Raw genomic sequence first — 114,928 nt, forward strand, 5'->3', positions numbered from 1 at the left:
CTAGAGCTACAGGAGGACGCACTTCAGCCATCAGAATTTGCCTTTAGCCCATATTGATTCAGGAGAGCCTGGCCCGGTTCGCCCAAGGTTTCTAGCAGATCTTCAATCAGCTTTAGCGCCATTGGAGAGGGCTCGGTATGTCCCTTTTCCCAGCGATTGACGGTTTTAAAAGAGACCCCCAATTTAGCCGCAAACTTCTCCTGAGACAGGTTGAGGTGCTGTCGGAGGCCCCGGACTAAATGTGCAGTTTGCAAAGATTTGGTGGTAGACATCTCTATTGTGATTCTTAAGGGATCACAATAGGACATCTGGGATAACCTCATCCACATTCCTAAGGAAGAGTTTGCAAGCAACTTTTCCTATATCTCGCTGTAGAGCTGATTTAGGCAGCAGCCCCCTCAGGCTAAAACTACGGTTTTGTGTAGGTTGGGTTAAGCGCAGCGAACCCAACAAACCCCTTGAACTGTTGCGTTTCACCAACAGCAACAGCGCAGTTTTTGTAGGTTGGGTTAAGCGCAGCGAACCCAACAAACCCTTAAGACTGCTGGGTTTCGCTGGGCCCTAACCCAACCTACGAGACTAGGTTTCGCCAACAGCATCGGCCCAGCAAAACCCAACCGATACGCTTCAGTTAGCTTACCGACCGCCAGCGAATCAGATAGCGCAGCACTTCCCCTTGGGCTGGGGTAATCGTAATGCCCGTTTCAGGCACAATGATGGGCTGACTCCACTGAAACTGCTCGGCATAGGTGAGCGCATGGAGCTGCTGCACCGCCTGCTCTACGCCATCGCGAGAGCCTACCAAAATATGGCGCAGCGGCTCACGACCCGGCACCCGCAAAGGCGAACCAAGCATAATCGGCTGAGCCGCCTCGCTGCCAGCGGGCGACCTGAAATAGGGAACGTAAATCACGGGGGTTCCTCCAGATAAGAGTGGGTAGGAAACCCCAAAAATTTGGCCGCCCCAGACATCAGAATGCGAGGCGGCCAGCGACGTGATCTACTAAGATCACCTCTAGCCTCCGCGACAGGCTCCATCTGTCTTCGGGGGTTAGGTGTCGGTTGTTGGTGCAAACAACTTCCGGCACCGCCAAATTTTTGGGAGAGACAAGCTGCACACACACAGCTATAAGCATTGAAACTACTGGATCTGGCTCAAAGAGTCAAGTCAGATCTCATCCACCCTCATTCCCTTTTTACCCCTCCTGACCCCCCAACTCTGGCTCAATGTCCGGCGTTAAAGGCTCATCTAGCCCCGGCTCGCTTTCATCTAGCTCGCGCAAAATCGGTGGGGTCGTGGGCTGCTCCTGCAAAAAGACGGCTGAAATGGCGTCTTGCAGCGTCTCAGCCATCGCAATGCGGTTGCGATATACCAAAATGACCCGCGTTAGCGCGGGCAGCCGGTTTTGCTCAGCCACCAGGTAGAGCGGCTCGACATAAACTAGCGACTGCTCGATCGGAATTGCCAGCAGGTTACCCTGCTGCGCCCGCGACCCCTGGGTATCCCACAGGGAAATGCGCTGGGAGATGGCCGGGTCTTGGTTGATGCGGGCCTCGATCTGCTCAGGGCCAAAGACCAGCTCTTGTTTAGGAAAACGATAGAGCAAGCGCAGGCCGTAGCGATCGCCATCAGAGCGGGCCGCTAGCCAGCCGATCAGGTTGTTGCGCTGGGCCGGGGTAAAGAGCCGCAGCAAGATAAACTCTTCAGTTTCTTCCCCCGGTAGCCGAATGATCAGGTAGTAGGGCTCGACCGCTCGGGCTTCGTTGGCGTAGATTTCGTTGGGGGCGCGCCACTGGTCTTCCCGGTTGTAAAACACCTGGGGGTCGGTCATGTGGTAGGTCATGAGCTGGTTGGCCTGCACCTGAAACAAATCCTGGGGATAGCGGATGTGCTCTTGCAGGGCGGGCGGCATGTCTGCCAGGGGCCGAAACATGCCGGGAAACACGCGATCCCAAGTTTGAATCAGCGGATCATCGGCATCAGCAATGAAGAAGCCAACGGAGCCATTGTAGGCATCGACGACGACCTTAACGGAGTTGCGGATGTAGTTAAAGTCGTTTTCTCCTGGGTCGGAGTAGGGGTAGCGATCGCTAACGGTATAGGCGTCGATGATCCAGTAGAGGTAGTTGGGGTCGGTTTGGGGATCAAAGTTATCCTGGCTGATGTCAGAGTTGCGCGACTGAAAAGCCTCTAAATTGATGTCTCGTCGGGCATTGATAGGAGCCTCTAACCCCGTTCCCCAAGTGCGGGAATCGTCTCCGGCATCGACTACGACTAGGTAGGGGTCGTTATCGAAGCGCAGAAAAGGTGCGATCGCACGTACCCGCTCAGCAATGTTGCGGCGATAGAGCAGTCGGGTCTGGGGCGTAAAGTCTTCGGTAAAGAGCATGCGCCAATCGAGCAGGCGACGGGCAAAAATCAGCCGCCGCCAAAAAGCGCCTACGTCAATTCCGGCTCGGCCTTGATAAGCCGTGTAGATGTTCTCTTCGTTGCTGGGGTAGTCTAGCTCTGGCACCTCGGCGTTGGTCATGATGTTGGTGTCGGTCAGCTCCCCAAAGTAGATGCGGGGCTTGGCAATGGGTATGCTGGCAGCGATTTCTGGGCTGCTGGGGACGTTTTCGATGCCTCGGACAAAATAGGTCGGCAAGCCATCGGGCGCTGCCGTATTCACCGGGCTCATGGTAAAGCCAAAGCCATGGGTATAGACTAGGTGCTCGTTAACCCAGGTTTTTGCGATCGCAGGCACCTGCTCGTAGTTCAGCTCGCGGGCCGATACCAGCACCTGCCGCCGATCATAGGTGCCCAGGGTGTTGAGAAGAGGGTAGCGATCTACATCGGCATCCCGAAACTCGTAGTAGAGCCGGATCTGCTGCAGCTGGCGGTTGCTCTCCAGCAAGGGAACGGTGTCCCACAGACGAATGTTGTCTAGCGTGAGGGTGTTTTCCTCGATGTCGGCATAAGTTAGCTCGCCATCTGGGTTAAATGGCTCAACATCAATGTCAGCCAGATCAAAGGCGTTGCGGGTGAGGGCAATGGAGTTGCGGATGTAGGGCTGCTCGCGCACCAGCTCGTTGGGCTGCACCACTACCCGCTGCACTAGGGGCGGCAGCAGCACTGTTCCCAGAGCCGCCACCAGCAGATACAGCACAATGCCCCAGATCAAAAGGCGCGATCGCAACGGCTGATAGGCCAGCTTGGGCAGGGCTGCATACTGCCGCCGCCCCACATCGCGCAGCCAAATCACCAGGCCCCGCAGGGTAACCCGCCAAAAAACAAAGCGCGACAAAAAGCCCAAGCCCAAAACCAAGGTCAGCACGCTCAGGACGGTGTAGGCGGGCAGGTTGACATGCACTTCGGTGTAGCCTGCCCCAGCTACGGCCCCGTCTTGGGCGTAGAGAATCTGATAGCGGCCCAGCCAGTGATTGAGACTGGTCGCCAAAAACAGCAGCCCGGCCAAGGCGTAGAGGTGGCGCTGCTGCGATAGCGACATCCCCAAAAAGCGGCCCTGACTGAGGCTGTCTCCGGCCAACAGGTAAACCAGCGTCACCGATACCAGCATGAAAAAGCTCAGCCCAATCATCCAAAAATTGAGCAGCTCCCAGATCGGCAGCCGAAAAATGTAAAACCCAATGTCTCGGCCAAAAATCGGATCGCTCTGGCCAAAGGCCAGCGGCTGCAGCGCCAGCAAAACCTTGTTCCAATGCTCTGACAAGATCAGGGCAAAGCCCAGACTCATGAGCCCCGCCGCCAGCCGAATCGACCAGCGGGGGTAGAGTAGAAATGCGATCGCAGCCATCACCAGCGCCACTAGCTGCCAGGGTTGAGCCACCAGCCGCCCAGCCACAGACTGCACTGCATCGGGCTTGGCCCACAGCGGCAGGGGCGGAGCCGAGTTATACAGGCTAGACGTAGTTGGCCAGTAGCTAGCCACCACCTGCCCCTGATAAAGCAGCTGCACGCCCAACAGTAGCCCCAGCGCCACCGCCAGCAGCAGCAACCACCGCAGCCCTCGCCCAGCAGGCCGGTCGACCAATTCTTCTGGCGGCTTGAGAGGCCGCAGCCTAAAGGCCAAAGCCAAATTGCTCATGGCAAAGATCAGGCTCAAGGCAAAAGCCACAATGCCTAAACTAAACTGGGTCAGCATTCGCAGCTGAAACACCGCCAGGTAGTTGACCTCCTGGAACCACAGCCCCTCTGAGAAGAGATATACGGCGGCATCGGCAAATAGCAGCAGAGCCAGAGGCCCCAGAGCCCACTGCCACCAGAGGACTTGCCGCAACTTCAGCGCTTTAAGAAAATACATGAGCTCAGGCCAAATCAAGGGGCGATCCTGCCTGAGATTGTACCGCTGTCGTCAGCAAAACCCCTGCTGTTGGGTTTTAACGCAAGGCAAAATCCGTGGGTTAGTTGAGGCTTCGCGAAACCCAACAGTCTTTTGCAGCGCCGGGTTTCGCTAGCTAACCCAACCTACAGGCTTATTCAGGACAGGTCTGATTGGTAAAGTCACACTGATAGACGTGCGGCTCTTGCCAGTGCAGCGGAATCTCCAGCAGGTCGCGAGTGCCCGTAACCCCCTGACTAATAAATAGCAGTAGGGCAACAGAGTTGAGGACGATGTGAGTAATGCGCCAGCGGCTAGATTTGTAGATATCAGGCAAAATAGCCACAGAAAAAACCATCAGCAGGGCTGCGGTCATGCCGAGGTAGTAGTGGGAAACGTACCACTCGTCGGTGCGCCGAAATACCCCATCCTGGCAGCCCAAAATTACCAGCCCCATGCCCGTCAGGGTGGCGAATACCCCGCGCCAGAGCGGCATTCGCGCCCGGAAGAGAAACACCAGAGCCGCAATGGTCAGGGCAAACATCAGCACAATAAAAGTGCCCTGAAAGGGGTCTGAAGTCCAGATTTGAGCGTTGTTGAGATACTTAAAGATGGGGTGAGCTAGCCCAATCAAGACCAGCCCCACGACCGAACCTGCCAGCCAGCGGCCAACCTGCACGTGCTCCTTACCCACGGCCGGGCTGACTTTAGTTTTTTCTTTGGCGGCGATAGCCAGTCGGCGCTGCCGCGTCTGCATAGCAAAGTAGGTGACAACGCCGATCAGGGGAAAAACGTATACAACGGCAAGAATTGGGTGAATTAGCCGCAGCAAATCCGGGGTGTCCAGCATGTTAGTTCCTGGGCCTGTAGGGTTGGCGTTTTTAAACCCAAGGCTGGTAAAGCAGCCCTAGGTTAGATCGCTGATTGCATCTTCCTCCTTTGGAGGGAGGGCAGTCAGCACCATCCTACCGAGAGAACTAGCTCCAAAGATTAAAGCGAGCTAAATGTTCTTCGACTGCCTTAGGCAAACTCTTGTGCAGATCACCCTTGCCGCTGAAGGTGAGCCGGTTGCGCCCCGACAGGTCAAAGGGAAACTGCCCTGGCAGATCGTCGCGCTCCATCTGGGCCAGCAAAATCTGCTCAGGCCGCTTGCTCTGGAGCGCATAGCCCATTTCGACACAGACCTTGGGGCTGGGAATAAGCTGAGGCGGGGAACCGTCTATCTGAGTAATGGGTGTGCCATCGGCCAAAAACAGCAGGCACTTGCGGATTTTGCGGGTCAGGCCGCTGCCCAGGCGAGCGGGGCCTTCGCTCAGCCGGTGAGACTCTTCTAGCGTTAGGGCAATGCGAGAACGCCGGTTGAGCCTTTCGATCACGTCCTGCAGCTCGTCGCGCAGCAGGTTGCTGGCGTCGGGATAGTCATCTTGATAGCAGAAGAAGATAGTCGGATCTAGGTTGGCAAAGACGTCTTGCTTGGCGAAGTAGATCTCGTGGCTGATCAGGTCAATGTTGGCAATGATGTAGGTACCGCTGCCCTCAACGTAAAACTCGACCGTGTCGCCTTCTAGGTAGCGCTGAAACCAGGCCGATTTTTTAACGTCGTCGCTATCTTCTAGAAAATCAGCTCGCAGCGCCGACTTCAGCAGACTATTTTTGCTCAGCCGCAGGTCGTGGGGCCGTTTTTCTAGCGCCTTGACCGGCTCGTAATCCTCTAGATACCAGGCTTTTAGCGCGATAATAGCCATTTTGCTTCCCTGCCCCGTCAGCGTGTCCTACTACATATACCTGAAACGCTAGCAATCGGCACACCTATAAAGCAACAACATCCAAGCATAGACCGAGTGACTTCCTGACATGGGCTGAGCCTGGACGGAGTTAGCCGATCAGCTGGCCTTCTGTGAAGGTGCGATCGCAGTGCTCCCAATCTATCAGTATAGGAAGTGTCGTTGAGCTTGGATGTTGTTAGTTGAACGAGACAGATTCGGGATTAACAGCGTCTTTACCTCTTGGTGTTGGATGGACAAGTTGGCTGTTTAATCTGCCAGGGAAGCTGTATTTGCTTCTCCTTAACTATAGCTTGATTTGGAGGGGGATCAAGAAGTCGAAAAATAAGTTCACTTTTCTGATCGATTATTGTTTTTGTCAGAGTATAAGGTAGCTTGCTTGCCATCTTCTAGATTGTCTTACTAAGCAGGACTTTAAAGTCCTGCTTAGTAAGGAATAAAAAACAAATATGTTAGAGTTCTTTACTCAAAAGGTTGGAAGTGTTGGGTTCGCTGCGCTTAACCCAACCTACAGGAGATGGCTATTATTTTTGATGCTTCTTTATACGGAAGGTTAGAGTTTTGGGTTTACTGCGCTTAACTCAATCTACGTAGCTCAACTTATGCAACTCTTTAAAAAAATAGAGACGCAGGCTAGCTGCGTCTCTGGGCGAAAGAAAGTTGAGGACGTATTTCAACAGCAAGTTCCAGTTGAGATTTCTAGGGGCTTCCAACATTTCACAAGGATGAGTAGAGATAGCTGATCTGGCGTTAGAGGCGATTGTAATTGGCCAGTCACAGAGCTCTCAGGACATCAGTTTTGGAAGTGTAGATTCCAGATTGGGATGCTGTTGGTTGAACGAGACAGATTGAACTTTAGCAGAACTCTACCTCTCCTGTAACGGTTTCAATTGACTGTTCTATCTGCCAGGGAAGCTTTAATCGCTTCATCCTTAAAGTGTAGGCGGGCTTAAATAGAAAATGCCTGCTTGAAAATAAAGTTTACTTTTGGGATCGGGGCATTCAAAGGTCTTTTTTACGACTTTGGGTATAGGTACGGTTGCCGTAGGCCATTAGTAGATGCTGCTAGTCCATCAAAAGAGAGATAAATTACAGGCCAGCGGCTAACAAAAAATCAACTAGCAAAAGCAAATTGTTGACTCCTTTTAATCAACGGTCAAGCAATGAAAAAGATTGTTACCTGGGTGAGAACTGTGCTCGAATAGAAAAAAACCTTGACTGCCATGCTGACGAATCTTACCCAGGGCCATTTAAGCCTGCTTGAGACTTGCCCTCGCAAGTTTCAGCAAATTTTTCTAGAGGGCCTCACGGTGCCTCCGTCTCCAGACCTACAGGCCAGTCAGCTGTGGGGCAACCGCTTTCACCTGCTGATGCAGCAGCGGGAGCTAGGGCTGCCGCTGCCGGGCAATCTGGCCGATGAGGAGCACCTGCGAGACTGTATGGCGGCACTGCTAGAGCGAGCCCCTGAGCTGTTTCAATCTGAGCCGACCCATTTTCGGCAGAGTGAGCACCGGCGGTCGCTGGCCTTTAATGGCTATAGCCTGACGGTGATCTACGACCTGCTGATTTGTCGTCCAGGAAGCGGGCTGATCGTGGACTGGAAGACCTATCTGCAGATGCGCGATCGCAACTCCTTGGCGCAGGACTGGCAGACCCGGCTCTATCTCTATGTGCTGGTTGAAACCACCGACCTTAGCCCTGAACAGGTGGCTATGAGCTACTGGTTTGTGCGCCACCGTGATGCTCAGACAGGCGAGTTTCTGCCCCAGGAAGTGCAGATTACCTACAGCTCAAAGCAGCACGAGCAGACCCGACAGGATTTGCTAAAGCTAACGGCGGACTTGAGTGGCTATCAGCAAAGCGGTCATTTTCCCCAGGTGAGCTTGGCGCAGGAAAGTTGCGATCGCTGCCTTTTTGTCTCGCCCTGTGGCCGACTGCCCGAGTCTGGGGCTGCGGGCTTGTCGTCGCTGCCTTCGCTCGCAGAGATCGAAGAAGTGCCGCTCTAGAAAACACCGCCCAGAAAATTTCCTGATCAGCCGAGCGATCTCCTGAAACTTGAATTGGTAAGCCGTTGATGCCCCCTCTTCCTTGCCCTGCTTCAACTGTTCTTATCCTTTCCGTCAGGGATTTGCAAAAAACTGTGAAAGACCGTCATTGGCTCAGGCTGGCAGAATATTCCTTACTGGCTGGCTCGGGGGCTGGCACCATCGCCTCAGTTGCAACTCAAAACATCGCATTTGCCTCGGCACCCCTCACGGCAGTTGTTGCCTTGGGGCTCCTTAGCCGCAACCGTTTAGAGCAGCGGCTGAGTGAAGCCGATCAAACACTGCTGCAGCAAAATCGCTTAATTGCTCGAAAGGTCATTAACTTAAGCAAACAGGTCACAGCCCTACCGTCACCAGAGGCCCTGACCAATTTTCAGCGATCGGTGATGGATCGCAACGATCGGTCCTTTTTCCGCTTTTCTAAAGAGCTGCAGAGCCTACAACAGGACGTAGAACAGCGGCTGACCTCGCTAGAGATGCCCGATCTGAGCCAGATCAACCAAGACATCTGCCGCCTGCAAGACCACTATGTTTATTTGACCGCTTCTCTAGAAAGTTTGACCTCCTACATTCAGCGCCTGTCTACCCTGCCTCGGGTAGAGGCAGCAGAGTCTCAAATTTCGGTGCTCAAGACAGAAGTGATGCAAATGCGCGTCACCCTAGAAACCCTGGGCAGCGAGACTAAAACCACCGTCTCTCATCTGCAAGACACCATTCACCATGTCGATCGACGGCTGCGGCAACTGCCAGTAACCCTCGATCCTCAGCACCTCAAGGAGGAAGTGCAGGAGCTGATCAAGGCAGTGTCTGGGCTGGTGCCCCGCCATGAATTTGATAATTTAGTGACCCGACTTCAGGAGCTGAGCCAGCAGCAGACCACCTTAAACCACGCGCTCAAGCGACTGCGAACAGGCAGCCAGCCGGTGCAGCCCGTGGGCGAAAATACCTTTCAAATGGAGTTCATCGCAGCTTCTTTGGAAGCCGAAATGGAGCGACTCTCTGCCTCTCTAGAGCACGTAGAGCAGCACCTGCAAGAAGGCAAAGACCCGTCCCACCTACAGGCTGAGCTGCAGCGCCTAGCAACCACCTACACAGAAACCTGGGAAGGAAAGCTGTCTCAGCTAGAAGCCTTAACGGGACAATTGCAGACACAGCAGCAGTTGCTCCTGCAGCAGATAGAGCAAGGGGCAGCGCCAGCCCAAGAACTGCTCAGCCAGCTAGCGAGCCGCCTAAACTGGACGGAGGAAGCTTTGCAGGGCCTGAGCAGCCAATTTAGTGCAGGTTCGCCGCTGGCGACCGTAGATCCGGCCCAGAGCCAGTGGATTATCGACTTTCCGGGGGCAAGCGACTCTAGCTTGCCGACTAGCCGCAACGCTAGCCGCCGAGCCTTAGAAGCGGCGCTGGACTGGGCTCATCATCGGCTGCTGCTGGTCTGGCCTTGGTCTGCCGACCTGGAGCTAGATGATGCGCTGGTGTATCGGTTTCGGCAAGTGCTGGCGCGGCAATGCCACCTGGAGATTGGCTGGTGCCACCGGGGCAACCGCCAAGAGGGGCGGCTGGTGCGGGCGATCAGCCTGCGCTGGGGCACTGAGTCAGCCCAGATCAAGACACTCAAAGCGGCTCTCAACCGGCTGATGCCGCTGCGCCAGAGCTATCCTGATCGCTTTCGGTTCAAGATTTTGGGCAGTGATGAAAGCTTTTTGGTGTGCGATCGCACCCTGGCCATCCTCGGTCTTCAGGGGCTGCAAACCCGCACCAGCGTTTTTCCCGACCTCGATCTCAAGCTGCAAACCACAGACCCAGAGGTGGTACAGGCCCTAGCCGAACGCTTTGAGAACCCAGTGATTGCGGCAACCGATGCAGCGGCCTTTTTCAACCGGGGAACGACTCGCTACGACCTGCGTGACCAGCCGGGGGCCATTGCCGACTACACCCAAGTGCTCTCAATTGAGCCAGAGAACGGCGTAGCCTACAACAACCGGGGCGTGGCCCTAGTTGATCTGGGCCAAATTGACGATGCCGAAGAAGATTTTAGCCAGGCCATTGCCTTGTGCCCAGATCTGCTGGCAGCCTACTGCAACCGAGGCTGGCTGCGCCTGGAGAAAAATCGCTATCAGGCAGCGGTAGCTGACTTTTCTAGGGCAATTGAGCTAGATCCGCAGTCGCCCATGTCTTACCTCTACCGAGGCAGCGCCATTCAGAAGCTGGGGGATTTGAGTGGGGCTATTGAAGACTACGACCGGGCCGTGGAGTGGAGCGATGAAACTGCGCTGCCCTACTTTTTCCGCAGTGCCGCCTACGATAAGCAGGGCGACCGCCAGCAGGCCATTGCCGATCTAGAAAAGGCCCAGCACCAGCTGCAGACTCAGGGAGATCAGCAGATTTTGCCGACTGTGCAGCGCACCCTGAGTAAGCTCAAGCAAACCCCCGCTGACGGAGCTGCTTTAAACGGATCTTCTCCGTATTGATCTTCATACAGTCTGATTTTCTATAGGCCTAGAAGATAAGCGCTGGCTAAGCTGCGGCCTAGGTTAACTAAAGACTCTTCGGTCCAACCCTCAGCCGATTCTTTGGCTGAGGATTGAGCCAGGCCTAGACCATAGGCAGCCTCTAGCTGATGGCCATGGTTAGCTAGTCGGGCAGCATTCCAAGCGTTGGATTGGGAGGGTTGGCGATTGTGTAGCGTCATGGGTTAGCTCCTGCTTTGTTTCTCTTGTGTCTATAGCTCCATTCTGCAAAAAAGTAGCGAAATTTACAAAAAGTAGGCTGCATGGGTTCCATGAGAAGGTTTCATAGAACTCATGCAGCCTACCCGCAGGGCTATTTAAGAATTGACTTCTACACTTCGCCGCCCTGGGTGCCGGGCTCTTGAACAGGCTCGACGGTATCAGTTGGATAGGGCAGCAGCCAGTTCAGCAAAATCGCCGTTAATCCCCCAGTGGAAATGCCGGAAGAGAAGATGTTTTTGATCATGGCGGGCTTATCTACCAGCAGTTCAGGCACGTAAACGACGCCAAGGCCGAGGGCCAGGGACACCGCGACGATGATCAGCGAGCGCCGATCGAGTGGAGCCGAGGAAATAATGTTGATCCCAGCGACGGCAATGGCTCCAAACATGACGATGGTGGCTCCGCCCAAGACCGGCTGCGGTAGCGACTGGAAAATGCCGCCAACAACCGGCAGCAGCCCCAGCAGCACAAAAATGCCCGCGACAAAAAAGCCGACGTAGCGGCTGCCTACCCCGGTCATTTGAATGACGCCATTGTTTTGGCTAAAGGTGGTGTTGGGAAAGGTGTTGAACACGGCAGCGATGAGGGAGTTAACCCCATCACCCAAGACTCCACCTTTGATGCGGCGCATATACAGGCTGCCCTTGACCGGCTGCCGAGATACGGCAGAGGTGGCTGTGAGGTCGCCAATGGTCTCAATTGCGGTAATCAGGTAGAGCAGAATAAAGGGCAAAAAGGCGGCAAAGTTAAAGTCCATGCCGTAGCGGAAGGGAATGGGCACCCGCACTAACGGCAGGGTGCTGAGGGCACTGAAGTTGACGATCCCTAGAAAGACGGAGACTAGGTAGCCTAGTACGAGGCCAATGGCGATCGCACCCATTCGCAAATACCGATTGCCCGTCATGTTCAAAATCACAATAATCACCAGCACAAAGCCGCCCAAGGCCAAGTTTTGATTGCTGCCAAAGGTGCCGTTCTGCTGAGCAATCACGCCGCCGCCCATGCTGGTAATGCCGGTCTTGATCAGGCTTAGGCCAATAATCATCACCACTGTTCCAGAAACGACTGGAGTAATGATTTTTTGGGCCAGGTGCAGAAAACGGCTGAGAAAGACCTCGACAAACGAGCCAAAGAAACATAGCCCAAAAATCAGCGCTAGCGCTCCCTGGGGCGTTTCTCCCCCTGCGATCGCAGCTGTGCCTACGCCGATAATCGGCCCCAAAAAGGCAAAGCTAGTCCCCTGCAGGCTCAACAGCCCCGACCCTACTGGCCCAATCCGTTTGCACTGAATAAAGGTGGCAACGCCTGAGACAAACAGCGACATGCTGATGATGTAGCCGGTATCGGCCGGTTCCAGCCCCAGCGCATTGCTGATGATCAGCGGCGGCGTGATAATCCCGACAAAGGCTGCCAGCACGTGCTGCAGCGCTACCACAATTGCTTCGCCAACCGGGGGCCTATCGTCTAGTCCGTAGATCAAATCTGCTGATACCCTGGGCGGCTCAGGCGTGGCCGGGATATCCGCCGTGAACTTTTGATCAGAAGATGCCATCGTGTCTAGCCTTTAGAGTGAATGCAACAAGATTGGGGCAAGCACATCGAGCAAAGCTGTCACCACTTCAACCCAACGGCCCGGCTAGGATGATGCTAGAAATGGCGTTTGTGACATCGCGGGGGTCTTCCTCCGCCAGCTGCCGGTACCACTTCTGGGTCACCTCAGGCTCCTTGCCGTGGATCATTTCCGCCCGCTTGCGAGCCTTTTGCACCACTGCAGTGGTGCGATCTTTGCGGTCTTTTTCGTAGCGGGCCAGGGCATAGTCCAAACCCACATTTGTCGTCATTAAATATTGGGCCAGCACCAGGCCGTCTTCCATTGCCTGGCAGCCCCCCTGCCCCAAATCTGGGCAGGTAGCGTGAGCCGCATCGCCTAGCAATGCCACCCGGCCTCGCACCATGCGATCAATCGGGCCAACATCATGGATCTCAGGTCGGGCTATCGTGGCTGGATCTAGCCGCTCAATCAGCCGCTGCACCGGTTCAGCCCAACCTGCAAAGTACTGGGCCAGGTCGGCCTTATGCGTTTCAGGATGTCCGGGGGTGCCCTTGGGCAGCGGCACATCAAAGAAGAAGTAGAAGCGATCTCCTGCAACCGGCATCAGTGAGGCCCGCTGGTGGTCACCAACATAAATCACCCAGTCGTTAGCGGGGGCCAGATCGGGGCTAGCGGGCACCAGGCCATTCCAGTTGATGTAGCCGCCGTATTGGGGCTCTACTTTGCGCCCCAGCACGTGCTCCCGCAAAATCGAGTGAATGCCGTCTGCCGCTACCAGCAGATCGCCAGTAGCCCGATGGCCGTTCTCAAAAATAGCGGTAATGCCCTTTTCGTCTTCTTCGATGGCAACACACCGATGGCCCAGCTTAACCTCGCCCCCATAGGCCCCCATCAGCATGGCCTGGAGATCGGCTCGGGCGACGGGGTAAGGCCGCTGCCCTACCGCTTCAATTAGGGGCAAGAGGTCGATGTCATTGAGCAGTTCTCCGGTCTTGGTAAGGTACTGCATCCGATCCATCCGACCGCCAATCTGCGCTATCTGCTGGCCTAGCCCCAATCGGTTGAGCACCTTCACCCCGTTAGACCAGAGGGAAATGCCCGCCCCCACCGGACGCAAATCGCGCACCCGATCATAAACCTCTACTTCAAACCCAGCCTGCTGCAGGGCAATCCCTGCGGTTAAGCCGCCAATGCCTGCACCAATGACGATTACCTTCAGGTCATTCATAGCATCTCCCCAGTTCAACCCTGTAAACGATAGATTATTCCCCCCACAATCTACTTGCCCAGCGGCAGCTGATCCCCACCCTATAAAGTTTGAACAGTACTGCATTCCTAAAAAGCAGATTTGCCAAAAGGGATACAGATAGGGGCAGAGGTAGGGCGAAATAGTTGGCTTTAAAGCGGGCAGTAGCTTCCTTTAGGCAGTGCTTAGAAGAAGAACTGGGTTTGGAAGCTCAGCAGGAAAATATCGGGGTTGTCGCTGAAGTTGTTGGCGTTGCCAATCCAGTAAAACGAGGGAATTAGCGCCAGATTTTGGCTCAGGGGATAGCGGTAAGACAGCTCCACTTCATGCTGCACACCGCCATCGCCACCGCCCGAAACTAGGAAGTTGCGCCCAGCAGTCACATTAAAGGGCTGCAGGTAGGAAATGGTAGCCAATGCCCCTTCTTTAAACAGATCAGGAAAGGCAACGCCGAGCTGGAAAGAGTACCCGTTGATTTCGCCTGGGGCTCGGCCGAGGGTGGCGGGCTGTAGGTTGGTGCTGCCGTAGCTGTAGCGGCCAAAGAAGCCCAGCCAGTCGGTCACCTGCCAGTCGAAGTTGACCAAGAAGGTATCGGCGGTCGCAAAGCTCAACGGCCCCCCCAGCCCATCGTCGGCAAAGCCATAGAACGGTTCACTGGTGGATCCGCCAACTAGACCCGCCGCATTGGCTGCCAGACTGGAGCGGGTGTAGAGCAGCCGCAGGTTGAGATTATTGGTAGGTCGGATGCCCACTTGGGCGGTCAATGTGTTGGTGCCACCAAATAGACCCACTGCTGGGTTTCCTGGTGGCCGCAGCCCCGGCAGAAATTCGTTGCTCTCGGCCAGGTAGCCCAGCCGGAAGTCGAGCCAGTTAGTGGGATTCCAAACTGCGATCGCACCTGCCCCCCGATCCACTGCATTAACTTGGGTGCCGCCACTGGAGTTAAAGCTGTTTGCGCCGGTCACAAAGAAGGTGTAGCGGTTGTTATCAAAGTAGCGATACCAGTTGATGCGCGGGCCGATGTCTACTGTGATGCGATCGCCCACCGGAAAACTGTAGGAAAGCTCTCGAACCGCAAAGTCATCAGGCGTAACGCTGCCATTTTGGAACGTAAAGGGCGTGCCAAAGGTATTGAACAGCCCCGCCGATACATAGAAATTTGCAGGAGCCGTTCCATTACCCGCCACCAGCTGCAGATTCAACCGGTCAGATCCGGTAAAAGACGTGTCCATATTGAGGAACGTCAGGTAGCCGTAGTTGAGCGCTGTATTGCCCTCAACTGTGCGAACAACGGGCTGTAAGGTCACCGGATCACGAGCAGGCGTAAATGCGTTCAGTCCCTCTGCCCGAATGCCGCCACTGGTAAAGCCGTTGCCCAAAAAGGCAAAAACGTTGCCCCGGAGCTTGGTCATGGTGGCAAACTGATTAGCCTCTAGCTCTGCCGCAGCTACCTCCAAGTCATCTACCCGCTGCCGCAGCGTAGCCAGCTCAACCCTAAATTCCGCCTGCAGGCGGCTCAGTATATCAATATCAGGGCGAGGTCCTGGTGCGACCAGAGCAGACAATGCGTTGAGGCAGGCATTCAGGCCTGCGGCAAATTCATAGCGAGTTAGAGCTGCCTGACCCTGGAAGCTGGCGTTTGGGTAACCCACCAGACAGCTATAGTCTTCCACTAGCTTCTGCAGTGCTTGATAGGCCCAGTCCGAAGGCAACACGTCAGAAAGCTCTCCGATACTAGTCAGTTGAGCCAGCTCAGTCCCTTCTTCCTGGGCAGTTGTCCAGCTCTCATTAGGGCCTGCCGGATTGATTAAAGCAGCAGGGGCTTCTAGGGATGGAGAAGGGAGCTGCTGATGTGTAGATGCAGTAGCTTGAATGGATAGATCAGAGCGATTGGGGTTTGCCTCCCCAAGAGAGGCCCTTCGGCCCTGTAGGTGCGAAAAATCAGGTTCTGCAATCAGCGCATCGGCCGATTGTACCCAGGATTCATCAAGGGGTTTAAGTTGTTCAGAGGCGGCTACTGGAGCTGCAAAAACTAGTAAAAAAAGACCTGTCTTCAATAACAATTTCTGCCAGCCATCAGAAACAGGAAGACAACTTTGTGCTTCCGAAGTCACTTGGCTCATTAATTTTCCTCACACCCACCTTTTGGTAGATGACAGTAGCAAGCAAAGACAGCCAAAAAAGTAGCCGAGAAGACAGCTACAGAGAAATCTGCATAAACGTACAAGCGAAAGTTAGATTTGGGCGGTGCACTTTAGTACAAGTTGGCCCGCTGAGCTGTACGCTTTGCTCGCAATGACTATTTCTGGCTCCTTATTTACCTATTACCATCTGCTATTTGATCACGCATAGGTAGTAAAGCCACTGGTCAACATTGGCGTACAACTCTTTTTCTTGAGTGATTTCTAGACCACTTTTCCACGAATAAGTCTTGATATCTGTAAAGTCAGGCGTTAGCTGGTTAACCTGTTCCTTGGGCCTGATGTAGTAGGTTTTTAGCCGAAAGTTGTGGGACTCATCTCGGATCACTGCATAATTAGCAGCCTGTAGCTTATGGGGAATGATTGAAGCATTAAATCCCCGAAAAAGAACCCACATTACCAAATTTACGTAGGTTTTGATAGGGTTGAAGCTGAGCTGCGTTTTAACGTTAAATGCTCGTTCAATGCCCTGAAGGCTGTGGCTAGAGAAGCAGAAATAAGCGCCAGGCTTACCCACTCTTGCAACTTCTTTAAAGATCTTTAGCCGATCGCTGTGGGAAACATAGTCGATGCCGTTGAAGCTAAACAGGATGAAGTCGAAAGTGTTGTCTTCAAACTGGCGCATGTTCCTGGCATCGCAGACTTCAAACATTGCCGGATGGGAGGCGCTTGAGAAACGGCTCTTGCAGGCTGCGACCATGTCGGCTGAGTAGTCTATACCAATGTATTCTGCAGCTACGTTAGAGAAATGTTTTGCTGTTCGTCCTCCCCCAACCCCAATATCTAGCATCTTCATGTTGGGGAGCTGGTCTTGAAGCAGGTCGAGAACTGTCTTCTCTGCAGGCTGCAGCATATTTAACTGAGCATAGTGGTGCACCACCCCACGGGATGAATAGGTTTTTCTATTGCTATCGTCAACCATCACCGATGCACTCTCATAGCAATTGAGCTAGGACAGTCGGCCGATGCACTCGCTGTAACGCTGGATTCTCTATCGTTCACCCTGCCGCCTGCGGAGAAGGCACTGCGGCATTATTTCCCTTCTTCCAATATTTCTAAATGGGCTTTGCAGATATTAAGCCACTCAACTGCTTCTACAAAACTCAGATTGCGGTACTTGGCTAGCTTTTTGATCTGCTCTAGCTTAATGTCAAACAGCAAGTGTTTCTTCCATCTCCAGAGCACTTGTGATGATATCTCTACAGCCTGAGCAAAATCCTCAAAGCTATTGTACCGTGCCTGTTCTGTGTCAATCCAGGACGATAGTGTCTGGGTATTCCAAGGGTAGTAGTTGATTTGCATTTTCATTAAATGCTTGCTAATCGCTCTAGACTACTGCCAATCTAGTGCCTATGGCTAGCGATGAAAAAGGTATTGCAATAAAAACAAGGTTTGTTGAACAATCAATAAACTCTTGAATTACTGATTGAACTTAGAATTCATGAAGGCCTATCCTTTCCTGTGGTCAATTCTTATGGATAATGCCCATCCCCCTTCGAATGCGCTATATCTTGCTCTGAGTGCACAAGCCTGTACCTCTAGTGTTTGCTCTGATTTAGCACAGGTTTGCATCGAATTAGCATAATCTTGAATTAGGTTAACAAACTGTATTGATTAAAATCAATACAGGCAGATGAGATTCCTCTCGTTTGTTGAACCATGATAAAAACAGTATCGTCTGGGACATTTTCAACAGCAGCTTATGAGCAACTTCCTCTCTAACAAACAGTGGGAAGACTTAGAAGTCTATTGCTCCCAACTGGCGGTAACAGGGCGAGAAGCCCAAGCTCAAGCCTTTCGACGCTGCCTGCACTGGTTTAAGCATTCACCGCCCCACAAAATCATTGCCATTACCCCAGGTATGTGGAAAATTGAGTTTGACACTGAAGCAGAAGCCGCGCACTGGATCAAAATCTGCAGCAGCGCCAGCAGCAGCAATAGCGTTACCTTTAGCCAAACGGGCGCGATCGTCATTGTTGAGGGGGTATAGAACTGCGATCGCATCCCAGTTACCGCCGATCGATTCTAGGCAGGCCTAAATAGGTTGGCCAGATTGGGAGCAGTAGCGGTCGAGATCATCTTTAAACAAGCCTAAACAAGCGGCTGCGGAGATCGCTTGCTTTCTACCCAGGTCAAATCGACTGTGCGATCGCACAGTCGATTTACCAGTGGCTTGTCATGGCTGACTACAATAACCCCCACCTGATGCAGCCGGGTGTAGTCTAAAACGGCCTGCCAAATCAGCGCCTGGGTATTGGCATCGAGCATGGCGGTCATTTCGTCGGCAATTAGGTAGCGGGTCATTGGGTTGAGGGTACGTGCGATCGCAATTCGCTGCAGCTCGCCGCCGCTCAGCTCATGAGGATAGCGATTGAGCCAGCCCGCGTGAACACCCAGAGCCTCGAGCTGATGCAGCAGGGGAGGATGCCCCTCTCGCAAGATCTGATCGATCCGCCAGCGGGGATTGACCGCCAGTTCTGGGTTTTGAAAGACGAGCTGCACCGGGCAGTAGCCTCGGCTCGACAGCGGTAGGTCATTGACCCTAACCTGCCCCCGAGTAGGCCGCAGATAGCCCGCCAGCAGTTTGACCAGAGTGGTTTTACCAAAGCCTGAGGGAGCCATTAACCCCACTACCTCGCCCGGTTTTACCGAGAGGCTCTGGGCCTGCACCACCCAAGGCAAATGAGGCTCGTAGCGAAACCAAAGTTCTTCACCGATCAGCATGGATGCACCTCACTAAACCTTCCCGCACCGCCCGCAGCGCTGGCCGCTCGGCCCGGCAAGCCTCTGTCACCCAGGGGCAGCGATCGCTAAATAAGCAGCCCACCGGCAGCGCCTCCGGACTGGGCTGATGCCCCGGCACCGGCACAAAGTCATTTTGCGGCAGAGAGCGCCACAGGGCCTGAGTGTAGGGATGGCGCAGATTACCGCTAGCGAAGTCTTTAGCGGCAGCAATCTCCACCGTGGTTCCGGCATAAAACACCGCCACTCGATCGGCTATCTGCAAAGCCGCTTCGATGTCGTGAGTAATTAAGATCACGCCCCGTCTATCCTGGGCTAGCTCGCGCAGGTGGCTTAGCGTTTCTGTCACCACATCTGGATGCAGGCCTGGGGTAGGTTCATCGGCAATCACCAGCTCGGCCTGACTAACAACTGCTGTAGAAACCAGCACTCGCCGTGCCATGCCGCCAGAGATCTGAAAAGGGTAACGCTGCTGGGTTTTAGACGGCAGATCGTAGCGCCGAAAGGTGCGATCAACCGCTGTTTTGGCCACTGATTTCGGTAGCCCATTGAGTTGAGCTACCCGCTGCACCTGCGGCCCCACTCGCATGAGCGGATCGAGATAGCCTACCGACTGGGGGATCAAAGCAATAGTCTTACCCCGAAGTCTCTGGCACCGTTCTAGGGTCAGCGGTTCTCCCCGAAACAGCATTGTTCCACTGAGGGCCGCATTCTCTGGCAAAATTCCCAAAATTGCGTGGGCCAGCAGGCTTTTACCCGAACCGCTGGCCCCGACAACGGCCACCACTTCCCCCCGTCGCACCTCTAGATCTAGATCAGTAATGACTGTAAGCTGCTTGCGGTGCAGCCCTTGCTCATATTGGGTAAAGGTAACGCCCAGATTAGCAATGGAAAGCATCTCTATTCCTGACTGGTTTTAGGATCAAGCAAGGTCCGCAGGTTTTCGCCCAGCCAGTCAAAGGCTTTGACCGACAGCAGCAGCAGCAGACCGGGCAACACCCCTAGCCACCAGTAGCCGGTAGACAGGTGCCGCATCGACTCGGCCAAAATAATGCCGATGGCAGGCAGGTGGGGCGAGAGGCCAATGCCGATAAAAGACAGGGCCGCCTCATGCAAAATCGCGTGGGGAAACAGCAAAATCAGCCCCACCAGCAGCTGTGGCATGATGTGGGGCACCATGTGGTGGCGAGCAATCCAGGCGGGGGAGCGGCCCAGCCGGTGAGATAGCTGTACGTAGTCTGAGCTGTTGACCTGCAAGACTTCCGCCCGAATGACCCGAGCCAAACTGGGCCAGTGGGTCAAGGCCACTGCAATGATCACGCCTCGGGTGCCGCCGCCAGCGGCAAAGGCAATCAAAATCAGCAGCACCAGGTGGGGCAGGCTCAAGCAAACGTCAACTACCCAGGTGATCAGGCCATCTACCCAGCCGCCGAGGGTGCCTGCTGCTAAGCCTAATAGGGCTGCAATCAGGGCGCTCAGGGTGGCCGCCAGCAGGCCGATGCGCAGACTGAGAGACATGCCGTGCAGTGAGCGGGTCAGCATATCTCGCCCTAGCCAGTCTGTACCAAAGGGGTGGGCCAGGGAAGGCGGCTGGTTGCGCTGGGCCAACACTGGGTTGAGCCCGGTATCTCCCAAGAACCAGGTGCTGAGGATGACAGCGACCAGAAAGAACAGGCATAAGCCGATGATCCAGAGGGTTTGCTGCCGCCGGTTGCCTCGACCTTCTCGAACCTGAGGGCTTACAGGAGCGGTAAGGGTCATGCTGCCCCCCTGCCACCCAGGCGAATTCGGGGATCAATCACTTGGTAGGCCAAATCAGCCAGGGTATTGCCGCTGTAGACAAACAGAGCGCTAAAGAAAACGATGCCCACCAGCAGCGGCACATCACTGCGTAGGGCTGCTTGCACCGTGGCTTCTCCCAAGCCGGGGTAGGCAAATACCTGCTCCACCAGCACCGACCCGCCAAACAGTTCGCTCAGCGAGGCAAACTGCAGGGTTAGGGCAGGCAGCAAAATGTTTCGCAGCCCGTGATGTTTTAAGATGCCTCCCAGGGTCTCACCTTGGGCTCGGGCAAACAGCACATAGTCGCTGCTGAGCACCTCAATCAGCTTTTGACGGGTATGCAGAGCAATGTTGGCAACTCCAATAATGCTGAGGGTGATGGCAGGCAGCAGCAGGTGGTGCAGGTGCTGCCAGAAGGTGACGTTTTGAGACAGCACGCCCGGTGGGGCGGCACAGCAGATCGGGGTAACCCGCAGCGACACGGAAAAGAAAATCAGCAGCAGCAGCGCTACCCAAAAGGTGGGTGAAGAGGCCAGGGTGTAGGCATAGAGGCGAATGCCCCGATCAATCCAGGTGCCCTCAAAGGCCCCAGCTAGCACTCCTAAGCCCAGCCCCAGCAGGCCAGAGATCAACCATGCGATCGCAAGCAGCTGCAGCGACACCTGAAACCGCTGGTTAATCACCTGCGCGACGGGCTGGTTAAACACCATTGATGTGCCCCAGTTACCCTGAACTAGCTGCCCCAGCCAGTCCCCAAATCGGCCTAGCATTGGCTGATCGAGGCCCCAGCGCTGGGCGATTAGCTCTCGCTGCTCTGGGCTAATTTGCAGCATGTCGGCCCCGATGTAAGCCTGCACCGGATCGATAGGCGATAGGCTCAGCAGCACAAAGGTCATGACCGCTACGGCCAGCAGCAGCAGCGCTAGCCGCACCAGCTTGCGGCTGAGAAATATCAGAATCGGCCTTAGCTGCATGTCCACGTCCACTCAGCGATGTTGGCTGTAATGGGCCAGCCGTGGCCGTGGGGTTCAACCTGGGGTTGGCCAATGTCTAGGCATTCACTGACAAAGTAGGTATGGTTCAGGTTCACCAGCCAGGCCCAGGCCGCATCGCCCTTGGCTGTAAAGCCTTGCTCACCGTCCCACTGGGCCGCCTGCCAAAATGCGATCGCTTCTGCTTCTGAGGGCGCGCCCATCGCCAGATCCAGCGTTCTATCAATGGCCTCGTTGGCGTAGTAGCCCGCGTTATAGAAAGCGCCCTGAGCCGCCTTGCTGTGGTAGAGGTTGTACATTTCCGATTGGTCGTGGCTGCCCCAGCCAAATAGCACCGCATCACTGTGCACCCGGGGCGTAATCTCGTCCCAGCTCTTGCCCTCTACATTGATCTGAATGCCAACTGGCCTGAGCATTTCCGCCACCGATAGCGCCAGCGCCTGACGGGTGCTGTCACTGGCCGGGTAGAGCAGGGTAAATTCGGCCCTCTGCCCAGCTTTTTCAACAATGCCGTCTCCGTTGGTGTCAGACCAGCCTCCCTCTGCCAAAATTTGGCGGGCCTGCTCTGGCTGTGCATCTTCAATGTTTGCCCTAGGTTCCTCCCAGGCCAGCCCAGAAACGGGGCCATAGGCAGGCGAGCCATACCCCTCCAACACACCCTCCACCAACGCCTGCCGATCAACGGCGTAGTTCACCGCCTGTCGAATTGCCAGATCGGAGGTTACCGGATTGCCAATGGGTCGGCCATCAGGGGTAGTTTGACCCGTTGGCGGTGGATAGGGGAACATCAGCCCCCGGTTATCCACGCTGGCCACGTCGTACAGCTTCATGCCGCTCAGGCTCTGCACTGCTAGAGACTGGGGCACGCTGACCACCTGCGCCTGCCCCGCTCTTGCCGCCGCAAAAGCCGCATCTTCTTCGGTAAAGAGAAAGACCAGCCGCTGAATGCCGGGGGCCTCGCCATAGTAGTTGGGGTTGGCTTCGACAATGAGCTGCTGGCCCTCATCCCACTGCACCATCTGGTAGGGGCCAGAGCCAACGGGATTGCGAGCATAGTCGGGGCCATGGGCGTGCTGAGGCACAATGCCCAGCGTGATCAGGCGGTTTACAAAGGCGCTCTGAGGCTGCTTTAGCCGCAGTTCTACTGTGTAGTCATCGGTGGCTACCGCTTCTTCCAGCGCCGTGACATCAGTGAGGCCGCCGCTTTCGGCTGCTTTGTTAAAGGTGTAGGCGACATCGGCTGCCGTTAATGGCTCGCCATCGGAAAATTGAGCATCCTGGCGAATCGTCACGGTCCAGGTTCTGCGGTCATCGCTGACGGTGTAGCCCGTAGCCAAATCATTGACGATATTGAGATCTTGGTCGCGCCTGAGCAAGGTGCTTTGGAACAGGGGTGACCCGTAGCGGCCCCAGCCCAACGTAGGATCGTAGCCCTCCGAACTCTCCCCACCAATCGCTAAGACGATCTGCTCTGCAGACCCCCCCTGACTAGGAGCAGAAGCCGTTGAGTCGGACGAATCAGAGGCACACCCGGCCAGCAGTTGTCCGGCTAACAGCACACCTGCAGACCAAATTGAAACTTTGAGGGTTGAAACCATCACCTGCCCATATTCGGTAGATTGCAGCGTGAAATCCCCTTCTAGAGAAAGGCTTCACGACTTTTGAGGCTATCATCGCCACTCCTTCGCAACAATCCCGGGGTAAGGGATATAAAGAGGAAAAAAAGAGAAAGAAATGCCAGATTAAGCCCTTTAGGGAGCGCTCAAGTAGCAGTGGCAGTCTGGCTTGTCTAATAGAGATTCCACTAAGGCATTGAGCGTTGCGGCAGCTAGCAGCCCGCCGCCCAACGTGCCCTCTAGAGTGAAGCAGGGAACTCCCGCCTGGAGCAGCCGCCGCTTGGCCGCAGGGGCATGGCTGAAGCCGATAGGCATGCCAATGATTAGGGCAGGCTGAAGTTTTCCTTGTTCAATCAGGTCGCAGGCTGTTGTTAAAACCGAGGGCGCGTATCCCACCAGTAAGATGCTCCCTGTGGGCATTTGCTGCAGGTGGTGCTGCCACAGGTGATCTTGCCAAAAGGCCTGCTCGGCGTCATGAGCATCGGTGATGTGGGGGTCGGCAATGAGGGTGCTTACCGGACAGCTCAGGTGGGCCAGCCGAGTGTGGTCAAGGGCAGCCGTGACAGCAGGCACGTCTCCTACAATCTGGCACTCGGCCTTTAGCGCCTCTCGGGCTGCTGCGATCGCATCTCCGCTGCGCCGCACAAAGGGCACCAGGCTGACATCTCCGCAGGCGAGCACCAGTTTTGTCAGCAGATGAACTTCGATCTCAGATCGCCCAGAGAGATCCGGCAGCAGTCGCTGCAGCGATTCTTCAAAGGCTTCAGGATGGGTCGCCGTTTCGGCATCCAGGCGCTGCCACAGATGTTCTAGCGACACTAGACCTGATTGGGTTTCGGCCTCCAGCCAGCGAAGCTGTGCGATCGCATCGGCCTGCACAGACTGACACTTGCGATCGCGCCCCAGCACCCCTTCAAGCGCCATAGCCGTTTGCCTCAGACGCGATAGCTGCTGGATGACAGTGCGGTAATGCTGCTGCAGCTGGGCCAACATCACCTGTTCCCCCGGCAGTTCATCGCCCTGCAGCAACTGCTGAATGTGCGCTAGCTGAAACCCCTGTTTCTTGAGTGCCACAATCCGAGACAGCTGCTGCACATCCTGCTCGGTGTAGAGGCGATAGTTGTTGGCAGAGCGCTGAGGCTGGGGCAATAGACCCAGGTTGTGGTAGTGCCGCACCATGCGCGGAGTTACCTCGCCCCCCACCGCTTGGGTGAGTTCTTTGATCGTGAGATAGCGGCCCATCATTTGTTTAGTTTAAGTCGGCCAATCAGAATCACCAGGTTGACATTGACATTGATGTCAATGTTTAGGCTAAACGGGCTGGCATACCCTCTGCATCGCCATGACCTTCACCCTAACGCTACGTCATTTGCCGACGCTATCGAAAGAACACCCTGAGACAGTTGCAGCTGCCCTCTGCGGTTTGCTGGTGCTGCTGGGGTGGCTAACGCTGCACTGGGGCTGGCTGGGGATTAGCCTGCTGCTTCTGCCTGCCGCCTATGTCATTGGTGGGTATGAAAGCGCCCGTGAAGGATTGACCACCCTCTTTCAAGACAAAGAACTCGATGTTGACCTGCTGATGATCGTGGCAGCGCTAGGGGCTGCCGGATTGGGTCTGTGGCGGCAAGAATATACCCTGATCATCGACGGGGCCATTCTGATTCTGATTTTTTCGATCAGTGGGGCCTTAGAAAGCTACGCCATGCAGCGCACTGAGCGCAGTATTCGCGCCCTCATGAGCCTCACTCCCGATACCGCCAGTGTGCTGCGGCAAGGGCAGGAGCACACCGTGCCAATTGCTCAGCTCCAAGTCGGCGATTGTGTACTCGTCAAGCCAGGAGAGCTGGTTCCAACCGATGGCGTAATTGAGGAAGGTTTTAGCACGTTAAACCAGGCTCCCATTACCGGAGAATCGCTACCCGTCGAGAAAGGAGTGGGCAGCGAGGTCTTCGCAGGCACCCTCAATGGCAGAGGAGCGCTAAAACTAAGAATTCATCAGCCGCCCGAGAGCAGCCTCCTGCAGCGGGTCATTCGCCTGGTCGAACAAGCTCAGACCGAAGCCCCACCCTCCCAGCAATTTGTTGAGCGCTTTGAGCGGGGCTATGCCAAAGTGATTGTGCTGTCAGGCATTTTGCTGGCAACTCTGCCGCCTTTCCTCTGGGGCTGGGATTGGGAAACGACCATCTATCGAGCCCTGATTTTTCTGGTGGTAGCCTCTCCCTGTGCGCTGATGGCGGCAATCATGCCAACCTTGCTCTCCGGCATTGCCAACGGCGCACGGCAGGGAATTTTGTTCAAAAATGGAGCGCAACTAGAGACTATCGGGCGAGTTCGAGCCATTGCCTTCGACAAGACAGGAACATTAACTACCGGCACCCCTAAGGTAGTGAGCTGGCAGGCCGTGGACCGGCCAGAAACAGAGCTGCTGCGGGTGGCCGCCGCGTTAGAAAGCCTCTCCGAGCACCCCATCGGCAATGCCATTGTTCAGCTGGCGCGTGAGCAGGGCCTGTCGTGGGCAACAGCTCAAAACGGCCAGGCCCATGCTGGGCAAGGCATCACCGGGGACGTCGAGCAACAGTCGGCCTTGGTGGGCAGTGCCGCCTTTGTGCAAGCCCAGGTAAAGCGTTGCCCCGAAGATTTAGCCCAACAAAGCCAGCAGTGGGAAGCGGAGGGCAAGACCGTTGTTTGGGTTGCCGTGCAGGCTGCCGTAATAGGCATCATTGCCGTAGCCGATACGGTTCGTCCGGAGGCAGCTCAGGCGATTGCCGGACTCAAGCAGCTAGGGCTCGAATCGGTGGTGATGCTGACCGGAGACAACCCCCGCACGGCCCATCACATTGCTGAAAAACTGGGGGTCGATCAGGTTTATGCCCAGCTTCTACCAGAGGATAAAGTCAACGTCATTCGGCAGCTCCAGCAGCAGTATCAGACGGTAGCTATGGTGGGCGACGGCATTAACGATGGCCCGGCCCTAGCGCAAGCTTCGGTAGGCATTGCTATGGGGGCAACCGGCAGTGATGTGGCCCTAGAAACGGCTGACGTGGTGCTGATGGCAGACCGCCTAGAAAAATTGGAGCATGCCATTCGCTTAGGGCGTCGTTCACAGGTGATTGTCAAGCAAAATATTGCCTTTGCGCTCGGCTTTATTGTGTTGCTGCTAGTGACTAATTTTGCCGGACAGATTACTCTTCCCCTCGGCGTTATTGGCCATGAGGGGTCAACGGTTCTAGTCACCTTAAGTGGGCTGCGTCTGCTCCGGCTTAGATAGCTACCGAGGCAAAGCCGCGATCTGAGCGATAGGCTTTTGGAATAGGGGTTTGCTGCTGGCCTGCAATCATTTCAGCCAGCGCTTTTCCGGCCAAAAAGCCGACAGACATGCCATGTCCTGTGTACCCAGCCGCAAGGTACTCCCCTGGCTGGCCGGGCAGTTCCCCGATCAGAGGGTTTTCGTCGGGGGTGTACCCCATAATGCCCGTCCACTCGTATTCGATTTTGGCTTCTCTGAGAGGTGCAAAGGCTTCACACAGAAATCCTCTCAAGCCCTGGCTGACATTGGGCTCAATAACGGTAGCATCCTCAGTACCAATTTCTCGGGTTGGGGAGCGCCATCGCATACCGCCAAAGACAATCCGGCCATCAGGCCGTTGAATTGCGTACTCGTAGCCGTCGTTGGCAAGCCAGTCGAAGTCCCAAAGGCGAGGAACGGGCTCTGTGGCAATAACCTGCCCTCTAACCGGAGTGATGATGCTTTTAAAGTTTGGCAGGAGGTGATGGGTAAAGGCATTGGTTGCATACACCACAGACTGGGTTTGGATTGCGCCCCGGCTGGTTTGGAGAGTGAAACCGCCTGAATGCCTTTTTACAGCCTCGACATTGGTTGCAGGGTAGATGGTTGCCCCCTTTTGAGAGGCCACCTGAGCCATGCCCAGCACTAGCTTGGCAGGCCATATCTGAGCGTGCTGAGGTTCAACCAGTGCTGCTTGAAAGACTGAGCTGTGAGTTTGCTTGTCTACCTCCGCTTTATTCCAGAGGTCAATAGCGAGGTTGTGAGCAGCCATCAGGCTGTAGTTTTCCTGCAGGGCCGATGCCTGCTCGGGCGTGAGCGCTAGGGTGACCCACTGGTTAAAGTGCAGATCACAGAGAATGTTGTGATCCTCAACAAACTGACGCATGAGCTCAGTACTCTGCTGGGTGAATGCCCAAAGGGCAAGGGTTTCTTCTAGCCCAACATTTTGGACAGACTCACCAAAGTTTTGGTTAGGGCCAATGACAACATGGCCGCCGTTGCGCCCTGTAGCCCCCGAAGACAGATTGCCTCGCTCTAGCAATGTCGTCTGGATTCCCAGTGAACTTAGCCAGTAGGCCGTGCTGACTCCGGTTAGACCGCCGCCGATTACCACGACATCCGAGGATGTGGGCAGGTCTTGGCTATCTGGCAGCGGTGGAAGCTCCAGGTTAGCTAGCCAGAAGGATTGACTCGATGTTTGAAAGTTCATACCTAAATCTTGCAAGCTGTTGACGCTCGCTGGCAATCCTCGACTGCCTCAGATTATCTTGTAGGCTGATTCACAATGCAGCAGCGAAAAAGGTTTCCCTATGGGCAGTGGCACAGATTGCCTTAGTCGGGCAATTGTTATCGGCGGCAGTATCGCAGGGCTTCTGACGGCTCGTGTTCTGTCTGAGGCGTTTCAAGAAGTTGTTATTGTTGAGCGAGATCAGCTGCCTCAAAGCAGTGCGCCCCGCAGAGGTGTGCCGCAATCTGTTCAGCCTCACATTCTGCTAACTAAGGGTTATCGGATTCTAGAAGCGCTATTTCCAGGAATTGGAGCAGATCTTCACTCTGCTGGGGCTTTGCCGATTGACTGGGGCAGAGAGTTTCACTACTACCACCGCGGTGGCCGCAATGCCACGTCTGAAGGCGATTCTGGTCTAGTGTCGTTTACGTGTACTCGACCCCTACTAGAGGCTACTGTGCGCAGTCGCGTAGCCAAGCTGCCGAATATAAAGTGGCTTGAGAGCTGCCGCGTCTGTGGGCTGGTGGGCGATCGCAACCAAGTGAGCGGCATTCGATATCGGCTGAGCCGTCCAACTGAGCAGGAGCAGCACCTTTCTGCTGATTTAGTGGTAGATGCCAGTGGCCGGGGTTCTCTTGCGCCTAAATGGCTCGGTGACATTGGGGCTGATGTTCCGGCTGCGACTGTTATAAATCCCTACGTTGGCTATGCCACCCAGCGATTGCAGATTCCGGAGGGCTGGCTTGCCGATTGGAAGGTGCTGCTGGTTAGCCAAGAAGCGCCGCATAACCCTCGCTTGGGATACCTAGCCCAGGTTGAAGGGGGAGAGTGGATTGCTACGCTCGGTGGCTATGGTAAAGACTACCCACCTCTGGAGCACAGTGGCTTTCTCGACTTTGCTAAGAGCTTGGCTAGCCCAGAATTTTATGAGGCAGTGAAGGCGGCTCAGCCAGTAACCGAGATTACGGCACACCGGGCAACAGCTAACCGGCTGTATCACTACGAACGCCTTCAAATGCCTCGTGGTTTTGCCGCTTTGGGCGATGCTGTCTGTGCCCTATGCCCTGTATACGGGCAAGGAATGACCCTTTCTGCTATTGCCGCAACAGTGCTTCAAGACTGGTTGCAGCAGCTCAAAGGCAATCAGCCGATGGATACCTCTAGCTTCCAACAGAGGTTAGCTAAAGGTTCGCAGTTTCCCTGGGGTGTGGCTACAGGATCAGATTCGCAGTTTCCTGGTACTGAAGGGGCTATTCCGTCGAAGCCATTGGGCGGACTGTTCCAGAAATACGTAGAGCAGCTGATTCAAAAGTCGCAGGAAGAGGCCTGGATCCACATTCGCTTTACAGAAATTGCCCATATGGTGAAGCCGCCCACAGCGTTTTTTGAGCCGCGGCTTGTGCTAAAAGCGCTGAGTCGGTAGCTGCTTATTCTGCTCGGGTGTCTCGCTTAAATCGTGGTTGAGAGCACTAGCGTGTTTTGATGGGCACGCTTTGCTTTGTCCATCGTACAAAACTGCTTATCCTGCTGTTTAGTGGATGACTTGCATGTGGCAAGGGTTGGAGATGCGATCGCATCTCCCCAAATTTCCTGCTGCCCAACTTCACTAGCACAGCCCGAAAGCGCTATTGCTTGAGCCCGCTTCTTAGTTTAGGATATAGTACAAAAATACTATTTTAGTTGAATAGCCCTGGGGGAATACTGATGACGCTGGCTAGCGGGTAAAGCTATCAACGCTTTAAGGGTTCTGAGCCATCAACCAAGTCTGGAGGGCTATGCAAACTCAATGGACACCTGAACAAGTGCTGGCATTAGCACCTGATGCGGCCTCTGCCAAAAATGGCCGGGGCCTCGCGATTGGTCACAAGTGGTCTTCTTTGGGAACGCATCAGTCAGCAGTTTGGGGCGAGTGCCAGGGCAGCGGCAAAAATCCCTACCGCACCCAGATTGACTTGAGTGAACCGGCCTTTCGCTGTAGCTGCCCCAGCCGCAAATTTCCCTGCAAGCACGGCTTGGCGTTGTTTCTGCTGCTGGCTGAGCAGTCCTCGGGATTTGCAGAGCAGGAACCGCCAGATTGGGTAGCTGAGTGGCTTTTGAGCCGAACCCAACGAAGTCAAAAACAGGCCCAAAAAGAAACCCAACCAAAGGAGCAGACGGCTGACCCTCAGGCTCAAGCGAAACGAGCCGCCGCCCGTCAGCAGAAGGTCAGTGCTGGCATTCAAGAATTGCGCCTTTGGCTCGAAGACCGGATACGCCAGGGATTGGCCACTTTACCGCAAGAATCCTATCAACTTTGGGACACGGTAGCGGCCCGCATGGTCGATGCTCAAGCCCCTGGGCTGGCCCGCCGTTTACGAGACTTGGCTGGAACCGTCCACAGCGGAGCAGGCTGGTGTGACGCTACCTTAGCCAGCATGAGCCAGATCTACCTCTTGCTAGAAGGATGCGATCGCATTGAAACCCTACCCCCTGAAGTACAGGCCGAGCTGCGAACTCAGATCGGCTGGGCCATCTCCCAAGAAGAGGTGCTCGCTGGAAAAGCCCATGCTGATCTGTGGCTGATAGTCGGGCAGCGGATTCAGCAAGAAGACCGTTTAAAAGTTCGCCGCACTTGGCTCTACGGGTTAGAAAGCTCAACCTCGGCGATGCTGCTCGATTTTGCCCACGGTCAGCAGCCCTTTGAGCAAACCCTGCTGCCGGGAACCTGCTTAGAAGCAGAACTGGTTTTCTACCCCAGTGCCTATCCTCTACGGGCTTTAGTCAAAACACGCCGGGAATCGGTGCCGCTGTCTAAGAGCCCACCAGGATATGCCGGAATAGAAGATGCGATCGCTTCGCTGACCGGTCAGGTCGCATCCTATAGCCAAGCCTATGCCGCCTGTCCTTGGCTGGAGCAGTTTCCCCTGCTGCTGCAGGCGGTTGTGCCGCTGCGAGATGGAGAACGCTGGCTGCTGCGAGACGCTCAAGGATTAGTCTTGCCTTTGCTGAGTCGGCTAAAACCTCAGCAAGGCTGGCAACTTCTGGCACTCAGCGGAGGTCATCCCCTCACTCTATTTGGTGAATGGAATGGGACGGAACTGCTGCCATTAAGCGTTTGGGTAGAGGAGGCATTTTATGGGTTGGCAAGCTGATTCTCCCTGGCAGGCGGTTGTTTCTGCAGCCCTGTTGGGCACTGAGCGGCAGCCCTTCACTTCCCCCACTGCACCGGGAAAACTGGGGCAGCTACTCGCGCAGTTAACCTCCCATGCACCAGAATCTGCGCTGTTGACAGCGGCTGCTGCCCTTTCGCTGCATCAGCGGGCTGGGTGGTTTCCTGAAAACTATTCAGGTTCAGCGCCAGCACCCTGCAGCCTTGATGACTTGCCTCGCTGCAGTACCCGTGCAGGTCGATTTCTTCAGCAAATGCTTCAACGACAGTACTCACCCGTTTTGCCAGAATGGCTTGGACTGGCAACCCAGCTAGGGCAACGAGTTCCCGACATCTATCTGCCCCAACTGCTGAACCTGGGCCAGCAACAGCGAGACTTACGCAGCCTCATCCTGCCAGTTTTGGGACAGCGGGGCCGCTGGTTAGCAGCTCAAAACTTAGACTGGAGCTATGCGGTCGAGGTTGCTACTGAAGCAGATTGGGAAACGGGATCTCAGGCCGCACGGTTGCTATATCTAAAGGAACTGCGCTCTCAAGATCCAGAGCGAGCCCGAGAATTGCTGGCGGCGACCTGGAGCCACGAACCCGCCAGCGATCGCACCCAATTCCTCGAAACCTTTCGCACTGGCTTAAGTCTGGCAGATGAGCCTTTTCTAGAGGAAGCCCTCACAGATCGCAGTAAGGAAGTGCGCCGCACTGCCGCCGATCTGTTGGCCAGCCTACCCGAATCTCGCCTGTGTCAACGCTTGGCTGAGCAGGTTCAGCAGCATATCTTTCTCAACCCGACTCAGGTTCCTACTCTGACCGTTCAGCTACCAGACTCCCTCAATCCGGCTCTGATTCACGACGGGATTGAACCCAAGCCCAGTCAGTTTGTCGCCACACAGCTAGGCGAAAAAGCCTGGTGGCTGCTGCAAATGATCGGAGCCACTCCCCTCAGCTTCTGGAGCGAGACTTGGAAGATCCCCCCTGCAGAAATCGTCGGACACGCTAAAGACCACGAGTGGGAAGCCGTCTTGCTAGAGGGCTGGGCACTTGCAGCAAAACGGCAGCAAAATGCCGACTGGGTGCAAGCTTTATTAGGAATTTGGCTGGCGGAAGGAGTAGTCAGAACCCCTGTGCTGCCGGACGTGAGGCTAGATAGCCTGCTAAACATTCTTTCCTTTAATCAGCAAAGTGCCGTTTTGGTGGACCTTCTCAAATCTGGGCCGGGCAAGGTCAATGATTTTCTTACCCTCTCCCTTTTGCGTAGCCGGGATGGTTGGAGTCTGAAGCTGGCAGAAACCGTGCTGGATCACCTTGAAGATTACCTTTCTCACCAAAATCCCGCGATGAATCAGGCCTGGGAACTTCACGCTGCCTTGAAGGAATTTGCTCGGGTCATCCCAATTGGGCTGCTGCCGAGAGCAGTTCAGCTGCAGGAGGGGCTGCCTCCAGATTCACCTTGGGCTGCCAGCGTTAGAGAGTTCTTAGCGCTATTGAGATTCCGGCAGAAGATGGTGCAGGCCTTTGAGGTGACAGACAGCGGTTAGCGCGCCCCTGAACCAGACAATCTCTCCCACCTTTAACGCAATTCAGTCTTAAACAATGGCAACCCCAAAATCTAAAGCGACTAGTTCCGCAGTCCAGTCACCCAATGCTCTCCTGCGAGAGCACGCCGAGCAGCAGTTTGCTCACGAGTTAGAAGAGCTGACAAAGGCAGACACCCGCCAGCGGCCCCCCAACTGGAAGCTTTCTCCCTGGGCTGTCTCCCTGTATCTGCTGGGCGGTACCCTGGAAAACGGTTTCGAGATATCGCCTAAGTACATTGGCAATCAGCGGCTAATGGAAGTTGCGATCGCAACTCTAGCCACCGACCGCGCGCTGCTGCTCTACGGCGTTCCCGGCACCGCCAAATCCTGGGTATCAGAACACCTAGCGGCGGCAATCTCTGGAGATTCAACCCGGCTGATTCAAGGAACAGCAGGCACCAGCGAAGAAGCCATCCGCTACGGCTGGAACTATGCTCGCCTGCTGGCAGAGGGGCCATCGATGGAGGCGCTAGTCACCAGTCCCATGATGCGGGCCATGTCAGAGGGCCGCATTGCTCGGGTCGAAGAGTTGACCCGCATTCCCTCAGATGTGCAGGACACGCTGATCACCGTGCTCTCTGAGAAGACCTTGCCCATTCCCGAGCTGAACACCGAAGTTCAGGCAGCCAAGGGATTCAACGTCATTGCCACGGCAAACAACCGTGACCGAGGGGTGAATGAACTCTCCAGCGCGCTCAAACGCCGCTTCAACACAGTAATTCTGCCTGTACCTGACACTATGGAGGCTGAGGTAACCATTGTTCAACAGCGGGTAACTAGCTTGGGGCGGGCTCTGGAGCTGCCTGCAGAAGTTCCCGCCCTGGAAGAAATTCAGCGAGTGGTCACCATCTTTCGAGAGCTGCGCAATGGAGTCACGATCGACGGCAAAACCAAGCTCAAGTCTCCTACCGGCACTCTCAGCCCAGCCGAAGCGATCTCAGTGGTGAATAGCGGCATGGCCCTTTCTGCCCACTTTGGCGATGGCTCGCTCAACGCTAGCGACCTAATCTCTGGCCTGGTCGGCGCAGTGGTCAAAGACCCAGTTCAAGATCAGGTGGTCTGGAAGGAATACCTGGAAACCGTGGTCAAAGAACGGGATGGGTGGAAAGACCTGTACCGGGCCAGTCGGGAAATGCTCTAGGAGCCCACCATGTCGGTTCATATTTTTGGCATTCGTCATCATGGTCCTGGATCGGCCCGGAGTTTGTGTCAGGCATTAGACGCGCTGCAGCCAGACATTGTGCTGGTAGAGGGGCCGCCCGATGCTCAGGCGGCGCTGCCCTTGCTAGTGCATTCGCAGATGCGGCCCCCAGTAGCGCTGTTGGTCTATGCTCCAGACAATCCTCAGCAGGCGGTTTACTACCCTTTTGCTGTCTTTTCGCCGGAGTGGCAGGCCATTCGCTACGGTCTGCAGCAGCAAATTCCGGTTCGCTTTATGGACTTGCCCCAGGCCCATCGCTTTGCCTTGAGTCAGGCGGCTGAATCGGAGGAATCTAAACAGCAAGAGACTGAGGTTCAGGAGACAGAAGCGGTAGACGCTGCTGGAGCGACCCATCCTCCAGCCTATCGAACTGACCCCTTGAGTCTGCTGGCCCAAGCCGCAGGGTATGGCGACGGTGAACGCTGGTGGGAACACTTGGTCGAACAGCGCCAAGACAGCACTGAACTATTTGCAGCCATCTTGGCAGCGATGACGGTGCTGCGAACGGAGGTGAAGGAAGAGGTTGCCTGGGCAGATCCCCTAGAAGCCTATCGAGAAGCCTACATGCGCAAAACCCTTCGCGAGGCTCAAAAAGGTGGTTTTGAAAGAATTGCTGTGGTCTGCGGCGCATGGCACGCCCCGGCGCTTGCCCAAATGCCTCCGGCTAAGGAAGATAACGCCCTGCTAAAAGGACTGCCCAAGTGCAAGGTCGAGGCTACCTGGGTGCCCTGGACCTATGGCCATCTGCTGATGAGCAGCGGCTACGGAGCCGGAATCGAGTCTCCCGGCTGGTATCACCACCTGTGGAAACAGGGGGAGAAGAGGCAAAAAGACAACTCGACTGCTAATAGCTCTATTCGCTGGATGACTAAGGTGGCGCGGCTGTTGCGATCGCAAGATCTCGATGCCTCCTCCGCCAGCGTTATTGAAGCGGTGCGCCTAGCTGAAACTCTCGCAGCTTTGCGAGATCTCCCCCTCCCCGGCTTATCTGAACTCAACGAAGCGACCCAAACCGTCCTTTGCTTTGGCGACGCTCTCCCCATGCGGCTGATCCACAGGCAGCTCATCGTGGGGGAACGGCTGGGTCAGGTGCCTGATGAAACGCCGATGGTGCCACTTCAGCAAGATCTGCAGCGACAGCAAAAGCGCCTGCGGCTAAAGCCCGAAGCCAATGAGAGACTGCTGGATCTGGATTTGCGCAAGCCTGGAGATCGAGAGCGATCGCACCTCCTGCATCGGCTCACCCTTCTCAACCTACCCTGGGGACAGCCCCAGTCAGCGGGCAACACCAAAGGTACGTTCCGCGAGTCTTGGCGCATGCAGTGGCAGCCGGAGTTTGCCGTTCGCCTGATCGAAGCAGGCATTTGGGGCAACACAATTGAAATTGCGGCCACTGCTCGAACGTGCGATCGGGCGAACAAAGCCGATCTGCCAATCCTCACTCAACTGATTGATCAGACCCTCTTGGCCGAGCTGCCCCAGGCCATCAACCATCTGATGAATCGCCTACAGTCAGAAGCCGCGCTTGCTAGCGACATCACCCACCTGATGTCAGCCCTGCCGCCTTTGGTCAATGTAGTGCGTTACGGCACAGTGCGCCAGTTTGAAACCGAGGTCATCGGTCATGTTGTAGAGGGGTTAATCACCCGCATTTGCATTGGGTTGCCGGTTGCAGCAGCTTCCCTGGATGACGAGGCAGCGGCCACTCTCTACTCTCTGATAATTTCAGTGCATGGGGCCATAGGTTTACTCCAAAACGCAGAAGCCCTCACAATGTGGCAGGGAGTTTTGGCTCAGATGGCAGATCAGCAGGGCTTACACGGGCTGTTGTCTGGTCGCTGCTGTCGGCTGCTGTTTGAGGCAGGCGTATTTCAGGCAGAAGATACGGCCCGTCGTTTGGGTTTGGCGCTCTCTACTGCCGCTGAACCTGCCCAAGCCGCCACCTGGATCGAGGGCTTCCTGTCTGGCAGTGGGCTATTGCTTCTGCACAATCCTGCCCTCTGGCAAGTGCTCGATCACTGGGTTGCGGGGCTGCCAGCCGATACCTTCATTGCCCTTTTGCCCCTACTACGCCGCACTTTTTCTACCTTTCCGGCTCCAGAGCGGCGTCAGATGGGTGAACGGGTCCGCCAGGGCAATGAGAACCCGCAGGTGCTGGTTCCGGCCGGTGAGTTTGATTGCGATCGCGCCGATGCTGTTCTTCCCTTAGTCGCTCAACTCCTGGGCCTTTCATTGTGAGCTGCTGGCTATGACTAACTCCCCCTCTCAAGAACGACTTCGGCGCTGGCGGCTCATCCTAGGCGGTGGCGCTGCCGATGGCATCTGCGGCCAGGATGGTGACCTGGAGACAGACGGGTTCACCCTGGAAACCGCTGACCAGGGTATTGATAAGGCTTTGGAAGCGCTTTATGACTGCGATGGCCCTGGGGAGTCATCCTCTAGCGATCGCAAAGGCGGCCTCGGTGGATCTTCCCCCAAAGTTGCTCGCTGGCTGGGAGATATTCGCAGATACTTCCCCACCTCCGTCGTCAAAGTTATGCAGCAGGATGCCCTAGAGCGGCTCAACCTGCGGCAAATGCTGCTAGAGCCAGAGCTACTAGAGGCGGTAGAACCCGATGTCCATCTAGTCTCCAATCTCTTGTCCCTCAGCAATGTAATGCCCGGTAAGACAAAGGAGACAGCCCGGATCGTCGTGCAGCGAGTGGTAGACGATTTGCTCCGCAAGCTGGAGAACCCGACCCAACAAGCCATCCTCGGCAGCCTCAACCGCGCCACCCGCAACCGCCGCCCACGCCACAACGAAATCGACTGGCATCGCACTATCCGCGCCAACCTAAAACACTACCAGCCCGACTACCGCACCATTATTCCCGAAGTCCGGATTGGCTACGGGCGCAAGCGCTCTGCTCTAAGAGACATCATCCTCTGCGTGGATCAGAGCGGTTCAATGGCTACCTCTGTTGTCTATGCAGGCATTTTTAGTGCCGTGCTGGCCTCTCTGCCAGCCGTGCAAACCCGCCTCGTGGTCTTCGATACCGCTGTCGTCGATCTGACCGACCTACTGCAAGATCCAGTTGAAGTTTTGTTTGGTACCCAACTGGGCGGCGGCACTGATATCAACCAGGCATTGGCCTACTGCCAAAGCCTGGTGCGTCAACCCCAAGACACCATTTTGGTGCTGATCAGCGACCTGTACGAAGGCGGCAACCAAACCGAGATGCGAAAGCGCATCAGTTCCCTCGTCTCCTCAGGCGTTCAACTGGTGACGCTGCTGGCGCTCAATGATGATGGTGCCCCCTGCTATGACCATGACAATGCTCACTTCATGGCAACGTTGGGAGTCCCAGCATTTGCCTGCACGCCTGACCTTTTCCCCGACCTAATGGCAGCCGCCATTAATCGCCAGGATTTGGGGCAGTGGGCAGCGGCGCGAGAAATTGTCACGGCCAGTCCCTAAATTGCCTGGCTGATTTGCAGTGTTTTTGGAGCAGGAAGCTGGTTTGGGTGGATAGGTGGATGGGTGGCGAATGCGGGTGAGAATTTCTGTAATGTGGTGTCTTGAATTTGCATTGGACGGTTATTAGCGTATCTCGACAGGTTTGCGTGGAAAGCAGACTCAAATGCCGCCTTATTCCAAGCAAACCCTGTCTTTAGAGGTTGTCGTTAATCTAGCTGCCGATAGCGCAGCAGATAGCTAAACACTTCCCCCTGCTCTGGCGTAATAAAAATGCCTGATGCTGGGATGGTGAATAGCTTGCTCCACTGCGACTGCTCGGCATACTGGAGCACATGCAGGTGATTGATCGCACCCCGCACTCCTTCCGGCGAACCTATCACTAGATGTCGCAAGGGCTCTCGACCCGGCTGGGCAGCCGGATTTGCTAGCAGCAGCGGATTTGCCGCCCCGCCCCGGTGGGCAGACGACAGCAGATAGGGTAAACACAACATATTGGGACTCCTCCTAATGAAACGGATGGTAGGAAAGTCCCAAAAACTTGGCCGCCCCAAACGATTACAGCGCGGGACGGCCAACGAGTACCATGGTACTCAGCCTCCGAGACTGGTTGGTTCAGGCTTGGGGGTCAGCCGCTGGTTGGAGGCCCTAATCTCCTTCCAGTGGCGTTCGACCAAATTTTTGGGGCAAACAGGCTGCACGCAGACAGCCATAGTTTAGGAATCTAACCCATTTGCGATCGCGTTGCAAGTCAAAATTGCTACAGAGCCCGTGCCGTCTCGAAGCTTAACAGGGCATCAATCATCATCCTTGACCCAGACGTAACGGGCAGGCTCAAACTCTAGATGCCGCTTAAAGTCGTGAAGCGGCTTGAGGACATCATCTAGGGACTCAGGGTTCTGAACTCCCTCCTTCCAAGTTTTGCGATCTAAGGTGCCCACGACTAAATACTCATTGCCGACTAGGTTGGGATAGTACTGCAGGGATATCTTCTTAAGTAGCCGATCGAGTTCGTCTTTGTGAGCAATCAGCAGGTCGCAGTTGGGGCAGTAGCGACAGGTTTTATTCAAACTCACCGGCTGAGCAGGTTTGATGAGAATCATCAGCGGCTTTTTTCGCAGCTTAGTTGTGCTGTCGCACTTAGGACAGCGGGTGAAGCGGGCATCGCTGTGAGGATTGAGGAAGAAGTCGTACTGAGGCGGTTGATGGCCGAAGTACTTTGTTTTTTTACCCTGTTTCTTTCCCATAAGAAGCCACTACTCTATTAATTTAAGGTACAAGGTTGACTGGGATGCCTCATGGCTAGTTCACCACCGCTAGCGAAATTACTGGCAAAGCGCAGCCGAGAAGATCTGCTGGAAATGATTGAGCAGATGGTGCAGCGCCATCCTGATTTGATTGCCGTGGTAGATGCGCCTCAGACCCCAACCATCGGTCGGCAACCGGATCTCGCTAAATATCAGCGCCAAGTGGAACGGATCTTTCAAGGCTCCGAGATGCGCCCAATGGTAGCTGGACTAGAAGCTCTGGCGGGTCACGGTGAACGGCTCAGTGAAAGCAGCGACTGGATTCATGCGGGGGATGTGTATCACCTACTGCTGGAAGCCGCCAATGAACACTACGACGACAGCGCGTTGGAGGTTGACTACAACGGTGAGGTTGGCTGCGTGATTCAAGAGATTGCCGAAGGGCTGAGTGATTGCCTCAAACGCGCCAAAGGTCTTGATGCAGATCGCCGCCGGGCCTGGATAGAAACCCTGTTTAACGCCGTTTTGAAAGACATTGAGCTGGGTGGTATAGATTATGCCTATTTCGCTAGAGATACTGTTCTATTTCACACCACTGATGAAGATTGGGTCTGGCTGGAGCCACGGATTCAATCGGAAATTCAGAATGCGCTCGTACGGAAGTCCTTTGGCTCTTGGGCCCGTGAGCGCCTGGTCAATCTGCTTGCAGAACGGGCCAACCATAGCGGCAAAGCCCAAATGGCAGAGGAGATTATCCTCGAACTAGGAACACCTGAGCAGCGGGCCTTTTTCCATTTGCAACACCACGATCTGGAGACGGCGGTTGAGATCGCACGCGTTCACTTCAAGTCCCTGCCAGGGTTAGTCATTCAGTTTGCCGATAGTCTCTTGCAGGCCAATGCCCCAGATCTGGCCCTAGAGTTTGTGCAGGAGTGTACCCAAGACGGCCGCCACAGCTATGAGGAATGGTTGGCAAAGTTCTACAAAAACCACGGTCAACCAGAACAATTTGTCGCAGCCCAGATTGACTTGCTCAAGACCTGCTTTACCCTTAAGGGCTACCGAGATTTGCAGGCTCAGGCAACGCCTTTGGGAAAGTGGAAATCGCTGCGTCAGGCGCTGCTCTCAGCATTGGAAGCGCAGAAGAGTTATCGCTCTCTCATTGATGTGGCGCTGCTAGAACAGGACTGGGACTCGGCACTGTGCTATCTCAAAAAGATGAGCCCTTGGAACAGGGAATCCCATCAGGCGCGAGTGGCTGAAAAAATTCAAGCTGATCGGCCTGAGGTTGCGATCGCACTTTGCCAAGAACTCATTCAAGCTGCCATCAACCAACGTGGGCGAGACAACTATCGCAGAGCAGTCCAGCATCTCCAAGTCACCCAACGCCTTTATAAACGACTGCGCCAGGAAAGCGAGTTTCAACAGTATGTGCAGAGCCTACGAACTCAACACAAGAACCTGCCCGCCCTTAAGCAGGAACTCAGCAAGGTAGGGCTTTAGAGCCGATCTTGACAAATAACTCTTTAATAGTTGTTACTTAGAAACAAAACTCCAAATTACACCCGAGAAAAGGAACTGTTTCTCCTAGGAAAGCGTTCGGGTTAATGGCTAAAAGAAAATCTTTGCAATGGAGCTACCAACATGCTTTCGATATAGGTCTGGTAGCTCGGCTGAACAGGTGAACAGGTCAAAGTGGAACTGAATCTTTATGAGAAACATCAAAATTCAGGTACAAAAAGTTCTCGCTTGTTCCCGGCATAGTGTTGGTAAATTACCTCAGGCGAGTTCCCTACCAGACGAGCCACATCTTTTGCGTCTAATTTTCCAGTCTCTAGAGCGTGTGTTATGAAGGTGTGGCGGGTTTGATAAACTTTGCGGTATTCAATACCAAGACCTTTGAGAACGGCTTTCCACGTTCGGTTTCTGAAATTATTGAAATCAATCGGCTTTCCCTCTGGAGAGGGAAAAACAAGATCTTCCCCGTTTACATTCTCTGGCTTGATACTTCTAAGCAAGTTTCTAAGCTTCTCGTTGCAAGGGAAGCGACGTCTTTCCTGGGTTTTCAGGCCCTTTCGAACCTTTCTACCTGAATCGGTACCAATTAAAGCTTGTTCAAAAACAACTTGGCTACAGTCTTCAGCAACGTGCTTCCACTGCAGCGCGACTGCTTCAGAGGGACGGCAGCCAGTGGAAAACAGAAATGTAATCAATGGGGCATAACGGCTGTGCTTGAAAGCCGACTTGTGAGGGCAAAACTGATCTGTCTCAATAGCTTTTAGAATGGCATCTCGTTCTTCTATCGAGAACGGACTGATATCACTGAACCCTTCTCCTCTAGAAGCTTTCGGCGACTTAATCTCTGTAGCCATCCCCAAGAAGGGGTTCTGGGCTATGGAACCTGCCTTCACTGCTAAGTCGCAGCAGGCACTTAGGCGAGTGATGAAACGCTTAGCAGAATTTAGGGGTATTGTCTTCAAAATATAGTCTCGAATCCTGGCAGCATCACTTAGCTCATGACTCGGAAGCTTCTTGATGTAGCCCGTGTACACCCCGTAGGTGTACTTCATAGTGTTTTCGGAGCACTGTGGGCGTTTGAACTCAATGAACTTCTCCCAGAGGTCAACTAGCAAAGGCTCGGGTGTAACCTTGGGTGTAATGTCAGGTAAAGCAGTACTGAGAGCAGTCTGGGGCTTGTACTTAGCAAGGGTTGCGTCAAAGTTTCCTGAGACAATGTCTAGCTCTATCTGGCGAGCTTTTGCTTTTGCCGCTTTGCGGTTGATTTTGGTATCAGGCAACCCCAAGCTTAGATAATGCCGTTTCTCGCCGTATCTGAATCTAAGCTGTAGTCGACCATTAGAATTAATGACTTGAACAGACCCTTTTGAAGCCTTTTGCTGCGGAGTATCAGAATACATTGCCTGCTTAGTTCATTTGTATCGATATCTTACACCCGTTTTACACCCAAAGTTACCTGAGAATACCCAAATTACACCCAAGATTGGATCCAAGTTAGACTTATTAGCCCTCTCCTTAGACAGCTAAAAGCCCCGAAAACAAGAGCTTTCGGGGCTTTTAGAATGAAGCGGGTGAACGGACTCGAACCGTCGACATTCAGCTTGGGAAGCTGACGTTCTACCACTGAACTACACCCGCAGAGGCTGTGCTAGATAGCACAAATCCTACTTAGAAGCTCTAAGCCTGAGAAATCATTATAGGGCATTGCCCGGGCTCTATTCTTCGGAGGGCGTCAATTTAAGTTCTGATGTAGTTTGCAACAGATTGATCCGAATCACAACAGAATGGCAAATAACCTGTTGTAATAGCCAATAGTCTCGAAGCTTAGCGTCGCTTGCGATCGCACTTGTTTCTACCCATTAAGTTCTTAGGGTCAGGTGGGCAGACTTGTGAGTATACTTCAGAGATATTTCGATGGGCACCGTCTGCTCTGGTTCACGACACTACTAAACCAGCCACCTATCTAGAGCCATAGGCTTTCAGCATGTTCAACGCCACTGAAATACTGATATCCGACTTTGTGGGAAAGCTCAGGGCGGGCTATCGGCGCACCTATGGAGGGCAAAACCCCAATTACGAAGACATCATTGCCTGGGCAGGCAGTATGGCTTTGGAAAATATTGCCAACAGTGATGCTCTTTACCACAACGTCGAGCACACGATCTTAGTTGCTCTAGTCGGGCAGGAGATTCTGAGAGGCAAGCACATCCGAGAGGGTGGGGTAACCTGCGAAGACTGGCTGCACTTTATTATTTCCCTGGTTTGCCATGACATCGGCTACGTCAAGGGGGTCTGTCGAGCCGATCAAGACAAGAACCACCTTTACGCAACGGGGCAGGGCGATCGCATGGTGCACCTGCCGCCAGGGGCTTCGGATGCCTCCTTGACCCCCTACCACGTAGATCGGGGCAAGCTCTTCATTGAAGAGCGCTTTGGCGGCAACAGCATCATTAAATCCGAGACTGTCAAGCGCAATATTGAGCTCACTCGCTTTCCGGTGCCCCAAGAAGAAGACCATCAGGACACAGTTTATTTCCCAGGTTTGGTACGGGCGGCTGACTTAATCGGCCAGCTAAGCGATCCTCGCTATTTGAAGAAAATCAGCGCGCTCTACTATGAATTCGAGGAAACCGGGCAGACCAAGGTCTTGAAGTATGAACATCCTGGGGATTTGCGGCGCAACTACCCCAAGTTCTACTGGAATGTGGTGCATCCTTATATTCAAGACGGGCTGCGCTATTTGTCTCTGACCCAGGAAGGCAAACAAATTATTGCTAACCTGTACTCTAATGTGTTTATGGTGGAGAACGAAAGAGATATAGTTCCCACCTAGATAGCTAGCTTATGAACTGGTGGCAAAAGTTTAGGCGCAATCGGCTGGCTCAGCTAGGCGCTGCTATATTGGTTTTGATGTATTTGGTGGCTATTGGAGCAGGCTTTGTGGCTCCCTATGGCCCCTATGAGTCTCAGGCTAATGGATCGCTGCTGCCGCCAACGACAGTGTACTGGCGACATCAGGAAACTGGGGAATGGCTCGGTCCTCACGTCTACCCCACAGCCCAGGGCCCGGTTGAGCTTGACACTGGAAACCGGCAGGTGACGGTTGACTACAGTGAACCATCGCCAATTCGCTTATTTACCCGAGACGAGCAGGAGCAGCTTCATTTATTTGGCACGGATGGGCCGGGGCGCTTGAATCTGCTGGGAACCGATGAGCAAGCGCGAGATCAGTTTAGCCGTCTGCTGTACGGCAGTCGGATTAGCTTGAGCGTGGGTCTAGTGGGAATTGCGATCGCATTTCCCATCGGTATGTTGGTGGGCGGACTGGCGGGCTACTTTGGTGGCACCATTGATGCTGTCTTGATGCGGCTGGTAGAGGTGATCATGACGATCCCCAGCATTTATCTGCTGGTGGCGCTGGCCGCCGTTTTGCCCCCTGGCTTGAGCAGCGCCCAGCGGTTTATGCTGATTGTGCTGATTACCTCATTTATCGGCTGGGCCGGACTGGCGCGGGTCATTCGAGGACAGGTCTTGTCGATCAAAGAGCGAGACTTTGTCCAGGCCAGTAAGGTGATGGGGGGGCGCTCGTTTTACATTGTGGTTCGCCACATTTTGCCTCAAACCGCGACCTACGGTATTATTGCGGCAACTTTAGCGATACCCGGATTTATTTTGGCTGAGGCTGTATTGAGCTTTATTGGCCTCGGCATTCAGCAGCCCGATGCCTCTTGGGGCAACATGCTGACGCTGGCAACCAACGCCTCCATTCTGGTGCTGCAGCCCTGGCTAGTGTGGCCGCCGGCAGTGCTGATTGTGGTCACCTCTCTGGCCTTTAACCTGCTGGGAGACGGTTTACGAGACGCGCTTGACCCCCGCACCCTAAAGCAATAAACCATAGTGGACCGAAATTGGTGACGCGAGTGCTGGGTTGGACAAAAGCTTGGAATTGGCGAGTGCTCAAGGCTCTCGTTGTCACAGCTTTGGCTTTGTCGCTCATGGCCTGCGGTGGGCTGAGCGGTGCTCCTGCCAATGACGTAATTGAGCAAGCTGTGGTGCGTCAGTTCGAAACCACGCAGCAGGAACTTCAGCGGCAGCTGTCGCTAGAAGATGCTTCGGCCTCTAGCTTTCAAGTTTCTGGAGTGAAGGTTGATCGCACTCAGCGAATGACGCTTCAAAATCTGCCCGCGTACCAGGTTCAGGGCACCTACAGGCTAACGGGACGCGGCCTTTCCCGAGCAGTACGGCGGGCTCGCAATCCATTTGAGATTTATCTGCAGAGTCAGGATGAGGGCGAGACTTGGGTGCTAGTGAAGCCCGGAATCTGAGGTGACTACCAGCCTTTCTCTAGTTTTTGGCTACAGATTTGCTTGAAATTAACCGATTTGATCCTCGGCGTACTGGTTGGATCTCAGGAATATTCCAGCATGGAGAGGCACATCCAAATTGGGCAAGTTGAGCATGTCTGCCAAAGCCAACGCCTCGATTTAAAGTGTCCCGTCCAATTGAACGCTCCTAGTGGACAAGGGAGCGGGCTGCCTGCTCGACTACCTGAAGTTGGGCGCAGGAAACCTGCTCGATTAGAACTGGCTTGCCCGACTGGGTCGCGTAAATCTCAAGGATCGCCTCAAGGTGGCTCCAAAACATCCACCGCTGACCGGGAAACAGAACTTGCTCCAGACGCAAACCGGGCAGGTTAGACACTAGCGCTACTTGGACGTGGCTGCTGTGGTTGCTGTAGTAGCACAGGATGCGCTGTGACACGTCAGAAAACGAGGGGATATAGCTCATGGGTTGATCCGTTAACTAAATCTAGGCTAACCGTGAGGAATAACCTACAGCCAGCCATTAGGTAGAGATTTTGCGGAATTTCAGTTAACTATTTTTGTCAACAGCGCTCTTAGCGAGTGCAGAAGATGAACCTGCCATCTCAGATAGTGTCTTCTTGTCAGTCTTAGACCAGGTCTCGTCGCCGATCCGGTTCAATCCTCGATCGCATTACATGGACAGCAGGATTTGCGATCCATCCTCGGTTTTGTGAATGTCAATTCGGGCCTGAAAGGCTTCCCGGAAGTGGGGAATGTGGGTGACTGTGAGGATACAGGCAAAGTCGGCTGCGATCGCACTAATTGCTGCAATTAAGCGATCGCAACCCTCCACGTCCTGGGTGCCAAAACCCTCATCGATAATCAGCATTTGTAGGGGCATGCCTGAGCGCTGGGCTAGCAGTCGGGCCAGGGCCAGCCGAATGGCAAAGTTGACCCGAAAGGCTTCGCCGCCTGAGTAGGTTTCGTAAGGGCGGGTGCCTCGGGTATCGGCAATCAGGATGTCGAGGGTGTCGATTAGCTTGTTTTGGCGACGACTGGCCCGCTGAGTCACAAACTGTACGTGCAGCTGGTTGCCGCTGAGGCGGCTGAGAATGTGATTGGTTTCGGCCTCTAGCTGAGGCAGCAGGTTTTCAATCATCAGAGCTTGGATGCCGTTGCGGCCAAAGGCATAGGCCAACTCCTGGTACACCCGCGCCTGGGTGCGGGCGGCCTGCAGCGCTTGCTGCTGAGACAATAGCTGAGCCTGGAGCTGGTCAAGCTGCTGAATCTGCTGCTGGAGCGCGCCCAGTTGAGCCAGAGTATAGTCGCGCTGCACCTGTTGGGCCTGCAGCTGTCCCTCTAGTTCCTGAATCTGCTGCTGGGTATCAGGCGTTTGGCCCAGAGCGACCTCTAGCTCAGCTATCTGCTGGTTTAACAGGTCTAGTTCTTGGGTACGGGTCTGGGCGAGCTGCTCAATGTTAGCCTGCCGCTGCCGCAACTCGGGCTGCTGCTGTTGGGCCTGCTCTAGGGCCTGAAAGCGCATCTGCCAGGGCTGCTGGGCTTGAATAGCTTGTCGCAGCTGGTTATGCCCATCGAAGGAGTAGCCGATGGCGGCTAGCTGCTGGTCAAGCGTTGCGATCTCATGCTGTAAGGGGGCTTGCTTTAGGCTTGCCAGTTCAGCCTGCAAAGCTGCGATCCGAACTGCCAGTTCGGGCTGCTGGGCTAGTAGCTTTTCCCGGCGACGATTAGCGTGCTCAATTTCCGCCTGCTTAATCTCGGCCCAGCGCAGCCGATCCATCTGACCTCGAACCAAGGCATGATCGCGGTCGTCGTAGTGAAGCTGGGCCAGGCTCTGGTCAATCTGGGTCAGTTCTTGCTGCACGTCTAGGGCGAAGTGGTTTTCCTGCAGGCAGTGCTCTAGCTGCTGCCGCTCGGCCTCTAGCTGCTGCAGGCGGCTCTGCACATCGGCGCTTGAGCGGAGTTGGGCTTCTAGCTGGCCGCGCTGCTGTAGCGCTGGGCTATAGCGGTCTAGCTCTGCTTCTAGATCTCGGTACTCTTGCCGCAGCACCTGAATTTCTCGCTCTGAGGTAGTAAGCTGCTCTCGGATTACCCAAAGCTGGTCCTGCAGCTCTTTCTGCTGAATCCGCTGACGCTCTAGTACGAGCTGCCAGTGGTGCTCGTCTAAGGGGCGATCGCAGAGTGGGCAGACGGCATCGGGTTCTGACAGCAGGCGAATTTTTTGATCGACCTGGTTTAGTTGGGCCTCGTAAGTGCGTTGGTTGGCCTGCAGCCGCTCCATAAAGCTGCGCCGCTCTAACCCCTTCTCGCGCACCTGAGCCTGGTAGCCCCGCCGCTTCTCTAGATACTCTAGGGTGTGGGCTACCTCCATCACGGCCTGCATTAGCTGGGGCTGCTGAGCGTGCTGGTGCTGTAGCTGCTGCTCAGAGCTACAAAGTTCTTCTAGCCGAGTGTTGAGCCGAGTTTGGGCCCGCTCCAGAGAAACCTGCAGTGTCTGACGGCGTTGCAGCAGGGGCGCGGCCTGCATCTGCAGTTCATCGAGCTGTCTAAGCCGGGTTTTGGCAGCCTGGAGCTGCCCCAAAGCGATCTTGACTTCAGGGGCTTTAGCCAAAATCGGCTGGCACTCCCGCAGCTGTTCCTCTAGAGCGGTCTGCTGATGCTGTAGCTGCCGCAGCCGGTCGGTCAACTGCTGCTGCTGCTGCTGATACTGCTCCTGAAGCTGGCGGCGCTGCTCTTGGAGCTGTTGGTGCTGTTGAAACTGGGCCGATAGAGCTAGCTCTTGGGCCTGGAGCTGCTGCAGGTGCTGGTACTGAGCTGCGATCGCATCCGCTTCTTGCAGCACCGCCTCAGTTCGCTGCAGCTGTTCTTCTAGGCTGCTCTGCTCTCCCCGCAGCCGCTCCAACGCCTGCTGCAAATGCCCCTGTTGCTGTCGCTGCAGTTGGATCTGCTGCTGCCACACCTGCCGCTGCTGGTTCAAGCTGTGCAGCTGCTCCAGACGCTGCTGTAGGCTTTGCTGACCCTGGCTAAGCCCCTCCAAAAAAGTCTGTAGGCTTTGGTGGTTTTGAACAACCTGGCTGCGCTGCTCTAGCCGAGTTTCTAGATCTTGGCTCTGCGCCTCCAGCACGCCAATTTGGACTTTGGCTTCCCGCAACCGGTCTTTGGCCCGCTCGGCCAGATGATCGTACTGCTCCAGCTTCAGCAAATCCGCTAGGATCTGCTTGCGCTCGCTGGGCCGCTTCAGCATGAACTCATCTGCCCGGCCCTGGCGTAGGTAGGCAGAATTGACAAACGTGTCGTAATCGAGCTTGAGCTGTTGACAAATCAGCAGCTGAGTTGCCCGCATGCCCCGCTGGGTCAGCACCTGATAACCCTGCTCAGTCAGCACCTGAAACTCTAGGCTGCTAGCCTGATTGCGACGGCGGCTGCGAAGAATGCGGTAAACCTGGTGGCTGTGCTCAAAGACAAAATCAACCCGCGCCTCTAGCTCGCCCTGGTAGATCACATCGTCTTCAGCCGCTGCCCGACTGTGGCCCCAAATCGCCCAGACAATCGCCTCTAATAGGGAAGATTTGCCCGCCCCATTAGGGCCGGAAATACAGGCTACGTGCAGCCCTTCAAAGTTAAGGGTCGCTTCCCGGTAGCTCAGAAAATTCTTAAGGGTCAACTGCCTGGGGATCATGGATAAGGGTCAACCACTTACCCTCTACCATAGCAGTACACTCGATCTTAAAGTACGCCTGATCGTCAATACGCCTGATCTTTGATAGGTGGGATCGCTTTAAATAAGTAGGGCTGATCGGTAAAAGTACTTAGAGAGCGGGAAAGATGCAGAGAGAAGAGGCCGCAGGAGAGGAGAACACGCGTCTCCGTACCCCTCAATTACCCCTCAATACATCGCCTGCATCAGCTTCTTCCGGTACGTGCTGGTCATGGGATCGTCGTCGCCTAGGATCTTAAAAACGGTGATCATAGCTTTGCGGGCACCGTCGTTGCGGTAGGTGCGATCGCACTCCACTACAGTCAGAAATTTGGCTAAGGCATCTTCGAATCTACCGGCAACGGCTGCTTCACAGGCCGCCAGATACGTTTGGTCTAGCTCAGACTCTCCGCCTCCGGCCTGGATTGTTTGCTGAAACTCGATCTGACCCTGTAAGCTTTCGACCTGGCTGCCATACTCGCGGTCGTGGGCCGAAAGCTGGGTTAGGAACTGACGGGCCTGATCGGGCTGGTTTTGCCGGAGCGCGCGCTGGGCCGCTGCCAAAATTAGAGCGGGGTGATCTGGAAACTGAGTCAGCAGGCGAGTGAGGATCTGCTCCGCTTCTGGGGCGTTACCGGCTTGTTCCGCCAGGTGCATCTGCTCTAAGCCAATTTCCAGTGCAGACTTGAGCTTGAGCCGGCCTAAAAAATCTCGAATTTGCGGCTCTGTTAAAACACCGACAAAGCCTTTGTCTACCTGCCCCTGCATCGCTATTCGCACATCGGGCACACCCTCTACCTTATAAGTGCTGGCCAGGGCTGGATTTTGATCAATGTCTACCTTAGCCAGTACAAAGTCATACTCCTGAGCCAGCTTTTCCAAAATAGGCTTGAGAATCTGGCAGGGGCCACACCACTGGGCAAAAAAGTCGATCAACACCGGAGTTTGAAAAGACTGCTGCAGCACCGCCTCGGCAAACGTTGCTTCACCGACTTCAATAGACAAACCCATGAGTCATCCCCTATCTTGTGATTCACATTTTTTCAGGATGTAGGTATCTTTCAACCCTGAGCCTTTAACCTTAGCTTCGAAAAACCAGGTCGTACAAAGACAGCAAAATTTCTACCACAATCAAAATAACTACATACAGCTCCAAACGCAGCCCCGTTTTTTGCTGCTGCAGGTCTAGGGCTGTTTCTGCAGTGCGCGTGACGAGTTCCAGCTTGCGCTCTAGGGCTGAGTGTCGCTCTCGAATTTCGTATTCATCCTCCAATCGTAGGTAGAGACGATCGAGATCAGGAAACTCCCAGAGCAACTCGGGTTTATCAATAATCTCAACTCGTCCCACCATCTTGTGTTGAATCATCAGCGTATTGCCAATTTGCTTGAGCAGTACGGCTCCTTGCTGGCGGGTCTGGTTTAAGTTTTGCAGGCTAACTGCAAAAGGCTCAATTTGATCAAAGACTTTGGCGGCTCCCATTTCGTACTGGGCTAAGACCACGCTTTTGGCCATGACCTCAGCTACAATTTGCAGACTGGGAACATCTAGTGAGGAGAGTAAGATGTTGCCATTCTCTACTTTACCCATGTTTACAGGGGCAATTTGAATCACGGCACCCTCAGTTTCAGGATCTTCAAAAACGCCCTCAATTAGTGAATGAATATCTTGAAGGAACTTAGCTTGTTCTACGGCAGGCAGGCCAAAAAGAACGGCGACTCCATAGGGAAACAAAACGGCACACCCATGGGTGCCAGCTTCGACCATTAGCGGAGAAACCGCCATCGGCATAGCATTGGTAAAAGGCTTTAGGTCGATGCGCTGTCCTAGAAACAGAGCCTGGACTTGGACGGTCTCCTGGTCAACAAAGAGCAGTTTGGACATGGATGATGGGATCTGTGAGGATCTTTATATAGAAATTAGGGGCAAGAGATCAGGGGCAGTATCTGGCTTAACGGGGTTTGATTGTGACCACGATTTTTGCAGGGGCAGATTCAGTAAAATAATCGTTCTTCACTAAGGCAGCAGTTTATGAAGCGTGTGCTGTTCATACTAGGTGTGTTTGAGGATGACGATGTCGATTGGCTAATCACAGCCGGGGAACGGCTGGCTCTCACCCAAGGGGACGTGCTAATCCGTGAAGGAGAGCCTACAGACGCAATCTATCTGCTTCTGGATGGTACTCTACACGTTACCGTCTCTGCTCTCAAGGAGCAGGTCATCGCTGAACTTTCTAGCGGTGAGGTGGTCGGCGAGATGTCTTTTGTAGATACTCAACCCCCTTCTGCTACGGTGGCCGCTGAAGGATCTGCAGTTGTCTTGGCAATTCCCTGTCAGGTGCTGCAGGAAAAGCTGGACAAAGATACCTGGTTTGCCTCGCGGTTTTACAAGGCGCTAGCTATCTTGCTCTCTAGCCGTCTGCGCAGCACGGTCAAACACCTTGAAGGTGAGCATTGGCGACCGATTGCCATTGACCATGAAGGGTTTGTTGGAGAGATGGCTGATGTGATTGCCGTAGGCGGTATTCGCTTTGACTGGATGCTGCGGCGGCTGCGCGACTCAAATTCTGATCCGTGGATTGATTTACAGGGTGGCTGATCGCAGGTCTTTAAGGTTAAATTCGACTAAGCCTAACCCCGCCCTGGCAAAGACCGCTTGCGATCGCGATATTTTCGCTCCATGCAAGATGTGGCGCTAGACTAGGTGAGGAGTCTTGGCAGTCCATTCGTCGGCCTTAGCCAACCCTGAAATTCAGCGTCCTAGCATGAACCCAAATTCGAAGCTCAGCAGCATTTTGATCGTTGAGGATAGTAAAGGACGGCGAGAAATTGTCCTAGACGGTTCGGTTTACTCCATTGGGCGAGACCCTAAGTGCGATATTAGGCTTTCTTCCCAGTTCGTCTCGCGGCACCACGCAACACTAGTTCAGCTGCCTAAGGACGACAGTACTTTTTATTACCGGATTGTTGACGGCAACTTGAAGGGCAAACCCAGCGCCAATGGGATGCTGATCAACGGGCGCAAGCTGCAGGCCCACGACCTCAAAAACGAGGATGAAATCGTCTTTGGCCCTCAAGCCCGAGCAATCTACTACCAGCTCCGGCGAGACAGTTTGGCGACTCTACCGCCCGATGAGTTTGACATTACCCTGATTAGTCCCAACATGGTTGAAGAGGCAGACGAAGATTCAACTGCCGACGAATCTAATAGCTACTAGGGCCTCTACTAGAGCACGCCCTAGCTGAACGCTGGCAGAATCTCGGGGAGCGCTACTAATAGATCGCTCGGGCGTTGAACACCTACCAAGACTTGGCCTGCGGCTGGCAAATGGGCCTAGAAGGCAGCTGTACCAAGAGCTTCGTTGACCGTAGAGAATACACGGTGACAGTGGTTGTTGAAACTCAGCGCCAGTTCCTCGTTACGAACTACCAGGTTGACCTTGGCCTGGGCGTCTTCTGTGGTGGGTGGATTGATCAAAACCTCCACTGTAGCTAACTGGTTCATAGACACATGGCCGGGCTTTTCCTTGGCCACCAGGTAGTCTGTGGTCTCATATACCATGTTTAAGCCGCACGACTTCAGGGTGTTGACCAAAAAATCATGCAGGTTGGAGGTGGTTTTTGAAACCTTGATGAAATTGCTGTAGCGAGCCATAGGAAACACTCAACTAATAGCGACAGCAGTTATCTATAGACTGCAGCCAGAACAGAACTGTTCCGGATAAACTGCTTCTTAATTTTGCAGCTTGCTCTCAAATATAGCGAGAGGCCAGAGCCCCTTCCACCAGCAGCGGCCTAAATGGTGGAGCTCGCTTCTCCGGAACGACCTTAATTTAAAGGCCGAGTTTAGCGATCGAATGTATGCAATATTACTTAATCCTAGAGTTGCCCCAAGGGTCGCTGGGGGGAGTTTAGAAAGAGTTCGGCATCCTAAATCAGTTGGGTCTATTCATGCAAGGAAAACTTATTGTTTTTGAAGGAATTGAGGGGTGTGGCAAGTCTACCCAACTGCAGCAGCTTGATCTATGGCTAAAAGGCTATGCCCCCTTTCAGGCGCTCCAAGCACGGGGCTTAGTGGGCCAGGTAGGGCTAACGCGAGAACCGGGCGGCACCCCTCTTGGAGCCTCCTTGCGACAAATTTTGCTGGGCTTAGACCCAGCTCTGGCCATTGCCGATCGAGCAGAGCTTTTGATGTACGCAGCAGATCGGGCTCAACATGTTGAGACGCTGATCCGGCCAGCTCTGGCGCGAGGGGACTGGGTGCTGTGCGATCGCTTCATTGACTCTACCCTGGCCTATCAGGGCTACGGCCGAGGGCTAGATCTAGAAACCATTGCTCAGCTCAACCAGATTGCCACCGGAGGTCTGGTGCCCGACCTGACGCTGTGGCTGAAGCTGCCTGCCGAGGCTGGCCTAGCCCGCACCCGGCAGCGGGGAATGGTCGATCGCCTAGAGCAAGCTGGTCTGGCCTTTCATCAGCGGGTGCAGGAAGGTTTTGAGCAGCTGGCCTTGGCTCACCCAGAGCGAATTACAGCGGTGGATGCTCAGCCGGAACCGACAGCAGTTAGCCAAGCGATTCAGCAGGTTGTGGGGCAGTATATAGCGCAGTGGTATGGAGACATTTAAAGATCTCAAGGGCCAAGAGATGGCGGTTGAGTTACTGGGGCGGGCAGTGCAGCAGCAGCGCATTGCCCCAGCCTATTTGTTTGCAGGGCCAGAGGGGGTGGGGCGGCGGTTAGCGGCAGAGCGCTTTGCTGAGGTGATTTTGACCCACTTTGGCAAGCAGAGCCAGTCTACTCCTGTGCTCAGGCGGCGCATTCACCAGCGCAACCACCCCGACCTGCTCTGGGTAGAGCCGACCTATCTGCACCAGGGGCGACGGTTGACGGCGGCAGCGGCGGCTGAGCAGGGTCTTAAGCGCAAAAGCACGCCCCAGATCCGGCTGGAGCAGATTCGGGAAATTGGTCAGTTCCTCAGTCGCCCACCGCTGGAGACAGCGCGGGCAGTGGTCGTGCTTGAGGGGGCAGAGACGATGGCAGAAGCGCCTGCCAACGGCCTGCTCAAAACATTAGAAGAACCGGGAGCGGCAACCCTAATTTTGCTGGCCCCCGACACCAGTGCCCTGCTCCCTACGCTGGTGTCTCGCTGTCAGCTAATTCCCTTTCGGCGACTGGGTCAAGCGGAAATGGCCGCTGTGTTGTGCGACAGCGGCCACGAGGCGGTTTTGGATCAGCCGGATCTCATGATGCTGGCGCAGGGCAGTCCGGGAAGTGCGATCGCAGCCTACGAGCAAAAGCAGGCCATCCCTGCTGACCTGCTGGCGAACCTGCTGCAGCCCCCAGCCGACCTGCGCGATGCCCTAGAGCGAGGTCGTCAGATTGCCAATTTGCTTGATACCGAGGCTCAACTCTGGCTGGTGGACTACCTGCAGCACTGCTATTGGCAGCAATCTTCTTCTATCAGTCCTGCTGGGCTGCAACACCTGGAGCAGGCCCGCAAGTACCTGCGCAGCTACGTGCAGCCCCGGCTGGTGTGGGAGGTGACCTTCATGCGGCTGCTGGAGGCGACAGCACCATCTTGATCAGGCAGTCCACTAGGCTGTCATCGGGCAGAGGCATCAGGTGCTTGCCGTGTAGCACCTCTTGGGCCAGGATATGGCAGACCAGAGAGCCAAAAAAAATGTGCGATCGCGCCTCTAGCTGATCTAGATCGAGACCAGGGTGGTCGCGGAAGTAGGTTGAAAGTACCCGGTTGCCCTCCTGAATCACCTTCTGATAATAGAGCTGAGCCAATTCGGGAAAGCGCCCCGACTCGGCTATCAGCAGCCGAAAAAAGGCAATGTACTCGGGATCTTCTCGAAGCTTTAGCAAAATGCTGGCGAGGCGATGCAGCACCTGCTCTGGAGAACTGTCTAGGGGCAGCTCGCAGCCCGACTCACCAAACTCAATATGAAAGCGGCGCAGCACCAGCCTTTCAATCAGCGCGTTAAAGAGTCCCTCCTTGTCATTGAAATGGCTGTAGATCGTGTGTTTAGAGACTCCGGCTTGGGCGGCGACCCGATCCATGCTGGTGCCCGCATAGCCAGCGGCTAAAAAAACCGCCATTGCACCGCCCAAAATTTGTTCGGCTTTGTTCGAGGCCAAAGAGTCTTCGCTGGTCAGGGAAGTAGTCATAGGGTCTATAGCCGGCTCAGTGGGGGCGATTGGTTCGATGGGTAAAAAATAGATGGACAGGCATAGATTGCACTACCAACAGAATATGTGAAATTTACTAGACTGCACGGTGTAGTGCAGTTAATCTAGAATCATCTTTTAAGAACCATTGCAAACATAAAGGGCGCAGACGGGGATGGCTGCCAATCAATCTCGACCGTGGAAAAGACCTGGTCTATGGGCGTTAATCGGGGCTCTCCTGGTAGTAGGAGGGATATCGTTTGTGACGGTACGCAATGTTCTCCAGAGCCGGCAAGAAGCTCGTGAGCTAGAGGCCCTGCCTCCGCCCCAGCAAGTTCAGGTAGCGGCATTGGGACGTTTAGAGCCCCAGGGACGAGTCGTAGATGTAGCGGCTCCTGAAATGGGGCGACTGGGCGAAATTCAAGTCAAGGAGGGAGACTTGGTAGAAACGGGCCAGATTTTGGCCTATATGGACACCTACGAAATTCGCCAGGCTGAGCGCGACTACGCCGCCAGTCAGCTAGAAGAGGCCCGCACCCAGCTAGCAGCTGAGCGTCAGCGGGGCACATCTCGCGTTCAGGAGGCAAACACCCGCATTACCCAGGTTGATCCGCCCCAGCAGGCCGGAATTGCGGCCCAGGAAGCGGCGATTGACAGCCTGCAGGCCCAGCTTGACGTGGCCGAGATTGATCTGACCCGATTCCAGCGGCTTAGCGAGAGTGGGGCCTTATCTCGGCAAGAGCTAGATCGGCAGCAGGCGACGGTCGAGCGGCTCCGGGCCGACCTGCAAAATGCCCGCGCTACCCGCGATCGGCTGGTGCGGGAACGGGAAGGCAACCTCAGCAACGCCCAAGCTCAGGTGCAGTCGGCCCAGGCCGAAAACCGGCTGGCAGAAGTGGCAACTCGGGTACAGTCGGCTGAGCAAAATCTGGCGCTGGCCCAGGCTCAGCTAGATCGCACAGTGATCAAAGCGCCCCAGGCTGGGCAGGTGCTCGATATTTATGTCGAACCTGGTGAAGCAGTCTCTCCAGCAGAAACGCCGATTCTGGCCCTGGGCAATACCACCCAAATGTATGTAGTCGCCGAGGTTTACGAGACCGATATCGGACTGGTGCGGGCAGGGCAGCCGGTCACTATCACTAGCCGTAACGGAGCCTTTGATCAGGTTTTGACCGGCACTGTGGAGCGGGTTGGGCTGCAGATTTTCAAAAACGACATTCTTGACGATGATCCGGCAGCTAATGCTGATGCCCGTGTGGTGGAGGTGTGGGTGCGGGTCGATCAAAGTGAAGTAGTGGCCGGACTGACTAACCTTCAGGTCGATGTGGCTATTGATATTGAAAGGGCAGCGATCGCACCATGAAACGGGTTCCTCTGTCGGTTCTAAATTTGCTGCACGACCGCACCCGGCTGCTGGTTGCGATCGCAGGTGTAGCCTTTGCCGTGTTGCTGATTTTCATGAACCTGGGCTTTTTGGGGGCGCTGCTGAGCACCACCACCAATTTCTTTGAGCAGTTCAATGGCGACATCTTTTTGATGTCGCCCCAATCACTAGAAATTAGCTCCACCGAGCCCTTTCCCCGCACCCGACTAAATCAGGTGGCGGGCATTGAAGGGGTGCAGCGGGTGATGCCCCTCTACTCCGACTATGCCCTCTGGAAAAACCCTGAGACTGGCCTCAGTCGAGCCATGTTTGTCTATGGCTACAATCTCCAAGATCCGGTTTTCCTCATGCCGGAGGTCAACACGCCCGAGGGCATCCGTATTTTGCAGCAGCCCAATACGGTCTTTATTGATCGGCTGTCTCGGCCCGAGTTTGGCCCCCAGACAACTGGGCTGGAAACCGAATCTGACCGGCGACGGGTCACTATCGGCGGTCAGTATAGCTTAGGTGGCGGCTTTGCTGCCGACGGCACCCTGCTGATGAGCGATCAAAACTTTCGCCGCTACTTTGCGCCCCGCCCGCTGACCCAGGTCAATCTAGGGGTGGTTTTGCTAGAGCCTGGGGTCAACCCGCAAAAAATGAAGGAGTCTATGCGGGCCTTGCTGCCTGCCGATGTCAACATCTTTACCAAAGCTGAGATTATCGAGCACGACAGCACCTACTGGCTGCAGGCCACTTCTATCGGCTTTATCTTTGGCTTGGGCGTGCTGGTCTCTTTTGTGGTTGGCACCGTGATTGTCTACCAGATCCTCTATACCGATATCCGCGACCACCTGCGGGAATACGCCACCCTCAAAGCCATGGGCTATAGCAGCTGGTATTTGTTTAAGGTGGTGCTGCAGGAGGCGGTACTGCTAGCAGTCATGGGATACGTACCAGGCCTGATCGTTTCCCTGGGCCTTTACGCGATGACCGTCAATGCCACTGATGGTGCTTTGCCAATGCAGATGACGCTGTTTCGAGTGGGGTTTGTGCTGACGCTGGCCCTGCTGATGTGCAGCCTCTCTGGGCTGATCTCAGTGCGGCGGGCTATGACGGCTGATCCTGCCGAAGTCTTTGCGTGAGGTGAGCGATGTTTTTTAAGCGAACGCCGCTGGCGCTGCTCAACTTAATCCACGACCGCCGCAAGTTTCTCACCTCAATGGCGGGTGTGGGGTTTGCGGTGGTGCTGATGTTTCTCTTTACAGGGTTTATGAATGCCCTGTTTGATAGCCAGCTGCAGCTGCTAGAGCGGTTCAATGGCGAGATTGTCATGGTCAACCGGCTTAAGACCAACATGTTTGTGCCGCGTGCCTTTGCCCGCAGGCGGCTGTACCAGGCCCGTTCCTTTGAGGGGGTAGAGGCGGCGTTTCCGATCTACATCAGCGATGCCAACTGGAAGAACCCAGAAACTCAGCGCACTCGGCCGGTGCGGGTGCTGGCCTTTAATCTGGCGGATCCGGTGCTGCTGCTGCCGGAGGTGTCGGCCCAGCTGAGCCAGCTACAGTTACCCGATACTGCCCTAATCGATCTGCGCGCCCGAGAAGAGGTGGGGCCAAAGCAGGCCGGGGTAATTTCTGAATTGGCTAAGCGGCAGCTCCGCATTGTCGGCACCTTTAGCCTGGGCACTGACTTTGCCTCTGGCAATGGCAATCTAATCATGAGTGACCAGAACTTTCTGCGGTTTTTTGCCAACCGAGGCCCCAACGAAGATGAGCGCAGCTTTGCCACGACCGACATTGGCCTAATCAAGGTGGTGCCGGGCACAGACGTAGACCGCCTGGTGCAAACGCTGCAGGCCAGCCTGCCTAATGATGTGTTGGTTTTGGCGAAGGATGGGCCAAATGGTTTTGTTGAGCGGGAGCGGACCTACTGGCAGGAAAACACCACCATTGGCTTTGTCTTTACGCTGCTGACGGCGATGGGCTTTGTCGTTGGCATTATTCTGGTCTACCAGATTCTCTATACCGATGTGGCCGATCACTGGTCAGAATATGCCACGCTCAAGGCAATGGGTTACAACAACCTGTTTCTACTGAATGTGGTGCTGCAGGAAGCCATTATTCTCTCGGTGCTGGGATTTATTCCTGGCTTTTTGGTCAGTGCGTTGATTTACAACGCAGCGGCGGGCACTACAGGTCTGCTGTTTAAAATGACGACAGGGCGGATCATCGGCCTCTATGTCGCCACGTTTTTTATGTGCCTGATTTCAGGTGCGATCGCAGTTCGTAAAGTCCAGGCAACCGACCCTGCAGAGGTATTTGGTCTATGAAACCTGCCAGCTCGACTGCTCCGGTAGATGCTTTTTCAGACGAGGCGGCCTCCAATAGCGCCGTTCACATCCGCAACCTAAACTACTTCTTTGGCCAGGGCGAGCTGAGAAAGCAGGTCCTGTATGACATCAATTTGAGCCTGCCCAAGGGCCAGATCGTGATCATGACCGGCCCGTCTGGTTCGGGCAAAACCACGCTGCTCACCCTGATTGGGGCGCTGCGCTCAATCCACGAGGGCAGCCTGCAGGTGCTCGGCCAAGAATTGCGGGGTCTGGGCAACAGCAAGCTCGTCGAGGTGCGCCGCAATATTGGCTTTATTTTCCAGGCTCATAACCTGTTTGAGTCGCTGACGGCTTCCCAGAACGTAGAGATGGCGGTAGAGCTGGTAGGCAACTTCAAGAGCAAACGGCAGCAGGCCGCTACAATGCTCGGCCAGTTGGGTCTAGGCGAGCGGATTAACTACAAGCCTGCCTCGCTCTCAGGGGGGCAGAAGCAGCGAGTTGCGATCGCACGTGCCCTAGTCAATGAGCCCCAGCTCATCTTGGCCGACGAACCGACCGCTGCCCTTGACAAAAAATCTGGCCGCGACGTGGTCACCATCATGCAGCACCTGGCCAAAAACGAAAACCGCACCATTCTCATGGTCACCCACGACAACCGCATCCTTGACGTGGCCGACCGCATTATCAACCTGGTAGACGGTCGCCTGGAGTCAGACGAAACCCTGGGCCACTTCCGGGAGACTCACGACCCCCAAAAACTCGACGGCCAAATGTTTATTCTGTAACCCTATGCCGATTCAGTTTGCTAGCGAAGTTCAGCAGCTGACCTACCAGAAAGTGGCCGACTACCTAGAAGGCTCTACCCTCTTTGGGGACACCTTGCGAACCAATCCCGACCTGCCCCAGTTCACCCTGCTCTACGGCTCCACCATGGTGGAGGTCGAGGTGCTGCCCTGGGAAGTTCACCCCTGGGAAGAAGCAGATCTCTGCACTGTGCGAGCCACTAGCTGCGTCACCATTGGCAGCAGCATCGACCACGAGTTGATGCACTTTCTGCTCACCGAAAACCGGCGGATGCGCTTCGGGGCCTTTCACTTAGACGGCGCTAACCAGGTGCTCTTTGCCGAAAATGTTTTGGGCGGCGAAAACATGGATCTGATGGAGCTGCAGACCTGTATTCTCTCGGTTGTCACCATTGCCGACACCTACGACGACATCATTGCTCAGCGCTTTGGCGGGCAGCGAGCAGTAGATCTGCTAGCCGCGAATCCTCTACTCCTGTAAGAGTGCCTGATCATGACGCTTGAAAATCCCAGTATCCTTTCTCACGTTTCTATCGGCACCCAAGATTTTGACCGGGCGGTGGCTTTCTACGATGCCGTCTTGTCTACCCTGGGCTGTAAGCGAGTGATGGAGCACCCAGGGGCAGTGGCTTACGGCAAGCTGTATCCAGAATTTTGGGTAGGCATTCCCTTCGACAACCAGCCAGCCACGGTGGGCAATGGCACTCACTTTGGCTTCATTGCCCCTACCAAAGAGGCCGTCCATGCTTTTTATGAAGCGGCCCTAGCGGCAGGTGGAATAGGAGATGGCCCTCCTGGATCTCGCTCTGACTATGGCGAACCCTATTACGGCTGCTTTGTCCGCGACCCAGATGGACACAAAATAGAGGCTGCCTTTTGGGACGAAACGCTAGCAGCATCTGATTAACCCAACACTGACCGGCTTTGATTAAAGCATTTGTCGTAGTGGTTTGGCTTTGCTAGTCCACTAGAGCCAAAGAGTAAGATTTGAGCGTTTTTGTTTTCGTGCCTGCTGCGATGCTTAGGGCATTCGCTTTAGGCTGCAGCAATTTTTGGGGGAAGCGGACCCATCAAACCTTTGGACGTCTTTGAATCTAACTCAGGACTTTAATCTGGCCTAGACCTTCTTACCTTCTACAGAAACGGCTAAAGAAATGTAGCGTTACGATGTCAATAGACATTCATAAAAGTTCACGCTAGGTAACATTTCTGGTTATGATTCCCGATTTGCTAGAGGCTACCCAAGACTACATGCAGCAGCTAAGCGCGCTAGAGGCCGCCTATCAGCGCGACGAAATTTCCATCGAAGAAGTCGATGCCAAGGTGGAAGAGCTGATGGTTGACCTGGGGCGCACCCGGCGAGAGGCATTCAGCGCTCTTTGGGCTAGCTTCAGCAACGTTCTGCAAACTCAGTGGGAGACGGTAGCCGGATTTACAGGCATTGGCGTGCTGACCTATCTCTGGCTGGTAATTCGTTAGAGGCCTCCAGTGGGTAGAGGCAGTTTAGGCAGATGGTTTATTAAGCTCTGTCCAGGGTGTTTAAGAATTGTGCCTATGAAAGCTGCCATCATTAATCGCTACGGCGAATCTTATGTCTTGCGATATACCGATGTTGAGCTTCCTCGCATCAAGTCCAATCAGATGTTAGTCAGGGTTTATGCAAGCAGCGTCAATCCGGTGGACTGGAAGATCAGAAAGGGCCTGCTCAAGCCGCTGACGGGCAGGCGGTTTCCAATGATTTTGGGATTTGATGTTGCAGGTGATGTGATACAGATTGGTAACGGGGTTACTCGGTTTCGGCCCGGAGATACGATCTACGCCCGGCTCGATCAGCTAGCTGGCGGAGCCTACGCCGAATATGCCGCAGTTTCCGAAAAAGTAGCGGCGCTTAAGCCAGCGAACATGTCCTATGAAGAGACAGCAGCAGTGCCGCTAGCCGGACTAACCGCCCTTCAGGCCTTGCGGGACGAAGGCAAGCTCAAGCCGGGCCAGAAGGTGCTGATTAATGGGGCTTCTGGTGGAGTGGGCACCTACGCTGTGCAGCTCGCTAAAGTGCTGGGTGCAGCTGAAGTGGTTGGCGTATGCAGCGCTAAAAATTTCGATCTAGTTAGGGAGCTGGGATGCGATCGCACCCTCGACTACACTAAACAAGACTTTACTCAGGAAGATACCCGCTACGACATCGTTTTTGACATTGTGGGCAACTGCTCCTTTGCCGACTGCAAACGGGTGCTGCAGCCAAGAGGCTTTTACATCACCACTCAGCCCTACCCCCAAAACTTCCTCAAAAGTCTCGGGACAGCTCTGCTGCCCGGTCCTACCTACAAAGTAATTTTGCTCCGCTCCAACAGCCTCGACCTGACTTTTCTCAAAACTCAGATCGAGGCTGGCAAAATTCAGTCAGTGATTGACCGCACCTATCCACTCTCTGAGACAGCTGCTGCCCATGATTACAGTGAAGCGGAACACGCTACTGGGAAAATTGTGATCAGCACAGTGGCTTAGGTTGAGGACACAGGAGAGGTAAGAGAGACGGAGAAGGTAAACGCGGTGGGATACGAGCCGGTGTTAGGATCAGTGAGAGACACCGGCTCCAAAGCCTAAGCAATTATAAGGAGACATAGAGGTATGGTTCTGTCTGTTGGCACTGAAGCGCCTGGATTTTCCGCCAAAGACGATGCTGGCAACACCGTTTCTCTCTCTGACTTCGCTGGAAAGACTGTAGTTTTGTATTTCTACCCTAAAGACGACACGCCTGGCTGCACTGTCGAGGCCCAGGGATTTCGTGACAAGTATGATGACTACCAAGGTAAAGACGCTGTTGTCCTAGGCGTTAGCCGCGATGACGAAGCTTCTCACAAGCTGTTTAAGGAAAAGCACGGCCTGCCCTTTTCCCTGCTGGCCGATACCGATGGCACCATTACCCAGTCCTACGATGTGGATGGTGGCGGCTACTCTAAGCGCGTTACCTATATCATCAACGGCGATGGCGTGATTGATAAGGTCTTTGAAAAGGTGCAAACCTCTAGCCACGCTATCGATGTTTTGGCTGAAGTCGGCGCGTAGTTAAGGCTGTAAAGCGGCAGCTAACGGTATAAAGCGAAAAATAAGGGTGTGCCTCAAGCAGGCGCACCCTTGTTCTTTATCTACCGATGTTGTGACAGCTTACTGTGCCAGTTGACCTAGGTGACTGCTTTTAGCAAGCAATCTGCTCGCTGTCTGCCCTCTCATAATGTGCCCTAAGTAACCAAACGAGGAGCCTAGGCCCTTTCAGCACTGCCCTTTTCAGGCCTTTTCAGGGTTGGCAGTGTAACCGAGCAGGTTTTGCTGACACTCCACGAAGTGGTATAGCCCCGGGATATGAACCCCCCTCCCTGGCGCTACAACTATGAATACGAGGGCGAGCAACACCTCAAACTCGACACTCAAACCTCCCTGAATTAGCAAGGCTCAAACAACCTCTAACGCCTCAGGGAATGTCTCAACTACACGCAGTTTGTTTCTTGGAGAACGTTCATGAAAGCTCGTCTATTCGCTTCTATCTCTTTGGGTCTCGCTGCTGCTGCGATCGCAGTTATGCCCACTGCTGCTAACGCTCAAACCGCCGCTACAGACTACAACTACATCGGTGCTGGTGTCGGCGCTGGTGGCCTAGGTGGCAGCAACATCGGTCTATCTGTTAACAGCAAACTCTCCGTTGCTGACCAGGTTTCTGTCCGCCCCGGTGTAATCACCAACTTTGACTTCGACAGCGAAGGCACCATCATCTCTGTGCCTGTGACCTACGACCTAGCTCCCATCACTGACGATGGTCGTCTGCTGCCCTACGTTGGCGGCGGTGTCTCTGTCGTCACTGGCGGTAATACCTCAGTAGGTCCGATGGCAACTGCAGGCGTTGACTACCGACTGAATGATAACTTCGTCCTCAACAGTGGCGTCAACGTGTCTTTCACCGGCAACACCCGCGTTAATGGCACTCTGGGCGTAGGCTACACGTTCTAAGTAGCCTGGAAAGCTTCTTGAAGGTTGAAAGCTAGCTCAACCTTCAAGATTTCTAAAAGGTCACCAGTCGTTAGGTTATTGGTGACAGCGAAAGACAAATAACATATAGCCAGAGAAGCTGATCCAACTGGGTCAGCTTCTCTGGTTTAAGCTTTAGAAAGATTTCTTCGCAGCACCTTGAAAAGAGATGCCCTGTTTAGAGGTCATCGTGAGTTACTGAGTCTCAACCTTCCCTGCAAAAAATTTGTACTCTATAGTTGACGCGCAGGCACAGCTATTCTATGCTCTGTCATTAAGCTGTCACTAAGACAGCATAGACACAGGACTCGAAAGCTCTGGCGCTGCCCGAAGGTGTTGAGACCACCAACGGACAGCTGAACCCCCAAAACTGAGTAAGCAGTCTGGAGATCTAGGGTGATGATAAACCCTGATCATCCACATCTGCACTATGCGGTGGGATCGATCAGGGTTTTTGAGTTCTGGTTTCCTCAACCTGCTGGCTCTGTTGGGGCGAGTCAAGCGAAGTGGTTTCGAGAGGGGTTGCTCTCTGGAGATGCCGCGCTGCGATCGCAACGACAGAGAAGCAGACTTTATCCACACAATAAAAGGAACCCAGAAGCTCATGTTTCAATCTCCCGAATCGGGCGCACAGCCGCCCACAGTTTCGTTTGACCTTTCGCCCCATAGCGAGAAAGTTCGCATAGCGGTCTACGGCAGTTTATTGGGCTGCGACAGAATTATCAAAACTCTGCACGTGCTCCACTTTGCTGAACCCAACGATTGGACAGATCCGCTGCCCACGGGCAGGCCCAACGAGTGGGTGCGGATGGTGACGAAGCAGCTATTGATTGAATAGGAGGACGCGGAGACACGGGGAAACTTTAGGGGCGGGGCTTTGTAAGTGGCTCGAACACTGCTCTCCCGTCCCTAAAGCTGCTCTTCGGAGTCGTTTTGGGCCAAGCAATCAGATTGAACCTTGAAGAAGGGGGCTAGATGGCCTCTCTGGGCCGCACCTCCGCAAACTTGCTTCCTTAGGCTAGGATCAAGGCGTCTGAGGCAGAGGAGTGGCTACTGCATTAGAAGCCACATGCTTCAGCAAATCAGCCCCTACCTCACTTCTGACGAAATTTATGAGGTAGCTCATGTCTGATTATGAAACCGCCTTAGCCGCCTATCAGGCTCATTGCGAAGTCGCCAACATCCCCTGCGAAACTGCTCAAGAAGAGCTTTCTCAGGTGGTAAATGGTGTTGTGTATCTGCGGGCTAGACCGACCGGATACATTGCCCGCTATGACGTGCGGCGGAGTCAGCTAGTCGTTTGATTGGCAGGCTGGGCTAGGAAGCTAGCTCGGTAAAATTGCTTTTAGGCGCATTAGGGGTAGGTTAGCCAAAGCCACTGACCCACCCCACTCCACCGAGATACCCGCTTAAACGGGCATTCAACGCAAAACTTGAAATTCAGCTAACCTCTAGACTTGGGTTTTTACGGTGAAGGCGCGGTTAGCGCTACCGGCACCGGTTCTTCTAGCATCATCAGGCCATACTCCAGCCCCTCTACGACTGCCTGGTAAGACGCTTCGATGATGTTGGCCGAAACGCCCAGCGTAGTCCAGCGGCTGCGGCCATCGCCAGATTCCACCAGAACACGAGTGATGGCAGCGGTGCCAGCGGTACTGTCGAGAATTCTCACCTTGTAGTCGGATAGCTGAAAATCTGCGATCGCAGGGTAAAAATTTAGCAACGCCTTTCGCAGGGCCTGGTCAAGAGCGGCAACAGGGCCATTACCCTCAGCAGCTTCTAGAATGTCCTGATCGTTCACCGTGACTTTGACCGTGGCCAGAGAATGCGTGCCCCAGGGGTCGCTGCCCGACAGCCGATGATCAAAGACCGGCCCCTTAGGCCCATCGCACTGCACCTTGAACCCCTGCAGCCTGAAGTAGTGGGGTCGACGGCCCAGCGCCTCGCGTACCAGCAGTTCAAAGCTGGCCTCTGCCGCCTCAAACTGATAGCCCTGGCGCTCTAGTTCCTTGAGCCGCTCTAGCAGCTGCCGCGCGACCGGGTCTTGCTTCTCTAGCACAATGCCAAAGCTGCGGGCCTTAGAAATCACGTTGCTCAGCCCCGCCTGATCCGATACGACGATGCGGCGACAGTTGCCCACCTGCTCCGGCACAATGTGCTCGTAGGTCAGCGGGTTGCGCTCAACTGCGCTAACGTGAATGCCGCCCTTGTGAGCAAAGGCCGAACGACCGACAAACGGGGCATGGTCGTCGGGAGCCAGGTTAACCACCTCGCTGACAAAGCGACTGGTTTCCGTCAAACTCGCTATCTGCTCTGGGGGAATGCAGGGTCGGCCCAGCTTGAGCTGCAGGTTAGGAATGACGCTACACAGGTCGGCATTGCCACAGCGCTCGCCGTAGCCGTTGATCGTGCCCTGTACCATTGTCGCGCCAGCCATGACTGCCGCTAGAGCATTAGCAACGGCAGTGCCACCATCGTTATGAGTGTGGATGCCGAGTTGAGGTAATCTGTCGCAGTTTTGAGTCAACAGCCAGTTCTGTATCTGCTGCACAATGGCCGTAATCTCGTGGGGCAAGGTGCCGCCATTGGTGTCGCAAAAGACCAGCCACTCGGCTCCCGCTGCTAGCGCCGCCGCAAGAGTTTGCAGCGCATAGTCAGGGTTGGCCTTGTAGCCATCAAACCAGTGCTCAGCATCGTAGATAATTCGGCGGCCCTGGCTGCGCAAAAAGGTAATGGTGTCGCTGATCATCGCCAGGTTCTCGGCCAGAGTTGTGTGTAGCCCTGCCGTGACATGCAAATCCCAGGACTTGCCAAACAGCGTTACCCAACGAGTGCCTGCCGAGAGAATCGGCTGCAGCATAGGGTCTTCGGCCGCCACTTTGCCAGGGCGGCGGGTGGAGCAAAAAGCCACAATCTCAGCCTGCTTCAGCGGCTGCTCTTGCAGCTGCCAAAAAAACTGCACATCTTTAGGGTTGGCTCCGGGCCAGCCTCCCTCAATAAAAGGAATGCCCAACGCATCCAAGCGGCGGGCAATGTGCAGCTTATCCTCAATCGAAAGCGCCAGTCCTTCTCGCTGGGCTCCATCGCGCAGAGTGGTGTCGTAAACAGAGATGGCTGAAGCAGAGCCGACACCCGCGTTAGTTTGCATCATGAAACGTTATTTAATCGGTAGCTATTTCTATCATGATCTATAGCTGATGAAGTCCTGCAAAACCCTTAAAAAGCTTTAGACTGGTGAGCGCTACAGCCTGTGTTTTTTGCCGTTTCTCAGACTCAAATCTATGCCGAAAGTGACCGCTCAGGGAAAGACCTTCGACTGTAAACCAGGGGCAAATTTACGACAAGTTCTCTTACAAAACGGCATCGATCTCTACAACGGCCAATCTCGACTAATCAACTGTCGCGGCATCGGCACCTGCGGCACCTGCGCTGTCGAAATCGAAGGCGCTACTTCTGAAGCTAACTGGCGCGATCGCACCCGCCGATCTTTGCCACCCCATAGTAGCGATCGCAACCTCCGCCTAGCCTGCCAAACCCAAGTCTTGAGTGACATCCAAGTGACCAAATACGACGGCTTTTGGGGACAGGGGCAGACGCGGGTTTGGAGTCCGAGGGTGGAGGGGTAGGGGGTGGATGAGTGGGAGAGTGGATGAGCAGGAACTTCCCTATCTCCCCTATCTCCCCCATCCCCCCACCTTTAATCTATCTTCGCCACCTTCCCGTCCCCCCTCCCACTCATCTACCCATCCACCCCCTACCCTCTATCCCCCCTTCCACCCTCCGGACGTGGTGATCTCTGGCATCGTGAGCGATTATAGAGAAGTGCCGTTGTGTGGAGTTTGGGCATGAACCGATACCTGCTTGCTGGAATTTTGGGAATACTTGCCCTGTTTGCTGTTTTTGGATCGGGTATGGCTAGTTGGCTTGGCGGCCTAAACACTGGTGCCGCAGGGCTGCAGGCAAACAACGCTGCAGGCAATGGTGCTGCAGATGATGGCGCAGTTCAAGATCCGGTAGGTCAAGCTGGGCGGCTAGTGCAGCGTCAGAGCAGTCCCGTTGCAGCGACGGGCCAGACGGCTGGGGGAAATGGCGCTGGGGTAGATCCGAATGCGGCTGCCAACGGTCAGGGGCAACCTGGCGCGACTGGCACTACTGGAGCGACTGGAGCGACTGGAGCGCAGGTGCAGCCACCGACTACAACGGCTCCGGCGGGAACTCCCGCGCCCGCGAATCTAGAAGCAATTCCGGCTCTGTGGTAGGGCGTATTGATTTAGCAATAGATTTAGCGGTTTAATCAGTTTTCAGTTTTTGAGAGTGAGGCATGGTAGATCGGACGAGCGATGTCCTGGTCATTGGGGGCGGCGTTGTCGGCCTTGCGATCGCGCTTGAGCTACAGCAGCAAGGCGTGTCGGTAACTGTGCTCAGCCGGAATTTCCAAGAAGCCGCTAGCCATGCGGCGGCGGGAATGCTGGCCCCCCATGCTGAAATGCTGCCGCCTGGCCCCCTGTTGGAGCTGTGCCAGCGTAGCCTATACCAGTATTCAACCTGGGTGCAGAAGCTCGAAGCGTTGACCGGAAGATCCGTTGGCTACTGGCCCTGCGGCATTTTGGCTCCCCAGTTTACGCCTCCGCCCTTTGACTTTCCTGCCGATGCCCCGGCCTATCGGTTAGATGCTGCTATTCACAACTATCAGGTGGGCCTCAGCCCCGAAGTGCAGGGCGGCTGGTGGTTTCCCGAAGACGGCCAGATCGACAATCGCGCTCTAGTGCAGGCCCTGCGAGTTGCTGTACAGGACTTGGGCATTCCCGTTCACGAAGGCGTTACGGTCAAGGCGCTTCAGCAGCAGCGCCGCCGCATTACCCAGGTGATTACCAGTGCCGGTGAGTTCACAGCCGATCAGGTGGTGCTGGCAACCGGGGCTTGGTCGAGCGATTTGGTGCCGGTGCCCGTTTTCCCTCGTAAAGGCCAGATGGCGGCGCTGCGGGTGCCTCAAAACTATGCACAGCCCCAACCCTTGCAGCGAGTGCTCTACGGCGAATCGATCTATATCGTGCCCCGGCAGGATGGTCGTATTGTGTTGGGAGCCACCAGCGAAGACGTTGGCTTTACCCCCGGCAATACTCCAGTAGGTGTGCAGCAGCTTCTAAGCAGCGCCATGCGGCTGTACCCGGAGCTGGCCCATTTCACCCTAGAAGAATGCTGGTGGGGCTTTCGCCCCGCGACCCCGGATGAAATGCCGCTGCTAGGGCAAGGCCCCCTAGAAAATCTGATCTTAGCGACGGGGCATTACCGCAACGGCATTTTGCTGACGCCGATAACGGCGCACCTAGTAGCTCAAGCAGTGCAAGGCAAGTTTGACCCACTGCTAGAATCTTTCTCTTGGGAACGGTTTGCCCGGCCCTCCTCTTTGGCGGACGCAAGCCCTTACACCCCTACCAAAAGTCAACTCCTCCCTCCTTCCTCCCTCCTCCCTCAACCTATGCAAATTCTCGACAAACAACCCCAGTCCACCTTCCAACTGGCTGAAGATGCCCCCCTGATCATTGCTGGTCGTCCCTTTAAGTCTCGGCTGATGACGGGCACTGGCAAGTATGACAGTTTTGAGGTGATGCGCCATAGCGTGGCTGCAAGCGGGTGCGAGATTGTGACGGTGGCAGTGCGGCGAGTGCAGACCAATGCCCCTGGCCACGAAGGGCTGGCTGAGGCGCTGGACTGGTCGAAGATCTGGATGCTGCCGAATACAGCGGGCTGTAAGACTGCCGAAGAAGCGATTCGGGTAGCGCGGCTAGGCCGAGAAATGGCTAAGCTACTGGGCCAGGAAGACAACAACTTCGTCAAGCTAGAAGTGATTCCCGATGGCAAGTATCTGCTGCCTGATCCTATTGGTACGCTAGAGGCGGCAGAGCAGCTGGTCAAAGAAGGCTTTGCGGTGTTGCCCTACATCAACGCTGATCCGCTGCTCGCTAAGCGATTGGAAGAAGTCGGTTGCGCCACAGTCATGCCCCTAGGTTCGCCCATCGGATCGGGTCAGGGCATTCGCAATGAGGCCAATATTCAAATCATCATTGAGAATGCGACGGTGCCGGTGGTGGTTGATGCGGGTATTGGTGCCCCTAGCGAGGCGGCCCAGGCGATGGAGATGGGGGCTTCGGCGCTGCTGATTAATACTGCGATCGCAAAAGCCACCAACCCCATTCAGATGGCCCGAGCTATGGGCCTAGCCGCCGAAGCCGGACGCTTGGCTTATCTGGCAGGCCGCATTCCCATTCAAGGTACTGCTAGCGCTAGCTCTCCGTTGACTGGGCGCATCACCGAGTAGCTTATTTAGCTTAATTATGAACTGAGCGAGAAACTGACTCTGCCTGACGGGGGCAATAGTCGGAGCAATCGACCGCCTCTTTTCTCAAAGCCATTGCTGGGTTTACAGCACAGGGCATAAAGGTGTTGGGGTGGAAGTAGTGGCAGTTTTGGCAGGGAATAGCGCTGCGGCCGTCTAAATCGCCTGTGGCGGTGCGATGCAAGGCTTTGTCTCGGGAACTGGCACGCCGCAGCATGAACAAAACCCCTGCTAGCAGGAAGATCCCAGCAATGGCAGATACCCCTTCCTGAACGTAGGATGCTGGTTGGTTGTAGGGTTGGGTGGGTACCTGTTCCGTCGTTAGAGAATTGCCCGATGGCGTTAATTCCTCGTTGCGCCCTCCCGCTCCACTGGCGAAGGCTAGATATTGGGTCTGCATAGTAATTCTCTACTACCCGTCCGGGTTCACTGGTTCCAGCCTAGGTCTTTCTTTAGGGATGAGCACTCTGTCTTTTGACAGAAACAAACGTGTCAGATGACAGAAGGCGGATTCTGTTTGAAATTGCTACGGTTCCAGTGTTCGCACGGAGTGTGAGCCGCCCTTAGATGGGTCTTTTAAGTGGGCTTTCAGTGCAAAGGATTGCTGTAGACAGACGCTTCACTGTCCGTTTTTATTGCACTGGCTCTACCACTGACTTTGCCAATACTGCGAAAAATTTGCCATGCAACTTCTCTCTAAAGCCGAACTAAAATCTCTGATTAACCTGGCAGATGGCCCCTGCGTTTCTCTGTACTTGCCCACCCAGGTAGCAGGCCCCGAGACCCGGCAAAACCCCATTCTCTTCAAAAACTTAGTTAGGGAAGCCGAAGCTCAGCTGCAAGACTCTGGCTTGAGCAGCAGCGAAATTGCCAGCTTGCTCGAACCGGCCACCACCCTACTGGAGGGACATTTCGAGTTTTGGCAGCACCAAGATCATGGCCTAGCCTTCTTCCTCACCCGCAATGGCTCACGCTCCTACCGTCTGCCGCTTAGTTTCGATGCTCTAGCAGTGGTCAGCGACCAGCTTCACCTGACGCCGCTGATGCCCCTCTTCAGCGGTACTGGCTATTTCTACATTCTGGCCCTAAGCCAAGAGCACGTGCGGCTGTTTCAGGCGACGGAACATGCGATCGCAGAAATTTCCCTAGAAGAGGTGCCCAAAAATATTGATGAGGCCCTGCAATACGACACTCAAGAGGATCTGGAGCGGCGACAGGCTACAGCCAGCGGGGTCGGCGGATCTTCTGGAACCTATCACGGTCAGGGTATTGACCCAGCGATTGATAAGGAGTCGATTCACCAGTATTTCCTGGTTCTGGATAAAGCGTTGCACCCCTATCTCCGAGAAGAGACTGCGCCCCTGGTATTGGCCTGTGTTGACTATCAGCATTCAATTTTTAAGAGTGCCAGCAAGTATAACCATCTGCTGGATCAGCACATCTCTGGCAGTCCTGAAATCATGAAGCCAGAGGAACTGCATACTGCCGCTTGGCCCTTGGTCGAGCCCTACTTCCGGGAGGCTCAAGAGCAGGCTGTCAACCAGTTCCACGAACTGCAGGGCACCGGCAAAGCAGGCGTGCAGATCGAACAAATTGTCCCGGCAGCCTACCGAGGGCAGATCGACACCCTGTTTACTGTGGCGAACGTCCACTGCTGGGGCCAGTACGACCCCGATACCGACACACTAGAGCAGCACGAACCCAATCAACCAGAAGACAGCGACCTGCTCAACTTTGCCGCTGTGCAAACCCTGCTTCAAGGCGGCACCGTGTTTGTCGTAGATCAAGAAGAGATGCCCGAAGATGCTCCCGTTGCAGCCATCTATCGGTACGGCTTGCCCACTGAAGTGGAGGCCGCTCCTCGACAGTAGTTACTGAGGATAAGATTATGAGCTGGCTAGAGAGAGTCTCAGCAGCACCGCCAGACGCTACCACCACTCCCGTTCCCTCTGGCAATGCTATGAAGCTGGGACATCCTGAAACCTTCAATTCAGAACTGCGGGAAAAAGCTGGAATGCATTCCCCGCCAACGCCTCCCGAGTATATGGGCTTTGAAGGGGAGTATGACACCACTGGCCTAGCCAAGCGAGTCGCTAAGCAGCTAGACGAAGATGCCCAGGTAGAGGAGGTGTCTACGCTGGAGATTATTCAGCGAGAGGCAGTCATCTCCTTTGCCGGGACAGTGCCCAACCAGACTGCGCTGGATCGCATCATGGATATTGCTGCTCATGTAGATGGTACCCAGGCAGTAGACGTTAGCCAAGTTTCGATAGAAACAGAGGCAAAATAACGTTTATTCCCCTAAATCTCCCCTAAAGGGGTAGCCTTTGTCCGCGATTTATCTCAATGATAAGAATAGATTTCTTAGATGGACTTTCTGGGCTGCCCCATGCCCCAAAGAACCCATAATCCGCTGTTAAGGAATGACTCTTTTACCTTAGAAGGGCATTCTGGCCGCTGGTGTCGATTCTATGGAGCCCCGAGCAGCTGCTTTTTAAAAAAGAAATCTGACTCTCCATAGAGGCCTGGGAGTTCCTTCGATCGCTTCGCCCTCGTTAAAGGCTCCCGGCGGCCCTAGTTAACCCAATTCAGCGATTAAGAAAATGGGACCAGAATCACCTTTTGTACGTTGGTTCGACGGCTTGACCAATCAGGACGTGGAAATTGTTGGCGGTAAGAATGCTTCTTTGGGAGAACTGATCGGTTCTCTTAAGGAAAAAGGCGTCCAGGTGCCGGATGGCTTTGCCACCACCTCCGAAGCTTATTGGCGCTTTGTGCAGACCGATGGCTTAAAAGATAAAATTTGCGATCACCTAGAGCAGTTCAAAGCCGGAAAAGAATCTCTGGCAGAGACGGGCAAGGCTATTCGCAAAGCCTTTTTACACACGCCTTTCCCGGATGAAATGGCCGAGCCAATCCGGCAGGCCTACCGAGAATTGAGCCGTCGCTACGGCCGCGATGAGGTAGACGTGGCTGTTCGCAGCAGCGCCACTGCCGAAGATCTGCCCGACGCCAGCTTTGCCGGACAGCAAGAAACCTTTTTAAATATCAGTGGCGAGAAGGAACTGCTCCACGCCTGCCGGGAATGCTACGCCTCGCTCTTTACCAACCGCGCCATTAGCTACCGAGAAGAAAAGGACTTTGACCACCTGACCGTGGCCCTGTCTATTGGTGTGCAGAAGATGGTGCGCTCAGACAAGGCTGGGGCAGGAGTCATGTTCTCGATTGATACTGAGAGCGGCTTTCCCAATGTGGTGCTGGTTACGGCCTCTTGGGGGTTGGGGGAAATGGTAGTGCAGGGCAGCGTCACGCCCGACCAGTACAGTGTCTTCAAGCCGCTGCTAGATAAAAAAGGGGTGTGCCCAGTTCTGGAAAAAACCCTCGGCGATAAAGCCAAAAAAATGGTTTATGGCCCTGAGGGGGGCAAGTCTACTCGCATCATCAAGACGCCTGGCAAAGAGCGCGAGGCGTTTGTGCTGAACGATGATGAGATCTTGCAGCTAGCCCGATGGGCCTGCGTGATTGAGCAGCACTACGGCTCGCCGATGGATATGGAGTGGGCCAAGGATGGCGATACGGGTGAACTGTTCATTGTGCAGGCGCGGCCTGAAACGGTGCAGTCGCAGAAGAGTGGCGGCTCACTCAAGACCTATCGGCTGAAGGAGCCGGGTGAGGCGATTTTGACCGGGCTGAGCATTGGCGATGCGATCGCATCTGGCAAAGTTTGCCGTGTGCTCAGTGCCAAAGATATTGATCAGGTCACTGACGGCAGCATTCTCGTCACCGAGATGACCGACCCCGATTGGGTGCCGGTGATGAAACGGGTGGCGGGCATTATTACCGACTACGGGGGCCGCACCTGCCACGCCGCTATTGTCAGCCGAGAGCTGGGCATTCCGGCTATTGTCGGGACGGGTCACGCCACTTTGGATCTCAAAGACGGTCGTCCCATTACCCTCTCTTGTGCCGAGGGCGATCAGGGCGTGGTCTACAACGGCGAGCTGAAGTTTGAAGCAACTGAGGTCAGCCTAGAAGATCTGCCCGAAACCCGCACTCGCATCATGATGAACATTGCTAGCCCTGGCGCGGCCTTTAGCTGGTGGCAGCTCCCGGCTAAAGGCATTGGCCTGGCCCGGATGGAGTTCATCATCAACAGTCTGATCAAAATCCACCCGATGGCGCTGATCCACTACGACGACCTGGAGGACAAAAGCGCCTGGAAACAAATCCGCGAACTCACCCAGGGCTACACCGACAAGCGCGAATACTTTGTCGATAAGCTGGCGCGCGGCATCGCCAAGATTGCTGCTTCCCAGTATCCTCATCCGGTGATTGTGCGGATGAGCGACTTCAAAACCAACGAATACGCCAACCTGATCGGCGGCAGCGCTTTTGAACCCAAGGAAGAAAACCCCATGCTGGGCTTCCGGGGCGCATCTCGCTACTACAGCGATCGCTATCGCGAAGGTTTTGAGCTAGAGTGTCGGGCGATCAAGCGGGCGCGGGAGGATCTGGGCCTCGACAACATCAAGATCATGGTGCCCTTCTGTCGCCGCCTGCAGGAAGCTGATCGAGTGCTAGAGGTAATGGCTAATAACGGTCTCAACCGGGGCGATAACGGCCTGGAAATCTACGTCATGTGCGAGATTCCCTCTAACGTGCTGTTGGCGAGCCAGTTTGCTGACCGCTTCGACGGCTTTTCCATCGGCAGCAACGACCTCACCCAACTCATTCTGGGCGTGGATCGTGACTCTGGCGAACTCTCAGATCTATTTGATGAGCGTGATGAAGCCGTCAAACGAGCCATCGAAATGGTGATCAAAGCAGCCCATGAAAAGGGCCGCAAAGTCGGCATCTGCGGCCAAGGCCCAAGCGACCACCCCGACTTTGCTGCTTTCCTAGTGCGAGCTGGAATTGATTCGATGTCGCTAAACCCCGACAGCGTGATTTCCGTCATCCGTGAGGTTGCCCGCCAAGAAGCCGAAATGGCTGCTCCGGTAGCGTAATATCACAGTGTAGAGACGCGATTAATCGCGTCTCTACACACTGCTTCGCGCGCCTCCCCTGCTCCTTCTCAGCCCCACCCTATGCTCCTATTCTCCGGCAGCTCACACCCTGACCTAGCCCATGCGATCGCAAATAGCCTAGCCATGAGCCTGGGTCGCTGCACACTCCAGCGCTTCCCCGATGGCGAAGTTTCAGTGGTGATTGAGGAGGAGGTGCGAGACCAGGAGGTGTTTTTGGTGCAGTCTACCTGCCCCCCGGTAGACAATCACCTAATGGAGCTGTTGGCAATGGCCGATGCCTGTCGTCGGGCCGCGGCTGCCCGCATTACAGCAGTCATTCCCTACTTTGGCTATGGCCGCTCTGACCACCGCAACAGTGAAGGTCGGCCTATTATGGCTAGTGTGGTGGCTAAATTGCTGGAATCGGTTGGCATTGATCGGGTGCTCACCTTTGACCCGCATGTGCCTCAAATGGAAGGGTTTTTCCAGATTCCTCTGGAAAGTTTGACGACCACGCCGCTTCTGCTCAAGGGTATTAGCGACCATGTGAGTAAAGACGTTGTGGTCGTGTCGCCCGATGCCGGACGACTCGGTCTAGCGCTCCACTATGCCGATCATCTCAAGACCGAAGTAGCCGTGCTTCACAAGCAGCGGCACAGTGGCAACAAAACCCAAATTCACCGCCTAGTTGGCGATGTTAAGGGACGTAGCTGCCTGATTGTAGATGATTTGATCTCTACCGGAGGCACGCTCAAAGATGTCATCGAAGCCCTGCTGGCCGCCGAGGCAGTACCAGAAATAGCCATTGTCTCAACCCATACTCTGCTGTGTGCCGCCGCCGCAGACGTGTTGCAGCATTCAGCCATCAAATATTTCATCACCACAGATACGGTACCGCAGTCCTTAGATCTGCCCCATGTCAAAGTGGTTTCGGTGGCCTCCCGCATTTCCACTGCTATTGAGCGCACGCTGGCAGGCCAATCGCTAGAGAGCCTTTATTAAAAGCCTTCATTAGAAATCGCTCCAACCAGTCTTTAAGGTTCCTGGTCGGGTCTAAACTAGGCCAGAACCCATGCGGGTAAGGGGCAGGGGCCATGGATTTATCTGCATCAATCGAACTTGACCCAGCCCAGTTAGCCGCATGGGCCAAAGAAGCTGCTGCCAAAGCTGCCCAAGGGCAGGTGAACACGCGAATTTCGCTGCTGGCTCAGAGTGACCCGGCCTGGTTTGCAGCGCAGATCATGACCCGAGAGGGCACATGGAGTTGGGGCGACACTGAGCGAGTCTTTCCGCTGATGAGTGTGGTTAAGCCCTTTCTGCTGCTTTACCTGTTGGAGCACTGCGGGCAAGAGCAGGTCTTTCGGTGGGTGGGCATGACCCCTTCCGATGCACCCTTTAACTCGCTGGAGCAGCTTATTGCCGATGGTGGCTGGCCGCGCAACCCGATGATTAATAGTGGTGCGATCGCACTCTCGGCCCACCTAGCAGAAGCAAGCCAAGACGCCACAGGTCATCTCTGCAGTTGGCTCAATCAGCAGGCAGGCTGTGACCTGCGCCTTGATGAAGATCTGCTAGCCTCGGTGCGGCAGGCAGGCCGAGAGCCCAACCAGGCCCTCTTAAAAGTCTTGGTGCAGGCGGGCCAAGTGCAGCATTCCGAGGCGGCTCTGGATGCCTACGAACGGGCCTGCTGCTTGTCGGGCCGGATCGAGGATTTAGCGAAATTGGGAAAACTTCTGACCTTTGAGCAAGCGGTGGCTTACCAGCATCGCTGCACTGTCAATGCCCTAATGCTGACCTGCGGTCTATATGAGGCTTCGTCTGCGAGTGCAGTGCGAGTAGGATTGCCGCTCAAGTCAGGCATTAGCGGGGCACTGCTGGCGGTGGTGCCCGGATGGGGGGCTATTGCCGCCTACAGCCCGGCCCTCGATTCAGTAGGGAACCCAGTGGCGGCGCTGGCTTGGGTAAAGCAGTTGGCGCAAGGGCTGAGACTAAGCGTGTTTGGGTGAACGTTGGGACATTCACCCCAGATTTGTCCCCGATGTAGTAGTTAAGACCGGCCTATAGGAGCCATTGCCGCCGCCGGCTGGGGCCGTTGCCGTTTCACGCTCTGGGGAATACCCAGCACCGGGCAAGGCAAGGTCGAAACTAGCTGCTTTACCAGAGAATGCTTCTCTGAGTGGCAGCCTAGCACCAGCAGATCAGCCTTCTCGGAGGTCACAATCTCTTTTAATCCGGCCGCTGTACGACCGAACTGCAGGTGGGTTGTGAGAGAACCGCGCCATTCCTCGGCTAGATACCGGGCCTGGTAAAGAATCCGGTCTGCCTGCTCAAATTGCTTGCCCTCGATAACATACACGACATGAACCATCACCGGGCGCTGCGTTGCGAGGCGGGTTTGATGGGCCATACACAGAGTCAGATCAAGGGCTGTCAGGCTGTTGGGAGAGCCGCTGTAGCCAACAACTAGGTTGATCGTTTCTGTCGGTTGAGCCCAGTCTGTCTCAAAAAATCGCTTTCCGGGAGATAAAACGACTGGTTGGGGCAGTCCATCGCGTCCTAGGGCACTTTGTAGCTTTACCAGCATGGGTTTAGTTTTCACAGCCAAGAACCTCTCAAAAAGAAGGACAGGTGAGAGGTGGGTTCACAATCAGATGCGATCGCTCCTAAAAGCGACTCACCCAATTAAGGAGCTGCCAGTGACGCGGCTATCCGCAAAAGTCTTAGGTTGCTCCTTCCATATGCCGACGGAGTTAGCTGACGGGCTAAGACTGGAAGGTGTCTCTCTCAGGTTCAGGCTGAGATTAGCCCCAAAGGTTGGTTCCTCCGCTCTAGTTCATGGGGGAACTAGATTAGGCAACCCACTCTATTAAGTCATCTAAAATTGTAGCCAAGCCATCACCTGAAGCGCACTATTTAGAGGATTAAATTAATCTTTGTGTAAAGTTGACAAGCTACTCCTAAAGATAGAGGCTTTGATTTAAATCACACTAGCGTTGCTTTAGGAGCTGGTTCATAAAGGAAAGCTTTCATGAAGGAAAGCTTAAGGTTCTATAGAAAGCTGCTTTATGCCTTGATCCCCACTGCTTTCTTGGCAAGGAGGGAAACCGCACTTGACTATTAAGTTCCCTTAATCAAGAAATGGGAGAGAGGGAAATCTAGGTTTATAAATAGGCTCTGAGCGAAGTTTTAAAGAGTTAGCCTGATAGCTTTAGCTATCAGGCTAAAAGGTCAATGCTGCTGGCTATTGGGCCAGCAGCAGCTAATTATTATCCTCTCGCAGCAGCCATTTCTTGCTGAATTCTGCCCTTAGCCGCCTTAAAGTCAGACGCCATTTGTTCCTTCTGCGTGTCACTAAAGTTGCGATCAATAGCGGCAAATAGCGTACTTTCCTCTTGCCGAACGTGGTCACCCACGACATCTGCTAGCTGCTTAATTTTCGAGCGAAATAGATCAGAAGATGCCGGATTAATGGCCCGGATCTCATCTAGCATCTGCTTCATTTCAGCTTGCTCGCTGTACAGTTCCTGGGTGTTGTCTTCGCCGTAAAACGAGCGAACTTTAGGATAGACAACCTCTTCTTCTGCCTGGGAGTGGGCCAGCAGATCTTTATAAAGCTGTCCGAAATATTCCTGGAGCTTTTCTGGATTCTTAGTTGCTGCCACCTCGGTGAAGAGGGTATTCACCTTGTTGTGATCTAGCCGAATCAGGGTCTGGATATTTAGATCTTGTTTATCACTGTTTTGGGTGACTACACTGCCTGCTATCCCAGAGAGGGCTGCGATCGCATCCTGCACCCGGCCCCAAAGCCCCTGGTCAGGATCTTCACCTGTCATCTCCCGTACGCCAACCTGTTCGAGCAAACCCTTGAGCTGCTCCTGGTGGGCTCGACCCTCAAAGTTCACGGTATTGAGGGGGGTGATAGCAACCTCAATATCTGCGCCAACCTTTTGTGCTGCTTTGTGGATCATCAGCCCGCTCATCGCCTGGCCGTGCTTTAAAAGCTCGTGCTGGATCAGCTTCTGATAAAAGCTCAGCCCCTCGCCTGTCAGCATCTCCTCAAACCGGCTCAGAAAGGTTTGAGTGGCCTCGTTTGACTCAGATTGAATGCCGTATTGAATGATGACAGTGTCAATAATGCCAATATTTTTCTGGTCATCTGCCAGCATGCTCTGCAGGCGTTCCCGAACATCTGGGTAAGGGCAATTTTCGATCAGCGTTTGATCGTTTTTGATGATCAGGTTCTGAAAGTTTCTGAGATCTGCCAGCCTTTGGGCAATGGAGATCCGCTTGGTATCGTCTAACGTGCTAACCATTAAAATTCCTTGAATGAAAGCTACAGGCCTGTTTAGGGCCTTGTGTATTTCGATTGTGGCCAGGCTGTAGCTTCCGTCCATCGGACTGCAGTTAGAGTTTGCTGCGTATCGGCTTAGTCAGCGGTTAGAGTTGCCAAACCCGCACACACCCCTAACTGAGGCTTACTGCTGCCGCCGGAATCGTATTGGGGCTGGGAAACGGGCTGCGAAAGGAGAAGGCATAGGCTGTAGATCCGTGCTGGCGCAGGTGGTCTAGCCGCTCCTTGGCCTCTGCTACGGTAGGCCGATGGCCTGCTGGTACCCACCAAAGCGCCAGAATAGGCTGGGCCGCTGGCTCAAACCAGCGGCGGCGATCGCGCATGACGCCTGCATGAGCGCTGCGGTAAACGTAGGTAGACAACCCCTCAAACGACTGCCAGACCGTCAGCGTAATCAAAATCCGCTCATCTTCAAAGGCGCGAATGCTGGTGGCATCGTCGGCTCCTTCGGCCCGTAGCCGCCAGACAAATTCAGGGTCGGCATCTGCGATCGCATTAATCTGCTGAATTTGAGCCACAAAGTCTGTCATTCCAGGGTCGTGCAGGGGAGCCCGCAGAGTTGCTGTATTGACTTGAGCAAGATGGTAGCCGACTGACTTAATTAGCTGCATAGGTGTAGAGAAATAACAGCAATCAATAGTCTGGCACAGTCATCTATCTAAAGAAGTATTTAAATACCCCGAATTACTAGTTTCTTATCGCAATCAGTATGAGTCCGTTCGCTTAAAACCGCGTTTCGATAATTTCACCTGCTGCTTCTGTGGGCTGAAATTTCTGCCCGCCCTCCTCAAAAAAACTTAAACTGGCAAAGGCTCTCAAACCGCAAAGCAGCCTGTTTAAGCTTGCCATCAGGAAATTTTCAGCACTATGCAGCAGCGCAACGATCTAGAGTTTTACGATCGAGTTGCCCATGAATGGTGGAGCGAAACTGCCAAAATTTATGCGCTCAGTCATCTAAACGCTCCACGATTTGAATATTTTGATCGCTATATCTCCACCTGGCAGGGGCTAAAAGTTTTAGATGTGGGCTGTGGGGGCGGCTTTACCTGTGAGTTCTTAGCAACCCGAGGCGCTGTGGTCTCAGGAATTGATCAGTCACAGAATTTGATTGATCAGGCGCAGCAACATGCGGCTGTCAACCAGTTGCCAATAGACTACCGGCATGGCTATGGAGAGGAATTGCCCTATACCGACAGAACTTTTGACGTAGTTGTGTGTGTCGATGTTTTAGAGCATGTGGCCGATCTGCAGCAAACGGTCTCAGAGATTCACCGGGTGCTTAAGCCGGGCGGTTTTTTCTGTTTTGACACCATTAACCGCACTTTTAAGTCAAAGCTGATCATGATTTGGCTGCTGGAAGATTGGCTGCGGCAAATTCCGCACGGCGTTCATGACTGGCAAAAATTTATCAAGCCGGAGGAGCTAGCAGCCCTAATGGTACAGCTAGGCTTCCACGACATTGAGTTTGCCGGATTCAACATCTTTGGCGAAACCATGGCGGATAACGTCAGGACTTACTTGCACTATCAGAGAACTAAGACGTTCGAAATCGGCATTAATCAAGACACGTCTGTGATGTACATCGGTAAGGCTAGAAAAAGTCTGTCGTGACTACAGGATTTGGGGACTGGGGAGATTGCTTCGCTGCGATCGCAATGGCATTTCCCATAGTTCGGGTTAAGGCCAAGCAAAACCCAACAATCCTTTTTAGTGTTGAGTCGTGCTGGGCCTGATGCCAACTGCAGGGACTGCAGTTCTTTAGTTCAGTGTTGAGGGGTAAAGCTAGCACCCATGAGCAGGGACAGTGCTGTCTTCAAACGATTGTTCCGGGTCTTTAACCCTGCTGCACTCACCACAAAAATGCAGTCTCTCAATCAGCTAGTCTTAACAACTCCGCTCTACTTCCGAGGAAAAGCCCAAAGCGGGCCTGATCGAATTTCCAACCTAGCTTTGCCGATGGTAGTAGAAGAAGCCGCATCCGAAAAACAGCTACTTTTGATTTTTACTTAACAGCTAGCTAGGGTTGGTAGGTTCCTGTTTAGGAAAACTATTTCTTCTTTTTCTTGCCTTTTTTCTTAGATTTCTTAGATTTCTTTGACTTGCTTGAAGAATTTTGAGGCTTGTCCGGTGTCAGGGCATCAATTGCGTTACGAGCGCTGGTGGTAATGCCCTGCACAATTGATTCAGGAGAGTTGCTCAAACCGTTTACGGATTTGTCCTTGAGCCGTTGTCCGGCGTCTTGAAGTATACCTACAAGATCACCTAGGTAGGGAGCCAGGTCGCTGGCAGAAGCTTGAACGGAATGAGCTGCGCTGCCCACTGTTGAGCCGACGTCTTCTACCTGGTCTCCTGCCTTGGCAGCCACAGATTTAACGGACTTCAGCGGGTTTAAGCGATCGCTGCCATTGGTACCATCTTCAGAAGAATCTGACCCTTCACTCTTCTGAACCAAGCGTTGTGTAGCGGCCTGTACGAGTTCACCGACGATGACTCCAGCTACCGTAACGCCAAGCTGTCTGACATCAACTCCCAAAACTTCGGTTCCGCCTTTACTGGTTTGCTGTTTAGAGATTTTCTTACCCATTACCTTTCTAATTTGTCTAACTTTTCTAAGGCTTTCTAGCCTAATAATTGAGCTGTTGTTATGACATCTGTAGAAGGATCAGGCTTTGGGTAAAAAGCCTCTCCTGTTTGAAGGATTTAATCTTTGTGACCTGACGTGGGTTGCCAGAAAGCTGAGTACCCCTAGAAAAAATCCGTAAGCGAACTCGATCTTTAACGAATAATCCCCTTGGGGCCAGAGGGCAAAGGGTTGCTCCCTCCGTTAGCTTTGGAAGAGCCGTGCAGAAGGAGATATCCGGTTGAATGGTTTTTTCGCATTTTGCAATCAGCCTGTTTGAGATCCCTCAATCAGCCCTGCACCTAGCTCAACTGCAGCCGATTTGGTCAGTTGAGCAGTCTCCCTCGCTGTTGGCTCAGCTGCTGACGACGTTGGCGGTGGGGCTGCTCATGGCGTTTGGTTTTCAGCTTCTGCTGACGAACCTGGGCATTGCTCTGGGCATTTCTGTACTCACGGTTTCGGCGGGTTCCGAGTCTGATGACGACAGCGCTGAGGACAAGGCATCGGTTGACCTAGCGGGGTGGTTAGGGCCAGGAATTTTAGTGACCGTGAATGTGGTGCTGTTCGCGGCTTGTTTTTTGTCGGCTCGGTTTAGCCAGGTGGAGGAGCCGTTAGGCGGTGCGATCGCAGGTCTGACGATCTGGTCAGCCTACCTGCTGATCTTGATTTGGCTGAGCACTAAAACCCTCAACTCCGTTGCCGGATTTATCTTCGACTGGACCACAGGTGGGCTGCGCCGCCTAGTCTCTGTGATTGCGGCTGCGCTGGAACCCGCAGAAGTAGAGCCGCTGAGCGAAGCGCAAATGCTGGAGAGCATTCGGCAGGAGGTGCGCTCATCGCTAGACTCTGCCGAACTGCGGAGCCTGATTGCGGCCCAGCTACAAACGCTTACTTGGCAAGCTGCGGCTCAGCCGGGTGCAACAGCCTCCAATGGTCGGTCTTTGACTAGCACAGCGGAGCAGCCCCCATCGCTAACTCCGCAAGCTTTGGTGGAGCCAGACTTCTGGCAGCCCATTGAGGCTTATTTGACTGAAACTAGCTCCAAGAGCCTGACGCCCAAGCGCCTTAACCGGCGGCTGCAAAAGCTGCTGCAGTCAGCCTATGAAGCAGTACCCATAGATACTGAAATGCCGCCTCTGCCCACTGACCTGCTGGCAGCCCAGATAGACCAGCGGGAAGACCTCAGTGATAAGAAAAAACAGCGAATTTTGGCGCAAATAGAGACTACATGGGCTGAGTTCTGTGCTGATCTAGAGCCGCGATCGGGGCCAGTAGACAGTTCAGAGGCAGGCTCTGAGGCTGAGGACTCAACCGGATTTGACCCCGCTGCCATTTCCCAAGATTTGCTCAAGTCAGCTGCTGAAACCGCGTTAAAGCAGGTTCTCTCTGGCTTGCCTGACCTACTGCAAAAGGTCAAGCCGGATCTGCCCTATGGTTTGGGGATGGCTTCGATTATGCTCGCCGAGGCGCTACCCGACCTGCAGCCTGAGTCGCTGCTAGACTCTTTGCCCGTTGAGGCTGCTGAGGTGAGGCAGTACGTAGACCACCTTTTGGACGAAACTCAGGGCCAGATGGCTCAATTGGGGAAAGCCTCGCTGTATCAAGCCGAGCATCTGCGTGAATTGGCGCTCAAGCCAGTTGAGCGGGTGCAGCAGGGCGTGGAGGCACGGGTAGATGCGCTGAAGCAGCAGGCCCGTGAACAGGCTGAAGCTACCCGCAAAGCAGCGGCAACGGCTGCCTGGTGGCTCTTTGCAACAGCCTCAACGGGAGCCGTTTCGGCGGCCTTGGCTGGGGCTTTGGCAACCGAGTGGCTCTGGCCCTAATAGCGGCTAGACGTGAATATGACATCCAAACCGGCTTTAGTACCGGATCTGTAGGGTGACGCTGGCCTCTACGGTCTGCTCACCGCCCACGACTGGGGTTTTGAAGTCGGCTTCGGCGTTGGCAAGCTGACCACGAGCTGCAAGCGGCATTGGTATTGGCGGCGCAGCTCCATTAACCTGAATGCTAACGACTTCCTGAGGCCCCAGGTTCAAGCTCAGGAGCACTGCACTGGCCTGCTCCTGAGCATCACGGGTCGCTTCTTGCAAAGCAATCTGGCGGGCCGCTGCGATCGCATCCTCCTCCGCCACAAAAGATACGTTTTGAATTTGCGTGGCTCCTGCTGTAACTGCATCATCTAGCAGAGTGCCGACCTGGTCATTGGGCATCCGAAAACTGACAGTATTGGTGCCGATGTAGCCCACCAGCTCAGCCTGGCCCCTGTCGTAGTTGTACTGGGGGTTGAGGCGAATGCCAGTTGTTTGCAGCTTTTGCACACCGCGCGCCTGCAGCAAATTAACTACAGCCGTCGCTCGACGGGCTACCTCACGCTGAGCTTCTGCCGCCGTGCGGGCCTGAACCTCAACACCCAAATCAACTTGAGCAATGGAAGTTGCGATCGCTTCGCTGCCCTGCCCAGTCACAGTAATGGTTCTCAGGACAGGCTCTTGAGCCATTGCAGGTAGGGTAGAGGTCATCCCCAGAATGGCACCGCCTGTTAGCAATGTCCAGCTTAGAAGTGAAGTTGACATTACTTTAGAAATCCCTCGACGTGCCAATTTAAGCCGCTCCATAACATATTCTCCAAAGTTGAAGCAGGCCACAGTGTGTGGTCTCTTTGTGTTCTCTTAGTACCCAATTTGGCATTGGTGCGGGCAGGCAGCGCCCCCGTTACGGTTTTAGTAACTCCAGCTACCCCCACCAAAGTAAAAGCCCCCGACACAAGGCCGGAGGCTCCCTCGAAACAAGCATTACTGAGCTTTGAATATAGGGATTAATCGGGAGGAAATGGGGAAGGGTGGAGGAGCAGACCACCTCAACCCCCGCCCTATATCTCCAAGTCCAACGTCACCAGCAACCCAGCATGATCAGAGGCTCTAGAGCCATCTTCGGCGGGGCTATTGGCGATGACTTCGATATCTTTGATGTGCGATCGCAGTGTTTCGCGCACCCAAACGTAGTCGATGCGCTTGCTGAGCTGGCCGCCCTCTACAAAGGTGTAGCCGGGTGCTTGGGGATGTTGGTCGGCCCAGCTATCGACCCAGCCCTCGGCCTGAATCTGTGCCATCAGAGGGCTGTCGGGAGGAGTGTTTAAGTCACCTACCAAAACAGCTCGACCCGGTAGCGACTGGACGTAGGGCAGTACCTCATCCAGGTTGTCCTGGGTCTGCTTAGCTACCCAGGAGAAGTGAGCATTGAACAGATGCAGTGGGCCATCGGCCAGGTCAAAGCGAGCATGGACCAAGATGCGGGGGCTAGTGTCTTCTAAGCCCGGACGCAAACTCAGCTCTCGGTAGTGCGATGCGGCCATTGGCAAGCGCGATAGCAGCGCCATGCCTTCGGCATTTCCATCGGCGTAGGTGCGGGTAGGGCAAAAAAGCGAAAAGTCATAGCCCTCCAGTTCACGGGCCAGCTGAGCTGCCTGATCTAGACAATTTTCGGCAGCCGGGTTTTGAGCTACTGCCTGAAACGCCATGATGTCAGGCTGAGCCTGCCGAATAGCGTCTGTAATAATTTGCCTACGAACAGCCCAAGGACCGTGCTGGGTGCCGTAGTAGTTGAGGTTCATTGTCAGAATTCGCAGCATTACCAAGCTCCTCACAGCGCACAAAACCAGAGAAATGTAGTTGAACTCCCCTGTTGCTGAATGCATCTTAAAAGCTTTCTTTGGAATCGTGGAGAGCGGGTAGAGGGGGTGGAGGGAAAGTAGGCTAGCCTCGCTGAAACCAAAACCTAACCCTATTACCCCTCTGCTTTCCTGCGCCTTCGCTTTTCTGGCCCTCTACTCCCTTGTTCCTCTGCTTTTGTTCTCCTTGCTCTCGCTCTTCCGCTTCTCTCCTCAAGTCACTCTCAACCGCCTCTAGCAGTACCTTCAAAGTGACACGTACTGATTCATGGGTGTACTTATCATCGGGGTGAGCGGCTTGCCCCGGCTGCTGAAAATGGGGCCGCTCGCCGAAGATTTGGCCCCAACGGACGTCGGCTTGTCTAACGACTTCGTAGAGGGTTTCTGGGGTGCTGAGGATATCCTGTAGGATTTTCTGCAAGGCTGCCAGTGGGCGATCCATGTAGCGGCTGACTTGGGCATCTTGGGCTTTGACCCAGGCTTGCAGGACTGCTTGAAGTGCGCCGATTGAGTCGTCTAGGTGCTGATCGATAAACAGGTTGATCTGAGTGATTGCCTGCATCAGCGGGGGAATGGGCGATTCTCCTTTCATGAAGTCGCTGCCCTCGCGGCCAATCACCTCTGCCAGAGAAAACTTGCGGGCCAGCCGTAGTTCGTGTTGTAGGTCGCTGTCTGGGTTGGCGTCTGGTTGGGTCATCATGCCGCTGAGAATGCTTCACCCATTATGGACTTGTCGGGCGGCTAAACCCTTCGCCCGCTCTGCAACCCCTACTGCTGTATTACAGCGATTTTCAGATCAGTAAGCTACAGGCTAGGTGGGCGGGTGGATGGGTGGCGAATGCAGGTGAAAATGACTGTAAGCTGCAAACTGGCGCACCAAGCGGTCAAAAAGCGAAGCTTAGCCCTGATATCAGTTGGACTGGGCTATCTCTGGGGCTTCTAAGACGTTGACATCGATCAGCGGGGTAACGTTGAACCCCTGGTTCAGCAGATGAGCCTGAATCGTCTCTGTTAGCTCAGCTTGAATCGCCTCTGTAGACTGCTCCACATTAGGCTGGCGCTGCACGTAGACAACACCCAGCAGGGTATTTTGACCCTTAATGTTAGACCGGGTAAAGCGCACATTTGACTCTATCAAGTTCACCTCGTCTGCCTGCTCGATCACCTTCTGCACCTCGGCATTAGCCTGTTGAGCTCGGCTGGAACGCACCAGGTTGGGAGAGGTAGACAGCTGCCAGGTGAGCAGCCCCGCCAGTGCGATCGCACTGACCCCCAGCGACACCGGAAAGATTCCTCGCTTGCCTCGCTGGTAGCGTGCCCCCCGGGTAGAGAGCCCAAAGAACCGAAATAGCACTGCCGCTGCTAGGTTAATGCCGCTGAGCTGCAGCAACAGCAAAAACAGCCCATTTACCGCCAAATCCCAACGGCTGACGGCAGCGGCCATGCCGATAATTCCGGCGGGGGGAGCTAGAGAGGCCGCTACTAGCATCCCTGTGGCGGCTCCAGAGACCAGGCTGCTGCGCTCTGACTGAATCAAATTAATCGCTCCAGCGGCTCCAGCGGCTAGGGGCAACAGCACAGCAACCATTGAAATCTGGCTTTGCTCAATCATCAGCGGGGTTGGCGTTTGCTGCTGAAAGATAAGGCTGAGTAGAGCAGCGACAACAATGGTTACCGACAACGCCACAAAATACCGGAGCACACTACGTCCGAGCAACTGGCGATCGCCTCGGGCAGTTGCGATCGCAGTATTCATCGCCGGTCCGGCAAAGGGTGCGATCAGCATCGCGGCCACCAGCAAATAGCTAGTTGCGGTATACAGCCCGATCCAAACCACTACTCCAGCCATCGCTGCGTAGCTCAAAAAACCCTTCCATGAGCCTACGCTCTGCAGGCCAGCCAAAAAGATCTCGATGGGGCTGCGTTCCTCTACTTGCTTGACCTGCTGGGCAGCGGCATCGGCGGGCGGGTGCAGCGCCATCACCCCCGTTGGAAACAGCGTGACTTTAAGATCGGGCAGGTCTTGCAGCTGGTCCAGTAAGGTTTCAACCTTCTGGTTAGAGACATGCACCATCACGATATCTAGGCAGTCGTCGCCGTCTGTCTGCCACTGAGCCAAATTTGTGCCGTCGCAGTCCTTAGCCTTTTGCAATACAGTTTTGCCGCAGCCACAGGGAACTTGAATCAGCAGTTGGCGCATGGTTTTTACAGTATCTAAAGAGGTAGGGCCGCACGCTCCCCATCCTGCTGGCGTGTGCTAACTTCCGCATCGCTCAAAGGTTCAGTACGCTGTAGACAAATTCAATTTGGGATTCTACATGGGTCAGGAGCGAGAAAGCTTAAAGCCAATTCAGGGGGCCAACCGCGCACTGCGTCGCCGCCTGACGTTGAAGGGAGAGTTTGCCCTTGCGATCGCACCCACCGCCATTGTCCTGGGCGTGCTAGCTCTGGTAGAAGCACTTAGTGAGCAGCGGCTGTTGTTCGCCTCTCTAGCCTCCAGCGCCTTTCTGATTTACCTAGACCCGCAGCACGGCACCAACTCAGTCCGAACCCTGGTTGTAGCTCAGGTTATGGCGGCCGTTCTGGGCTTTCTGACTTATCTGTTTTTGGGTTCTGGGTACTTATCCGGCGGTACAGCAATGGTTATCACCATTGTGCTGATGATTTTGCTAGATGCCGTTCATCCTCCGGCGGTTTCGACCTCCCTCAGCTTTGCTCTGAGAGCTGGAAATGAAAGCAACTTGGTCCTGTTCGGTCTAGCTGTAGGGATTACCGCTACTCTAGTTATGCTAGAGCGAGTAGCTCTATGGGTACTCGCCCGATATGGCCCTACAGCATCAAATTCATGAGCGTCTACGATATTTTGAGTCAAACTCAGCGCCAGCGAGTTAGCGACGGGGTTACGCTACCTGTCCTAAACGGTTGTGAGGTTGCCAGCCAAAAGCTGGTGCTGGTTTGGCCCCAACTAGGAGATTTTGACAGCCTTGAATATGCCTGGTGGCTGCAGCGAGAGATGCCCCGGCTCAAGGACAAGGGTATCGCGGTGCGGGCGGTTGGCATTGGCGATCGCAACTCCGGACAGCAGTTCTGTACCTACACCGGATTTCCGGCAGACTGGCTGTTTGTCGATCCCCAGGCCGACTTGCACCGCCAGCTCGATCTTTATTCTGGCCTTTCCCTCCAAGTGCCGAGGCTCAAGCCGGGTCAAACTGCCTGGCTCAATCTGATGCTGATGTGCGCCGGAATCGGCAGCCCCGGCACCCTGGCCGAAGTGTTTCGGGGGTATCGGGGCGATCGCAAAGCCCCTCAGCTAATCGACGACGATGAAGTAGTGCGAGCGGCTCCGCTGCCGCCCCTGCGCGGCTCATCCTTCCAGTTTGCTGGCGGTAAAGGGTTTCAGCGCCCGTTTGAGCTAGCGACCTTGCGGCTGCGAAATATGACAGAAGTGCTCAGCCGCTGGCAGACCTACGTGCCCAATGCCACCTACCTGACCCAACGAGGTGGCACCTTCCTGTTCGATTCTCAGGGCAAACTGCTCTATGAGCACCGAGATTCCGGCATTCTCGGTTTCGCTAAAGACAAGCACTACCCACTGTCCTTTCTATCAGAAGTCTGAACTTTGGCTCACCGTACCCTTGGGGCGATGAAGCAAGCAGCGGCCTGCTGGCACCATAACAGTGAATTCTGTAGCCGTTGTGCTTATCACCCCTTCGATGAACTCAGAACCTGACTTTAAATACGCTCAAGCCAATTCCCTTTCAGATCTCTTTGCCCCTGATTTAGCAGGTACTCAAAGCGCATTTCTGCTCAATTACCCGGCCACTGCAAGCTGGGCTGCCTACCCCAATACCAAGCGCTATTTTATTCAGGACGGCAGCAGCGAATCGACCAAAACATCCTTTGACAAGATCTGCCAAAAGGAACCCTGGAAAAACCTGGCAGTGTTGGGCGATGGGGTTCCTGGCATTATCATTTCGCCCGTGCAGCCAGAGCTGTTGCACTACTGGCAAGATCACTTTGGTCATAGCTATACAAACCTAGAGAAGATTGACTGCTCAATCTACCTAGATGAACTCAGCCAGAGCGATCGCTTTGACCAGATCGTTACGCTATTTCCCTTTGACCATCTCAAAGCCGAAAAACACGCCGTTCCGCCAGATACTCACTACCGCCTGCTCAGTAAAGTAGCCCTCAATCAGCTAGGGGTGCAGTGCCCTTATTACGATAGCTACGACCTGCACCAAACCCGTATCGAAGATATTCCGCTACCCCAGCAGTTTCCATATCTGATCAAAACTTCCCACGGGCTCTCAGGTGAGGGCACCTACATTATTAGAAACGCCAGCGATCTCCATTACTGCCAGTCAGAGCTGAGAAAGTATCTAGAGATTGAGCTGCTTCAAACAGTTGTTGTCTCTGAATTTATTAAAGACGTTGTAGAAAACTACTGCGCTCAGTTTTATGTTAACCGAGCTGGTGAGATTGGGCTAATCGGCACTACCCGTCAGCTCACGACCTCAGACGGTGACTATTTGGGCGGAGTGATTGACTATTCTCAAACTGATATGAGCAAGTTTTTTGAAATGGTCTCAGCCATCGGCAAACATGCTCATCAGCAGGGCTATTTTGGCGTCATTGGGTTCGACGTTCTAGAAACTCGCGAAGGGCAGCTCTATGCAATCGATGCCAACTTTCGGGTCAATGGCTCAACGCCTCTTTGCCTGCAGAGACAAACACTATTAGAGGCAGGCAAGGCAGTGGCAAAATACTCAACAGATTACCGAATGAGCGGCACACTAGAATCAATTTTGTCTGAGTTTAAGCCCGAGCTTGACCGTAAAGATCTGTTGATTTTGTCGGCCCAGGAGAAGGTCAAATACGGCAATATTTATACCGATATCTACGGCATCATCGCTGGAGAAACGCTTGAGGAGATGCAGCAAATCGAGCGTAATCTTCAGCACAAGGGCCTACACCTGTAGGGCTAACCGCTAGCAAACAATCGGGTTCTGGGTTCTATTGCGATCGCAACTCCTTTTGACCCTTCTAAGGATTGTCTCAGCTAGCCGCAAGGAACCAGATTCCACAGTATTCTACTGAGAATATGAGGAGCGACTGGAACCGCACTTGCTAAGCAACGCGACTATCTCTACAGATGCTATCTACTGGTTGTAGACGATCCCTGCGTCCCTGCGTCCCCGCGCCTCCGGAACCACAGGGATGCGGGAACCCGCATCCTCCCTCCCCAAAGATTCACACTCCCATTAAGCAACGTCGAAAAATGGCCTCACCCCTGTCCCATTTGCCCAAAAATCAGCTCATAATCAAAAACACTGCACGTCGAGCTAAAGATATTCAGTATGGGACTTAGAGAGAAGATTCAAGATAAAGCTATACGAGAGAATATTGCGGCTGACTTTGCCAAGCTGATGGACGAACAAGTAGCCACGAAGAATGGGTTCTCTGGTATGGCCCTAAAAACTGCCTACAACGTAGTCAAAGGCGTGGACGCAGGCTATATCCCAGGGGCCATCGGACGCATTTTGCCAGATGCTTTTGCTGCCCTCGACCCCATGTGGAATGAGGGTGTGCAGGCAGGCAATCCGGTTGAGCACTTGGTCCAAAATCGGTCTCGAACTGCCGATACCCTGCTTAGCGTGACCGATGCTCGTATCGAAAAAACTAACAACGGCATTGTGCGCTCCTCGTACAGCAAATTCCGCAAATCGGTCAAAGGGGACATAGAAGCCGCTGTACCGGGAATGGCGAAGATTATTGACGCTCACGTTCGGGGCTAAGTATTCTCTGGTGAAGGGCCGGGGAAGGGAAATGCGTCTCCCTTCCCCGCGTCTCCCTATCGGCGTTTATTTCGTTAGCAAGATGCTTCTGCTGGAGGAGTTGCCTAGGGTAAGGGGCAGATATGCAGGAGGCCATTATGCCGATTCAGCAACTTTCGCTTTATGAGATCAGCCAGGACATGCAGCAGTGCATTCAAAACTGTCTGGACTGCCACAGCATTTGCCTTAACACCATCACCTACTGTCTGCAGCAGGGTGGCCACCACAGCGAACCCGCTCACATTCGGCTGATGATGGACTGCGTTGAAAGCTGTCAGACCAGCGCCAACTTCATGCTGCGGAACTCCGATCTACATGCTCATTTCTGTAGAGCCTGTGCCGAGGTCTGCCAGCGCTGCGCTGAAGATTGCGATCGCATGGGCGACGATGCCCAAATGAAAGCCTGCGCCGACATGTGCCGCCGCTGCGCCGAAACCTGCCGCCAGATGTCTATGGCGATGGCTTAAACCTTTCTCTCTTAAGGCTGCGTTGGCTCCAGCTCAGTACAGACCAAAAACTGGTTAGACACATAGCCACTGATCCCGTCTGGAGTGGTCACCACACTCCAAGATCCCCCGTTGCTGTTGTAGGTTACGACCGCCTCATTTTCTAGCTGGGCAATCACCGCATCCAAGGGGGAAGGGCCAGTTCGCAGGTTAGCGGGGCTACCATCAAGCGTTTTAATCTGCATATAGCCATTGAATTGCCTAGTGTTGAGCGGGCTGGGAGTGAGCAGGCGAGTTTCGGCCCAGCCGGTGGTGCCTCCTGATAGCGTAATTTCGGCCCAGCCGCCGGTGCGATCGCTGCCATTGACCAACACCTCAGTGCCGTTGGCAACAGATGTCGTGATGTCGGCAGCGGGGCTAGGATAGCTGCGCACGTAGAGCGGTCCTTCAGTTTGCACGATCCGAAAGCTGGAGCGGCAGACGCTGGTGGGCATCTGAGCCTGACTGGGCAGCGATAGCAGTAGAGAACCGGCAAAAAGTGAGGGTAGCCAGAACCTGATTGAGCGTGTCTGCATAAGGGTTCGGAGAATGTGGCACACAGGGTTATCGCCAGCATTATGGGTGAAAAGCTCGGTAGCAGATGTCATCATGGGTAGAGTTTGCTGTTTCTTTAAAGTTTTTTTGGATTCCTTGAGACTCGATGTTGCCAGCCTTTTTGCCTGCCGCCGCCGCCGAGCTGACCGAAGATACCTCAATTCAGCTCGTTCAACAAATGCAGCAGGCTGCGATCGCAACCCCCCTGAGCCCGCAGCCAATTCCCACCGCCTTTGTTTGCCAGGGCCAGGGGGTGCCGCTGCTGCTGCTGCCCGGTTTTGACAGTTCTCTGCTGGAGTTTCGGCGGCTAGTGCCGCTGCTGGCCGAGCAGGTTCAGGCTTGGGCCGTTGATTTGCTGGGTTTTGGCTTTAGCGATCGCACCTTACCAACCCTCGATCCGGGCGCGATTAAGCTACATCTACACAGCTTTTGGCAGCAGAAAATTGCTCGGCCTGTGGTGCTGGTAGGGGCCTCTATGGGGGGAGCCGCCGCAATTGATTTTGCCCTCACCTATCCGGAGTGTGTGGCGGGTCTGGTGCTGCTCGACAGCGCTGGATTTGTGGGCGGTCCAGCGATGGGCCGCCTGATGTTTCCGCCCCTCGATAGCTGGGCTACTTCGTTTCTGGCCAGCCCAGGGGTACGTCGCCGCATTAGTGCGCAGGCGTATTGCGATCGCGCCTTTGTCACCGCCGACGCCCAGCTCTGCGCCTCTCTACACCTGCAAAGCCCCCGCTGGAAAGAAGCCCTGATTGCGTTTACCAAAAGTGGCGGCTACAACTTCCTCAGCCAAAAAATCTCACAAATCACCTGCCCCACCCTGATCATCTGGGGTAGGCAGGACCGAATTTTGGGCATCAAAGATGCGGCTCGTTTTGAGCAGGCTATCGCCAACAGTCAGCTAGTCTGGATTGAGCAGTGCGGCCATGTGCCCCATCTAGAGAAACCCCAAGAGACGGCGGCTGCTATGCTCCCCTTCGTCAAAGCCCAGATCCTGCAAAGCCCATCCTAAGATTCTTTGATTTCATTGCGTTTGTAGAGGACATGGCTATACTGATTGCTGAACTTAGCCTGGTATTGCTAGTACTCAACTTGGACGGAGATTCCTGGTAGCTGGTGAACTATGCCCCAAAATCGTGACGGTTCCCGCCGACCCCCTGCCAATGGCCAAGGTGGACCTTCCCGGCGCTCTCGCCCCCCGGTTCCCAAGCCCGGCTATCCGCCCGTGCCGCCGCCCAAGCGCGACCAGCGGCCCCGCCCGGTCGACCCGTCTGACCAAGCTGTCCGGCCCCCGGCTGTGCCCCCGCTGCGTCCGCCGGTACCGTCCCCTCAGCCCCTCTATGCCCCTCAGCCTACTTTTTCCTACCGGCAAGGGTTAAACGATGCCGGCCAGGATCTTGATCTCGATTCGCCTGACTATCCCGCTCCCGCTGCGCCCCCACGTCGTCCGGCTCTCCCCCTTTGGGAAAAGATGGCCAAGAACTGGACGCTCTGGTCACTGGTATCTCTGGCCGCCATAGGCAGTGTCGGAGTAGTCTCTGCTGTTAGCCTGTTTCGCATTCCCAACCTGCCCAATTGCCGGGCTATCTTCTGGCCCACAGCCTCTGCGACTACCCGCATTCAGTGCGCCGAGGCGTATTCTGACCAGGGCACGGTAGAGGGCTATTTGGAGGCCATCAAGCTAGTCGAAAAATTGCCAGAAGACCATCCCCTGCGAACCGAAATCAACGAGCGCGTGGAGGTTTGGGCCAGCAGCATTCTAGATATCGCAGAAGAAACCTTCCAGTCCGGAAAACTCAAAGAAGCTATCAGCATTGCCGATCGCATTCCCAAGCAGACGGCCGCCGCCGGTCTAGTCAGCGAACAGGTGGCTAGCTGGAGCCAAATCTGGACAGAGGCTGAAGCGATCTATGCGGGTGCCGAAGCTGACCTGAAAAATCGACAGTTCAACGATGCCTTTGGCAAGGCGATTCAGCTCTTAGATGTGGGCAATCGCTACTGGCAGACCACCAAATACGAAGAGCTAACTCAGCTAATCACCTCGGCCCGTGAAGACCTCAATAAGCTGGGTGATGCCCGCCGTCTAGCCCGCCAAGGCAATCTCGAGGGGTTTTTAGAAGCCATTAAACTAGCTACCAGCATCAATGCCGAAAGCCCAATGTATGCAGAGTCTCAGGAACTGCTCAAGGAGTTTGGGCAAGAGATGCTAGATCTGGCCGAAGCTGCCCTAGAGCGCCAAGATTCCCAGACGGCTACCGAATTTCTCAAAAACATTCCGACTCAAGCCAACCTGTCGGCGGAAGTGGCCGACTTTCGCACCCTGGCAGATGCGTATCAGCTCTCCTGGCAGGGCGGCAACTCGGGGCTAGAAGGCGCAATTCTGCGGCTGCAAAGCATTAGCCAAGATCGCCCTCTTCACGCTAAGGCACAGACTTTAATTAACCGCTGGCGCACCGAAATCGAGGGCCGTTCGCGGCTGGACTGGGCCAAACGGTTGGCTGAACCGGGCACAATTGCCGATTTAGAGGCTGCGATCGCAGAAGCCGAACTGGTCTCCCGCGACAACCCCGTCTGGGAAGAAGCCCGCAGCCAAATTGGCGACTGGCAAGACCGCATTGCCACCGCGCAAGACCAGCCCTACCTAACCCAGGCCGAACAGCTAGCCCAAAACGGTGAGCTAGAAAGAGCTGTGGAAGCTGCCCAGCAGGTTCGCTCGGGCCGCCCCCTCTACCGCGAAGCTCAAACGCTAATCGGCCAGTGGCGCGATCAGATCCAGCGCGGCGAAGATGCCCCGATTTTGGCTCAAGCCCGCGACCTGGCTGCCTCCGGACGGCTTCAGGAGGCTGTCGCTACCGCCTCTCAAATTGGCTCCAACCGCGTCCTCTACGACGACGCTCAAGCAGAGATTGGCCGTTGGCGAGATCAGCTTCAGAGCCAGAATCGGCTTCAGGCCGCCTACCGAGCTGCTGAGGGGGGCACCGTAGATGCCCTGATCTCAGCCATTGGTATTGCCCGCGAAGTGCCAGAAAGCAACTCCCAATACGTAGAAGCGCAGCAGGTCGTTAGCCGCTGGAGCTGGGATATTTTCCGGCTGGCAGAAATTGAGTCGCAGTACAACCTGAGCCGCGCCATCGACGTTGCCCGACGAGTGCCCAGCCGCACCGAAGCCTTTGCCCCGGCCCAACTCAAGATCCAGGAGTGGCAGGCGACCCTACAGCAGTCGGGCAGACAGCTCTAGACAATCGCCCCTAAACGGTTCCTGTGACATGAGTTTTGGGTGAAGCTACGGAGCTGTCTCCTGACAATTTCGATTGCCTTGGGAATAATGCGGGAAACCTAACGGCAGACTCACACAGGATTCCTAGAGATCTCAGTACTTATAACTTTTTGGACCAGATCTCCGGGCTCCAGCTTTGGCAGAGGGCCATTTTAACAATGGGGCGATGGATATATGGGAATGAGCACCCCTACGACAAGGCTCATCAGCTGGCGGCTCAAGGCGACTATACCGTTATCACGTCCTCCCAGTTGGCTGCGAGAGCCCTGTCTGCGCGGCACCAATCCCTGCGTTCTCTGGCGGTTAAATGCTTAGAAAACCAGGGCTGGCGCGTAGCGTCGCCACTGATGGCTCAAGCGCTGTTTCGACAGGTATTGCAAGACACCCTGCAGCCTGCCGATTTGCTGGGCATGGCTCGCTCCTGGATGCCTGCGGTGCAGTCGATCTTGCAAAGCTGCGCTGGCTTCGCGGCCTCGCCTGCCGTATCTCCGCGCACACAGCAGATTCTGCAGATTGCTCAGCAGTACCGGGCTGCTCTGCATCAGCGGCAACTGGTGGATGTCGGTGAAGTCTTTTGGCGGGCGGCTGAGCTGCAGCCGCAGCCGCAGCAGATCTTGGTCTATGGGTATTTTCAGCCGCAGCCAGATGAGTTGGCGTGGATCAATGCGATCGCAACTTCCCACAGCGCCTTCTTCCTTCCCTGCCCCAGTCAAGCACTTTTTACAGACAGCCAAGCGGCACTGAACTGGCTGCTTCAGCAGGGCTGGGAGCGGGTGCCCGACCCAACCCCAGCAGGCACCCCAGGCGAGACCTTGGGCCAAATTTTTCTAGGAGTCTCGGCTAGCCCACCGCAAACTGCCGCAGCCCACGGCTACAGCACCGCTGAGGCTGAAATTCGAGGCACCTTGGCCCAGGTAAAAGAGCTGCTGCTGCTGGGCGTTCCGGCTAGAGATATTGCTGTCGTTGCCAGAGACGAAACTGCCTACGGCCCTAAGCTAATCGACATCGCCTGGGAATATGGCGTGCCGCTGCGGGCGCTGTACGACACCCCTTTTCTCAGCACCCGTCTGGGCGGCTGGCTGAGCCTGCTGCTGGAGGTGATTGAAGCGGGCTTTCCCTTTGAGGCCACGGCCAAGCTGTTGAGTCATCCTCTGGCCAGCAATCCTGATGGGGAGTTTTGGTCTGCTGTTCGCAGCCGTCATCCTCGGGGGGTGGAGCAGTGGGGTGCGATCGCAAAAGATCTGCTAGACCTCGATCTCACTCTGCTCAGCCAGACCTACCAACCGCAGCGGCGCGACGTTTGGGTGGAGTGGTGGCAATCGCTGTTCGTGGCCTTTGACTTGCGGCGGCGCTGTGCCCGCTGGGCCAGAGAAAGCCTTGCCTTCAACCGGCTACGAGCGGGCCTAGTGGAGCTATCGCGGCCAGAGGCTGAAGAACTGTCTTGGCCAGAGTTGCGTCAGCAGTTTACCGATCTGCTGGTGTCGCTGAGTGTCCCAGCTCAGCCGGGGCGGGGCGGGGTAGAGCTGCACAGACCGACTTCGGTCATGGGTGCGCGCTACGCCCACGTTTTTGTCATCGGCATGACAGAAGGTACTCTCCCTGCCCCCATCAGCAATGATCCGGTGCTGGATTTCTTTGAGCGGCAGCAGCTGCAGGCGCACGGCATTCCCTTAGCGGCAGCGGCAGCGCTGGCGAGGCGGGAGGCGCTAGCGTTTTACTACCTGCTGCAAACCGTGACAGAGCAGGTGACATTTTCCTATGCCAGGCTGAAGGAACGGCAGGCCCAACTGGCCAGCCCCTATCTTGATCGGCTAGCGCTCACGGTAGAACCTCCCCCAGCCTTGCCAGTTGCCAGCCCAGAGGCGCTGCGGCGGATTCTCCTGCGACAGTCTCTGCCGACTGAGGATGCCGTGTTAACCCGAACCGCCCACGCCTTTGCTGTCGAGCAGCACCGGGAAAGCAGCCAGCCAGCCGATGAATACGATGGCGTTATCGGCATTCCCTTTGACTACGCTGATTGGCCCTTTAGCGTGTCGCAACTGCGAAATTTGGGGCAGTGCCCGTTTAAGTGGTTTGCCAACAAAGTGCTGAGGCTGGGGCCTCTGGAGGAAGCAGAAGATGACCTAAGTTCCAGTCAACTGGGCACGTTCTATCACCGGGTGCTAGAGCTGATTGGGGTCGAAATTCAGCGAGACCCCTTCGTGGATCTGACTCGCCCTGAGCTGCTAGAGGAAGCGTTTGCAGCAGCGGAGCAGGAACTGATGCCAGCAGATTCGCCTGTCTGGGGCTTTCGGCGGCAAGAGCATCTGCGCTCCCTATCTTTAGTGCTTCAGCATCCAGACTTTTTGGCGGCGGGAGCCATTCCCGTGGTTTTAGAAGGGGCGTTTGAAGGGGAATGGCATGGCTTGAAGGTAAGAGGCCGGGTCGATCGGATTGACCAGACTGCTGCCGGGTTGGTGCTAATCGACTACAAAACGGGCAGCAGCCGTCCCCCTGGAATTAAGGACAAAACGGGAAAAGCCTGTATTGATCTGCAGCTTCCTCTCTATCAGGAGGTGGCTGGGCCAGCCCTCTGCCCAGATTCGACTGTGGCAGCGGCCTACTACTATTCCCTGCGAGGCCGCAAGAAAATTCCGATCTCTACCACTGCGCCCCAGCACGAGTTGCCCGATGCTATTGAGCGCTGTAAAGAGCACTTGCACCAGGGTAGTTATCCTGTTCAGCCCGACAACGCTAGGGCTGCCTGCCAATACTGCGATTTTGACGCCCTGTGTCGCCAGGGCAATCGGTTGAGCCGTAAGGAGAACAGCAATGGGACTGACTGAGCAGCAAAAGCGGGCGGCGCACGCCCCCGGCAGCGTAGCGGTCACCGCCGGGGCTGGCACGGGCAAGACTCACATGCTGGCCGAGCGGTACCTCTACTTTTTGAATCGGGGGTACTCGCCTCTGCAAATGGTGGCCGTAACGTTTACAGAAAAAGCGGCGACAGAGTTGCGATCGCGCATTCGCCGCACCATTACTACCCACCTAGCCGATCGCCCCGATCTGCTGGCCGAACTAGAAGCCGCTCAAATCAGCACTTTCCATGCCCTTGCTTCCCGCATTTGCCGGGAACACCCCGACAAAGCTGAGGTGCCGCCTGACTTCCAGATTTTGGAGGAGTTTGACAGCCCAATTTGGCAGGCGGAGCAGATGTCCGAGGCCCTAGCTCAGCTTCCCGGCCATCTCTATCAAGCGCTTTCTTTCTCCAAAATGCGGGATATTTTGGCAGGGCTGCTAGCCGATCCGCTAACCGCAGAGCAGGCATTGCCCAGAGTGCGAGCCGACTGGTTGCCCGCTGTTGCCTCTGCCCGCCAGCAGGCCCTAGACGACCTGCTAGCAGATGGTCTCTGGCAATGGGGCAAAACGACGCTAGCGGCCTACGCAGCTCCAGGGGATAAGCTAGAGGCTCATCGGCTGACGGCAGTGGCTGCGATCGCAACTCTCGAACAAGGCCATGAGATTGCCCCTTCCCTAACCGCTTTAGCTAGCCTCAAGATCAACGTCGGCAGCGCCCAGAATTGGGGCGGTAAAGAGGCGCTAGCCGAAGTTAAAGAAGCCCTCAAAGCGCTTCGGGGTTTGGCAGAAAGCACCTTGAAAGCGGGACTGATTACGCTGCAGCCCAGCGCCTGCGATGACCAGACTGAAGCGATGCTTCCGTCCATTCGAGCCGCCTTTGCCTGGGTTCGTGAATATCTGCAGGCGGCCAAATACCAGCAGCGCCTGCTCGACTTTAACGACCTGGAAGTTCACGCCCTCAAAGCCCTTGCCCATCCAGAGGTACAGACCTACTACGCCCAGCGCTGGAAAGTCTTTTTAATTGACGAATTTCAGGACACCAATCCCATCCAGGGGCAGTTTCTCGAAATTTTGACTGCCCAGGCAACTCTGACTATCGTGGGCGATGCCAAGCAATCGATCTACGGCTTTCGGCGGGCCGATGTGCAGGTTTTTCAGGCGTGGCAGCAGCGCCTTCACCCGTCGCCCGATGGCCCAGTGGAGCTGAGCCTGAGTTTTCGCACTCACCAGGCGCTCATGGCGCAGATCAATCAGGTGTTTGCTCCGGTTCTGGGTGACCTGCACCAATCGCTAGAGGCCTATCGCCAAGAAGACCTAGAGCCGACGCCTGCCCTCCAGCTCTATACCGTCTCCATTGACGAAGCCTATAAAAAAGACAACACGATTGACACCCATATCAATGCCTGCCGTCGAGTTGAGGCTCAGCAGATTGCTGACCTGGTAGAGCAAATGCTCCAGACCCCAATTCAGGTGCACGACAAGTCCACTGGCCAGCCACGAGACATCCAACCCAGCGATATTGCCGTCTTGGCGCGCAACTGGGCTCCGCTGGAGAGCTACGGCAGTGCGATCGCAGCCCGCAACATCCCCGTTTTGCAGGCGGGCGGCGGCAATCTGCTGGAAACTCGCCCAGCTAAAGATGTCTGGGCTCTGCTGCGCTTCCTGGCCGATTCCAGCGATAATCTAGCGCTGGCCGCCGTCTTGCGCAGCCCTTTCTTTGCCATCAGCGATACAGCCTTCTACCATGTTGCTCAATCCCTGGCTGACAAAACCACTTGGTGGCAGCACCTGAGAACGAGTAATGCGCCAGATCTCCAGACAGCAGCTAAAGCCCTCCAGCAACTGCAGATTGCTCGTCGCACAGAAACGCCCACCCGGCTGCTGCAGATTTGCGATCGCCTCACGGGCTATACCGCTGTCATCGCCAACCTCCCGGGCTCAGCCCGGCTCTTGGCCGACTGGAGCGGCTTTATGGAGTTGGTACGCACCTTAGAGCAGGGCAGTTATGACGTGCTGGGTGTGGTGCGTCGCCTCAAGCGCATTGCCGCAGGGGGTGCAGCGGTGCCCCGACCAGCTCTAGAAGGCGGCAACGCCGTCAGTCTAATGACCATTCACGGCTCTAAGGGCTTAGAGTGGCCCGTCGTCATCGTGCCTGATCTGTCTCACAGCAGCGCTGCCGACTATCCCACCCTGCGCTTTGATGCAGATCTGGGGCTAGCCCTCAAGCTAGAAGACGAGGCAGGAGAATCACAAAAATCAGCCCTCTATACCCTTTTGGAGCAACGTCAGCGCCTAGCAGACCGAGAAGAAAGCAAGCGGGTGCTCTACGTAGCCCTTACCCGCGCCCGCGACCAGCTTATCCTCACAGCTGCCGGTTCGTCTGGCGGTGGTCTTGACCTGCTCCAGCCCGGCCTAGAAGGCCTGATTGAGCCGACCCCCATTCCATTCCATCCAGAGCGGGCTCAGCTGGTTGAGCCCATCGCCCCAGAGCTGCCAACGCTGCCAAATCAGCTGATGGTGCATCCAGCAGGATCTGGATTTACAGAACTGCCTGTCACTGCCCTGAGCGACTATGCTTTATGCCCCCAGCGGTTCAAGTATCGCTATGTAGACGGGCACCCTGGCTTGCAGTCTGGTACAGGGCCGCAACAGTTCCCTCTGGAGCTAGGTCAGCTAACCCACAAAGCGCTGGAGCTAGGCATTGACGAGGCGGACAAACTCAGTCAATACGTGCCTCACCTGCCGTCAGCCATCGCGTCAACCCTAGCCCAAGAAGCCCTCACGCTCGCCCAAAAATTTCACCACTCTGAAGTCTATGCAGCCTATCGTCAGGGCCACCTGCAGTGGGAGCAGCCAGTCTCCCTGAAGGTGGGGGGGCTTACCCTAAACGGCGTAATAGATCTGCTAGGGGCTGACTTTGTGCTTGATTTCAAGACAGACACCGCGCTCCACCCAGAGCACCACCAGTTTCAGCTTTGGGCCTACGCCAGAGCCGCCGGACGAGACACAGCGCACCTGGCCTATCTCCGCCACGATTATCTACACAGTCTGAATGCAGCGACCTTGAGCCATTTAGACCAGTCCTCAGAGGCGCTGGTAAATCGGCTGGTGAAAGGGCAGTTCGAGCCTGAAGCCCACCCTATCGGCTGCGGCATTTGTCCTTATTCGGAGATTTGCGACAGTTGCGTGTAGGAGGGAGGGGACGCGTTTCCGTGTCCCCCCTTCTCCGCGTCTTTCTTCTCCCGCTTCTGCTGCGCCTTCAGCATTCGCGCCTGCAGATTTGCGTTACGCTCGGCGATGGCTGGGTCATCGGCGTACCAGGGTGGCACATCGTCGTAGTGGGGAATACCGTCGTCGATTAGGTAGCGGGCGTTGGCCGATTTGGGATAGCCTGCTGGAACGCCGCCTGTACAAACCACGAATAGGGGCACCTGATCGGCCGCTCTGAGGGCTCGCCGGGTCTGGGGGGAGACTCGCACGACGTCGCCTCGCTCTAGCGGAATTAGCTCGTCATCGGCCCAGAGCCAGCCAGCGCCCTCAACAACGATGTACACTTCTTCTTGCTCGGCATGGCTGTGGGTGAAGGTGTAGCCCTGGTTAGCGGGCAAGTGCAGTAACCCCAGCGCCACGCCCCGCAGCTTGAGCGAGTGGCGGGGACTGGTAAGCAGCGGCAGCTGATCAAAGTCAAAGTGAACTTTAGTAAAGGAATCTTCCGAGGGAGTGGGGCTGGCCATACAGTCTCAGTTTCAGGGCAGGGCGGCAGCAGAAAGGCACACTTTCCAGGATATCTTTTCTCAAAATTGATTCTGCTAAGGGCATGGGCGGGACGGTAAGACGGCAAATCAGGGGGATGGGTTGGGTGGCAGTGTGCTTTAGCCTGCTGCTTAATCTGCTGCTGCCGATGTCCCCTGCTTTGGCCCAGGGCAACGGGGGCGCAGCCAGTCTACCGCTGCTGACCGTGGAGATGCTGCAGCAGCGCCTTAGCACGCTGGATCAGCGGGACGGCAAGCCGACGATTGACCTGCGGCAAGTGGCGATCGATCTGCGGGCCGATAGCGATTTGCGCGATCGCTTCTACCGGCTGGTGCAGAACAAGCTCCAGAGCGGCAGCCGCCCCATTGGCCTAGACCTGAGCTACTCGCTGGTGTTGGGGGAGCTGGATCTGACCAAGCTGGGACTGCGAGCACCTCTCTATGGCGATGCCCTGGTGCCGCTGTTGGATACTGAAACGCAGGCCCAGTTGAGTCGCGATCGCAAACGTCTAAACCAGCTCAACCAGCTCTCGCGCTCCCTATTGATTCAGGAGAAAAGCACTGCCCAGCAAATTTATCTCATCCGGGGACCGCTGGTATTTGTGCAGACCCACTTTACGGGCAACGTAGTCGGGGCAGATATTTTCTTTCTGGATCGGCTGCTGTTTCAGGGCACCCAGTTTGACCAGTCCCTCAGCCTACCCGGTGCCCGCTTTGGCCAAAATGTCAACCTAACGGGGGCTCGCTTTAGCCAGGAGGTGAACCTGCGCAACAGCATTTTCTTCAAAAACGCTCGCCTCGATCAGAGCTATTTTGCAGGCGTTGTTACCTTCCAAGGTACCGAGTTTAAGCGCGATGCCAACTTTAACCAAAGCACCTTTATCAAAGAGGCCAACTTTAGTCGGGTGCAGTGGTTAGACAATGCTGACTTTGCCCAAACCGTGTGGAAGGAGCCTGTCTCGTTTTTCAAAGGCAGTTTTGACAAAGCGCTGTTTTTCACCCAGGCCCGCATTGAAGCGCCCCTTTCTATGCGGCAGGTGCGCTTTAGTGAGCCGATCAACTTTCGCAATGTGGCCCTCTCGGCCCAGGCCGACTTTGGTGATGCCGTTTTTCAAGAGCGGGCCTATATCAATGTCTCTGGCCTGGACTTTAACCCCGATCAGGCTCGTATTTTAGGGAATCCGGGGCAGATTGGCAAAGTGTTTTCGGTGCCGTCTCTCTCGGGAAATGAAACGCTGCTGCGGAACCTAGTGCGAAATTTTCGGCGGCTAGAGCAAATTTCTGATGCCTATCGGGTGGAATATACTGCCGAGCGGCTGCGGCTGCGGGAGCTGCGTCAGCGGCTGCTGGGGACCAACGTCAATACGGCTCCTCAGCTTAAGCTGGTGCAGATTGGCTTTACTGAAGCGCAGGCCCAGGCCATCGCTAGCCGCCGCAAAGTTCATCCTTTGCTGAGTGTGTCTGACCTATTGGATATCGAGGGCATTGACTTGGCGGCCTATGTTAAGGTGCGCGATCGCATTCTCACCCGCAGGCCGCTGTCGCCCTTGGGCCGGGTGCAGCTTTGCCTTCGTTGGCTCTGGCTAGATGGGCTGGTAGTGCTCAGCCGTTACGGTACAGGGGTCGGGCTGATCATTGGCATTGGTTTGATGGCAGTGGCCTGGTTTGCAGTACTCTTTTGGTTTATTGATCGCTATCGCCGCCGCTTGCCGACGCCCATCGTGCCCCCCCTCGCCCAAGCCCTTTGGATTGGGGTCAGCTTTTTTGCCTGTGCGAGCATTGGCCTCAGTATGGTGCTGCGTTCGGCTGACTATCCGGCCCCAATTTTGATCTGGTTGGCTGTCCTCATGCTGCCTTTACCCTTGGCCTGCATCGCCCGCATTTTACAAAAGGGCCGCTTTCACGATCTGATGGAGGAGAGCTACCTTAGGGAAGACGGCAGTATGCGGCAGCTGCGGCTGCTGATTACGCGGCTGCCAGTGATCCCCCTATTTCCCTTTTTTCGCGATCGCTTCACCCCAATTTTGCAAGACCGGCGCTGGTCCTGGTTAAACTATTACGATTTCAGCCTCAACAACTGGTTCAAATTCGGCTTTAATGACATCCGGTTGCGTGATCAGGACGTGCCGGGACTCATTACAGTCTTGGTTTGGTATCAGTGGGGGTTGGGGCTGATGTATGTCGCCCTACTCCTCTGGACGTTTTCCCGCACGATTCCTGGTCTCAACCTGCTGCTGTATTTCTAAACTCTTCTGCTGCTATGGCGTTCGATTCTCCTTCTTCTACTGACCAGGTGCAGCAGGCCAAAGCCGATTTGCGGCAGCGCCTGCTTAAAGCCCGGCAGGCTATCCCCGATCAGCTGTGGCGGCAAAAGAGCGATCGCATTTGCACCCACCTACAAAACTGGGTCTACTTTCAGCAGGCCCGCGTGGTGCTGGCCTACTGCAGCGTTCACAAAGAACCCGACCTTAGCCCCCTGCTCAATCAACCTCGAGCTTGGGGTTTGCCTCGCTGTGTCAGCAAAAATCAGCTTGCCTGGCACTATTGGAATGGCCAGTCTCGCTGGCCCCTACGCAAAGGCAAGTTCGGCATTCTAGAACCCCACCCCGAGTCACCCCCGGTCGATCCGACCCTGGTCGATTTAATCTTGGTACCGGCCATAGCTTGTGACGTGCGGGGCTACCGACTAGGCTACGGCGGCGGCTACTACGATCGCATGTTTAGCTCCGGCCTCTGGGCCAAGGTACCTACCGTAGGCATCGTGTTTGAGTACGCCCGCCTGCCCGAGATTCCCAAACTGTTTTGGGATCGGCCTTTGCGGGGGGTTTGTAGTGAGAGTGGACTCTTTTTAGGAAAGTAGGGTAGAAGGCAGAAAAAGCTGAGCTCCTCCCTTTTCTCTCCTTCTTTCTCCCTTATCCTCGCTGTTGCTGAAAAGTTCTGAAAAATTCAGGTTAGACTGAACAGTTAAGTCAGGGGTAGTCTGCAACGTCTTACAAACAATGGACTTTGACGACATCATTAGCCTGGTCAACCAGACCGTCATTTCCGCCAGAAAAAAGCCCCTAAGTGACGTGCAGCGAGTCGTCCTCAAGGGTTCCTGGGACAATCAGACCTATACCGACATTGCTAACGATGCCGTCGGCTACACAGAGGACTACCTAAAACGAGATGTTGGCCCTAAGCTCTGGCAGCTGCTGTCGGAGGTGACGGGGTACACCGTCAACAAGCGCAACATTCGCAATGCCATGCTGGAGTGGGCGGCTCAGCAGCTCCCTGAGCCGGAGCCCAGCAACGGCGTGGTGACCAAACCGCAAGCTGCTGTAAGCGAGCTGGCGGCAGAACAGGCGGCAGCTCCTTCTCGGCTGGCCCTGTGTCAGGCTTTGCGGATTGATGTCTCAGAGTTTTCTGGCAGGCAGGCAGAACAGGCTCAGCTGACCCAGTGGATTGTTGCTGAGGGGTGCCGCCTGGTGCTGCTGTGGGGACTGCCGGACATGGGCAAAACTTCTCTGGCTATGAAGGTAGCGGAGCAGGTTCGGGCTGAGTTTGAGCAATGTGCCTATTTAGAACTGCACTCAGCGCTTTCCCCAGAGGCGTTTTTGAATGAGGTGGCGGGCTGGCTGAGCGATGCTCCGCCCCAGGGCAGTTGGGATGGGCAGCTGGACTGGGTGATGGATCAGTTTGCGCAGCGGCGCTGCCTGCTGATCGTGGACAACGGGGAAGTGCTTTTTGAGCCTAATCAACTGGCGGGCACCTTTCGGCAAGACTGTTTGGCCTATCGGGATTTTTTGGAGCGGGTGTCCCGGTTTGTACACCAGAGCTGCGTTTTCTGGATTAGCCGGGAGCGGCCTAAGGAGTTTGCCACCTTGCAGGGGCGGCTGGTGCAGTCGTGGGAGCTGGGGGAGCTGTCTGCCGCCGAAGTGAAGGATTTTCTCACCGCCCAGGGCTGGCCTGCTGCTGCCCCTGAGGAGTGGCAGGCCCTAGTTGATCGCTATAGCGGCAGCCCCCAGCTGCTCAAGAGCCTCACACCGCATCTGCAGGTGATTCACGGCGGCAATTTGTCCCGTTTTTTGGAAGATGAGGTCAGTCTGCCTGACCTAGAGCGACGCAGCCTGATGGAGATTGTTGGCCGTCTCTCGCCGCCAGAGCGTTCGCTGCTTTACTGGCTGGCGCTGGCTCAGGAACCCGTGGCGTTGCGAGAGTTGAGCAATAGTATGGTGCAGCCGCCCACCGCTGATGGGGTGCAGTCGCTACTGGGGCGGGCGCTCTGCCACCATGCCGGAGAGGATCCGGCAATGGGCACCCGGCTCGATCTCAATCCTGCTGTTCGCATTTTGGCCACAGAGCAAGCGGTGCAAGCCCTAGAGGCTGAAATTGTAGAAGGCTGCATTGAGCTTTTCCACCAGATGCCGCTGCTGCGGGTAACGGCTCCTGAAACTGTGCAGGCCCGTCAGCTAAAATTAATCATTCAGCCACTGGCCCAGGCATTGGAGCAGCGTTGCCCTTCTGAAACGGCTTTGAGCGGGTGGGTGCAGCGGGTGCATCAGGCATTGCGATCGCAATACCTCAACCAGCCCGGCTACGGAGCAGGCAACTTGATCCACCTGTGTCAGGCGCTCGATATCAGCCTCACCAGCTTTGACTTTTCTAGCCTCAGCATTTGGCAGGCCAACCTGCAGCAGATCAGCCTGCAGGGGGCCAACTTGAGCCAGGTGCGCTTTCAAGATACGGTGTTTGCTACGGCTCTGGGCCGAGATCTGGTGGTGAGCTTTAGCCAAGACGGGCAAAACCTGGCCGTGGGCGACCACGAGGGCTGCCTGCTGCACTGGGAAATTCAGCGGGGCCGACTGCTACGATTTCTAGAAGACAACAACGCCAAGTCAGTACGGTCTCTAGCCTTTAGCCCCCAGGGCGACCTGCTAGCTGTAGGCAGTGCCGACGGCACCCTTCAGCTCTGGCGGCTAGGCACTCTCTACGAATCGGATCTGCTCTATAACCATCAGGCCCCTGTGCAGGCCCTAGCCTTTAACCGCGAGGGCGATCTACTGGCGACGGGCGACGAGGCAGGCTGTCTCTATCTCTGGGATCTGTCCTCCGGCCTGCCCCGGCTGACCCTGGCCGAGACAGGCGACCCAATTCACTGCCTGCAGTTTAATGCTGAGGGCACCCGGCTGATTAGCGGGGGCGAGAGCCAGAGCGTTGCCCTATGGGATGTCCAAACGGGAGAGCAGATTTGGCAGTTTCAGGTGCAGGCGACAGCTTGGGTGCGATCAGTGGGGTTTATGCCCGTGCCTGCTGGACTGACTGCCGATGCCGGAGCAGAAATGGCCTTTGCTGCAGGCTATGACGAGACTTGCCTCTACATTTGGGACGTGGAGGAGGGGAGGCCAATTCGAGTTGTGCCAATGGCGATGGGGACTCTGCCTGCTATTGCCGTCAGCAGCGATGGTCGCTTTTTGGCCTGCAGCCGACCCGACCGCACAGTGATTATCTGGGACGTGATTAGCCGCCACTACCATCACCAGCTCTCTAGCTTTGACCTGCCCGTTTGGTCTTTGACGTTTAGCCCGGATAGTCGTCTGCTGGTCACGGCGAGCGACTACACGGTTAAGGTCTGGGATGTGGCGACGGGCATTTGTCTACGGAGCTTGGGCAGTCAGCGCTACTCTCTCAAGTGCCTGGCCTTTGATGGCGAAAGTACGCGGCTGATCACCGGGCACGACGATACGCTTCTGCGCACCTGGCAGGTCAATACTGCGGGGGCTTTTTCTCGTCGCCCCCGCAGTCTGAGAGGACACAGTGCCCCGATTCGCTCGGTGACGGCCAGTTCTCAAGGCGGCTGGCTGGCCAGCAGCAGCGAAGATCGCACGATTCGCCTTTGGCAAACGAGCAGCCAGGGAGAACTCGTTTCCCCTCGAAGTGAAGGCCTGCGAGAACCGGTTCCGGCCCATCGCATTCTCACCAATGATCTGATCTCGCCAGCGACGGTGATGGTCTTTAGCGGCGACGGTCGCTGGCTGGCCAGTGGCGGCGAGGATGCCATAGTACGGCTATGGTCCCTCGATTTGCCTCAGCCCCATGACCTGCGGCTAGAGGGGCACACTGGGCCGATTACAGCGCTGGTCTTTACCGGCGAAGGTCATATCATTAGCGGCAGCCGCGATCGCACCTTGCGCCGCTGGCAGATCACCGATGGTCGCTGTCTACAAACCCTAGAAGGCCACCAGCGCCAAGTCCACGGCCTCAGCCTTAGCCCCGATGGTCATCTGCTCAGCGTCAGCCACGACGGTACTGCCCGCTGGTGGCACCTGGCCAGCGGGGAATGTCGGGGTCTGTGGCAGCACCCCCAGCATTTCTGGCTACACGGCTGCATGGTTGATCGGCAGGGAAGGCTCGTTGCGATCGCAAGCAGCGACACCCTCACCCTAGAGCTATGGTCTGTTACAGACAACCAAAAGCTTCAAGAGTTTAGTGGCCACACCCACGAGATCTGGCAAGTCTGTGTTAGCCCAGATCGCCGCTACCTAGCTACTGCCAGCCAGGACGAAGAAATCCGCATCTGGCGGCTGGATCTGGGCACCTGCGAACAGGTGCTGCGGCCCGATCGCCCCTACGAAGGCGTCAATATTCGCGGTGCTAAGGGCCTAACCGAGCCAGAAGAACAGATGCTGCGCTCTCTAGGCGCGCTGGTGAGCTACTAGATTGAGACCTCAATTTTTTACAGTAAAACCTTAAACTTACATCTTTTGATTGCCTAGAAATATCTCTAAGGAGGCAATTTTTTGCTGCTCTTACAGAGCGGTAATTCTAAATACAATAGAGCTTTTTGTTTAAACGTAAAACACCTTTAATACCGTTGTTTGCTGACCCTGTTTCCTCTAGGCAATGACAACGAATAAAATTTGAAGCACTGCTTAAAAATACAATGTCTAGTTCGCAAGCTATAGGATTTTTTCTATTTCTGACAACCGCCTTTTTCCTAGCCGGAAAGGTATTTGATACCCGGTTTGGGCTAGGTCGATCAAAATTTTTTGTTGTCAGGTTTTCTGCGATCGCAATTAGCATGTCGGTAGTGTGGCTTCTGTCTTTTGGGGCACTGAGAGCCTTGGCCGAAGAAGCAGGGGCCGAGGAAGCTACCTATGACTTTCAGGATGTCTTTTATGCATTTGTGATTCTGGGGCTTTTAATTCTAGTCGGCAGATTTGTTCGGCAAAAAATCAGGTTATTGCAAAAGCTGTTTATTCCCAGCTCAATTGTGGCGGGCATCATAGCGCTGCTGCTAGGGGGCGAGGCGTTGGGTGCGATCGCAACCTCGCTCATGGGCGAAGAAACCGTTTTGGCTAATGGGCTATTTCCGGGGCCTATTCAAGAAGTTTGGGCTGCTTCTCCCGGCGTCTTTATTAATGTGGTGTTTGCAGCCCTATTTTTAGGGCAGCCGATTCCCAGCCCGCAGCGGATCTGGCAGCAGGCTGCTCCTCAGGTTGTGCTCGGCCAGGTGATCGCCTGGGGGCAGTATGTAGTTGGCATTTTAATTGCGCTGCTGATCCTGGTTCCCTTCTTTGGCATGAGCCCGATCTCAGGGGTGCTAATTGAGATGTCCTTTGAAGGCGGGCATGGAACAGCCGCAGGCATGTCGCAAACGCTCGCGGATCTAGGCTTTGAGGAAGGGGGCGACATGGCGCTGGGGCTTGCGACGGTAGGCATTGTCACCGCCATCATTGCCGGTACTGCCCTGGCAGACTGGGCGCGAAAGAAGGGGCATGTGCAAACTTCTGGCAGTGAAGATATCGGGTCTGAGCAATCGCCATCGAATGCTTCAAGCTCGGAGGTGCAGATGGAAGAAGGGCAGATGTCTACCGAAGATTATCAGCACCGGCCTGACGGTACTTGGCGCGAACTGCTGGTCGACCCTTTGACCCTACACTTTGGCTATGTGGGGCTAGCCATTGCCCTGGGCTGGATAATTTTGCAGGGGCTGATTTGGATAGAGTCGATCACCTGGAATGCAGGCGGCGAGGGGCTAGAAATTTTAGGCAATATTCCGCTGTTTCCCCTAGCGCTGATTGGCGGCATTTTGGTGCAGATAGGCCTAGAGAAGCTGGGGCGCGGCTACTTGGTCAGCCCCCGCCTGATGAACCGCATTGCCGGTGTGGCGCTGGATGTGACGGTGGTAACGGCGTTGGCCTCAATCTCGCTGACAGTACTGGGCGCAAACCTGGCTCCTTTCTTGATCTTGAGCGTGGCTGGTGTGGCCTGGAGCGTCTTTGCCTTTGTCTATCTGGCTCCGCGCATTTTTCCCGCCTACTGGTTTGAAAAAGGCATCGCTGATATGGGTCAGTCAATGGGCGTGACGGCAACGGGCCTGGTGCTGCTGCAAATTGTAGACAAAGACAACCGCTCAGGCGCTTACGAAAGCTTTGGCTACAAGCAGCTCTTTTTTGAGCCGATTGTGGGCGGCGGCCTGTTTACCGGAGCTGCCCCAACGTTGATTGGTCAATTTGGCATGGTGCCGGTTCTAGGGTTCACAGCTGCGATTTTGATTGGCTGGCTGATTTTTGGGTATCTCGCCTTTTGGCGAAAGAATGGTGCGATCGCACATCGTTCTTGATAAACAGCTAAGCATTGAATTTGGCGGCACTTTGGGGGTGGCGGGTCGCGCTTTGCTCGACAACGTCACCTTTCCTTTAGCCTTTAAAGCCTACAAGCCAAAGGCACGATGGTCACCTTGCACACGCCACCGATACGGCCCAAAGGGAGTGACCTGCCTGAAGACGTTGATAGAGCTTACGAACCTGTTTTGCAGAGTTCATAAAACTGCTCTACACAAAATTTTTTCTGCTTAGAGTCATTGAAAAGCGATAAATCACAGGGGATTCTTCTTTAGCAGCGGGTAGGAATTCCCAAAAACTCGGCCACCCCGGAAATATACAGTCCAAGGCGGCCAGGTAAAATTTACCTTAGCCTCCGAGGCAGGTATGCTCTGTCGAAGGGGCAGCCGTTCGTCGGTGCTCGTAATACCTTCCAGCGGCGCTTGACCAATTTTTTGGGGAAAGGCAAGCTGAGCGTACATAGCTATAGCCCTCAAAATTGGAGGATTTAGCCACAGGAGGCAAGTCAAAAAGCGACAGAGTTGCCACGTTAGCCGACAATCCTGCTGGGCTTAGCCAGGAGGCCACGATTTGGGCAATTGCGATCGCGCACTTCAACGCTTCAGGAAACATACCTCAACCTTTAGCCCCCTTCTGCCCTCTCGCCTTATGAAAATCCTCCTCGTCGATGACGAAGTCGAACTGACCGACCCCCTCAGCCGCTTGCTCACCCGCGAGGGCTACACGGTCGATATCGCGAGAGATGGCGAATCGGGCTGGGAAATGGTGTTTCAAGGCGGCTACGACCTGCTAATTTTGGACTGGATGCTGCCGGGCATCAACGGGCTAGAGATCTGCCAGCGGGCCAGGTCGCAGGGTCACACGACTCCAGTGCTCTTTCTTACCGCTAAAGACACCGTGGATGATCGGGTGGCAGGGCTAGATGCGGGAGCCGACGATTATCTGGTCAAGCCCTTTGAGCTGCGAGAGCTGCTGGCGCGGGTGCGGGCCTTGCTGCGGCGTCCGCCAACGCTGGAGCCGTCGACTACCGCCCGGCTGCAGTACGAGGATCTAGAGCTAGATGAGGAAAATCAGCTCGCCTATCGCCAGAGTCAACCAATTGAGCTGTCTGAAAAAGAGACGGCCCTACTGGCCTATCTAATCCGTCAGCCCAACCAAGTGCTAACCCACGACGACATTTACCAGGCAGTTTGGGGCGATCAGGAAAAGCCCAGCAGCAACGTGCTGGCCGCCCAAATGCGGCTGCTGCGCCGCAAAATCGAGCCTAAAGGCACTCCCCCGGTGATTCACACGGTTTATGGCAAGGGTTATCGTCTCGGTCTTTGAGCCGGATCTCTTATACTCAAACCCTGAGTTTAAAGGCTTTGCAATGGCTGACCATATTCCCGTTGTTCAGTTCTATGAGGGCATTCCCGAGGAAATCAGCAACATCAGCTTGAGGCGCGATCGCAACACAGGCGTTCGACGGGTGGTGCTGTTTTTCGAGCGCATGGAGGCAATTGAGCAGTTTAAGAGCTTTCGCAACCGCTTCTCAAAAGCGCTAAAGCTAATCGACGAAGAAGGCGTGATCAGCATTGAGCCGCTGGGCATTCGCTTTATTTTTGGTGGACCAGAGGGCGACCATCTAAAGCAGGTCGAATGCACCCTAGAAATCGACCAAGACGACCACTGGGAAAGGCTGATGCGGTTTTTGCAGCGTTACGCCGAGGCCAACGGCATGGCCTACGGCGAGTCCGAAAAAGGGCAATAGCGGCAATAATGGAGAGGCGCAGGGTTGCCTTCGCCGATCTCAACTACGGTCGGGCTGGTTGACGAGCCGCCGCGATCAGCAGGATATGTAGGAGTTAGGTGTTCATGAAAGTTGCGGTCACTGGAGCCACCGGGTTTGTGGGCAGCCGTTTGGTGGAGCGGCTACAGGCAGAAGGGCACTCAGTACTGGTGCTAACGCGAGACGCTGCCCAGGCCCGCAGGGTGTTTCCCGAAGCCGCGTTTTCCCAGGTCGAAATTCGACAATACTCACCGCTGGAGTCGGGGGAGTGGCAAGATGCGATCGCAGGCTGCGATGGCGTTATTAACCTGGCCGGAGCCCCCATTTCTGAGCGCTGGACCCCCGCCCATAAGCAGGCCATCATCGACAGCCGCCAGATCGGCACCCAAAAAATTGTCGAAGCGATTGCCAAAGCCGAGCCCAAGCCCTCAGTGCTAATCAGTGCCTCCGCCATCGGCTACTACGGCACTAGCGAAACCGCCACCTTTGACGAAACCAGCCAGCCCATCGACGACGACTTTCTCTCTAAAGTCTGTCAAGCCTGGGAAGCGGCTGCCCGCAAAGTTGAAGCCAACGGCACCCGACTGGTGATCTTGCGAACCGGCATCGTGCTAGGCATGGGCGGTGCCGTCGCCAAGATGCTCACCCCCTTTCGCATGTTTGCTGGTGGCCCCATTGGCAGCGGCAAGCAGTGGTTCTCCTGGATTCATAGAGAAGATCTCGTCAACTTAATCCTCAAAGCCCTGACCGACCCAGAGATGCAGGGCACTTACAACGCAACCGCCCCCAACCCACTTCGCATGGGCGAATTTTGCCAGACCCTAGGCGCTGTTCTAAACCGCCCCTCCTGGCTGCCCGTACCAGACTTTGTGCTAGAGGCCGTGCTCGGGGATGGAGCCCAGGTAGTGCTTGAAGGTCAGCAGGTCTTACCCAAGCGCACAGCCGAAACAGGCTTTAGCTACCAATACCCCAAGGTTAAGGAAGCGCTGGAAGAAATTTTGCAATCTTAGCAGGGGCCAAAATAGCAGCAGTCACAACACTTTTCACAGAAGACTGCCACCCAACCTACCCTTGGGCAACTGCGGTTAATTTACCCATGAAGAAGCCGACCCCAAAACCTACGCTACTGCTTATCTTGCCGCTGTTCAGCATGGCTCTAACTAGCTGTGCCCCTGCTGCCACAAGCGCTCTGGTCACTTCCGCAACCCCAACCGACACCGCTACTGAGGCAGATCCGCCTCCCCTCATTACTCAAGAAGCCGTTGCCCAAATTCGTCAGACTATGACACTGGCAGAAGTACAGGCTCTCTTAGAAAGCCCTGGCCAGCTCATCAACGACCCAGAAGCACCCCCTGCAGACAATGTCCAGAGTTACCACTGGAGAAACCCAGACGGATCCTATCTCTGGCTAGTCTTTGCAGAAGGTCAAATCGTTGGCATGGGCCAGGTAGGGCTGCCAAGAAGCCTTGAGGAAGACGCAGAGATGAGAGGAAGAGAGCCAGGAAAGTAGAAAAGACGAGGTGAAGGCATGGAGATCCATAGACATAAGCCGCTCCCCCCCCCTCCCCTATCTCCCCCCCTCCCCTATCTCCCCCACCTCCCCTATCTCCTCCCCCCCTCCATCTTCCTAATGCAAATCCGCCTCCCATATGCCGATATAGATCCGATCCTGACGGTTGCGCTCGATCACGCCCTCTAGATCGCCATCGGTAAACGTGTAGCGATTGGACTGCCGCTGCTGAACTGCTTCTAAACCCTGTTCAATGGTTGAGCTGGCACGCCCGTTCAACATACCATTGAGGGTCTGTTGCATAACTTGAGGGTCAACCGTCTGGGCGAAAGATGCTTCGGTTTGGCGGACCCGCTGACTGCTTTTGTCAAAGATATAGGCAACCGTCACCTGATTGGGAACTAGCTCATAGAGAGCAGAGCGAGTGTTGGGCCAGTACGCATTATTCGTTCTCTGGGTTGGCTCTCCTAGCAACTCCGTAATTTCTTGTTCAGAGACGCCAGTAGGAAGGCCAGGCACGTTGCCTGTAACGCGGGTTGCTTCCCGATTTGGGCTGGGAGCGGCTGCCTGCTCAGAGGAATTTTCAGGCGATACTGGGCTAGGCGGCTCTTCTTGAGGGGGTGACTCGGGGGCAGGGGGCGTTTCTGGCTCGGGGGCAGGCTGATCTTCAAAGGCCAGGGCATCTTCTGTCTCCTCTGTCGGAGCTGGCGCTTCTACCGGAGCCTCTGCTGTGGCAGGAGCGGGTGAGGGTTGAGGATCGGCGGGAGAACGCGCCCACTGAGCCCCTACGGCAGCGGCGATTAGGGAGGTCGCGGCGATGAGGCCTAAGAGGGCAGCGGTGCGCCACCGAGGCTTTCCACTGGATTGTTGGGCAGGTCGTCGTCGGGCTGGCCGCTGGGCTGGGGCTGCTACGGTCTGCCCTCGCTCTGACACAGGCAATTCACGGGCATGCAGGGGAGAGCCTACAGGGAGGGTGGCGACGGGGGCAGGTCTGCCAGTGTTATTAAGGGGGGCGATGTCATTCAGGTCGGCAGCATCAGGCAGGAACTGTAGCCAGGCGGCGATGGATTGAGGTCGGTGTTCAGGTTCCACAGCCAGTCCCTGAACCACAGCCTGGTTAACAGCGGCACTGATCTGGGGCTGCAAATCGCGAGGAGCAGGGAGTGGCTGCCGATCTCGCAAGATTGAGGCCACCGGCACCTGAGCGGTCAGCATGGCGTAGAGAGTGGCCGCCAGACCATACACATCGGTAGCAGGGGTGCGCCGAGCCTGAGACATGTACTGCTCAATTGGAGCATAGCCGCTGGAAATCAAGCTGGTGTGGGTTTGGGTCACGCCAGGGGTAAATTCTCGAGCAATCCCGAAGTCAATGAGCACTACTTCTTGGCTGCCCTGGCGCACAATCATGTTCTCTGGTTTGACATCGCGGTGCAGCAGCCCGTTCTGATGAACGACTTGCAGCGCTGCGCCCACCTGCCGGATGTAGTGAATGGCTACGGCTTCAGGGAGAGGACGATCTGGAAAAATAAGCTGATCCATCGTCTGACCGGGGACGTATTCCATCACCAGGTAAGACACGCCATCTTCAGTAAAGAAGTCATTGACGCGCACGATGTTGGGGTGATTGCACAGGGCCAACCGCCGGGCCTCATCCCGAAAGGACTGCTCCAGGTTAGAAAACTGAGGGCTGCGGCGGCTGGTCTCGTTCAAGGTTTTGATGACCACCCACTGTCCCAGGTAATGATGGGCTGCCCTGAAGGTGACGCCTGAGCCGCCCTCTCCCAGCGTTTGCTCCAGGGTATACTTGCCGCCTTGAAGCGTTTTACCAACCAGTGTGTTCATTCCCTGCCATCGGTGTTTTGTGCAAGCTGGCCGGCCTGCCGTTATGCTGCACGATTGTTCCTCAGCATAGCCACTAGGGCAGACGGGATTGGCCTGTCAAAAGTTC

At 55.1% G+C, this 114,928-nt stretch carries 100 protein-coding genes, 1 tRNA gene and 1 riboswitch (1 of these 102 cut by a window edge); of the genes, 58 read left to right on the plus strand and 43 right to left on the minus strand.

Annotation, left to right across the window (positions count from 1 at the left end; translation table 11 throughout):
- The 6 genes from H6G13_RS04760 to H6G13_RS04785 form a co-directional block, all read right to left on the minus strand.
- Nucleotides 1-31 carry the beginning of a PAS domain S-box protein gene (locus H6G13_RS04760; protein WP_190482023.1) on the minus strand. 3,110 nt of this gene lie to the left of the window's left edge, so 31 of the gene's 3,141 nt are visible here — the first part of the coding sequence; the start codon lies at nt 29-31; the stop codon falls past the left edge of the window.
- A complete protein-coding gene (locus H6G13_RS04765; RefSeq protein ID WP_190482024.1) occupies nt 24-272 on the minus strand; it encodes a helix-turn-helix transcriptional regulator in 249 nt (82 codons plus the stop codon). Before H6G13_RS04765 ends, H6G13_RS04760 begins: the two co-directional genes overlap by 8 nt.
- 359 nt (nt 273-631) lie before the next feature.
- A complete protein-coding gene (locus H6G13_RS04770) occupies nt 632-913 on the minus strand; it encodes a hypothetical protein (RefSeq protein WP_347277432.1) in 282 nt (93 codons plus the stop codon).
- Between the two features lie 283 nt (nt 914-1,196).
- Entirely contained in the window at nt 1,197-4,304 is a 3,108-nt protein-coding gene (locus tag H6G13_RS04775; protein ID WP_190482882.1) for a UPF0182 family protein, read from the minus strand.
- A gap of 172 nt (nt 4,305-4,476) precedes the next feature.
- Nucleotides 4,477-5,169: a DUF4079 family protein gene (locus H6G13_RS04780; protein ID WP_190482883.1), complete on the minus strand. Its 693-nt coding sequence runs from the start codon at nt 5,167-5,169 to the stop codon at nt 4,477-4,479.
- Nucleotides 5,170-5,299: 130 nt separating this feature from the next.
- A complete protein-coding gene (locus H6G13_RS04785; RefSeq protein WP_190482025.1) occupies nt 5,300-6,067 on the minus strand; it encodes a hypothetical protein in 768 nt (255 codons plus the stop codon).
- Nucleotides 6,068-7,329: 1,262 nt separating this feature from the next.
- On the opposite strand from H6G13_RS04785, the gene H6G13_RS04790 reads away from it, so the two are divergent.
- A complete protein-coding gene (locus tag H6G13_RS04790; protein ID WP_199305739.1) occupies nt 7,330-8,112 on the plus strand; it encodes a PD-(D/E)XK nuclease family protein in 783 nt (260 codons plus the stop codon).
- 134 nt (nt 8,113-8,246) lie between these two features.
- Entirely contained in the window at nt 8,247-10,619 is a 2,373-nt protein-coding gene (locus H6G13_RS29365) for a tetratricopeptide repeat protein (RefSeq protein ID WP_190482026.1), read from the plus strand.
- A gap of 20 nt (nt 10,620-10,639) precedes the next feature.
- Here the strand turns inward: H6G13_RS29365 and H6G13_RS04800 are convergent, their stop codons facing one another.
- From H6G13_RS04800 to H6G13_RS04825, 6 genes are all read right to left on the minus strand, one after another.
- Complete coding sequence (locus H6G13_RS04800; protein WP_190482027.1) at nt 10,640-10,840, minus strand: hypothetical protein; 201 nt, start codon at nt 10,838-10,840, stop codon at nt 10,640-10,642.
- A 149-nt stretch (nt 10,841-10,989) separates the two neighbouring features.
- Complete coding sequence (locus H6G13_RS04805) at nt 10,990-12,432, minus strand: nucleobase:cation symporter-2 family protein (protein WP_190482028.1); 1,443 nt, start codon at nt 12,430-12,432, stop codon at nt 10,990-10,992.
- A 67-nt stretch (nt 12,433-12,499) separates the two neighbouring features.
- On the minus strand, nt 12,500-13,660 hold the full coding sequence (gene hpxO / locus H6G13_RS04810; RefSeq protein WP_190482029.1) for an FAD-dependent urate hydroxylase HpxO: 1,161 nt from the start codon (nt 13,658-13,660) through the stop codon (nt 12,500-12,502).
- Nucleotides 13,661-13,863: 203 nt separating this feature from the next.
- Nucleotides 13,864-15,735: an iron uptake porin gene (locus H6G13_RS04815; protein ID WP_242028151.1), complete on the minus strand. Its 1,872-nt coding sequence runs from the start codon at nt 15,733-15,735 to the stop codon at nt 13,864-13,866.
- Nucleotides 15,736-16,012: 277 nt separating this feature from the next.
- Nucleotides 16,013-16,801: a class I SAM-dependent methyltransferase gene (locus H6G13_RS04820; protein ID WP_190482031.1), complete on the minus strand. Its 789-nt coding sequence runs from the start codon at nt 16,799-16,801 to the stop codon at nt 16,013-16,015.
- 110 nt (nt 16,802-16,911) lie between these two features.
- Nucleotides 16,912-17,187, minus strand: coding sequence for a hypothetical protein (locus tag H6G13_RS04825; protein ID WP_190482032.1), 276 nt, complete (start codon nt 17,185-17,187; stop codon nt 16,912-16,914).
- A 394-nt stretch (nt 17,188-17,581) separates the two neighbouring features.
- On the opposite strand from H6G13_RS04825, the gene H6G13_RS04830 reads away from it, so the two are divergent.
- Nucleotides 17,582-17,869, plus strand: a complete 288-nt coding sequence (locus H6G13_RS04830; protein WP_190482033.1) for a hypothetical protein — start codon at nt 17,582-17,584, stop codon at nt 17,867-17,869.
- Nucleotides 17,870-17,970: 101 nt separating this feature from the next.
- On the opposite strand, the gene H6G13_RS04835 is transcribed toward H6G13_RS04830, so the two are convergent.
- The 6 genes from H6G13_RS04835 to H6G13_RS04860 form a co-directional block, all read right to left on the minus strand.
- Entirely contained in the window at nt 17,971-18,603 is a 633-nt protein-coding gene (locus H6G13_RS04835) for an ATP-binding cassette domain-containing protein (protein WP_190482034.1), read from the minus strand.
- A complete protein-coding gene (locus H6G13_RS04840; RefSeq protein WP_190482035.1) occupies nt 18,590-19,519 on the minus strand; it encodes an ABC transporter ATP-binding protein in 930 nt (309 codons plus the stop codon). Before H6G13_RS04840 ends, H6G13_RS04835 begins: the two co-directional genes overlap by 14 nt.
- 2 nt (nt 19,520-19,521) lie before the next feature.
- On the minus strand, nt 19,522-20,382 hold the full coding sequence (locus tag H6G13_RS04845) for an ABC transporter permease (RefSeq protein ID WP_190482036.1): 861 nt from the start codon (nt 20,380-20,382) through the stop codon (nt 19,522-19,524).
- Nucleotides 20,379-21,377, minus strand: a complete 999-nt coding sequence (locus tag H6G13_RS04850) for an ABC transporter permease (protein WP_190482037.1) — start codon at nt 21,375-21,377, stop codon at nt 20,379-20,381. The genes H6G13_RS04845 and H6G13_RS04850 overlap by 4 nt, the downstream gene beginning before the upstream one ends.
- Nucleotides 21,368-22,993 carry an ABC transporter substrate-binding protein gene (locus tag H6G13_RS04855; RefSeq protein WP_190482038.1) on the minus strand — a complete coding sequence of 542 codons (1,626 nt, stop codon included), beginning with the start codon at nt 22,991-22,993 and terminating at the stop codon, nt 21,368-21,370. Before H6G13_RS04855 ends, H6G13_RS04850 begins: the two co-directional genes overlap by 10 nt.
- A gap of 153 nt (nt 22,994-23,146) precedes the next feature.
- The gene (locus tag H6G13_RS04860) at nt 23,147-24,256 is read right to left on the minus strand and encodes a precorrin-8X methylmutase (protein WP_190482039.1); all 1,110 of its coding nucleotides are present in this window, start codon (nt 24,254-24,256) and stop codon (nt 23,147-23,149) included.
- Between the two features lie 97 nt (nt 24,257-24,353).
- Between H6G13_RS04860 and H6G13_RS04865 the strand changes: the two genes are divergently transcribed.
- Nucleotides 24,354-26,279: a heavy metal translocating P-type ATPase gene (locus H6G13_RS04865; protein ID WP_190482040.1), complete on the plus strand. Its 1,926-nt coding sequence runs from the start codon at nt 24,354-24,356 to the stop codon at nt 26,277-26,279.
- Here the strand turns inward: H6G13_RS04865 and H6G13_RS04870 are convergent.
- Nucleotides 26,272-27,507 carry an FAD-dependent oxidoreductase gene (locus H6G13_RS04870; protein ID WP_190482041.1) on the minus strand — a complete coding sequence of 412 codons (1,236 nt, stop codon included), beginning with the start codon at nt 27,505-27,507 and terminating at the stop codon, nt 26,272-26,274. The two genes, H6G13_RS04865 and H6G13_RS04870, sit on opposite strands and share 8 nt — an antisense overlap.
- Nucleotides 27,508-27,607: 100 nt before the next feature.
- Between H6G13_RS04870 and H6G13_RS04875 the strand changes: the two genes are divergently transcribed.
- From H6G13_RS04875 to H6G13_RS04900, 6 genes are all read left to right on the plus strand, one after another.
- Nucleotides 27,608-28,948 (plus strand): FAD-dependent monooxygenase, encoded by a 1,341-nt coding sequence (locus H6G13_RS04875; protein ID WP_190482042.1) that lies wholly within the window; start codon nt 27,608-27,610, stop codon nt 28,946-28,948.
- Between the two features lie 352 nt (nt 28,949-29,300).
- Nucleotides 29,301-30,656 carry an SWIM zinc finger family protein gene (locus tag H6G13_RS04880; RefSeq protein ID WP_190482043.1) on the plus strand — a complete coding sequence of 452 codons (1,356 nt, stop codon included), beginning with the start codon at nt 29,301-29,303 and terminating at the stop codon, nt 30,654-30,656.
- Nucleotides 30,640-32,205: a DUF5691 domain-containing protein gene (locus H6G13_RS04885; RefSeq protein WP_190482044.1), complete on the plus strand. Its 1,566-nt coding sequence runs from the start codon at nt 30,640-30,642 to the stop codon at nt 32,203-32,205. Before H6G13_RS04880 ends, H6G13_RS04885 begins: the two co-directional genes overlap by 17 nt.
- Nucleotides 32,206-32,260: 55 nt before the next feature.
- Nucleotides 32,261-33,385 (plus strand): AAA family ATPase, encoded by a 1,125-nt coding sequence (locus tag H6G13_RS04890; RefSeq protein ID WP_190482045.1) that lies wholly within the window; start codon nt 32,261-32,263, stop codon nt 33,383-33,385.
- Nucleotides 33,386-33,394: 9 nt separating this feature from the next.
- Nucleotides 33,395-35,683 (plus strand): DUF5682 family protein, encoded by a 2,289-nt coding sequence (locus H6G13_RS04895; protein WP_190482046.1) that lies wholly within the window; start codon nt 33,395-33,397, stop codon nt 35,681-35,683.
- 10 nt (nt 35,684-35,693) lie between these two features.
- Nucleotides 35,694-36,902, plus strand: coding sequence for a VWA domain-containing protein (locus H6G13_RS04900; RefSeq protein WP_190482047.1), 1,209 nt, complete (start codon nt 35,694-35,696; stop codon nt 36,900-36,902).
- A gap of 206 nt (nt 36,903-37,108) precedes the next feature.
- Here H6G13_RS04900 and H6G13_RS04905 read toward each other — a convergent pair whose 3' ends face one another.
- Both H6G13_RS04905 and H6G13_RS04910 read right to left on the minus strand, forming a co-directional pair.
- Nucleotides 37,109-37,393, minus strand: coding sequence for a hypothetical protein (locus H6G13_RS04905; protein ID WP_190482048.1), 285 nt, complete (start codon nt 37,391-37,393; stop codon nt 37,109-37,111).
- Nucleotides 37,394-37,696: 303 nt separating this feature from the next.
- A complete protein-coding gene (locus tag H6G13_RS04910) occupies nt 37,697-38,146 on the minus strand; it encodes a hypothetical protein (RefSeq protein WP_190482049.1) in 450 nt (149 codons plus the stop codon).
- A 51-nt stretch (nt 38,147-38,197) separates the two neighbouring features.
- On the opposite strand from H6G13_RS04910, the gene H6G13_RS04915 reads away from it, so the two are divergent.
- Nucleotides 38,198-39,649, plus strand: coding sequence for a hypothetical protein (locus tag H6G13_RS04915; RefSeq protein WP_190482050.1), 1,452 nt, complete (start codon nt 38,198-38,200; stop codon nt 39,647-39,649).
- A gap of 218 nt (nt 39,650-39,867) precedes the next feature.
- On the opposite strand, the gene H6G13_RS04920 is transcribed toward H6G13_RS04915, so the two are convergent.
- Both H6G13_RS04920 and H6G13_RS04925 read right to left on the minus strand, forming a co-directional pair.
- Nucleotides 39,868-41,064, minus strand: a complete 1,197-nt coding sequence (locus H6G13_RS04920) for a site-specific integrase (RefSeq protein ID WP_190482051.1) — start codon at nt 41,062-41,064, stop codon at nt 39,868-39,870.
- A gap of 166 nt (nt 41,065-41,230) precedes the next feature.
- Nucleotides 41,231-41,302 (minus strand) — tRNA-Gly (locus H6G13_RS04925).
- Nucleotides 41,303-41,648: 346 nt separating this feature from the next.
- Here H6G13_RS04925 and H6G13_RS04930 point away from each other — a divergent pair.
- From H6G13_RS04930 to H6G13_RS04940, 3 genes are all read left to right on the plus strand, one after another.
- On the plus strand, nt 41,649-42,497 hold the full coding sequence (locus H6G13_RS04930; protein WP_190482052.1) for an Npun_R2479 family HD domain-containing metalloprotein: 849 nt from the start codon (nt 41,649-41,651) through the stop codon (nt 42,495-42,497).
- 11 nt (nt 42,498-42,508) lie between these two features.
- Nucleotides 42,509-43,555 carry an ABC transporter permease gene (locus tag H6G13_RS04935; RefSeq protein WP_190482053.1) on the plus strand — a complete coding sequence of 349 codons (1,047 nt, stop codon included), beginning with the start codon at nt 42,509-42,511 and terminating at the stop codon, nt 43,553-43,555.
- A 62-nt stretch (nt 43,556-43,617) separates the two neighbouring features.
- On the plus strand, nt 43,618-43,989 hold the full coding sequence (locus tag H6G13_RS04940) for a hypothetical protein (RefSeq protein WP_206756512.1): 372 nt from the start codon (nt 43,618-43,620) through the stop codon (nt 43,987-43,989).
- Nucleotides 43,990-44,176: 187 nt separating this feature from the next.
- On the opposite strand, the gene H6G13_RS04945 is transcribed toward H6G13_RS04940, so the two are convergent.
- The 4 genes from H6G13_RS04945 to H6G13_RS04960 form a co-directional block, all read right to left on the minus strand.
- Nucleotides 44,177-44,452 carry a DUF1830 domain-containing protein gene (locus H6G13_RS04945; RefSeq protein WP_190482055.1) on the minus strand — a complete coding sequence of 92 codons (276 nt, stop codon included), beginning with the start codon at nt 44,450-44,452 and terminating at the stop codon, nt 44,177-44,179.
- Nucleotides 44,453-44,659: 207 nt separating this feature from the next.
- Entirely contained in the window at nt 44,660-47,665 is a 3,006-nt protein-coding gene (locus tag H6G13_RS04950) for an SMC family ATPase (RefSeq protein WP_190482056.1), read from the minus strand.
- 207 nt (nt 47,666-47,872) lie between these two features.
- Nucleotides 47,873-48,694 (minus strand): tetratricopeptide repeat protein, encoded by an 822-nt coding sequence (locus H6G13_RS04955; RefSeq protein ID WP_190482057.1) that lies wholly within the window; start codon nt 48,692-48,694, stop codon nt 47,873-47,875.
- A 70-nt stretch (nt 48,695-48,764) separates the two neighbouring features.
- Nucleotides 48,765-49,565, minus strand: a complete 801-nt coding sequence (locus tag H6G13_RS04960; protein ID WP_190482058.1) for an RMD1 family protein — start codon at nt 49,563-49,565, stop codon at nt 48,765-48,767.
- A gap of 147 nt (nt 49,566-49,712) precedes the next feature.
- Here H6G13_RS04960 and H6G13_RS04965 point away from each other — a divergent pair, with 147 nt between their 5' ends.
- A complete protein-coding gene (locus H6G13_RS04965) occupies nt 49,713-50,279 on the plus strand; it encodes a cyclic nucleotide-binding domain-containing protein (protein WP_190482059.1) in 567 nt (188 codons plus the stop codon).
- A gap of 166 nt (nt 50,280-50,445) precedes the next feature.
- Nucleotides 50,446-50,898: an FHA domain-containing protein gene (locus tag H6G13_RS04970; protein ID WP_190482060.1), complete on the plus strand. Its 453-nt coding sequence runs from the start codon at nt 50,446-50,448 to the stop codon at nt 50,896-50,898.
- Nucleotides 50,899-51,014: 116 nt separating this feature from the next.
- Here H6G13_RS04970 and H6G13_RS04975 read toward each other — a convergent pair whose 3' ends face one another.
- A complete protein-coding gene (locus H6G13_RS04975; RefSeq protein ID WP_242028152.1) occupies nt 51,015-51,335 on the minus strand; it encodes a hypothetical protein in 321 nt (106 codons plus the stop codon).
- 296 nt (nt 51,336-51,631) lie between these two features.
- Here H6G13_RS04975 and tmk point away from each other — a divergent pair, with 296 nt between their 5' ends.
- Both tmk and H6G13_RS04985 read left to right on the plus strand, forming a co-directional pair.
- Nucleotides 51,632-52,306: a dTMP kinase gene (gene tmk, locus H6G13_RS04980; protein WP_190482061.1), complete on the plus strand. Its 675-nt coding sequence runs from the start codon at nt 51,632-51,634 to the stop codon at nt 52,304-52,306.
- Nucleotides 52,293-53,261: a DNA polymerase III subunit delta' gene (locus tag H6G13_RS04985; RefSeq protein ID WP_190482062.1), complete on the plus strand. Its 969-nt coding sequence runs from the start codon at nt 52,293-52,295 to the stop codon at nt 53,259-53,261. Before tmk ends, H6G13_RS04985 begins: the two co-directional genes overlap by 14 nt.
- Here H6G13_RS04985 and H6G13_RS04990 read toward each other — a convergent pair.
- Entirely contained in the window at nt 53,227-53,853 is a 627-nt protein-coding gene (locus H6G13_RS04990) for a TetR/AcrR family transcriptional regulator (protein WP_190482063.1), read from the minus strand. The two genes, H6G13_RS04985 and H6G13_RS04990, sit on opposite strands and share 35 nt — an antisense overlap.
- Before the next feature lie 262 nt (nt 53,854-54,115).
- On the opposite strand from H6G13_RS04990, the gene H6G13_RS04995 reads away from it, so the two are divergent.
- The 12 genes from H6G13_RS04995 (at nt 54,116) to H6G13_RS05050 (ending at nt 63,678) form a co-directional block, all read left to right on the plus strand.
- Nucleotides 54,116-55,216, plus strand: coding sequence for an efflux RND transporter periplasmic adaptor subunit (locus tag H6G13_RS04995; protein WP_347277433.1), 1,101 nt, complete (start codon nt 54,116-54,118; stop codon nt 55,214-55,216).
- The gene (gene devC, locus H6G13_RS05000) at nt 55,213-56,361 is read left to right on the plus strand and encodes an ABC transporter permease DevC (RefSeq protein WP_190482065.1); all 1,149 of its coding nucleotides are present in this window, start codon (nt 55,213-55,215) and stop codon (nt 56,359-56,361) included. Before H6G13_RS04995 ends, devC (H6G13_RS05000) begins: the two co-directional genes overlap by 4 nt.
- A gap of 8 nt (nt 56,362-56,369) precedes the next feature.
- Nucleotides 56,370-57,548: an ABC transporter permease DevC gene (gene devC / locus H6G13_RS05005; RefSeq protein ID WP_190482066.1), complete on the plus strand. Its 1,179-nt coding sequence runs from the start codon at nt 56,370-56,372 to the stop codon at nt 57,546-57,548.
- A complete protein-coding gene (locus tag H6G13_RS05010; RefSeq protein ID WP_190482067.1) occupies nt 57,545-58,336 on the plus strand; it encodes an ATP-binding cassette domain-containing protein in 792 nt (263 codons plus the stop codon). The genes devC (H6G13_RS05005) and H6G13_RS05010 overlap by 4 nt, the downstream gene beginning before the upstream one ends.
- Before the next feature lie 4 nt (nt 58,337-58,340).
- Nucleotides 58,341-58,835 carry a hypothetical protein gene (locus H6G13_RS05015; protein ID WP_190482068.1) on the plus strand — a complete coding sequence of 165 codons (495 nt, stop codon included), beginning with the start codon at nt 58,341-58,343 and terminating at the stop codon, nt 58,833-58,835.
- 12 nt (nt 58,836-58,847) lie between these two features.
- A complete protein-coding gene (locus tag H6G13_RS05020) occupies nt 58,848-59,261 on the plus strand; it encodes a VOC family protein (protein WP_190482069.1) in 414 nt (137 codons plus the stop codon).
- Between the two features lie 308 nt (nt 59,262-59,569).
- Nucleotides 59,570-59,833, plus strand: a complete 264-nt coding sequence (locus H6G13_RS05025; protein WP_190482070.1) for a hypothetical protein — start codon at nt 59,570-59,572, stop codon at nt 59,831-59,833.
- Between the two features lie 75 nt (nt 59,834-59,908).
- Nucleotides 59,909-60,859 carry an NAD(P)-dependent alcohol dehydrogenase gene (locus H6G13_RS05030; RefSeq protein ID WP_190482071.1) on the plus strand — a complete coding sequence of 317 codons (951 nt, stop codon included), beginning with the start codon at nt 59,909-59,911 and terminating at the stop codon, nt 60,857-60,859.
- A gap of 123 nt (nt 60,860-60,982) precedes the next feature.
- Complete coding sequence (locus tag H6G13_RS05035) at nt 60,983-61,420, plus strand: peroxiredoxin (protein ID WP_190482072.1); 438 nt, start codon at nt 60,983-60,985, stop codon at nt 61,418-61,420.
- A gap of 450 nt (nt 61,421-61,870) precedes the next feature.
- Nucleotides 61,871-62,356, plus strand: coding sequence for a hypothetical protein (locus H6G13_RS05040; RefSeq protein ID WP_190482073.1), 486 nt, complete (start codon nt 61,871-61,873; stop codon nt 62,354-62,356).
- Nucleotides 62,357-62,804: 448 nt separating this feature from the next.
- The gene (locus tag H6G13_RS05045; RefSeq protein WP_190482969.1) at nt 62,805-63,212 is read left to right on the plus strand and encodes a hypothetical protein; all 408 of its coding nucleotides are present in this window, start codon (nt 62,805-62,807) and stop codon (nt 63,210-63,212) included.
- Between the two features lie 286 nt (nt 63,213-63,498).
- Nucleotides 63,499-63,678 carry a hypothetical protein gene (locus H6G13_RS05050; RefSeq protein WP_190482074.1) on the plus strand — a complete coding sequence of 60 codons (180 nt, stop codon included), beginning with the start codon at nt 63,499-63,501 and terminating at the stop codon, nt 63,676-63,678.
- Between the two features lie 161 nt (nt 63,679-63,839).
- On the opposite strand, the gene cimA is transcribed toward H6G13_RS05050, so the two are convergent.
- Nucleotides 63,840-65,525: a citramalate synthase gene (cimA, locus tag H6G13_RS05055; protein WP_242028153.1), complete on the minus strand. Its 1,686-nt coding sequence runs from the start codon at nt 65,523-65,525 to the stop codon at nt 63,840-63,842.
- A gap of 130 nt (nt 65,526-65,655) precedes the next feature.
- On the opposite strand from cimA, the gene H6G13_RS05060 reads away from it, so the two are divergent.
- The 3 genes from H6G13_RS05060 (at nt 65,656) to thiO (ending at nt 68,693) form a co-directional block, all read left to right on the plus strand.
- On the plus strand, nt 65,656-66,000 hold the full coding sequence (locus H6G13_RS05060; protein ID WP_190482075.1) for a 2Fe-2S iron-sulfur cluster-binding protein: 345 nt from the start codon (nt 65,656-65,658) through the stop codon (nt 65,998-66,000).
- A gap of 219 nt (nt 66,001-66,219) precedes the next feature.
- Entirely contained in the window at nt 66,220-66,633 is a 414-nt protein-coding gene (locus H6G13_RS05065) for a hypothetical protein (protein WP_206756513.1), read from the plus strand.
- A gap of 62 nt (nt 66,634-66,695) precedes the next feature.
- Nucleotides 66,696-68,693, plus strand: a complete 1,998-nt coding sequence (thiO, locus tag H6G13_RS29370; RefSeq protein ID WP_190482077.1) for a glycine oxidase ThiO — start codon at nt 66,696-66,698, stop codon at nt 68,691-68,693.
- 10 nt (nt 68,694-68,703) lie between these two features.
- Here thiO and H6G13_RS05075 read toward each other — a convergent pair whose 3' ends face one another.
- Nucleotides 68,704-69,111, minus strand: coding sequence for a hypothetical protein (locus H6G13_RS05075; protein ID WP_190482078.1), 408 nt, complete (start codon nt 69,109-69,111; stop codon nt 68,704-68,706).
- A gap of 283 nt (nt 69,112-69,394) precedes the next feature.
- Between H6G13_RS05075 and H6G13_RS05080 the strand changes: the two genes are divergently transcribed.
- The 5 genes from H6G13_RS05080 (at nt 69,395) to H6G13_RS05100 (ending at nt 75,723) form a co-directional block, all read left to right on the plus strand.
- Nucleotides 69,395-70,582, plus strand: coding sequence for a hypothetical protein (locus H6G13_RS05080; RefSeq protein ID WP_190482079.1), 1,188 nt, complete (start codon nt 69,395-69,397; stop codon nt 70,580-70,582).
- A 17-nt stretch (nt 70,583-70,599) separates the two neighbouring features.
- Nucleotides 70,600-71,001, plus strand: coding sequence for a BON domain-containing protein (locus tag H6G13_RS05085; RefSeq protein WP_190482080.1), 402 nt, complete (start codon nt 70,600-70,602; stop codon nt 70,999-71,001).
- A 313-nt stretch (nt 71,002-71,314) separates the two neighbouring features.
- Entirely contained in the window at nt 71,315-73,717 is a 2,403-nt protein-coding gene (ppsA, locus tag H6G13_RS05090) for a phosphoenolpyruvate synthase (protein ID WP_190482081.1), read from the plus strand.
- 81 nt (nt 73,718-73,798) lie between these two features.
- Nucleotides 73,799-74,719 (plus strand): ribose-phosphate pyrophosphokinase, encoded by a 921-nt coding sequence (locus tag H6G13_RS05095; protein ID WP_190482082.1) that lies wholly within the window; start codon nt 73,799-73,801, stop codon nt 74,717-74,719.
- A 92-nt stretch (nt 74,720-74,811) separates the two neighbouring features.
- A complete protein-coding gene (locus H6G13_RS05100; RefSeq protein ID WP_190482083.1) occupies nt 74,812-75,723 on the plus strand; it encodes a glutaminase in 912 nt (303 codons plus the stop codon).
- 41 nt (nt 75,724-75,764) lie between these two features.
- Here the strand turns inward: H6G13_RS05100 and H6G13_RS05105 are convergent, their stop codons facing one another.
- The 3 genes from H6G13_RS05105 to H6G13_RS05115 all read right to left on the minus strand — a co-directional run bounded on the left by H6G13_RS05105 (nt 75,765) and on the right by H6G13_RS05115 (nt 78,679).
- A complete protein-coding gene (locus tag H6G13_RS05105; RefSeq protein WP_347277434.1) occupies nt 75,765-76,316 on the minus strand; it encodes a universal stress protein in 552 nt (183 codons plus the stop codon).
- A gap of 126 nt (nt 76,317-76,442) precedes the next feature.
- A riboswitch (cyclic di-AMP (ydaO/yuaA leader) is annotated at nt 76,443-76,583 on the minus strand.
- Nucleotides 76,584-76,983: 400 nt separating this feature from the next.
- Nucleotides 76,984-78,030 (minus strand): hemerythrin domain-containing protein, encoded by a 1,047-nt coding sequence (locus H6G13_RS05110; protein WP_190482084.1) that lies wholly within the window; start codon nt 78,028-78,030, stop codon nt 76,984-76,986.
- A gap of 151 nt (nt 78,031-78,181) precedes the next feature.
- The gene (locus tag H6G13_RS05115) at nt 78,182-78,679 is read right to left on the minus strand and encodes a DUF3291 domain-containing protein (protein WP_190482085.1); all 498 of its coding nucleotides are present in this window, start codon (nt 78,677-78,679) and stop codon (nt 78,182-78,184) included.
- Between the two features lie 256 nt (nt 78,680-78,935).
- Between H6G13_RS05115 and ubiG the strand changes: the two genes are divergently transcribed.
- Nucleotides 78,936-79,679, plus strand: coding sequence for a bifunctional 2-polyprenyl-6-hydroxyphenol methylase/3-demethylubiquinol 3-O-methyltransferase UbiG (ubiG, locus tag H6G13_RS05120; RefSeq protein ID WP_190482086.1), 744 nt, complete (start codon nt 78,936-78,938; stop codon nt 79,677-79,679).
- A 249-nt stretch (nt 79,680-79,928) separates the two neighbouring features.
- Nucleotides 79,929-80,078, plus strand: a complete 150-nt coding sequence (locus H6G13_RS05125; protein WP_206756514.1) for a hypothetical protein — start codon at nt 79,929-79,931, stop codon at nt 80,076-80,078.
- A 37-nt stretch (nt 80,079-80,115) separates the two neighbouring features.
- Here the strand turns inward: H6G13_RS05125 and H6G13_RS05130 are convergent, their stop codons facing one another.
- Nucleotides 80,116-80,652, minus strand: coding sequence for a hypothetical protein (locus H6G13_RS05130; RefSeq protein WP_190482088.1), 537 nt, complete (start codon nt 80,650-80,652; stop codon nt 80,116-80,118).
- 281 nt (nt 80,653-80,933) lie between these two features.
- On the opposite strand from H6G13_RS05130, the gene H6G13_RS05135 reads away from it, so the two are divergent.
- Entirely contained in the window at nt 80,934-82,511 is a 1,578-nt protein-coding gene (locus H6G13_RS05135; protein ID WP_190482089.1) for a hypothetical protein, read from the plus strand.
- A 36-nt stretch (nt 82,512-82,547) separates the two neighbouring features.
- On the opposite strand, the gene H6G13_RS05140 is transcribed toward H6G13_RS05135, so the two are convergent.
- From H6G13_RS05140 to H6G13_RS05155, 4 genes are all read right to left on the minus strand, one after another.
- Nucleotides 82,548-83,261 (minus strand): SIMPL domain-containing protein, encoded by a 714-nt coding sequence (locus H6G13_RS05140; protein WP_242028154.1) that lies wholly within the window; start codon nt 83,259-83,261, stop codon nt 82,548-82,550.
- A 296-nt stretch (nt 83,262-83,557) separates the two neighbouring features.
- Nucleotides 83,558-84,316, minus strand: coding sequence for an endonuclease/exonuclease/phosphatase family protein (locus tag H6G13_RS05145; RefSeq protein ID WP_190482091.1), 759 nt, complete (start codon nt 84,314-84,316; stop codon nt 83,558-83,560).
- 124 nt (nt 84,317-84,440) lie between these two features.
- Entirely contained in the window at nt 84,441-85,055 is a 615-nt protein-coding gene (locus tag H6G13_RS05150) for a hypothetical protein (RefSeq protein WP_199305740.1), read from the minus strand.
- A gap of 210 nt (nt 85,056-85,265) precedes the next feature.
- Nucleotides 85,266-86,555 (minus strand): TIGR00341 family protein, encoded by a 1,290-nt coding sequence (locus tag H6G13_RS05155; RefSeq protein WP_190482092.1) that lies wholly within the window; start codon nt 86,553-86,555, stop codon nt 85,266-85,268.
- A 118-nt stretch (nt 86,556-86,673) separates the two neighbouring features.
- Here H6G13_RS05155 and H6G13_RS05160 point away from each other — a divergent pair, with 118 nt between their 5' ends.
- The 5 genes from H6G13_RS05160 to H6G13_RS05180 all read left to right on the plus strand — a co-directional run bounded on the left by H6G13_RS05160 (nt 86,674) and on the right by H6G13_RS05180 (nt 90,659).
- Entirely contained in the window at nt 86,674-87,204 is a 531-nt protein-coding gene (locus tag H6G13_RS05160; protein WP_190482093.1) for an HPP family protein, read from the plus strand.
- On the plus strand, nt 87,201-87,971 hold the full coding sequence (locus H6G13_RS05165; protein WP_190482888.1) for a peroxiredoxin-like family protein: 771 nt from the start codon (nt 87,201-87,203) through the stop codon (nt 87,969-87,971). Before H6G13_RS05160 ends, H6G13_RS05165 begins: the two co-directional genes overlap by 4 nt.
- A gap of 97 nt (nt 87,972-88,068) precedes the next feature.
- Nucleotides 88,069-89,337, plus strand: coding sequence for a carbamoylphosphate synthase large subunit (locus tag H6G13_RS05170; protein WP_190482094.1), 1,269 nt, complete (start codon nt 88,069-88,071; stop codon nt 89,335-89,337).
- Between the two features lie 378 nt (nt 89,338-89,715).
- A complete protein-coding gene (locus H6G13_RS05175; protein ID WP_190482095.1) occupies nt 89,716-90,153 on the plus strand; it encodes a hypothetical protein in 438 nt (145 codons plus the stop codon).
- Nucleotides 90,154-90,290: 137 nt separating this feature from the next.
- Nucleotides 90,291-90,659: a four-helix bundle copper-binding protein gene (locus tag H6G13_RS05180; protein WP_190482096.1), complete on the plus strand. Its 369-nt coding sequence runs from the start codon at nt 90,291-90,293 to the stop codon at nt 90,657-90,659.
- A gap of 11 nt (nt 90,660-90,670) precedes the next feature.
- Here H6G13_RS05180 and H6G13_RS05185 read toward each other — a convergent pair whose 3' ends face one another.
- The gene (locus H6G13_RS05185; RefSeq protein ID WP_190482097.1) at nt 90,671-91,213 is read right to left on the minus strand and encodes an SH3 domain-containing protein; all 543 of its coding nucleotides are present in this window, start codon (nt 91,211-91,213) and stop codon (nt 90,671-90,673) included.
- A gap of 125 nt (nt 91,214-91,338) precedes the next feature.
- Between H6G13_RS05185 and H6G13_RS05190 the strand changes: the two genes are divergently transcribed.
- From H6G13_RS05190 to H6G13_RS05205, 4 genes are all read left to right on the plus strand, one after another.
- A complete protein-coding gene (locus H6G13_RS05190; protein ID WP_190482098.1) occupies nt 91,339-92,241 on the plus strand; it encodes an alpha/beta fold hydrolase in 903 nt (300 codons plus the stop codon).
- Between the two features lie 111 nt (nt 92,242-92,352).
- Complete coding sequence (locus H6G13_RS05195; RefSeq protein ID WP_190482099.1) at nt 92,353-94,467, plus strand: chromosome segregation ATPase; 2,115 nt, start codon at nt 92,353-92,355, stop codon at nt 94,465-94,467.
- 197 nt (nt 94,468-94,664) lie between these two features.
- A complete protein-coding gene (locus H6G13_RS05200) occupies nt 94,665-97,331 on the plus strand; it encodes a PD-(D/E)XK nuclease family protein (RefSeq protein ID WP_190482100.1) in 2,667 nt (888 codons plus the stop codon).
- The gene (locus H6G13_RS05205) at nt 97,318-100,536 is read left to right on the plus strand and encodes a UvrD-helicase domain-containing protein (protein ID WP_190482101.1); all 3,219 of its coding nucleotides are present in this window, start codon (nt 97,318-97,320) and stop codon (nt 100,534-100,536) included. Before H6G13_RS05200 ends, H6G13_RS05205 begins: the two co-directional genes overlap by 14 nt.
- Here H6G13_RS05205 and H6G13_RS05210 read toward each other — a convergent pair.
- Nucleotides 100,506-101,078 carry a cupin domain-containing protein gene (locus H6G13_RS05210; protein WP_190482102.1) on the minus strand — a complete coding sequence of 191 codons (573 nt, stop codon included), beginning with the start codon at nt 101,076-101,078 and terminating at the stop codon, nt 100,506-100,508. The genes H6G13_RS05205 and H6G13_RS05210 overlap by 31 nt on opposite strands.
- Before the next feature lie 116 nt (nt 101,079-101,194).
- On the opposite strand from H6G13_RS05210, the gene H6G13_RS05215 reads away from it, so the two are divergent.
- The 4 genes from H6G13_RS05215 (at nt 101,195) to H6G13_RS05230 (ending at nt 109,701) form a co-directional block, all read left to right on the plus strand.
- Nucleotides 101,195-103,342: a pentapeptide repeat-containing protein gene (locus tag H6G13_RS05215; protein ID WP_190482103.1), complete on the plus strand. Its 2,148-nt coding sequence runs from the start codon at nt 101,195-101,197 to the stop codon at nt 103,340-103,342.
- A gap of 14 nt (nt 103,343-103,356) precedes the next feature.
- On the plus strand, nt 103,357-103,956 hold the full coding sequence (locus H6G13_RS05220) for a 5-formyltetrahydrofolate cyclo-ligase (RefSeq protein ID WP_190482104.1): 600 nt from the start codon (nt 103,357-103,359) through the stop codon (nt 103,954-103,956).
- 139 nt (nt 103,957-104,095) lie between these two features.
- Nucleotides 104,096-107,794 (plus strand): WD40 repeat domain-containing protein, encoded by a 3,699-nt coding sequence (locus H6G13_RS05225; protein WP_190482105.1) that lies wholly within the window; start codon nt 104,096-104,098, stop codon nt 107,792-107,794.
- Between the two features lie 224 nt (nt 107,795-108,018).
- Nucleotides 108,019-109,701, plus strand: a complete 1,683-nt coding sequence (locus H6G13_RS05230) for a sodium/glutamate symporter (RefSeq protein ID WP_242028157.1) — start codon at nt 108,019-108,021, stop codon at nt 109,699-109,701.
- A gap of 255 nt (nt 109,702-109,956) precedes the next feature.
- On the opposite strand, the gene H6G13_RS05235 is transcribed toward H6G13_RS05230, so the two are convergent.
- Nucleotides 109,957-110,163 (minus strand): hypothetical protein, encoded by a 207-nt coding sequence (locus H6G13_RS05235; protein WP_190482106.1) that lies wholly within the window; start codon nt 110,161-110,163, stop codon nt 109,957-109,959.
- Nucleotides 110,164-110,350: 187 nt separating this feature from the next.
- Here H6G13_RS05235 and rppA point away from each other — a divergent pair, with 187 nt between their 5' ends.
- The 4 genes from rppA to H6G13_RS05255 all read left to right on the plus strand — a co-directional run bounded on the left by rppA (nt 110,351) and on the right by H6G13_RS05255 (nt 112,980).
- Complete coding sequence (gene rppA / locus H6G13_RS05240; protein WP_190482107.1) at nt 110,351-111,028, plus strand: two-component system response regulator RppA; 678 nt, start codon at nt 110,351-110,353, stop codon at nt 111,026-111,028.
- Nucleotides 111,029-111,071: 43 nt separating this feature from the next.
- On the plus strand, nt 111,072-111,452 hold the full coding sequence (gene psb28, locus H6G13_RS05245; RefSeq protein ID WP_190482108.1) for a photosystem II reaction center protein Psb28: 381 nt from the start codon (nt 111,072-111,074) through the stop codon (nt 111,450-111,452).
- 104 nt (nt 111,453-111,556) lie between these two features.
- A complete protein-coding gene (locus H6G13_RS05250; RefSeq protein ID WP_190482109.1) occupies nt 111,557-112,480 on the plus strand; it encodes a TIGR01777 family oxidoreductase in 924 nt (307 codons plus the stop codon).
- 86 nt (nt 112,481-112,566) lie between these two features.
- Entirely contained in the window at nt 112,567-112,980 is a 414-nt protein-coding gene (locus H6G13_RS05255; protein ID WP_190482110.1) for a hypothetical protein, read from the plus strand.
- Between the two features lie 117 nt (nt 112,981-113,097).
- Here H6G13_RS05255 and H6G13_RS29060 read toward each other — a convergent pair whose 3' ends face one another.
- Nucleotides 113,098-114,822, minus strand: coding sequence for a serine/threonine-protein kinase (locus H6G13_RS29060; protein ID WP_190482111.1), 1,725 nt, complete (start codon nt 114,820-114,822; stop codon nt 113,098-113,100).
- Nucleotides 114,823-114,928: the final 106 nt, after the last annotated feature.

The organism is Pseudanabaena sp. FACHB-2040, assembly GCF_014696715.1.
Lineage (GTDB): Bacteria > Cyanobacteriota > Cyanobacteriia > Phormidesmidales > Phormidesmidaceae > JACVSF01.

Coding starts and splice junctions, on each gene's coding strand:
- H6G13_RS04765 (WP_190482024.1), bottom strand. CDS start 272: ATGTCTACCACCAAATCTTTGCAAACTGCACATTTAGTCCGGGGCCTC.
- H6G13_RS04775 (WP_190482882.1), bottom strand. CDS start 4,304: ATGTATTTTCTTAAAGCGCTGAAGTTGCGGCAAGTCCTCTGGTGGCAG.
- H6G13_RS04785 (WP_190482025.1), bottom strand. CDS start 6,067: ATGGCTATTATCGCGCTAAAAGCCTGGTATCTAGAGGATTACGAGCCG.
- H6G13_RS04790 (WP_199305739.1), top strand. CDS start 7,330: ATGCTGACGAATCTTACCCAGGGCCATTTAAGCCTGCTTGAGACTTGC.
- H6G13_RS04800 (WP_190482027.1), bottom strand. CDS start 10,840: ATGACGCTACACAATCGCCAACCCTCCCAATCCAACGCTTGGAATGCT.
- H6G13_RS04805 (WP_190482028.1), bottom strand. CDS start 12,432: ATGGCATCTTCTGATCAAAAGTTCACGGCGGATATCCCGGCCACGCCT.
- hpxO (WP_190482029.1), bottom strand. CDS start 13,660: ATGAATGACCTGAAGGTAATCGTCATTGGTGCAGGCATTGGCGGCTTA.
- H6G13_RS04820 (WP_190482031.1), bottom strand. CDS start 16,801: ATGGTTGACGATAGCAATAGAAAAACCTATTCATCCCGTGGGGTGGTG.
- H6G13_RS04825 (WP_190482032.1), bottom strand. CDS start 17,187: ATGAAAATGCAAATCAACTACTACCCTTGGAATACCCAGACACTATCG.
- H6G13_RS04830 (WP_190482033.1), top strand. CDS start 17,582: ATGAGCAACTTCCTCTCTAACAAACAGTGGGAAGACTTAGAAGTCTAT.
- H6G13_RS04835 (WP_190482034.1), bottom strand. CDS start 18,603: ATGCTGATCGGTGAAGAACTTTGGTTTCGCTACGAGCCTCATTTGCCT.
- H6G13_RS04840 (WP_190482035.1), bottom strand. CDS start 19,519: ATGCTTTCCATTGCTAATCTGGGCGTTACCTTTACCCAATATGAGCAA.
- H6G13_RS04845 (WP_190482036.1), bottom strand. CDS start 20,382: ATGACCCTTACCGCTCCTGTAAGCCCTCAGGTTCGAGAAGGTCGAGGC.
- H6G13_RS04850 (WP_190482037.1), bottom strand. CDS start 21,377: ATGCAGCTAAGGCCGATTCTGATATTTCTCAGCCGCAAGCTGGTGCGG.
- H6G13_RS04855 (WP_190482038.1), bottom strand. CDS start 22,993: ATGGTTTCAACCCTCAAAGTTTCAATTTGGTCTGCAGGTGTGCTGTTA.
- H6G13_RS04860 (WP_190482039.1), bottom strand. CDS start 24,256: ATGATGGGCCGCTATCTCACGATCAAAGAACTCACCCAAGCGGTGGGG.
- H6G13_RS04865 (WP_190482040.1), top strand. CDS start 24,354: ATGACCTTCACCCTAACGCTACGTCATTTGCCGACGCTATCGAAAGAA.
- H6G13_RS04870 (WP_190482041.1), bottom strand. CDS start 27,507: ATGAACTTTCAAACATCGAGTCAATCCTTCTGGCTAGCTAACCTGGAG.
- H6G13_RS04875 (WP_190482042.1), top strand. CDS start 27,608: ATGGGCAGTGGCACAGATTGCCTTAGTCGGGCAATTGTTATCGGCGGC.
- H6G13_RS04880 (WP_190482043.1), top strand. CDS start 29,301: ATGCAAACTCAATGGACACCTGAACAAGTGCTGGCATTAGCACCTGAT.
- H6G13_RS04885 (WP_190482044.1), top strand. CDS start 30,640: ATGGGTTGGCAAGCTGATTCTCCCTGGCAGGCGGTTGTTTCTGCAGCC.
- H6G13_RS04890 (WP_190482045.1), top strand. CDS start 32,261: ATGGCAACCCCAAAATCTAAAGCGACTAGTTCCGCAGTCCAGTCACCC.
- H6G13_RS04895 (WP_190482046.1), top strand. CDS start 33,395: ATGTCGGTTCATATTTTTGGCATTCGTCATCATGGTCCTGGATCGGCC.
- H6G13_RS04900 (WP_190482047.1), top strand. CDS start 35,694: ATGACTAACTCCCCCTCTCAAGAACGACTTCGGCGCTGGCGGCTCATC.
- H6G13_RS04905 (WP_190482048.1), bottom strand. CDS start 37,393: ATGTTGTGTTTACCCTATCTGCTGTCGTCTGCCCACCGGGGCGGGGCG.
- H6G13_RS04910 (WP_190482049.1), bottom strand. CDS start 38,146: ATGGGAAAGAAACAGGGTAAAAAAACAAAGTACTTCGGCCATCAACCG.
- H6G13_RS04915 (WP_190482050.1), top strand. CDS start 38,198: ATGGCTAGTTCACCACCGCTAGCGAAATTACTGGCAAAGCGCAGCCGA.
- H6G13_RS04920 (WP_190482051.1), bottom strand. CDS start 41,064: ATGTATTCTGATACTCCGCAGCAAAAGGCTTCAAAAGGGTCTGTTCAA.
- H6G13_RS04930 (WP_190482052.1), top strand. CDS start 41,649: ATGTTCAACGCCACTGAAATACTGATATCCGACTTTGTGGGAAAGCTC.
- H6G13_RS04935 (WP_190482053.1), top strand. CDS start 42,509: ATGAACTGGTGGCAAAAGTTTAGGCGCAATCGGCTGGCTCAGCTAGGC.
- H6G13_RS04945 (WP_190482055.1), bottom strand. CDS start 44,452: ATGAGCTATATCCCCTCGTTTTCTGACGTGTCACAGCGCATCCTGTGC.
- H6G13_RS04950 (WP_190482056.1), bottom strand. CDS start 47,665: ATGATCCCCAGGCAGTTGACCCTTAAGAATTTTCTGAGCTACCGGGAA.
- H6G13_RS04955 (WP_190482057.1), bottom strand. CDS start 48,694: ATGGGTTTGTCTATTGAAGTCGGTGAAGCAACGTTTGCCGAGGCGGTG.
- H6G13_RS04960 (WP_190482058.1), bottom strand. CDS start 49,565: ATGTCCAAACTGCTCTTTGTTGACCAGGAGACCGTCCAAGTCCAGGCT.
- H6G13_RS04965 (WP_190482059.1), top strand. CDS start 49,713: ATGAAGCGTGTGCTGTTCATACTAGGTGTGTTTGAGGATGACGATGTC.
- H6G13_RS04970 (WP_190482060.1), top strand. CDS start 50,446: ATGAACCCAAATTCGAAGCTCAGCAGCATTTTGATCGTTGAGGATAGT.
- H6G13_RS04975 (WP_242028152.1), bottom strand. CDS start 51,335: ATGGCTCGCTACAGCAATTTCATCAAGGTTTCAAAAACCACCTCCAAC.
- tmk (WP_190482061.1), top strand. CDS start 51,632: ATGCAAGGAAAACTTATTGTTTTTGAAGGAATTGAGGGGTGTGGCAAG.
- H6G13_RS04985 (WP_190482062.1), top strand. CDS start 52,293: ATGGAGACATTTAAAGATCTCAAGGGCCAAGAGATGGCGGTTGAGTTA.
- H6G13_RS04990 (WP_190482063.1), bottom strand. CDS start 53,853: ATGACTACTTCCCTGACCAGCGAAGACTCTTTGGCCTCGAACAAAGCC.
- devC (WP_190482065.1), top strand. CDS start 55,213: ATGAAACGGGTTCCTCTGTCGGTTCTAAATTTGCTGCACGACCGCACC.
- devC (WP_190482066.1), top strand. CDS start 56,370: ATGTTTTTTAAGCGAACGCCGCTGGCGCTGCTCAACTTAATCCACGAC.
- H6G13_RS05010 (WP_190482067.1), top strand. CDS start 57,545: ATGAAACCTGCCAGCTCGACTGCTCCGGTAGATGCTTTTTCAGACGAG.
- H6G13_RS05015 (WP_190482068.1), top strand. CDS start 58,341: ATGCCGATTCAGTTTGCTAGCGAAGTTCAGCAGCTGACCTACCAGAAA.
- H6G13_RS05020 (WP_190482069.1), top strand. CDS start 58,848: ATGACGCTTGAAAATCCCAGTATCCTTTCTCACGTTTCTATCGGCACC.
- H6G13_RS05025 (WP_190482070.1), top strand. CDS start 59,570: ATGATTCCCGATTTGCTAGAGGCTACCCAAGACTACATGCAGCAGCTA.
- H6G13_RS05030 (WP_190482071.1), top strand. CDS start 59,909: ATGAAAGCTGCCATCATTAATCGCTACGGCGAATCTTATGTCTTGCGA.
- H6G13_RS05035 (WP_190482072.1), top strand. CDS start 60,983: ATGGTTCTGTCTGTTGGCACTGAAGCGCCTGGATTTTCCGCCAAAGAC.
- H6G13_RS05040 (WP_190482073.1), top strand. CDS start 61,871: ATGAAAGCTCGTCTATTCGCTTCTATCTCTTTGGGTCTCGCTGCTGCT.
- H6G13_RS05045 (WP_190482969.1), top strand. CDS start 62,805: ATGCGGTGGGATCGATCAGGGTTTTTGAGTTCTGGTTTCCTCAACCTG.
- H6G13_RS05050 (WP_190482074.1), top strand. CDS start 63,499: ATGTCTGATTATGAAACCGCCTTAGCCGCCTATCAGGCTCATTGCGAA.
- cimA (WP_242028153.1), bottom strand. CDS start 65,525: ATGATGCAAACTAACGCGGGTGTCGGCTCTGCTTCAGCCATCTCTGTT.
- H6G13_RS05060 (WP_190482075.1), top strand. CDS start 65,656: ATGCCGAAAGTGACCGCTCAGGGAAAGACCTTCGACTGTAAACCAGGG.
- H6G13_RS05065 (WP_206756513.1), top strand. CDS start 66,220: ATGAACCGATACCTGCTTGCTGGAATTTTGGGAATACTTGCCCTGTTT.
- thiO (WP_190482077.1), top strand. CDS start 66,696: ATGGTAGATCGGACGAGCGATGTCCTGGTCATTGGGGGCGGCGTTGTC.
- H6G13_RS05075 (WP_190482078.1), bottom strand. CDS start 69,111: ATGCAGACCCAATATCTAGCCTTCGCCAGTGGAGCGGGAGGGCGCAAC.
- H6G13_RS05080 (WP_190482079.1), top strand. CDS start 69,395: ATGCAACTTCTCTCTAAAGCCGAACTAAAATCTCTGATTAACCTGGCA.
- H6G13_RS05085 (WP_190482080.1), top strand. CDS start 70,600: ATGAGCTGGCTAGAGAGAGTCTCAGCAGCACCGCCAGACGCTACCACC.
- ppsA (WP_190482081.1), top strand. CDS start 71,315: ATGGGACCAGAATCACCTTTTGTACGTTGGTTCGACGGCTTGACCAAT.
- H6G13_RS05095 (WP_190482082.1), top strand. CDS start 73,799: ATGCTCCTATTCTCCGGCAGCTCACACCCTGACCTAGCCCATGCGATC.
- H6G13_RS05100 (WP_190482083.1), top strand. CDS start 74,812: ATGGATTTATCTGCATCAATCGAACTTGACCCAGCCCAGTTAGCCGCA.
- H6G13_RS05110 (WP_190482084.1), bottom strand. CDS start 78,030: ATGGTTAGCACGTTAGACGATACCAAGCGGATCTCCATTGCCCAAAGG.
- H6G13_RS05115 (WP_190482085.1), bottom strand. CDS start 78,679: ATGCAGCTAATTAAGTCAGTCGGCTACCATCTTGCTCAAGTCAATACA.
- ubiG (WP_190482086.1), top strand. CDS start 78,936: ATGCAGCAGCGCAACGATCTAGAGTTTTACGATCGAGTTGCCCATGAA.
- H6G13_RS05125 (WP_206756514.1), top strand. CDS start 79,929: ATGCAGTCTCTCAATCAGCTAGTCTTAACAACTCCGCTCTACTTCCGA.
- H6G13_RS05130 (WP_190482088.1), bottom strand. CDS start 80,652: ATGGGTAAGAAAATCTCTAAACAGCAAACCAGTAAAGGCGGAACCGAA.
- H6G13_RS05135 (WP_190482089.1), top strand. CDS start 80,934: ATGGTTTTTTCGCATTTTGCAATCAGCCTGTTTGAGATCCCTCAATCA.
- H6G13_RS05140 (WP_242028154.1), bottom strand. CDS start 83,261: ATGTCAACTTCACTTCTAAGCTGGACATTGCTAACAGGCGGTGCCATT.
- H6G13_RS05145 (WP_190482091.1), bottom strand. CDS start 84,316: ATGCTGCGAATTCTGACAATGAACCTCAACTACTACGGCACCCAGCAC.
- H6G13_RS05150 (WP_199305740.1), bottom strand. CDS start 85,055: ATGATGACCCAACCAGACGCCAACCCAGACAGCGACCTACAACACGAA.
- H6G13_RS05155 (WP_190482092.1), bottom strand. CDS start 86,555: ATGCGCCAACTGCTGATTCAAGTTCCCTGTGGCTGCGGCAAAACTGTA.
- H6G13_RS05160 (WP_190482093.1), top strand. CDS start 86,674: ATGGGTCAGGAGCGAGAAAGCTTAAAGCCAATTCAGGGGGCCAACCGC.
- H6G13_RS05165 (WP_190482888.1), top strand. CDS start 87,201: ATGAGCGTCTACGATATTTTGAGTCAAACTCAGCGCCAGCGAGTTAGC.
- H6G13_RS05170 (WP_190482094.1), top strand. CDS start 88,069: ATGAACTCAGAACCTGACTTTAAATACGCTCAAGCCAATTCCCTTTCA.
- H6G13_RS05175 (WP_190482095.1), top strand. CDS start 89,716: ATGGGACTTAGAGAGAAGATTCAAGATAAAGCTATACGAGAGAATATT.
- H6G13_RS05180 (WP_190482096.1), top strand. CDS start 90,291: ATGCCGATTCAGCAACTTTCGCTTTATGAGATCAGCCAGGACATGCAG.
- H6G13_RS05185 (WP_190482097.1), bottom strand. CDS start 91,213: ATGCAGACACGCTCAATCAGGTTCTGGCTACCCTCACTTTTTGCCGGT.
- H6G13_RS05190 (WP_190482098.1), top strand. CDS start 91,339: ATGTTGCCAGCCTTTTTGCCTGCCGCCGCCGCCGAGCTGACCGAAGAT.
- H6G13_RS05195 (WP_190482099.1), top strand. CDS start 92,353: ATGCCCCAAAATCGTGACGGTTCCCGCCGACCCCCTGCCAATGGCCAA.
- H6G13_RS05200 (WP_190482100.1), top strand. CDS start 94,665: ATGGGGCGATGGATATATGGGAATGAGCACCCCTACGACAAGGCTCAT.
- H6G13_RS05205 (WP_190482101.1), top strand. CDS start 97,318: ATGGGACTGACTGAGCAGCAAAAGCGGGCGGCGCACGCCCCCGGCAGC.
- H6G13_RS05210 (WP_190482102.1), bottom strand. CDS start 101,078: ATGGCCAGCCCCACTCCCTCGGAAGATTCCTTTACTAAAGTTCACTTT.
- H6G13_RS05215 (WP_190482103.1), top strand. CDS start 101,195: ATGGGTTGGGTGGCAGTGTGCTTTAGCCTGCTGCTTAATCTGCTGCTG.
- H6G13_RS05220 (WP_190482104.1), top strand. CDS start 103,357: ATGGCGTTCGATTCTCCTTCTTCTACTGACCAGGTGCAGCAGGCCAAA.
- H6G13_RS05225 (WP_190482105.1), top strand. CDS start 104,096: ATGGACTTTGACGACATCATTAGCCTGGTCAACCAGACCGTCATTTCC.
- H6G13_RS05230 (WP_242028157.1), top strand. CDS start 108,019: ATGTCTAGTTCGCAAGCTATAGGATTTTTTCTATTTCTGACAACCGCC.
- H6G13_RS05235 (WP_190482106.1), bottom strand. CDS start 110,163: ATGTACGCTCAGCTTGCCTTTCCCCAAAAAATTGGTCAAGCGCCGCTG.
- rppA (WP_190482107.1), top strand. CDS start 110,351: ATGAAAATCCTCCTCGTCGATGACGAAGTCGAACTGACCGACCCCCTC.
- psb28 (WP_190482108.1), top strand. CDS start 111,072: ATGGCTGACCATATTCCCGTTGTTCAGTTCTATGAGGGCATTCCCGAG.
- H6G13_RS05250 (WP_190482109.1), top strand. CDS start 111,557: ATGAAAGTTGCGGTCACTGGAGCCACCGGGTTTGTGGGCAGCCGTTTG.
- H6G13_RS05255 (WP_190482110.1), top strand. CDS start 112,567: ATGAAGAAGCCGACCCCAAAACCTACGCTACTGCTTATCTTGCCGCTG.
- H6G13_RS29060 (WP_190482111.1), bottom strand. CDS start 114,822: ATGAACACACTGGTTGGTAAAACGCTTCAAGGCGGCAAGTATACCCTG.